Genomic DNA, 115,343 nt, shown 5'->3' on the forward strand with positions numbered 1-115,343 from the left:
TTTGCCTGGCGGCTTTAGCGCGGTGGTCCCACCTGACCCCATGCCGAACTCAGAAGTGAAACGCCGTAGCGCCGATGGTAGTGTGGGGTCTCCCCATGTGAGAGTAGGGAACTGCCAGGCATCAAATTAAGTAGTAAGCCGGTGCATAAATCCGGTGGTTACAGAAGTCTTCGGTGGAGCGGTAGTTCAGTCGGTTAGAATACCTGCCTGTCACGCAGGGGGTCGCGGGTTCGAGTCCCGTCCGTTCCGCCACTTATTGAAAGCCCTGAGCTAACGCTCAGGGCTTTTTTCTTATCTGTCGTATAATTATTGCTGAATTAGCAAAAATCCTCTGCGTTTTACGCTCTTTTTCTGAATAACGGCAATCGCGATAATCTTCCTCAGTTAACGAACACAATATGATTAACGAGGAATGACATGACTATCCCTGCATTTGGTCTGGGCACTTTCCGCCTGAAAGACGACGTTGTTATCGCATCTGTAAAAACTGCTCTTGAACTTGGCTATCGTTCCGTTGATACGGCACAGATTTATGAAAATGAAGCTGCCGTTGGCCAGGCAATTGAAGAGAGTGGCGTAGCCCGCAATGAACTTTTCATCACCACTAAAATCTGGATTGAGAACCTCAGCAAAGACAAGCTGATCCCAAGCCTGAAAGAGAGCCTGAAGAAACTGCGTACCGATTACGTCGATCTGACGCTGATCCACTGGCCATCACCGAACGATGCCGTTTCTGTGGAAGAGTTCATGCAGGCGCTGCTGGAAGCAAAAGAGCAGGGCTTAACCCGTGAAATTGGTATCTCTAACTTCACTATCCCGTTGATGGAAAAAGCCATTGCGGCCGTGGGTGCAGAAAACATTGCAACCAACCAGGTTGAGCTGTCTCCGTATCTGCAAAACCGTAAAGTGGTTGACTGGGCTAAACAGCACGGCATCCATATCACCTCTTACATGACTCTGGCCTATGGTAAAGCACTGAAAGATGAAGTGATTATCCGCATTGCGCAGAAACACAATGCCACGGCTGCACAGGTGATTCTGGCCTGGGCAATGGGTCAGGGCTATGCCGTTATCCCATCTTCAACTAAACGTGAAAATCTGGCGAGCAACTTGTTAGCACGGGATCTCCAGCTGGATGACGAAGACAAAAAAGCGATCGCTGCTCTGGATTGCAACGATCGCCTGGTAAGCCCGGAAGGTTTAGCACCTGACTGGGATTAATATTGACCCACTCTCTGTGCCCTAAACCCTCACACAGCTCCTTCGGGAGCTGTTTTCGCATGTTCGCTGAGGAAGTCGATAAATGCGCGGATACGCGTACTCACCGCTCTGTCACTGTAATACACCGCACTAAACGGCATCTCTACCGGCAGACGTTTATCAGCCATCAACTCTATCAGTTCCCCACGGGCAATCTCTTTATCGATCATGTAATCGGATAAACAGGCAATCCCGTTTCCTTCAAGACAAAGCTGTTTCAGTGTTTCTCCACTGTTGGACGATAAGCCGCAATCTATCTCATGAAGCTGTCCGTCACTACAGGCGACAGGCCAGGTATTCAGCGATACGGGTTCGGTAAAGCCCAGGCACAGATGCTGCTTCAGATCCTCGACCGTTTCAGGCTGGCCAAACTGCGCAAGATATTCTGGCGATGCAATAATTTTTCGGTAGCTCGTAAATAAAGGGCGAGCACGCAGGCTGGAATCGGTAAGTGTGCCAGCGCGGATTGCTACATCTACCTTTCTCTCTATCAGATTAATGAATGTCTCAGATGACACCAGCGACAAGGTCATTTCCGGGTAACGTTCACGAAAAGGTTTAATCAGTGGCATCAGGTAATGCAACACCACGGGGGTCGCCGCATCAATACGCAGCAGCCCGCGTGGCGTACTGCGCGATTCCATGATTTCTGTCTCTGCTGCGGCCATTTCCTGCAAGACGGACTGTACGCGGCGGAAGTAACGCTCGCCTTCTTCCGTCAGGCTTAACTGCCTTGTGGTCCGGTTGAGCAGGCTGACACCAAGCTTCATCTCCAGCTTTTTCACCGAGCGGCTAATGGCGGAGTTTGCCTGTCCGAGTTGCTCAGCTGCACGGCTAAAACTGCCACTTTCTACCACGGCGACAAATATTGCCAGCTCTTCTGATGTTGCCTTCATTATTGCACCACCTGCAAAATTCTATTGAGATTTTGACCATTTTTGTTATTTAATCACTGGCGCATACTTCTTGTCATCTTAATCCTGATGATACGGAGTATATTATGCCACTGGCGCTACTTGCCCTGACGATCAGTGCCTTCGCAATTGGCACGACCGAATTTGTTATCGTAGGTCTGGTTCCTACGATCGCAAACCAACTTGCTATCTCTCTGCCTTCTGCCGGGCTGCTGGTTTCTATCTACGCACTGGGTGTGGCAGTCGGTGCCCCGGTTCTTACGGCGCTGACCGGACGTTTTCCGCGTAAGCAGTTATTGATGGCGTTAATGGTCTTGTTCACCGCCGGGAATATTCTGGCCTGGCAGGCACCTGACTACACCACGCTGGTCATTGCCCGTTTGCTGACAGGCCTTGCTCACGGTGTGTTTTTCTCGATTGGTTCAACCATTGCAACCAGCCTGGTGCCCAAAGAGAAAGCGGCATCTGCCATTGCGATTATGTTTGGCGGATTAACCGTTGCGCTGGTCACCGGCGTGCCTCTGGGGACGTTCATCGGCCAACATTTTGGCTGGCGTGAAACGTTCCTGGCCGTCTCATTGTTGGGCGTGATTGCTCTGGTAGCTAGTCTGCTTCTGGTCCCTTCAAATATTCCTGGCCGCGCGAGTGCCAGCCTGAGCGATCAACTTAAAGTACTGACTCATCCTCGCCTGCTGATCATCTATGCGATTACCGCTTTGGGGTACGGTGGTGTCTTTACCGCATTTACTTTCCTTGCGCCGATGATGCAAGAGTTGGCGGGCTTCTCACCGAGCGCGGTAAGCTGGATCTTGTTGGGCTACGGCGTGTCGGTGGCAATTGGCAATATCTGGGGTGGCAAGCTTGCCGATAAACACGGTGCAGTTCCGGCCCTGAAATTTATCTTCGCAGCCCTGGTTGTACTGCTGCTGGTCTTCCAGTTCACCGCTTCTGTGCAGTATGCGGCGCTGGCCACGGTACTGGTGATGGGGATCTTTGCATTTGGCAACGTGCCGGGGCTTCAGGTCTATGTCGTCCAGAAGGCAGAGCTTTATACACCTAATGCCGTTGATGTTGCATCGGGTCTGAACATTGCTGCGTTCAATATCGGTATCGCACTCGGCTCCATCATCGGTGGGCAGACTGTTGAACACTTTGGCCTGACCCAGACACCGTGGATTGGCGCTGTGATTGTGCTTATCGCTTTCCTGCTGATTGGCCTGAGCGGCCGCCTTGATAAGCCTGCCAGGGTGGCTCTTGGATAAATATCAGTAAGTGCTCGCTTACAAAACAAAAAAAGGTTTCTCAGTAATTGCGTTGAAACTGTGACCTAAAATCCCTATAACATTAGAACCAGTCCGTTTTCCGGGCTGGTTCATGTTATAGAGGCCGTTTCCGAAAGTGCGAAAAAATACCTATGCCATGCGTTATGTTGCCGGATTACCTGCGGAGAGAATACTGCCTCCGGGTTCGTTCGCGAGCATCAGCCAGGCATTGCCCGCTGGTACGCCGTTAAGCAGCGATGAAAAAATTCGTGTGCTGGTGTGGAATATCTTTAAGCAACAACGTGCTGAATGGTTATCTGTCCTCAAAAATTTTGGTAAGGACGCGCATCTTGTTCTCCTGCAAGAAGCGCAAACGACGCCTGAGCTGGTCAGGTTTGCGACCACTAACTATCTTGCGGCTGATCAGGTACCTGCATTCGTGCTGCCGCAACACCCTTCTGGCGTCATGACGCTTTCCGCGGCGCATCCCGTTTATTGTTGCCCACTTCGTGAGCGAGAACCTATTCTGCGGCTGGCAAAATCCGCGCTGGTTACCGTTTACCCTTTACCGGATAGCCGTTTGCTGATGGTCGTCAATATTCATGCTGTCAATTTCAGCCTGGGTGTGGATGTCTACAGCAAGCAGTTACTTCCGATTGGCGATCAGATTGCCCATCATAGCGGGCCTATCATTATGGCCGGGGATTTTAATGCCTGGAGCCGCCCGCGGATGAACGCCCTGTATCGCTTTGCGCGTGAGATGTCACTGCGCGAAGTGCGTTTTAACGATGACCAGCGTAAGAAAGCCTTTGGTCGTCCTCTCGATTTTGTCTTTTATCGCGGTTTGAGTGTTCACGATGCCTCTGTGCTGGTGACACGTGCATCCGATCACAATCCTCTACTAGTTGAATTCAGTCCCGGCAAACCTGATAAATAATGGTGTGTCAGGTCTGCCGTGGGGCAGACCTATGTGCAGGTGCTGCCCTTTATTTTTTATCAACCAAAGGACAGTAAGATGACAACACACTCCCATCATGACAACGTAGAAAAACAGTTTGGCTCACAGGCAAGTGCTTATCTGAGCAGCGCCGTCCATGCGTCTGGTCGCGATCTGACGCGTCTGAGCGAGCGGCTGGCGGCATTCCCGCAGGCGCACGCGCTGGATTTAGGGTGTGGGGCAGGGCACGCAAGCTTTGCTGCCGCGCAGCAGGTCGCTCAGGTGACAGCATATGATTTATCCAGCCAGATGCTCGACGTTGTGGCTGAAGCCTCCAAAGCTAAAGGACTGACAAACCTCATTACCCGTCAGGGGTACGCGGAATCATTACCGTTTGCCGATGCGACTTTTGAGGTTGTCATCAGTCGTTACTCCGCGCACCACTGGCACGATGTCGGGCAAGCGTTGCGGGAAGTTAAACGTGTGCTGAAGCCGGGTGGAATTTTTATCATCATGGATGTCATGTCACCTGGCCATCCGGTACGGGATGTCTGGTTGCAAACGGTTGAAGCACTGCGCGACACATCGCATGTCCGCAATTATTCCAGTGGGGAGTGGTTGCAGATGACCGCAGAGGCCGGGTTGATTTCACGCTCATTGATAACCGACCGTTTGCCGCTCGAATTCAGCTCCTGGATTGCGCGGATGCGGACGCCGGAAGCATTAAGCCAGGCGATTCGTCTTTATCAGGAGAGTGCGTCTGCGGACGTGAAGGCGTACTTTGAGTTGCAGGAGGATGGATCGTTTACCAGCGATACCATCATGGCTGAAGTCCAAAAAGCGGGATAAATAAAAAAAGGCACCGGGGGAATCGGTGCCTTTTTTATGTTCAGACCGTCTGATCAGGAGTCTGGCGTTGCGCTATTTTTCACAAACAGCGTCAACTGATCGCCGGGTTGCAGATTGTCAGTATCGTTATTCCAGCGCATAACATCCTGGATGTTCACGCCGTGACGTTTTGCAATACTGGACAGCGAATCACCCTTACGCACGCGATAGGTAATGCTATCGCTGTTTCTGGCAAGACGCTGCGCGCTGCTACCTGCGCCAACCGTCAGATTCTGACCCACTTTCAGACCAGAGCTACGCAGATTGTTCCACTGCTGTAGGTCTTTTGCGCTCACGCCAAGACGTGATGCAATACCTGAAAGAGTATCACCTGAACGAACCTTATAGCTGCGGCTGCTTACTGATGAGGTATCTGCAACAAGCGTAGACTGAACTGCTGCAATCTCACCAGAAGCTAACGACTCACGTAACTGCTCCGCGTGTTTTTGCGGAACCATCACATACTGAGGGCCACTGGCACCCAGCGTTGAGCCTTTAACGCCTGCATTAAAGGTTTTTAGTTTACTTACCGACATACCCGTCATATCGGCAACCTGTTGAATATCAACCGGGCTGCTGAGGCGAACACGCGCCAGTGCACGACTTTCGTCTGGTGTTGGCAGTTGTACACCGTAACGCTTGCTGTTCTTGAGAATATCGCTCAATGCCAGCATTTTCGGTACGTAAATTTTGGTTTCCTGTGGCAGTGAGAGCGACCAGAAATCGGTGGATTTTCCACGCGCTTTATTCGCTTTCATTGCCTTCAGTACACGACCTTCACCACTGTTGTATGCTGCGACTGTTAACAACCAGTCACCGTCGAACATCTTGTTCAGACGCTGCATCATGTCGAGAGCGGCAGTCGTGGAAGCGACTACATCACGACGCGCATCGTAGCTGCGGGTCTGTTTTAAACCATAATTGCGCCCTGTGCTCGGTATGATCTGCCAAATGCCTGCGGCATTGGCGCCAGACGTCGCGTGTGGGTCAAAAGCGCTCTCCACTATGGGTAGGAGTACCAGCTCCATCGGCATGTTACGTTTCTTAACTTGCCCGGCTATCCAGTACATATACGGCTCTGCCCGTAAAGTTACATCGTGGAGATAGCTCTTATTTCTCAAATACTTCTGTTTCTGTTCGCGAATCCGGGTGTTTTCCGGAATTCCCATCTTTAGCTCGTCGCCAATAGAGGCCCACAAGTCTTGATCCTGCGCGAATGATGTCCCATCGTCCATCCATCGCGCCTGACTTGTAAACTTCCCTGCTTCCCCTTGACCAGCTGCAGAAAGGCTCTGTGCGTGCTGTTGTACGTTGCTGCCGTTTTGCGACTGGCAACCTACAAGCAGGACAGAGGCGAGTAATATCGCTTTTGCCTTCATGTGTGTGTCAATAGTTGCTTAAAAGACGAGCGATGATAACGGCGAAATTTTCAAAAGGCAACCCAGAATTATCGGAAGTTATCTTTCTTTGACCTTAACCATGCAAAACAATCTTCTGGTTGTTGCAAATTTGTTTCTTGGTTAATTTTATTAATTAAATCAATGTCATCAGTTCTTAAAAATACATTTATTTCACGCTCATTTTTCAGAATTACGGGGAGTGTTTTTTGGTTTTTTGCACGTAACTCCTTCACTTTCTGGTAATAATCCTGAATAGCGCGATCGTCGGGTAAGATGCTGGCAGCAAACTTCATATTCCCTAATGTATACTCATGTGCGCAACATATGAGGGTATCGTCCGGAAGTTCGGCAATCTTCTGTAAAGATTGATGCATTTGCGCTGGTGTACCTTCAAACAACCTTCCGCAGCCGCCAGAAAAGAGTGTGTCGCCGCAAAATAGATAAGGTTTACTGTAGAAACAAATATGTCCTGAAGTGTGACCCGGTGTGGCAAAAACGGAAAAATCCCACCCGAGAATGAGGACTTTTTCGCCGTCTTTGACTACGTGAGTGGTTCCCTTATCTTGTGTTTCTGCCGGTCCGTATACCACAAGATGCGGAAATTTTGCCCGCAACGCCGGAACACCGCCAACGTGATCGTTGTGATGATGCGTCAGGAGAATGGCTTCCGGCAGCCAGCCGTTTTCGGCAATGGCAGTTAAAACCGGCTCAGATTCACCGGGATCGACAATCACGCAACGGCGATCGTCATCAACTAAAACCCAGATGTAATTGTCCTGGAAGGCTGGAATACTGATAAGATTCATAAATTACCTCTTTTTACGTGGCGGGCGTTTTGATGAAACCGGCAAGGATACCTCAGACTGTCGCAGCACCGGAACGTTGGGCGGAATTGCCCTGGGGTGAATACTATCGCGAGGCGTTAGAGCAACAGCTTAAACCCTGGCTTGCGAAAATGTATGGTTTTCACCTGCTTAAGATTGGCAATCTCAGTGCAGAAATCAACACCGAAGGCTGTGCTATCTCACATCAGGTTAACGTTTCGCTTGGCGGATCGCCTGTGCAGGTTAAAGCCGATCCACTGCATTTACCTTTTGCGGAAAAATCCGTCGATGCTTGTCTGCTGGCGCATACCTTGCCCTGGTGCAGTGACCCGCATCGTTTGCTGCGTGAAGCCGACCGGGTACTGATCGATGACGGTTGGCTGATCCTCAGTGGTTTCAATCCACTCAGCCTGATGGGGTTACGTAAACTGGTGCCAGTGCTGCGCCGCACGCCGCCTTATAACAGCCGAATGTTTACGCTGATGCGCCAGCTGGACTGGCTTTCACTGCTGAACTTTGAAGTGCTCTGCTACGGTGGTTTTCAGGTTTTACCCTGGGCCAGACAGGGTGGGGTGTTACTGAGCACACATCTGCCGGCGCTGGGCTGTATGCAGTTTATCGTGGCGCGTAAGCGGACGATTCCCCTCACGCTTAACCCGATGAAACAAAGTAAATCGAAAACCCAGATCCGTCAGACCGTTGGCGCAACGCGGCAGTACCGCAAACCCTGATCAGGATTCAGGCTGATACCCGACATCTTCCTGGGTTGGGTTTGATGCTGCCGCGCGGGCCAGCTCGTCACAGCGTTCGTTTTCCGGGTGTCCGGCATGGCCTTTTACCCATTCCCATTTGATCTCATGCTGCCCTAACGCGGCGTCCAGGCGCTTCCAGAGATCGACATTTTTGACCGGTTTTTTATCTGCCGTTTTCCAGCCGCGTTTTTTCCAGTTGAAGATCCACTGGGTAATGCCCTGGCGCACGTACTGGCTGTCGGTGCTCAGCACCACGTCGCAGTGCTCTTTTAACGCTTCCAGCGCCACGATGGCCGCCATCAGCTCCATGCGGTTGTTGGTGGTCAGGCGATAGCCTTCACTAAAGGTTTTTTCGTGCTGGCGATAGCGCATAATGGCGCCGTAACCGCCAGGTCCTGGGTTACCGAGACAAGATCCATCGGTGAAAATTTCTACCTGTTTACGCATCTCTGGTAGACTTCCTGTATTTGAAACGTTCAGTTAAACGATAAGTCTGACATAAATGACCGACATGAGCACTGCAATTACTCGCCAGATTGTTCTCGATACCGAAACCACCGGTATGAACCAAATCGGCGCACACTACGAAGGGCACAAGATTATTGAGATCGGTGCTGTAGAGGTAGTGAACCGTCGCCTTACGGGGAACAACTTCCACGTTTATCTGAAGCCGGACCGGCTGGTGGACCCGGAAGCGTTCGGCGTTCACGGTATTGCCGATGAGTTCTTGCTGGATAAACCGACCTTTGCAGATGTTGCAGACGAATTTCTGGAATACATCAGAGGCGCAGAGCTGGTCATTCACAACGCATCGTTCGATATCGGCTTTATGGACTATGAGTTCAGCAAGCTCAATCGCGATATTCCGAAGACTAATACCTTCTGTAAGGTGACCGATAGCCTGGCACTGGCAAGGAAGATGTTTCCCGGCAAGCGAAACAGCCTTGATGCGCTCTGTTCACGTTACGAGATAGACAACACCAAGCGTACGCTGCACGGCGCATTGCTCGATGCCCAGATCCTGGCGGATGTTTATCTGACCATGACCGGTGGCCAGACGTCGATGGCATTCAGTATGGAAAATGAAGGCCAACAAACTCTGGGTGACGCGGGTATTCAGCGGGTTGTGCGTCAGGCCAGTCGGTTGCGGGTTGTTTTAGCCAGCGATGAAGAGCTGCTTAACCACGAATCCCGTCTCGATTTAGTGCAGAAGAAAGGCGGAAGTTGCATGTGGCGTGCATAAACAGTGCCTGAATGCCTGTAAAATCACCGTCTGGGCGATTTTTGCAGCAAACGATTCAAAACTTAAGAAAAAGCGTTGACGAGTTCAGAGGCAATCCGTAATATCCGCTTCGTTCCCCAAACGGGAACAGTGGAGCGGTAGTTCAGTCGGTTAGAATACCTGCCTGTCACGCAGGGGGTCGCGGGTTCGAGTCCCGTCCGTTCCGCCACTATTCAGAAGGCCTGAATCAGAAATGATTCAGGCCTTCGTCGTTTCTGACCCCGCAAAAATCTTATCCAACACTCTTTCTTAGTTAACAAAAATTCAATATAAATAGTGCAAATAATTAACAATTGCACGATAATAGTGCGTAACTTGCACTAATTTTGTGCAATCGTTGCTCTCGCCTCACTCTCGATTGTTTCTTTGTGTAACAATTTTGTAAAAATAAATCGCTTTAAATCATTCAGTTAACCCATGCATTCCAGAAAGTTCATGAACCAATGATTTATTGGTTCATTATTTGCTTAATCATTAGGACGATAAGTTATCGGTCATATCCATAACTTATTGTTAATAAAAATAAAGAAATGATGACAGCGAGCGAACCAATATGGAAAAACCGTCACGGTTTCTGGCAAATTCCAGCACCGCACTCGAGCAATTGCGCGGGCTTATCAACCAGCATGAGTCAACACCAGGCATTCCATTGCCCACTGAACGTGAGCTTTCGGAAACACTCGGCGTAGGGCGACGTGAAGTGCGTCGTGCGCTGGACGTGCTGGAAGAAGAGGGGCGGATCTGGCGTAAACAGGGCAAAGGCACTTTTATTGGCCCGGCAGCACCCGTTGAGCCTCTGGCGCTTCAGGGGCTGGTACAACAGACCAATCTGCTGGAAGTGATGGAAGCTCGTCTGCAACTTGAGCCCGGCCTGGCCCGTCTTGCGGCGCTGCGTGCCACCAGGGAAAACCTCGCGCTGATGCAGCGTATGCTGGAACGCATTAATAAGGTCAGCCCGGATGACCGCGATCTCAATGAACTGTGGGATAGCGCATTCCATCGCGCGATAGCGGAAGCCGCAGGTAACCGCCTGATGCTGGGATTATTCGATGCGATTGATGCGGTCAGGCGCGAACCCGGCTGGCAACACTTGCGCGAATTAGCCCGCACCCCTGAACGCGTTGATAACTACAACGACCATCACCACAAAATCATGTCAGCGATTATCCATCGCCAGCCTAATGAAGCTGCCGCCGCGATGCGCGAACACCTGCTCAGCCTGCAAACAGCCCTGATTCAGGCTATTCACCTTGAGGACGATTTCACGCTATGACAACGATCCCGTTTAAGGAAGCATCTCCTGTTCTGCGGCTGCAAAACCTCAACGTTAAATTTTCGGGGTCGCCCGTCAGCGTACTTGATGGTATTTCGCTGACCGTAAAAGCGGGTGAAACGCTGGCGCTGGTGGGGGAATCCGGATGTGGGAAAAGTATCACATCGTTAGCGCTGATGGGGTTGTTACCCGCCAGTGCGCAAATCGTCAGCGGCGAGATGCAGTTTCGCCGCCATGACCTGCGAAAACTCTCCCCGCGTGAATATGCCGATCTCCGTGGCAGCGAGCTGGCGATGATTTTTCAGGAGCCGATGACTTCGCTGAACCCCGCTTTTACCCTGGGTGACCAGCTGAGCGAAGCGGTTATGCGCCACCAGAAAATGACGCGTGCGCAAGCGATGGACGCGGCGCTGAACATTCTGGAAAAGGTTCAGATCCCGGCGGCAGAGATGCGCCTTAAGGCGTATCCGCATCAGCTTTCTGGCGGGATGCGCCAGCGCGTGATGATTGCGATGGCCCTGATTAACCACCCGCGTTTGCTGATTGCCGACGAACCGACCACCGCGCTGGATGTCACCATTCAGGCGCAAATCCTCGCATTGCTCAACACATTAAAAGAAGAAACGGGCACGGCAGTGCTGATGATCACTCACGATTTGGGCGTGGTGGCAGAAGTGGCGCAGCAGGTGGCAGTGATGTATGCCGGCCAGGTCGTGGAGCAGGGCAGCGTAGAGGCGATTTTTGCTGACCCGCAACACCCGTACACCATCGGTCTGATGGGATCTATTCCTTCTCTTGGGGCGCGTAAAGGCCAGCTTTCCACCATTCCGGGCGCCGTGCCGCTACCCGAATCCATGCCGGAAGGCTGCCGTTTTGCCACCCGTTGTCCTTTTGCACAGACCCGCTGTCACGATGAAAAACCACAACTTAACACGCTGGGTGCAGGGCATCAGGTGGCCTGTTTCCGCGTACCGCTGGAACAACATATTGCGCTGGGAGAGACAGCATGACGACGCCAATTCTTGAAGCCCGTGACCTCAGCAAGCTGTTCCCTGGCCCGAAAAAACTGTTTACTCCGGCGCGTTTTGTCACCGCTGTTGATCGCGTTTCCCTTTCCGTTATGCCGGGGGAAACGCTGGCTATCGTAGGCGAATCTGGATCCGGGAAATCCACGCTGGGCCGTTTGCTGCTGCGCCTGCTGGCGGCAAGCGAAGGGCGCGTGTTTTATCAGGGCGAGGAGATCACCCACGCGACTGGCGCGCGCCTTAATCAGCTCCGGCGCGAACTGCAAATTATCTTCCAGGATCCTTTTGCCTCGCTGAACCCGCGTATGACGGTAGAGCAGATCGTGGGTGAGCCGCTGTGGCTGCACCAGAACATGAAAAAAGCAGACCGCCAGTACCGCGTTGCCGAGTTGCTCAAAACCGTTGGGCTGCCGGCAGCCTGGGCCGGGCGTTACCCGCATGAATTTTCCGGCGGCCAGCGTCAGCGTATCGGCATTGCACGAGCGCTGGCATCAGGGCCAAAACTGCTGCTGGGAGATGAGCCTGTCTCCGCACTGGATGTCTCCGTACAGGCGCAGGTGGTGAATCTGCTGGAAAGCCTTAAGCATCAACTGGGGCTGACGATGGTGATTGTCGCTCACGGTCTGGCGGTGATCCGTCATATGAGCGACCGGGTGGCGGTGATGTATCTCGGGCAAATTGTGGAGCTTGCCACGGTCGATGAAATCTTCGACGCGCCGCTGCACCCCTATACCCAGGCGCTGATTGCCTCTGCCCCGCAAATGCAGCCGGGTGCCCAGCGCGATACGCCCCTGTTGCAGGGAGATTTGCCGAATCCGTCTAACCCGCCTTCCGGGTGTCGTTTTCATACCCGTTGTCCGTATGTCACCGATGAATGCCGCCAGGTTGAGCCGATTAATCAGGTGCTTGAAGGCGGGCGTCAGGTTGCCTGTCATCGCTGGCAGGACATTAATCGCGATCGCAGTGTTATTCAGGTAGCACCGCCATCCGCAGCATTTCTGCGCCGCCGCGCGCTGTTTGAACACGCGGCATCTCACTCCTCCCTTCCTTCAAGGAACTCATGATAATGACAATGCGTAATTCTCTTTTGACCGTACTGGGAAGTGTAATGTTGCTTGGCGCGGCGCTGCCCGCCCATTCAGAAAGTGTGCTGCGAATTGGTCTGGGGGCAGACCCGGACATGCTCGACCCGCATCTGGCGCGCACCTACTATGGCCGCTTTGTTTTCGCCTCATTGTGCGACAGGCTGGTGGACGTTGACGAGCATCTGAAAGTGGTGCCGGGCCTGGCGAAGGACTGGGCCTGGAGTGACGACGGCAAAACCCTGACCATGAATCTGCGTGAAGGGGTGACCTTCCATGATGGTGAAAAATTCGATGCCGCTGCGGCGAAATACAACCTCGAGCGCGCCCTGACCTTAAAAGGCTCTCTGCGTAAAAGCGAGATCTCTTCGGTTGAGTCGGTTGACGTTACTGGCCCAATGCAAATCGCCCTGCATCTGAAAACCCCTGACGCCGCGCTGTTAATGCAGCTCACCGACCGTGCTGGCGCGATGATGGCGCCAGAAGCGGCCAAAAAACCCGATTTTGCGGCTCACCCGGTCTGTTCCGGCCCGTATAAATTCGAGAGCCGCGTGTCGCAGGACCGCATTGTGCTGACGCGTTTTGATAACTACTGGAATAAAGATGCTTATCACTTCGACAAGATTATCTATCTGCCGATCCCGGACGCCTCTGTACGTCTGGCCAACCTGCGTGCGGGCGATCTTGATCTGACCGAAGGTATTGCGGCAAGCGATGTTAAAACCGTGGAAGCCGACAGCAAGCTGGCGCTGGCGAAGGTCACCGGTCTTGGCTATCAGGGTATTACCTTCAATATTAATAACGGCAAAGTCCCGGCCAATGACCCGTTCAAGGATGCCCGCGTGCGTGAGGCGTTCTCACAGGCTATCGACCGCGATGCCATCAATCAGGTGGTGTTCGAAGGGCTGTACACGCCAGCAAACCAGGCGTTTTCACCGGTCAGCCCGTATCACGTCAACCTGCCGGTGCCGCCGCGCGACGTCGACAAAGCGAAAGCGCTGCTGAAAGCGGCGGGCGTGGCAACCCCCCTGACCGTAAACCTGCTGGTGCCAAACAACCCAACCTCTCAGCAGGTAGGGCAGGTGCTTCAGGCGATGGTGGCGGAGGCTGGCTTTAACCTTAATCTGCAAATGACCGAGTTCGCCACGCTGCTCGATCGCCAGCAAAGCGGTGATTATCAGCTGAGCTTCTCCGGCTGGTCTGGTCGCCCCGATCCGGATGGCAGCATCTTTGGCTTCATTAACAGCAAAGGCACCTTAAACGACGGGCGTTACAGCAATGCGCAGGTGGATGAATGGTTGACTCAGGCGCGTCTGAACACCGATCAGGCCGCACGCCAGCCGCTGTATGACAAAGTGGTGAAGCAGCTGCAAACCGATATGCCTATCGCATACCTCTACTTTGAGCCACGTATTTTTGGCCTGAACAAAAGCGTGCAGGGCTTTAAACCTTACCCGGACGGCATCGTACGTCTTGCCGGTCTGACGCTGGCGAAATAAAAAAGGCCCTGAGGAGAAACCATGCTTGAACTGATTTGCAAACGTCTGCTGCTGGCCATCCCGACTCTGCTCCTGGTGAGCATGATGGTGTTCGGACTGCAAAAGCTGCTGCCCGGCGACCCGCTGATCGCGATGGCCGGGGAGGAGCGCGATCCGGCGGTGATTGCGCAGCTGCGCGCTGAATTAAACCTCGATGCGCCGATTCCTGTGCAGTACTTCCACTGGCTGACGCGCGCGCTACAGGGCGATCTTGGTGTCTCCTTACGTACTCACGAACCGGTCACGCAGCTGATTGCCAGCAAACTGCCGGTGACGCTGGAGCTGTCGCTGCTGGCGATGATCATTGCGCTGGTGTTCGGCATCGGGATGGGGATCCTGGCGGCGGTCAATAAAAACAGCTGGGTGGATCATGGCGCGAACTTTGTGGCGATCTCGGGGATCTCGATACCGCACTTCTGGCTTGGGATCCTGCTGATCCTGGTGTTTTCGGTCAATCTGCAATGGCTGCCTGCCTCAGGTTTTGTGCCGTTCAGTGAAGATCCGCTGCAGAACCTGCGCACGTTGCTGTTACCGGCATCGGTTCTGGGGACGGGGCTGGCGGCCACGCTGATGCGCCATACCCGCGCGTCGATGATCGCCGTGCTGAAAGCGGATTATATTCGTACTGCCCGGGCGAAAGGGCTGCTGCCAAAAGCGGTGATTTTAAAGCACGCATTTCGCAATGCGCTGGTGCCGGTTATTACCCTCACCACGCTGCTGTTTGGCGAGCTGTTGGGCGGCGCGGTGCTGACCGAGCAGGTTTTCACCATTCCGGGCTTTGGCAAGATGATCGTCGATTCTGTCTTTAACCGCGACTATGCCGTGGTGCAGGGCGTGGTGCTGATCGTGGCGATCGGTTTCCTGCTGCTGAACCTGCTGGCCGACGTGCTGTATGTCCTTATCAATCCGAAGATGCGAGGTTAAATGATGGCGGAACTGACGACTCAAACCGTTGCGCCTGCGTTACCGCGCGCGCAGAACCGGGTGCTGAAAAAATTCCTCGCCAACAAAAGTGCGGTGATTGGTGCGGTGATTGTGGGCTTCTTCGTTTTGCTGGCGCTGCTCGCGCCCTGGATTGCTCCATTTGACCCGGTCAAAGCTAACTTTCTGGCGGTGCGTAAAGCGCCTTCGGCCATGTACTGGTTTGGTACTGACGAACTGGGGCGCGATATTCTGTCGCGCATTGTCTGGGGGGCGAGAACCTCACTGATGGCGGGCTGCATGTCGGTGGTGATCGCCGTTGTCATCGGTGTGCCGCTGGGGCTGGTGGCGGGCTACTTCCAGAAATTGTGGGACGGCGTGATCTCGCGCTTTATCGAAGCGCTGCTGGCCTGTCCATTCCTGATCATGGCGATCGCGCTGGGTGCGTTTTTAGGGCCAAGTCTGACCAACGCCATGATCGCCATCGGTCTTTCCGCGATGCCGATCTTCGCCCGTCTGACGCGTGGCCAGGTGATCGCCATTCGCAATGAAGAGTACATCGACGGTGCGCGGGCGATTGGCCTGCCGGATCGCTGGATCATTGTGAAATACATCCTGCCTAACGTGATGTCTCCGATTCTGGTGCAGGCCACGCTGGCGATAGCCTCGGCGATTATCGCTGAGGCCAGCCTCTCATTTTTAGGGCTCGGCCAGCAGCCGCCGAACCCGTCCTGGGGCTCGATGCTCAACACCGCGAAGGGGTTCCTTGAGCAGGCACCGTGGATGTCTGTTTTCCCCGGTATTGCGATTTTCCTTGCGGTACAGGGCTTTAATTTACTCGGTGACGGGCTGCGCGATGCGCTCGATCCGCGCCACGACTAAGGAGTCATGATGACCAAAGCGCTTGATTTTACTTCCGGTTACGATTCTCGACGCCCGCCGATGATGGGCCACAACGCAGTGGCCACGTCGCAGCCGCTGGCGGCGCAGGCGGGGATGAGGATGTTGCAACTCGGTGGTAACGCCGTTGATGCCGCGATTGCCACTGCGATGGCACTGACGGTGGTCGAACCCACCGGGAATGGTATTGGCAGCGATGCCTTCGCCATCGTCTGGGACGGGGAGAAGCTTCACGGTCTTAATGCATCTGGTCGTTCACCTGCCAGCTGGCACGCAGACATGTTTGCCGGGAAAACAGCAGTGCCGGAAATTGGCTGGGAGGCCGTGACCGTACCGGGTGCGGTATCGGGTTGGGTTGCACTGGCGGAACGTTTTGGCACATTGCCGCTCACAACACTGGCGCAGCCCGCAATTGAGTATGCGCGTAACGGTTTCCCGGTGTCGCCGCTGATTGGCCATCTGTGGCAGCGTGGCTACAACAAGCTGAAAGACCAGCCGGGCTTTAGTGCCTGTTTCGCCCCTGAGGGACGTGCTCCGCGTATTGGCGAAATCTTCCGTAACCCGGCGCAGGCAGACTCGCTGGAGCTGATTGCCAAAACCAACGGCGAAGCGTTTTATCGCGGCGAGCTGGCGCAGAAAATTGCCGCCTTTGCCAAAGAACATGGCGCACATCTTACGGCCGAGGACCTGGCAAACCATCGCGTTGACTGGGTTGAACTGTTGTCGCGTGATTTTGCGGGGGGCTCGGTGCAGGAGCTGCCACCAAACGGGCAGGGGATCGCCACGCTGATTGCGCTTGGCATTCTGGAGCAGTGCGGTATCGAAAAACATCACCCGGATTCCGTGCAGGCGCTGCATCTGTCGATTGAAGCCATGAAACTGGCGCTGGCCGATCTCGACCGCTATGTGGCAGATGAAGCGCATATGGAGTTCGCCGCTAAAGAGTTGCTGAGCGATGCCTACCTGAAATCACGTGCTGCGCTGATTGACCAGGATAAAGCTTCTGACTTCACCTACGGTTCGCCAACGCAAAGCGGGACAGTTTATCTCACCGCAGCGGATTCCAGCGGCATGATGATCTCTTTTATTCAGTCGAACTTTATGGGCTTCGGCTCTGGCGTGGTGGTTCCCGATACCGGGATCAGCCTGCAAAACCGTGGCTGCGGTTTTGTGCTCGACCCAAATCACCCGAACGCGCTGGCAGGCAACAAACGTCCGTTCCACACTATCATCCCAGGCTTTGCGATGGACGGTAACGGCAAACCGCTGATGTCATTTGGCGTGATGGGCGGGCCAATGCAGGCGCAAGGGCACATGCAAATGGCGCTGCGTATTATGTTGCACGGGCAAAACCCGCAGGCGGCGATCGACGCGCCGCGCTGGCGCGTGGTGCAGGGCAGAGAGGTTATTGTTGAGTCGACGTTTGACCGCAATACCATTGCGGCGCTGCGCGAACGTGGGCATCAGATTGTTGTGGAAGACCCACTCCAGGATTACAACTTTGGTGGCGCGCAGGTGATTTACCGTCTGCCGGAAGGGCACTACGTTGCCGCGACGGAAAGCCGCAAAGACGGGCAGGCGCTGGTGAGTTAATGTTTTATCCCCCCTCTCCCTTTGGGAGAGGGGAACATTTATCCAATACTAAATGGATCCGCATCCTGCCAGGCAGGAAACTTCTCCCGATACTCTTTCAGCGCCGTCAGCGAAATTTCAGCATCAATACGCGTTGCCTGATGCGGCTCGGCGGTGGCAATAATCTCCCCCTGTGGATTAATGACCCGGCTGTCGCCCCGGTAGTGATGCCCGTTGCCGTCGGTGCCCACGCGGTTACAGCCAACAACATAAGCCTGATTTTCAATCGCGCGTGCCACCAGTAAAGACTGCCAGTGCAGGGAGCGCGGTGCAGGCCAGTTGGCAACATACAGCGCCAGGTCATAATCATTGCGGTTACGCGACCAGACCGGGAAACGCAGGTCATAGCAAACCAGCGGCAGAATGCGCCAGCCGCGCCACTCAAACACCACGCGCTCGTTACCCGCTTCGTAGTGATGATGTTCATCCGCCATGCGGAACAGGTGGCGTTTATCGTAAAAATGCATGTTACCTTCCGGCTCGACCAGCAGGAAGCGGTTCACCGGCCCGCGTTCGGTTTGCAGCGCGGCGCTGCCCGCAATCAGGGCGTTGGTTTGCTGCGCTTTGGCGTGCATCCAGGCCACCACGTCTTCTTGTGGCATTGACTGTTTTGCCGCTTCCATCGCGAAGCCGGTAGTGAACATCTCTGGCAGGACAATGACATCGCGCCCGGTAATACCTTCCAGTTGACGATCAAAGTGGCGCAGGTTGGCAGGGCCATCCATCCACACTAAAGGTTGCTGCAAAATAGAAATCTTCAGACCAGGCACAATTAAGACTCCTCAAACGACCGCTTTTTGACACTGTAGCACGACACTACGAGAAAATGTGGCAATAAAAAACCCCGCACGCGGCGGGGTTTGTCAGTGCGAAACGGGTTATGCCGCTTCAGGTTTACGGTGCTTCTCCGGCAGCTTTACCGGCTGTGTCGCCAGCTCTTCCGGTTCGAAGTCATCCACGTTGATACTGCGCAGACGGCTTTCTTCTGCTTTCACCAGGGTTGCTGCTTCATCTTTATCGATGATACCGCCCGCCAGCGCCTGTTTTGCCAGCTCATCCAGACGGGTAAACGGCAGGTTTTTGCCCAGCTGTTTACAGATTTTCTGGTGAATTGGGTCGGCGGCCATCACATCCAGCAGCGCCTCTTCCAGCAGACCCACCGGGTTATGCTCGGTCGGAGCCAGGTACTGACCACGGCCGATACGGGAGCGGGTTGCGCTCGGTACTTGCAGGATCTTCGCCACTTTATGATCCAGCTTGTCAGAGGGGGCCAGGTGATGACGTCCGGTCGGGAAGATCACCACGCGCAGGGCACCCGCCACAAAACGGTTCGGGAAGTTTGCCAGCAAATCGTCGATAGCCTGCTCAGCCTGATGCATAGCATCCTGTACACCCCAGTGCACCAGCGGCAGATCCGCTTCCTGACGACCTTCATCGTCATAACGTTTCAGCACCGCAGAAGCCAGGAACACCTGACTCAGCACATCACCTAAACGCGCAGAGATACGTTCACGGCGTTTCAGGCTACCGCCCAGTACCGCCATAGAAACGTCTGACAGCAGGGCCAGGTTGGCACTCAGACGGTTCAGCTGTTGGTAATAGCGCTTAGTCGCATCACCGGTTGGCGTCGAGCTGGTGCGACCGTTGGTCAGACCCAGCCAGAAGCTGCGCATTTTGTTGCTACCCACGTGACCGATATGTTTGAACAGCAGCTTATCGAAGGCATCCACGTCGTTATTCTGCGCGGCAGCCATCTCTTCCAGCACGTACGGATGGCAGCGAATCGCTCCCTGGCCGAAGATCATCATGCTGCGAGTCAGGATATTTGCCCCTTCAACGGTGATCGCGATTGGCGCACCCTGATAACCACGGGCGAGGAAGTTGCCTTCGCCGAGCATAATGCCCTTACCGCCCGCGATATCCATGGCATCGATGATTGACTGCTGGGCACGGTGGGTACAGTGGTATTTCACAATCGCTGACAGCACGGCCGGTTTTTCGCCCAGCATAATGCCGTAGGTAATTAACGATGCTGCGGCATCCATCACGTAGGCGTTACCCGCGATACGCGCCAGCGGCTCTTCGATACCTTCCATCTTGCCGATGGAGATTTTGAACTGGCGGCGAATATGCGCGTAAGCACCAATCCCCATCGCGACAGACTTCAGACCACCGGTTGAGTTCGACGGCAGGGTAATACCACGACCCACCGACAGACATTCCACCAGCATACGCCAGCCCTGACCGGCCATTTTCGGGCCACCGATGATGTAATCAATCGGTACAAAGATATCCTGACCGCGGGTCGGGCCGTTCTGGAACGGCACGTTCAGCGGGAAGTGACGACGACCAATTTCAACGCCCGGAGTAGACGTTGGGATCAGCGCACAGGTAATGCCCAGATCTTCTTCACCACCCAGCAGTTTTTCCGGGTCGGAGAGTTTAAACGCCAGGCCCAGCACGGTGGCGATAGGTGCCAGCGTGATGTAGCGCTTGTTCCAGGTCAGGCGCATACCGAGCACCTGCTCACCCTGCCATTCGCCCATGCAAACCACACCGGTATCCGGGATAGCGCCAGCATCGGAACCCGCTTCCGGGCTGGTCAGCGCGAAACATGGAATTTCAAGGCCACGTGCCAGACGCGGCAGGTAGTGATCTTTCTGCTCTTCTGTTCCGTAATGTTGCAGCAGTTCACCCGGGCCTAAAGAGTTCGGTACGCCGACGGTGATCGCCAGGATACCGGAGACACCCGCCAGCTTTTGCAGTACGCGAGCCTGAGCGTAGGCAGAGAATTCCAGGCCGCCGTACTCTTTCTTAATGATCATCGCGAAGAAGCGATGCTCTTTCAGATACGCCCACAGCTCTGGCGGCAGGTCGGCCATTTCGTGAGTGATCGCAAAATCGTTCGCCATGCGGCAGGCTTCTTCCACCGGGCCATCGATAAAGGCCTGTTCTTCAGCGGTCAGTCGTGGCTGCGGATAGTTGTGCAGCTTTTTCCAGTCCGGGTTGCCCTGGAACAGGTCGCCTTCCCACCAGGTGGTGCCCGCATCAATCGCTTCTTTTTCAGTACGCGACATCGGCGGCATCACTTTACGAAAGCCCTTGAACACCGGTGCGGAGATCATCGACTTACGCATCGGCGTAAAGTTAAACGGCAACAGGATGATTGCCAGAGGAACTAAAAGCCAGATATTCCAGAGACCTGCGACGCCAAACGCAGCCGTCCAGGCCAGTAAAATCAGGCTGCTCAGAAATAAACTGACACGGTGATAGAACAGCACACCGAGCAGAACAACAGTTGCGAGAATGCTCAAAATCATCATAAAGAAAAGCTCCCTTGCTTGTAGGAGGTCTGACCACTTGTGATGATATGGTTGTAGTGGATGTTATTTCTTTTAGCAATGCGTTCACAAAATAATTACAACCTGGTTCACATTGTTCATGTTTTAGCAGGCACGAAAAATCAAAACGCCGGACGATTCGCAAGGCTTTAGCTTCTCGCTTTTATCGCTATCCGGTACACTCCACTGTGTTATTTCATCAATACTGAAGGATTATCCTCATGTACCAGGATCTTATTCGTAACGAACTGAACGAAGCGGCGGAAACGCTGGCCAACTTTCTGAAAGATGATGCCAATATTCACGCTATTCAGCGCGCGGCGGTCCTGCTGGCCGACAGCTTCAAAGACGGTGGCAAAGTGCTCTCCTGCGGTAATGGTGGCTCTCACTGCGACGCAATGCACTTCGCCGAAGAGCTGACCGGACGTTATCGTGAAAACCGCCCAGGGTATCCGGCGATTGCGATTTCTGACGTTAGCCACATCTCCTGCGTGAGTAACGATTTTGGTTACGACTATGTCTTCTCGCGTTACGTCGAAGCGGTTGGCCGTGAAGGTGATGTTCTGCTGGGCATTTCTACCTCTGGCAACTCCGGTAACGTGATCAAAGCGATTGCTGCTGCGCGTGAAAAAGGCATGAAAGTCATCACCCTGACGGGTAAAGATGGCGGTAAGATGGCGGGTACTGCGGATATCGAAATCCGTGTTCCGCACTTCGGTTATGCTGACCGTATTCAGGAAATTCACATCAAAGTGATTCATATCCTGATTCAGTTGATTGAAAAAGAGATGGTTAAGTAAGAAGGCTATTTTATTTGCCATTTTGAATCCGGGCAGTGCTCGAAATCCTCACGTACTACGTGTACGCTCCGGTTTCTGTGCGCTGTCCGAATCCAAACTGGCTGCAACAATTACGCCTTCCCGCGTTAAGGCGTTTGTGGAGGTGATGTATGTGCGAATTGCTCGGGATGAGCGCCAATGTGCCAACCGATATCTGCTTTAGTTTCACCGGGCTGGTTCAGCGCGGTGGGGGAACCGGGCCGCATAAAGACGGCTGGGGCATTACCTTCTACGAAGGCAAAGGCTGTCGCACGTTCAAAGATCCACAGCCCAGCTTTAATTCACCTATCGCCAAACTGGTGCAGGACTATCCGATAAAGTCTTGCTCTGTTATCGCGCATATCCGCCAGGCGAATCGCGGTGAAGTGGCGCTGGAAAATACCCATCCCTTTACCCGTGAACTGTGGGGCCGCAACTGGACTTACGCGCACAACGGGCAGCTTTCTGGTTATAAATCGCTGGAAACCGGTAACTTCCGCCCGGTCGGGGAAACCGACAGCGAAAAAGCTTTTTGCTGGCTGCTACATAAGCTGACGGAGCGCTATCCCCGCACGCCTGGCAACATGGCATCGGTGTTTAAATACATCGCAACGCTGGCGTCTGAACTCCGCGAAAAAGGCGTGTTCAACATGCTGCTATCTGACGGTCGCTATGTGATGGCATTCTGCTCGACGAATCTGTACTGGATCACTCGGCGTGCACCGTTCGGCGTTGCGACGCTACTCGATCAGGATGTGGAGATAGACTTTCAGAAGGAGACCACACCGAACGATGTGGTCACCGTAATTGCAACGCAGCCGCTGACGGGCAACGAAACCTGGCAAAAGATTATGCCAGGCGAGTGGGTACTATTTTGCCTCGGGGACCGAGTAGTTTGACGCCAGTTGTGGCTGGACGACTTCGTGGCTCAGAGGTTTACTGACGACATAGCGGCCATCCACAACCGAAACGACAGGCGGCTTATGCGTTTGCTCGAAGTAGTCGTATCCAGGTTTCAGCTGTTTCCAGAAATCTGCATAGTAAGAGTACTTGTGGCGCGCCATGTTGGCATCGGTCATGCGGAATGGATAGATGCTGACCTGAACGTTTGACTGACCAAAGACTAACGCGCCCGTGACAAACTGGAAAATCTCATCAATGCCGGTGTCGGTCATCGCATAACAGCCGATAGACACGCACGCACCGTGGATCATCAGGTATTTACCTTCGTAACCGTGAGCACGGTCATAGGCATTCGGGAAGCCGATGTTAATGGCTTTATAGAAGCGGCTGTCAGGTTTTAACTGGCTACGCTGAACGTTGTAAAACCCTTCCGGGCTTTTAAAATCGCCCTGACGCTGTTTTGGCCCCAGACCACCGGAGTAGTTACAAATCTTGTAACTGTCGAGCAGCTGGTATGTCTCACCCATTTTCACAAACAGGTCGAGTGTGCGTTCTTCCTTGAAGATTTGAATATAAACCGGTGATCCCATTAACTGTTGTTTATATTCTTTGCTGATCGGCGTGGTGGAGCTGTTGCTGCTGAGCAGCCCGGCAAATGACACGCACGGAATCAGAAGCATCGCAATGAACAATGCGATTTTACGCATACTACTAGTTCCTTGATAAAACTAAGACCAAATTGCCAGGACGGCAAAAGAAACCCGAAATCAGATTATTCTGGACAGGAGCGCTCACATTAGCACCGCTGTAGTTTTTCGCAAGAGTGAACGAGCGAGTTTACAAAATAGTTTTACCTTATAACTCATCCTGGCCGCGCTGGCGTTAGGAACTTTGCGCAATAGCTCGCATTTTGGCACGTCCGGCGGCAGTTCCGCTGCCCCTGAAAGGGGGAAAAATGGTACACTTCGGGTCCTCTGGATTGTTGTTCATGGATACTTGCTAACCACATGTTTAGAATCAGAAAAGGACTTGATCTCCCGATCGCAGGCGTGCCAGAACAGCACGTTTCACAAGCCCCTCATATTCGTCATGTCGCCATTTTAGGGGCTGATTACATCGGAATGCGCCCCTCTATGCTGGTGCAGGAAGGGGAACGGGTCATCAAAGGACAGGCGCTCTTCGAAGATAAAAAAAATCCGGGCGTGATGTTCACTGCACCTGCCAGCGGCACCGTTGTGGCAATCAACCGTGGCGAACGCCGTGTATTGCAGTCGGTTGTTATCCGTATTGAAGGTAACGAACAGCGCGAGTTTGCACGGTTTGACGTCGCTGATCTCGCTACCCTGAAGCGTGAAGTTGTGCAGACACAACTGCTGGAATCCGGCCTGTGGACGGCATTTCGCACGCGGCCGTTCAGCAAATCCCCGGTGCCCGGTTCTGTTCCTGCCGCCATCTTCGTCACGGCTATCGATACCAACCCGCTTAGTGCAGACCCGCAGCCTCTTATCTTTGCGCAGCGTAAAGCGTTTGATGCCGGGCTTACCCTGCTGACGCGGCTGACGACCGGGAAAGTCCACGTCTGCCAGGGCAGTGGCGGCAAGCTTGGCGGTCATCCGCAAGGGCAGGTTACCTTTAACGAATTTGCCGGCCCGCATCCGGCAGGCCTTGCCGGAACGCACATTCATTTTCTTGAACCCGTTAGCCTGACGAAGCAGGTCTGGCACCTTAATTATCAGGATGTCATTGCTATCGGTAAGCTCTTTACTGAGGGCGAATTGTGTTCTGAACGGGTGATCGCCATCGGTGGGCCGCAGGCTGTGAATCCACGTCTGGTGCGCACGTTGCTGGGGGCGGATATCTCTGAACTGTTGTCGGGTGAAGCAAAAGAGGGTGAAAACCGTCTTATCTCTGGCTCGGTGCTCAGCGGCAGGCAGGCCACCGGCGCGCAGGCCTTTCTGGGGCGTTTTCACTTACAGGTCAGCCTTGTGCAGGAAGGGCGCGAGAAAGAGCTGTTTGGCTGGGTGCTACCTGGTGCGGATAAATTCTCCGTTACCCGCACTACGCTTGGGCACTTCCTGCGCCACAAGCTCTTTAACTTCTCAACCAGCACCCACGGCGGTGAGCGTGCAATGGTGCCGATTGGCAACTACGAGCGCGTGATGCCGCTCGATATCCTGCCAACCCTGTTGCTGCGCGATCTGCTGGCCGGAGACAGCGACAGCGCGCAGGCGCTTGGCTGCCTGGAGCTGGATGAAGAAGACCTGGCGCTCTGCACCTACGTTTGTCCAGGAAAATACGAATACGGACCCGTGTTGCGCGAGGTGTTAACCCGCATTGAGCAGGAAGGATAACTGATGGGCTTAAAACACCTCTTCGAAAAAATGGAGCCGCACTTCTTACAGGGCGGCAAGCTGGAAAAGTACTACCCGCTGTTTGAAGCCACCGCGACCGTTTTCTACACGCCAGGGCTAGTCACGAAAGGCGCTACGCACGTTCGTGACGCCATTGATCTTAAAAGGATGATGATCCTGGTCTGGCTCGCTGTTTTTCCGGCCATGTTCTGGGGCATGTACAACGTCGGCCTGCAAACCATCCCGGCACTGCACCACCTGTATGATGCGCCGCAGCTGGCACAGGTTATTCAATCAGACTGGCATTATCGTCTTGCTCATCTGCTGGGCGTGAGCTTTAGCGCGGATGCTGGCTGGATAAGCATGATGACGCTGGGGGCGGTTTTCTTCCTGCCGATTTACCTCACGGTCTTTATCGTCGGTGGGTTCTGGGAAGTCCTGTTCGCTATTATTCGCAAACATGAAATCAACGAAGGTTTCTTTGTCACCTCCATTCTGTTTGCCCTGATTGTGCCGCCAACCTTACCTCTGTGGCAGGCTGCGCTTGGCATCAGCTTCGGGGTGGTGATTGCAAAAGAGATCTTCGGCGGAACCGGGCGCAACTTCCTGAACCCGGCACTGGCGGGGCGCGCATTCCTGTTTTTTGCCTATCCGGCACAAATCTCTGGCGACCTGGTCTGGACGGCAGCAGATGGCTTTTCCGGTGCGACTCCGCTTTCTCAGTGGGCGGCTCGCGGCGGTGAAACGCTGGTTAATAACGCCACGGGGCAACCCGTTACCTGGTTTGATGCCTTTATTGGCAACCTTCCGGGGTCGATTGGTGAAGTCTCTACGCTGATGATTTTGCTCGGTGGGGCCATCATTCTGTTCGGACGAGTGGCCTCCTGGCGCATTGTCGCGGGTGTGATGCTGGGTATGGTGCTCACTGCCACGCTGTTCAATGTTATCGGCTCTGCCACCAACCCAATGTTCTCTATGCCATGGTACTGGCATCTGGTTCTGGGGGGTTTTGCTTTTGGCATGATATTTATGGCAACCGACCCTGTTTCGGCCTCATTCACCGACAAAGGGAAATGGTGCTACGGCGCGCTTATCGGCGTGATGTGTGTATTGATTCGCGTGGTCAACCCGGCGTATCCGGAAGGGATGATGTTGGCCATTTTGTTTGCCAACTTGTTTGCGCCGCTATTCGATTATCTGGTGGTACGCGCCAACATTAAGCGGAGGAAGGCGCGTGGCTGATATCAAAAATAACGACAGCACCGGCAAAACGCTGCTGGTGGTGCTGGTGCTCTGCCTGGTGTGCTCCATTGTGGTGGCGGGCTCTGCCGTGGGGTTAAAACCGCTTCAGCAGGAGCAGCGCGCGCTGGATAAACAGCGCAACATCCTGGCGGTCGCCGGGCTTATGCAGGACGGGATGAGCGCTGATGAGGTGGCAAAAATCTTTGCTGAACGCATTTCCTCCCGGCTGGTGGATCTCAAAACAGGTGAGCTGCTGGACAGCGACCCTGCCAAATTTAACCAGGCACAGGCACTGAAAGACCCGCAGATGAGCATTGTGCTGGAGGCATCGCAAGATCCGGCCGGTATTAAGCGACGCAGCAATCTTGCGGAGATCTATCTGGTACGCGACGAGCAAAAACGCGTGCAGGAGCTGGTGCTGCCGATCTACGGCAATGGCCTGTGGTCGATGATGTATGCCTTTGTTGCGTTAGAGACGGACGGCCGCACGGTGAAAGGCATTACCTATTATGACCAGGGCGAAACGCCGGGGCTCGGTGGTGAAATTGAGAACCCTAACTGGCGGGCGCAGTTTATCGGTAAAAAGGTGCTCGATGATAACGGATTGCCCGCGCTGAAAGTGATGAAAGGTGCGGCGCGTCCAGGTGATGAGTTCGCAGTGGACGGGCTTTCCGGGGCAACACTCACGTCCAACGGCGTGCAGCACAGTTTTGACTTCTGGATGGGCGAGCTGGGGTTTGGCCCCTTCCTGAAAAATGTACGTGAAGGAGCGCTGAACAATGGCTGATGCGGGTGAATTGAAAGAAGTGAAAAAGGTACTCATTGGCCCACTTTTAGCCAACAACCCGATTACGTTGCAGGTGCTTGGCGTCTGTTCAGCACTGGCGGTGACCACGAAACTGGAAACTGCACTGGTGATGACCGTCGCGGTGACGCTGGTCACGGCATTTTCCAGCATGTTTATCTCCATGATCCGCCACCACATTCCGAACAGCGTGAGGATCATCGTGCAGATGGCAATCATCGCGTCGCTGGTGATCGTCGTCGATCAGCTGTTGCGCGCTTTTGCCTATGAAACCTCAAAACAGCTCTCGGTGTTTGTTGGCCTGATCATCACCAACTGTATTGTGATGGGGCGCGCGGAAGCCTACGCCATGAAAATGCCGCCGCTGGCGAGCTTTATGGATGGTATCGGCAACGGCCTGGGTTATGGGGTCATCCTCCTGACGGTGGGCTTCCTGCGTGAGTTAATCGGCAGCGGCAAGCTGTTTGGTATCACGGTGCTGGACACGGTGCAAAATGGCGGCTGGTATCTGCCAAACGGGTTGTTCCTGCTGGCCCCAAGCGCATTTTTCATTATCGGTTTGCTGATCTGGCTGATTCGTACGTTGAAGCCAGAACAGCAGGAAAAGGAGTAACCGACAATGGCTCATTACCTGAGTTTGTTTGTGCGCGCGGTGTTTGTTGAAAACATGGCGCTCGCGTTTTTCCTCGGCATGTGTACGTTCCTCGCGGTGTCCAAGAAGGTGTCGACGGCCTTTGGTCTGGGTGTGGCGGTCACTGTGGTGCTCGGATTATCTGTACCGATTAATAATCTGGTGTACAACTTTGTCCTGCGTGATGGCGCGCTGGTTGAGGGGGTCGATCTGAGCTTCCTTAACTTCATCACCTTTATTGGTGTGATTGCGGCACTGGTACAAATACTCGAGATGATCCTCGATAAATACTTCCCGTCGCTTTATAACGCGCTGGGGATCTTCCTGCCGTTGATCGCGGTGAACTGCGCCATCTTCGGTGGCGTGTCGTTTATGGTCCAGCGTGATTACAACTTCAGTGAATCCATCGTTTACGGCTTTGGTTCCGGTATTGGCTGGATGCTGGCGATTGTCACCATGGCGGGGATCCGCGAAAAAATGAAATATGCCAACGTGCCCGCAGGATTGCGTGGCTTAGGGATCACCTTTATCACCACCGGGCTGATGGCGCTGGGCTTTATGTCCTTCTCCGGCGTGCAGCTCTGAGGGCTTCGATATGGAAATTATTCTTGGCGTGGTGATGTTCACGCTTATTGTGCTGGTACTGTCTGGGCTGATTCTGGCTGCACGCTCTAAGCTGGTGAACGCCGGAGACGTCATTATTGATATTAATGATGAGCCGCAGAACCAGATCCGCACTCCAGCGGGTGACAAACTGCTTAACACGCTTTCGGGTAACGGGATATTTGTCTCCTCGGCCTGTGGCGGCGGTGGCTCCTGTGGGCAATGCCGTGTAACTGTGAAAGAGGGCGGCGGAGACATTCTGCCAACTGAACTGGCGCATATCACGAAGCGTGAAGCGAAAGAGGGCTGCCGCCTGGCCTGTCAGGTTGCGGTGCGCCAGAACATGAAAATTGAGCTGCCGGAAGAGATTTTCGGCGTCAAAAAATGGGAGTGCGAGGTTATCTCTAACGATAACAAAGCCACTTTCATCAAAGAGCTGAAACTGCGCGTGCCGGATGGGGAAGATGTACCCTTCCGCGCAGGTGGATATATCCAGATTGAGTGCCCGGCGCACACCGTTGCTTACGCCGATTTCGACGTGCCGAACGAATATCGCGCCGACTGGGATAAATTCAATCTCTTCCGCTTTGTGTCTGAGGTCAACGAGCCGACGTTGCGCGCTTACTCTATGGCGAACTACCCAGAAGAGAAGGGCATCATTATGCTCAACGTGCGTATTGCTACGCCGCCACCGGCTGTGCCGAATGCCCCGCCGGGCGTAATGTCGTCTTATATCTGGTCATTGAAAGCGGGCGATAAAGTGACTATTTCCGGTCCGTTTGGCGAATTCTTTGCTAAAGAAACGGATGCTGAAATGGTGTTTATCGGCGGTGGAGCAGGGATGGCGCCGATGCGTTCGCACATTTTCGACCAGCTTAAACGGCTCGGCACCCAGCGAAAAATGAGCTTCTGGTACGGCGCCCGTTCGCTGCGCGAGATGTTCTATGACGACGAGTTTGAACAGCTGGCGCGTGAAAACCCGAACTTTACCTTCCACGTGGCGCTGTCCGATCCGCAGCCGGAAGATAACTGGACAGGTTACACCGGCTTCATCCACAACGTTCTCTATGAGCACTACCTGAAGCAGCACGCTGCGCCAGAAGATTGTGAGTTCTACATGTGTGGCCCGCCAATGATGAACGCGGCAGTGATTAAGATGCTCAAAGATCTGGGTGTGGAAGATGAGAATATCTTACTGGATGACTTTGGAGGCTGATGATGCTGACGTTTCTGGCAACCTTTTTGGTGTTTGTGCTGGTGGTGCTTGGCATGTCGCTGGGCTGGATCATTAAGCGCAAAAGCATTCAGGGCAGCTGCGGCGGCATCTCTTCAATTGGGATGGAAAAAGTCTGCGATTGCCCGGAGCCGTGCGACGCGCGGAAAAAACGGATGGCCCGCGAACAGCAACGCATTATTTAAGTTTTTGTCGGCCGGGTAAGGCGGGGCCGCCGCCCGGCGTTCTTACATCCACTTCTCAATCCTCATAAATTTACTGTATACTTATCCAGTGATGAGTGAGGGCTTACTATGCGCAAAATAATCCATGTGGATATGGACTGTTTTTTTGCCGCAGTGGAGATGCGTGACAACCCGGCGCTGCGGGATATTCCTATCGCTATTGGCGGTAGCCGCGTCCAGCGCGGAGTGATCAGCACCGCCAATTATCCTGCGCGCAAATTCGGCGTACGCAGCGCCATGCCCACGGCGATGGCGCTGAAGCTCTGCCCGCATCTCACCCTTCTGCCTGGGCGGTTTGAGGCCTACAAAGAAGCATCTGTTCATATCCGGGAAATCTTCTCCCGCTACACGTCGCTGATTGAACCGCTATCGCTGGATGAGGCCTATCTGGATGTCACTGACAGCGTCCACTGTCACGGCTCCGCCACGCTGATGGCACAGGAGATCCGCCAGACTATTGCCCGTGAGCTGAACTTAACGGCATCGGCAGGCGTTGCGCCGGTGAAGTTCCTCGCAAAAATCGCCTCAGATTTGAATAAACCAAACGGCCAGTACGTCATCACCCCGGATGACGTTCCGGCCTTTTTAAAAACATTGCCGCTTGGGAAAATACCCGGTGTCGGGAAAGTCTCTGCCGCGAAGCTGGAAAGCATGGGGCTGCGGACCTGCGAAGATGTGCAGTGCAGCGATCTCGCCATGCTGCTTAAGCGTTTCGGGAAGTTTGGCCGCGTCCTGTGGGAGCGCAGTCAGGGCATTGACGAGCGCAGCGTGAATAACGAGCGACTGCGTAAATCCGTTGGCGTGGAGCGGACGCTCATTGAAGATATTCATGACTGGGCTGAATGCGAGGCCATTATTACCAGGCAACTTTACCCGGAGCTGGAGCGACGCCTGGCAAAGGTGAAACCAGACCTGTTGATTGCCCGCCAGGGGATCAAACTCAAGTTCAATGATTTTCAGCAAACTACCCAGGAGCACGTCTGGCCGCGCCTGAATAAAGACGATCTTATTGCGACGGCAAAAAAAGCCTGGGAAGAACGACGAAGTGGAAGAGGGGTTCGGCTGGTGGGATTACACGTCACGCTGCTGGATCCACAGCTTGAGCGACAGCTGGTATTGGGATTGTAAAAAAGCCCGGTAGCGCTATGCTTGCCGGGCTTGTCTCACTTTGTGATGAGGGTTTTACTTCGCAGGAATTGCTTTCAGCAGTTCAGTCAGCAGGGTCCAGTAGTGGCCCACGCTTTCGATATGAACCTGCTCATCCGGGGAGTGTGGCCCGGTGATGGTTGGCCCGATAGACACCATATCCATGTCCGGATACGGTTTTTTGAACAGACCACATTCCAGACCTGCGTGGATCACCTGAATGTTCGGGGTGCTGTTGAACAGACGCTGGTAAGTTTCACGCACCAGAGCCATTACCGGTGAGCTTGCATCCGGCTGCCAGCCTGGATAGCTACCTTTAGCGGATGTTGTCGCGCCAGCCAGTTTGCCCAGAGATTCCAGCATACTGACAACGTACTCTTTACCGCTGTCGATAAGTGAACGGATCAGGCAGATGATTTCTGCGCTGTCGTCGCTCATGGTCACAACGCCCACGTTCAGAGAGGTTTCTACAACGCCTTTTGCGACGTCAGAGTTGCGAATCACACCGTTTGGCGTGGCATTCAGCAACTGAATAAAGCTGTCGCGAGACTGTGCAGTCAGAGCGGCTTTATCTGTCGATACCGATTCCAGAACCACGGTCAGGTTTTTCTCTTTAACGGACAGCTCGTTTTTCAGGATATCCAGATAAACGCTGGAGAGCTTTTTCAGCTCGTCGGCTTTTGCCGCTGGCACTGCAACGGTAGTAAATGCTTCACGCGGGATTGCGTTACGCAGCGTACCGCCGTTGAAATCAACCAGACGCAGGTCCAGCTCAGCCGCGTGGCCAGCCAGGAAGCGCGCCAGCAGTTTGTTGGCGTTACCCAGACCTAAGTGAATATCGCCACCAGAGTGACCCCCTTTCAGGCCTTTCAGCGTCAGCTTGAAGGTCTGGAAACCAGCAGGAATCGCTTCACGGGACAGCGGCAGCGTGGAGATGAAATCGATCCCGCCTGCACAACCCATGTAGATCTCGCCTTCTTCTTCGGAGTCGGTGTTGATCAGGATATCCGCTTGCAGCCAGTTAGCTTGCAGGCCGAACGCACCGTCCATACCGGCTTCTTCGGTCATGGTCAGCAGCACTTCCAGTGGACCGTGCTCAACGCTGTCGTCTGCCAGCACAGCCAGGGCAGATGCCATGCCAATACCGTTATCCGCACCCAGCGTGGTGCCGCGTGCTTTTACCCAGTCGCCGTCGATATAAGGCTGGATAGGATCTTTAGTGAAGTCGTGAACGGTATCGTTGTTTTTCTGTGGAACCATGTCCAGGTGCGCTTGCAGCACAACCGGTTTACGGTTTTCCATGCCTGCGGTTGCAGCTTTGCGGATCAGAATGTTGCCAACCTGGTCGCGTTCGGTGTGCAGACCTTTTTCTTTCGCCCAGCCAATAATGTGTTCGGCAAGCTGTTCTTCATGGTAGGACGGGTGTGGAATGGAACAGATTTTGGCAAAAATATCCCACAGCGGCTGTGGAGATAATTGAGACAGTTCAGACACGATAAGTCTCCTTGTCGATGCTCTGCAAACATTGATGCAGGTCACAGGGTTAGCAGGTTAATAGTTACCACAAGTCAGGCTTGCGAGATGCAACTGAGAATACCACTTTCTCTGGTTGCTGGTAGCATAAAGCATGTAAAAACTCGGGCTCAGGGCGCTAAACACTGGTTTTTAGTGCGTCAGATCTCTATAATCTCGCGCAACCTATTTCCCCCTTGAACACTTTTTAAGCCGTATACAAACAGGCTGGGACACTTCACATGAGCGAAAAATACGTCGTCACCTGGGACATGTTGCAGATTCACGCACGCAAACTGGCTGCGCGTCTGATGCCTTCCGAGCAGTGGAAAGGCATTATTGCCGTTAGCCGTGGTGGTCTGGTGCCGGGCGCACTGCTGGCACGTGAGCTGGGTATTCGTCATGTCGATACCGTATGTATCTCCAGCTATGATCACGACAACCAGCGTGAACTGACCGTGCTGAAACGCGCCGAAGGCGACGGTGAAGGCTTCATCGTTATTGACGATCTGGTCGATACTGGCGGTACTGCGGTTGCGATCCGCGAAATGTACCCTAAAGCACACTTCGTCACGATCTTCGCGAAACCTGCTGGCCGTCCGCTGGTGGATGATTACGTGATTGATATCCCTCAGGATACCTGGATTGAGCAGCCGTGGGATATGGGCGTGGTCTTCGTTCCACCTATCTCTGGTCGTTAATTCCTGCGCGAAATTATTTTAACGCCCGGAAATGCCGGGCGTTGTTTTTTTTAGCTTGTGGCGAGTTACAATAGTCTCTATACGATGTATTCATGGAGGCAATGCAATGACGCAGGCAAACCTTAGCGAAACGCTATTCAAACCCCGCTTTAAACACCCTGAAACGTCGACGCTGGTGCGCCGGTTTAACCAGGGCGCTATGCCTTCAGTACAGTCTGCATTAGACGGCAAAAATGTGCCTCACTGGTATCGAATGATTAACCGCCTGATGTGGATCTGGCGCGGAATCGATCCCCGCGAAATCCTCGACGTGCAGGCGCGTATCGTGATGAGCGACGCCGAACGGACTGACAGCGAACTCTACGACACCGTGGTCGGTTATCGTGGTGGAAACTGGATATACGAATGGGCTAAACAGGCGATGCTCTGGCAACAGAAGGCCAGCCAGGAAGAGGATGCCACTCTGAGCGGCCAGCACTGGCTCCATGCAGCCAACCTCTACAGCATTGCTGCTTACCCCCATCTGAAAGGCGACGAACTGGCCGAACAAGCGCAGGCGCTTGCAAACCGTGCTTATGAAGAAGCCGCCCAGCGTTTGCCGGTCCGGATGCGTGAACTGGAGTTCACTATCCCGGGAGGCGCCCCCGTGACCGGGTTCCTGCATATGCCTGATGGCGAAGGTCCATTCCCTGTTGTGTTAATGTGCGGTGGTCTGGATTCACTTCAGACTGACTATTACAGCCTTTTTGAGCGCTACTTTGCACCAAAAGGGATCGCGATGTTAACACTTGATATGCCGTCTATTGGCTTCTCCTCTAAATGGAAACTGACCCAGGATTCGAGCCTGTTGCACCAGCACGCGTTAAAAGCGCTGGAGAATATCCCGTGGGTTGACCACACCAGAGTGGCCGCTTTCGGTTTCCGCTTTGGCGCGAACGTTGCGGTGCGTCTGGCTTATCTTGAATCTTCTCGTCTTAAAGCTGTTGCCTGTCTTGGCCCGGTGGTTCATGCGCTTTTAAGTGAACCTGCTCGTCAGGGGAGCGTACCGGAAATGTATCTGGACGTACTGGCCAGCCGACTTGGTATGCATGATGCATCTGATGAAGCGCTGCGCGTTGAACTGAATCGTTACTCATTAAAAATGCAGGGCTTGCTGGGAAGGCGTTGTCCGACGCCGATGCTGTCCGGTTTCTGGAAAAACGATCCGTTCAGCCCGGAAGAAGAGTCGCGCTTAATCACATCGTCATCTGCGGATGGCAAACTGCTTGAGGTACCGTTCAGCCCGGTGTATCAGAATTTTGACAAAGCGCTAAAAGAGATTACGCGCTGGATCACGCAGAGATTGTGTTAAGAGATTGCTAAATTTTGATGGTTTGGTAAAACAGTGGCTTCACAAAAGGAGATCGCAATGACGTTACCGAGTGGACACCCGAAAAGTAGACTGATTAAGAAGTTCATGGCTCTTGGCCCGTATATTCGAGAAGAGCAGTGTGAAGAGAATCGCTTTTTTTTCGACTGCCTGGCTGTATGCGTCAATGTGAAGCCTGCACCCGAAAAACGTGAATTCTGGGGCTGGTGGATGGAAATGGAAGCCGAGGAAAAACGTTTTACTTACAGCTATCAGTTTGGTCTGTTTAACAAAGACGGTAACTGGCAAGCTGCGCCAATCAAAGATCAGGAAGTGATCGATCGCCTGGAGTACACGCTGAAAGAGTACCTCGGCAAGGCAAGCGCATTGCTGGCGACGCTGGATCTGAAGCTTGAACCCGCAGATGACTTTTCCAGCGAAGCGGTGAAGCTAACGGCTTGATGATGAAACAGTGCCGGGTAGCGGCTTCGCCTTACCCGGCCTACAAAATGCACTATATCGTAGGCCCGGTAAGCGCAGCGCCACCGGGCAAATAAAAAAAACCGGCTAAAAGCCGGTTTTTTTTATTTCTACATTATTAGAACTGGTAAGTCATACCCAGCGCAACGATGTCGTCGCTGCTCAGACCCAGTTTGTTATTGTCATCCAGTTGGTTGATTTTATAATCAACAAACGCTGACATATTTTTGTTGAAATAATAGGTCGCGCCCACATCGATATATTTCACGAGATCTTCGTCGCCGATACCTTCGATATCTTTGCCTTTAGACTGAACATAGCCCAGGGACGGACGCAGACCAAAATCAAACTGGTATTGTGCAACCACTTCGAAGTTCTGCGCTTTATTCGCAAAACCACCGGAAATTGGGGTCATGTTGCGGGTTTCGGAGTACATGGTCGCCAGGTAAATATTGTTGGCGTCATATTTCAGACCGGTTGCCCAGGCTTCCGCTTTGTCACCCTGACCGCGGGTCAGCAGGTTCTGATCATTGGTACGGTCAGAGTTGGTGTACGCGCCGCTGATGGCGAAGTCGCTGCCACCGAAGTCATACGTTACAGAAGTACCGAAACCGTCGCCGTTCTGCTTTTTGGCGTCACGGTTTTCGTTTTTACCCTGGTATTGCAGGGTCACATCCAGGCCATCAACCGCGCCGAAGAAGTCGGTGTTACGGTAGGTTGCCAGGCCGCTGGAACGCTTGGTCATGAAGTTATCGGTCTGACCAGAAGAGTCGCCGCCGAATTCAGGGAACATATCTGTCCAGGCTTCAACGTCGTACAGGGCGCCCAGGTTACGACCGTAGTCGAAGGAGCCGAAGTTTTTCAGTTTCAGACCAGCAAACGCCAGACGGGTTTTCTGTGAAGAATCGCTCTCTGCTTTGTTACCAGAAAACTCAGCTTCCCAACGACCGTAACCGGTCAGCTGATCGTTAATCTGAGTTTCACCTTTGAAGCCGAAACGTACGTAAGTCTGGTCACCATCTTTAGAGGCATCATCACTGATATAGTGCATGGCTTTTACTTTGCCGTACACGTCCAGTTTATTGCCATCTTTATTATAAACTTCGGCTGCGTGTACAGATGCGGAAGCAACAACGCCCATTACCACTAATGCCAGAATACTCTTTTTCATTTTCAATCCTGAGTTTTATAAACGCGCTAAAATTCGCTGAGCAATGAACACCTGTTCTTGCCCCGTGAAAAACAGGAAGGGTTTTAACGTTCTGGAATTAAAGTTTTATGACAATTTGAGAATTAATTTAAAAAACTGTGATTTATTATTTCAGTAATAAAATTGTCAAAATCTGCCGCTACGCTTACTGATCCCGCGCAACAAAGTGTTCCACATTGTGCGAAGGCAGTTGGCAACGGGGCTGAGTCCTGCTAAAACGTTCGTTTGACATCATTTTCCCTTATTGTTGAACGGCAGAGAATCATGAGTGACAGCCAGACGCTGGTGGTAAAACTCGGTACCAGTGTTTTAACAGGCGGATCGCGCCGCCTAAATCGCGCCCACATTGTTGAGCTTGTACGTCAGTGCGCTCAGTTACATGCCGCAGGGCATCGAATTGTGATTGTGACTTCCGGGGCAATTGCTGCCGGGCGTGAACACCTGGGCTACCCCGAACTCCCCGCGACGATAGCATCCAAGCAGTTGCTGGCCGCCGTGGGACAAAGCCGACTCATTCAACTCTGGGAACAACTGTTTTCTATTTACGGCATTCACGTCGGCCAGATGTTGCTGACGCGTGCGGATATGGAAGACAGAGAACGCTTCCTGAACGCCCGCGATACGCTGCGTGCGTTGCTCGACAACAATATCGTTCCTGTCATTAACGAAAACGACGCCGTCGCGACCGCTGAAATCAAAGTGGGCGATAACGATAACCTTTCAGCGCTGGCCGCCATTCTGGCCGGGGCGGATAAATTGCTGCTGCTGACCGATCAGCAAGGGCTGTTTACCGCCGACCCGCGTAACAATCCAGACGCTAAGCTGATAACCGATGTTCACGGTATTGATGATGCGCTGCGTGCCATCGCCGGGGATAGCGTGTCTGGCCTTGGTACCGGTGGTATGGGGACCAAACTGCAAGCGGCGGACGTCGCATGTCGTGCAGGCATCGACACCGTTATCGCGGCCGGTAGCCGTCCTGGCGTGATTGGCGATGTGATGGAAGGCCTCTCCGTAGGGACGCGCTTCCACGCGCAGGAATCGCCACTGGAAAACCGTAAGCGCTGGATTTTTGGTGCGCCTCCGGCAGGTGAAATCACCGTAGACGAAGGGGCGACCTCCGCAATTCTGGAAAGAGGGAGTTCATTACTTCCAAAAGGAATTAAAAGCGTGACAGGTAACTTCTCCCGTGGTGAAGTGATTCGTATCCGCAACCTTGCAGGACGCGACATCGCGCACGGTGTCAGTCGCTATAACAGCGATGCGCTGCGCCGTATTGCCGGGCACCATTCCCAGCAGATCGATGCGATCCTGGGCTATGAATATGGCCCGGTTGCCGTGCATCGTGATGACATGATTATTCGTTAAGGAGCCTGAACATGCTGGAACAAATGGGCGCAGCTGCCAAAGCCGCCTCGTACAAACTGGCGCTCCTTTCCAGCCGCGAGAAAAACCGCGTGCTGGAAAAAATCGCTGATTATCTGGAGTCACAGTCTGCTGACATTCTGCGAGCCAACGAACAGGATTTAGCTGAAGCCCGTGAAAATGGGCTGAGCGAAGCGATGCTCGACCGCCTGGCGCTGACGCCGGCACGCCTGAAAGGTATCGCTGACGATGTGCGTCAGGTGTGCAACCTGGCTGACCCGGTAGGGCAGGTGATTGATGGCGGGCTGCTCGACAGCGGTTTACGTCTTGAGCGCCGTCGCGTGCCGCTCGGCGTTATCGGTGTTATCTATGAAGCGCGTCCGAACGTGACCGTGGATGTGGCTTCTCTGTGCCTGAAAACCGGCAACGCGGCCATCCTGCGCGGTGGAAAAGAGACCTGGCGCACCAATGCCGCAACGGTAAAAGTCATCCAGCAGGCACTGGAAGAGTGCGGTTTACCCGCAGGCGCTGTTCAGGCCATTGAAAGTCCGGATCGCGCGCTGGTGAATGAAATGCTGCGTATGGACAAATACATCGACATGCTGATCCCTCGCGGTGGTGCAGGCCTTCACAAACTGTGTCGTGAGCAGTCGACGATCCCGGTTATCACCGGCGGTATCGGTGTGTGTCATATCGTTGTAGACGACAGCGCCGAAATTGAACCGGCGCTGAAAATCATCGTGAATGCGAAAACGCAGCGTCCAAGCACCTGTAACACGGTCGAAACGCTGCTGGTTCATCAGGGGATCGCGGATGCCTTCCTGCCTGCTCTGAGCAAGCAGATGGCGGACAGTGGTGTCACGCTGCACGCCGAAGCTAACGCTCTGGCGTTGCTGAAAGAGGGCCCTGCGACAGTGGTTCCGGTAAAAGCAGAGCAGTATGACGATGAGTTCCTGTCGCTGGATCTGAACGTGAAGGTGGTAGCCGATCTTGATGACGCCATTGCGCACATCCGTGAACACGGTACGCAGCACTCTGACGCGATCCTGACCCGCACGCTGCGCAATGCCGACCGCTTTGTGAACGAAGTGGATTCATCTGCGGTATACGTGAATGCTTCAACCCGCTTCACCGATGGCGGCCAGTTCGGTCTGGGCGCTGAAGTTGCCGTAAGTACCCAGAAGCTGCACGCGCGCGGCCCGATGGGGCTTGAAGCACTGACCACCTACAAGTGGATCGGTTTCGGTGATGATACGATTCGTGCGTAAATAAGCGTGGGTGGTGCAAAAATAGCCGTTTGATTCGCAAGGCCATTGACGCACCACCCTGTTAGATCTACTCTTTTGCCCCGTGGTTACGCTCGTAACCGGCCTTTCAGGGCCGATATAGCTCAGTTGGTAGAGCAGCGCATTCGTAATGCGAAGGTCGTAGGTTCGACTCCTATTATCGGCACCATCTCAAATCAAGTGATTACCTAACATCCAAGTAGATCACATTCTCCTCTTGCGCCGTATTTGTGACATTCCGACCAATAATCGCGTCAACTTTGCTCGTGTGCTCGGTAAGAAATTCGACCTGAAAAATGATGGAACTGACCGGAAGGGGCTACTTATCGCATTTTCCAGCTATATCGCCAATGAAAGACTTCGTCGATGTTATCTGCTGAAAAGCAGGAATATTCATAACCTTTGTATACATTACTTTTTTATCTGTTGTGACAGACCATGTCTCAACAGTGATGCCACCACCTGCCTGATAGCTACCTACGATGGTGTTGCTTGAGAGTGGGACATACCTCATATCTGAGAGAGGTTCGCCTGAGAGAGTTGTTACTGATGCCTTATCGTCATTAATGATCATCTTGAAAGAAGCACCCGTTATCTGGTCATCAATAAATTCATATTCGTCCTGGCTAAATGAAGCTTTACCTTTAAGGCCTGAAATGATCCAACAGTCTGCATAGGACATTAAAGGCAAAGACATAAGTATGAATGCAATTATAGAGCGTCTCATATGAACTTCTCCCTGGCTTCAGCTACAACACCAATAATCTTGCCATTACCATTAATGGGAATCATCGGCCACAAAGGAATAAGATCCTTATAAATACCTCTGACCACCATCAATTACCAATTTTGTGAAAGACGCCTCGTTCGCATCAATCAGATTTGTAACCACTAAGGTTCCATTAATTGTTCCTCTTCCTGTGCCTACCTCAGGAATGTCTGACCCGACAGGAGATGCCATAGAATCACCTTCAATCTGGAATCAGAAACCATCTCCATGACAATGGTTATCACTGCGGTACCATTCTGCAATAGCTTTTAGATAGTACGGCTCACAAGCTTCCGAGCATACGCCAGTGCTAACCAGGCTTATCGGCGGATACTTTCCTTTAGGATTGTTTGGGGCAACATAAGTTATGTTCGAATCCGGGGAACTTTTCAATAACCAATCGACATTAACGCCCAGATCTGGAGCAAGTTCTGGTAAAAAATTCAGGGCGCTTGGACTTTCCGTCTCAAGCTATTCTATTGATTGCTGAGAAGTCCCAACCTTCCACGCAAAATCTACTCTCGCCACTATATTCAACACACTGTCACCCCATAACGCCCCCTTTTAGTGCATCTCTTGCCAGCGCCAATCCCTTAGAGCAACCCCACGCTGGCGCTGTCACGTCCCGACATCTATTTTTACTATTGGACAAAAAATGAACTGATGACTATGTTTTAAAATGGCTGTCAATGTTGGCGTACAAGAATCACCTATAGCGAAACGGATAAAGGTGCAGGCGCGAATGCAAGCTAAAGCAAAACGATTGATTAAATCCCTTTTTTTCCATGAAACCTGGGATATTTTGATTGCTAAAAATAACCGTTCACATGCATTTCCTGCTAACACTCTGGACATTCTGAGTCATGCCAGGACTAAACAGCTTAAAAAGAAATATACGTTTCAGGCCGATCCTTTCATTATTGAAAAAGACGATAAAGTCTACGTTTTTTATGAAGCGATGAACTTTCGGGATTCGCAGGGAACATTACGCTGCCGGATACTTAATGCCGAACTTGATGAGCTTGAGGATGTAAAACTCGAAGGGTTCGATAACATAAAGTGCCATTTATCATTTCCTTTTTTATATCAAAGTAATGATAAGCTTTTCATGATCCCTGAATCATCAGAAAGAAAAGAGGTTATTTTATTCGAGTCCACGGATTTCCCTGTTCACTGGCGCCAGGTCAAGGTTTTAATCTCTGATATCGCCTTAACGGATAACATTCTTTTTGAATTGAATGGGGTTTTGTATCTGGCATCCACAACGATGGATGATGAGCTGGTTATCCATACAGCCCATGATATTACGGGGCCGTGGCAAAAAATAACCCCAGAGCTACATATTTCGAATCCGTATCATCGCGGGGCAGGCGCACCTTGTAGGGTAAATGGTAAAACGTACTTCTTTACTCAGGAGTGCACCCCGGAAAGCTACGGTAAGTCAGTTTATATAAAAGAGTTAGTCACGCTTAACGCTCACAACTTTGTTGAGAATCTTATTGAACAGATAAATTCTGGCATCAATCAGAGCGACGGCGTGCATACGTTGAACTTCACAGATAACTTCATTGTATATGATAGTAAAATCAATAAATTCAGTCTTTTTTCAGCGCTGAAAAAAGTTAACTATAAATTGAAGGTTAAATCCAGAAAAAACGCGCTTGCAGGGTAGCGTTAATATAATCCGTTAATAACAGTAGCATTGGTAAATCAATAGTTGTTTACACCAAATATATTTGGAGACTGTATGGCAATTCTTGTTACTGGTGGAGCTGGCTACATTGGTTCACATACCGTTTTGACTCTCCTGGAGAGAGGGGATGACGTTGTTGTCATCGATAACCTCTCGAATTCCTCACAAAAATCGCTGGACCGGGTCGCAGAGCTTACCGGGAAAAAGCCTGTGGTTTACATTGATAACATACTGAACAGAGACGCGCTGAAAACCATATTCTCCAGCCATAACATCACCGATGTTATTCATTTTGCTGGATTAAAATCGGTCTCCGAGTCAATCAAAGAACCGCTTGCCTATTATGAAAATAATGTCACGGGTACCCAGGTTTTACTCAATGAGATGTTAGCGGCTGGGGTGAAGCACTTTATTTTCAGTTCTTCCGCTACGGTGTACGGTAACCCGGAAAAAATTCCGTTAAGTGAACAATCCCGGACAGGTGACTGCACTAACCCGTACGGCACGTCAAAATTGATGGTTGAAAAGATTCTGGCGGATTTCTCACGCGCACAGCCCCAGTTCCGCATTACCTGTTTGCGTTATTTTAACCCTGTTGGCGCACATCCCTCAGGCAGAATTGGCGAAGATCCTGGTGGTATCCCTAACAATCTGGTTCCTTATATTTCCCAGGTGGCAATTGGGAAGCTGGGGAGCGTGTCGGTATACGGCAATGACTATCCAACCCCAGACGGTACAGGTGTGCGTGATTACATTCATGTGATGGATCTGGCAACCGGCCATTTAGCGGCGCTGGATTCTGTAGATAAAGGTGCGGCATATAAGATCATTAATCTCGGTACCGGTATCGGTTATTCCGTTATTAATCTTATTGAAGCCTTTGAAAAAGCGTCACAAAAGAAGATTAGCTATAAGATTGTCGGAAGAAGGCCGGGAGATATTGCTGAGTGTTGGTCTGACCCGTCTCTGGCACGTAAAGAGCTGGGTTGGGTGGCGACACACAGTCTTGATGAGATGATGCGTGACACGTGGAACTGGCAAAAAAATAATCCTGATGGCTATAAAGTGTAATGCTTAGCAGCAAGGAGTCTGGTTTCCAGGTTCCTTGCTGCTACTGTCTGCCGCAACGCCCGCCACAGGTCTGCTCATAACAATGGTCTTTCAGAGTTGTTCGCGAGCACCAGGCCGCCAGGTCTAAAATCTGGCTGCGGACTGCTCAGAAGTTCTGTATATAACGTCATTAATGAATCCATATGTTTGTTCAGGGAGTACACTTCACTCAAACGTCTGCGCCCCTGCAAGCCCATATTCCGCGCTTTCTCCTGACAATCGGCCAGCGTATCCATCGCATTTGCCAGATCTTGTGCATTGCCGGGTTCAAATAAGATCCCTTCAATCCCGTCACGAATTTGTTCAGGGATCCCGCCAATCCGTGACCCAATCACCGGTTTACCCAAAGACATCGCTTCTAACACCGCCATAGAGCAGTTCTCATTGCATTCCGAAGGCAGGATCACCGCCCGGGCTCGCTGAATAAGCGAATTGAGCGCATCACCTTGTTGGACATACCCTAAAAACTCAGCCTCCGGGTACTGAGCAACCAGCTTGTCATACAACGGGCCATTGCCCACTATTTTCAGCGGGGTCTTATTCTTCATTTTCTGATGCGCCGCCAGCAATGTTGCCACGCCTTTTTCATGGCTCAGGCGACCAAAGTACAGCATATAGCCGTCATCGCTCACGTCCTCAACGGGATGGCTATCATCAACGCCATTCACGATCACATCGATACGCGAATCAGGCAGAGTACGCAGTAACACGCCACGTAAAAAGGCGCTGGGTGAAACAATCACATCCAGAGCCTGGTAATTTTGGGCAATATATTGCCAGGTCGCCTCTAACGAGAGCAGCAAGCTCTTTGAGGCCGCACCGCCCTGGCATTTATACCTAAAAGCATTGAATACCGACCCGGTGATACAGGCATCACAGACCTTACCCTCGCGCAGCATGGAGTAGGCGGGGCACACAATCTTATAGTCGTGCGCAGTCAGCACCGTCTTGCAGCCAAAATTGCGCGCCACTTTGATAAGCGACGGTGTCATCTGGTGGTAAATGTTATGGAAGTGGACGATATCCGGTCGCTCTTTTTCCAGTAGCGCCTGCATCTTTTTACAGGCCCGGCTGTTGTGAATAAAATTTACCGCCGTTTTGAGCCCCCCAATCAGATTACTCTCCTGATGGTAATCGACATTGCTGATGAAATAATCCGAATAATCAGAAGGGATGTTTTTTTCATGCTGCATGGAGAAATCAATCACCTGGACACCCGCATGTTTCAGCATGGTGCGCTCCTGAAAATAAACGGTTTCCGCACCGCCTTTGATAAAAAAGAACTTATTCACTAATAAAATTTTCATTGCGCTTGCCTTGATTGTTCGTAAACAATTTTATTGTTTTGTGGACTTAGCGGATCGTGTACAGGATATATCATCCATTTAACACGTCGCCCCAGAAAGTACAGCTAAGTTCATACGCTTTGTAAGCCGTACGACAACGACCGATTCTGAATTATTTCAACCACATAAAGACAAGTAATGGCAAAAAAGCGATTTCGAAAATCTCAAATGTAAAATTATATTCTTAATGACCACCCCATAATTGTTTCAGGGGAAATTCATTCGATTTCTATATATTCATTGAACAGGTACACAACAACGATGTCATTATCCGTATTCGACTGTTCAAACGGCTACGCGTCCTGCATATAATAAGCAACATACCAATAACGACAGGCTTACACAACAGTATACACAAAGAGGTGGCGTTCAGATTCGGGGTGTAGCGCAACATGATTAGCATGAGAGCGCCGAATCAGTGTGGCTGGTGATGTTTCATGCGGGGCAGGTGGCTGAATAATCACACTTTTCATAAATGATGCATGATATATTTTTAGCCCTGATGTGAACGTAATTTTTTGTAATTATTCGGCATGGAAAAACATATCTAACTTGTTAGGGGGATAGTTGGTAATGAAAATGTATTAGCATCTAACCTGTTTATAATACGATTTATCCCTTCAATTAAGCCTGTCAGTATAAAAGCCTCTCGTTATAATCAATTTTTACGCCTGGAAATAGTACTTTCAGGTGATGGAAAATTTATGACGAGGATTTACGCCTGTCCACTTTTAATTTCTAGATAAAACATCCCCATTCTTACAAATGGGGATGTTTAATTTAAACACCTTTATCCCGACATCACGCCGTCATAAACGCATCCAGATCATCCGCATTTTTAATGATTTTATCGTCATCAACGCCATGTGCCTGTGCAAGCGTGATGCTTGCTTCCAGCAGCTGACGGTTATTTTCGACATTAAAGGCCGCCGCTGTCAGTTCGCCCAGAGCGGCAAATTCAGACAAGATACGGTTAAGCACTTGTTGTTCGATAGCATCTAACCGGCGGGAAAATTCATCCATGCGTGCCTGCAACGCCTGACGCGCTTTACCGTCCAGACTTTTGGCAACGGTGACCATAAACTTCCCGGAAATCGAACCAATGAGCGCCCCCAGCACCGGCACGGGAATCAACGCCTGTCCCGCGACGGTCATGGCACCGACGATGGCCGATTCTGCGCAGACGATAAGCCCAAGGTCGGTGAACTCATCCAGACCAATCTCCCCGCGCTGATAAGAGTGCGCAAGGCTTGCCACACCTTTAGTCGCGGTGACCAGCGCGCTGGCGAAAGGGGCGCCCATCGACGCGTAGTTGGTCAGGGTATAAATCGCCCCGGCGGATACGCCACCGACAGCCGCGCCTTTCAGCGAGTCCAGCCCAACGTCCTGCCAGTCCTGGGCATTGAAGTCGCCACGGAAGATATTTTTGCCGTCGCGGTATTTACGGTATATCCCGGTGCCGAGGGCAAAGGCGCCACCCACCGCGGCCCCCATCGCCGTTGCGCGCATCCCTTCGGCCAGCGAAGGCTGATGGTCGTCGATGATTTCAGCGCGTTTCGCGTCGTTTTGTTTGGCCAGCTCCTGATCGTGCTTGTCGAGCGTCTCGTCGATTTTACCCAGCTGCACATCCTTGTAGTCAGAGACCCCCGGGCGCACTACGTCGGCAAAAGGACGTTGCGTTTGCCTTTCAATTTCATCGACTTTTGCTTTAATCGCCTCAATTGTGCTCGATTTAAGTCCTTCAACGGGTTTGCCGTCGAGAACGTCCTGAATCTCCTGCCAGGTATCTTTCGGAATATGGTAGAACGACCCATCCTTGCCGAAATTGGGGTAGGTTTCCATGTGCTTCAGGACATGCATCAGGTTATTGTTGGTGCCGTTAATGAATTTGGACTGAACATCCAGGCCATCAATCAGATAATCTTGCGAAGCGGTGCGACCCACTCCCTCAAACGTGGCGCGAAAGGTGGAGGCATCCTGTAGCCTCTCTTCAATGGCCTGCTCAGAATTGCGCACTGCCACCTCAACCTGCTCGGCGATTTCTCCATGTTTGGTGCTCATGCTGCCGAGAATATTGCCCGGCGAGGCGACAAAATCACGCACCTTCTGCATTTGTTCACGAGCCAGATCAAACGCAATATCCTGTCGAGAGAGCGTTAAAATCTCATCGTTAATACGCGCCTGGTTGAGGGCATTAACCGCACTCCCGATGAGCTGATCGCCCACCGGGGTATGACTTTTCATCCCGCTCATCACTGGATTTTCTTGTTGATCAGTTTTGACAAGGCATTGATATGGTTAATCAATGCACCCAGTTGCTCTCTCTGATTCGCATTGAACTGGCTGAAGTCACGCGGGGCGGTTTTTTCCAGTACATCCACGATACCTTCAGTGCCCTGATAATGTTCCGAGGTCAGCGTTTTCAGTTCTTCGGCGCTGCGTTCCACGATGCGCAGTTTTGAGGTTTGCGAACGCACTTCGCGCTCTTCGGTCTGAGCCTGGTCGATGATTTTGCCGTTTTTACGGCGAGCCAGTAAGGTGCCACCCGCGATACCCACTGCGCCGATCCCCCAGCCGACCGGCCCTGCGAGCGCCAGCAGCGCACTTCCCGCAGACATCCCGCCGCCGCCCGCCGCGAGCGCACCACCACCCAGCCAGGCCAGCGCGGCATTGGTTGCCGCAGCCCCGCTCAGGGTAGCGATGGCCGTGCCGGTAGAGGCGGTGCCGAAGGTGGTCGCAATCGCCAGGGCAGCAGTCGGGGCAAACGCCGCCACGCCCGCACCCACGGCAACACCCGCCGCGGCGGTACCTTTACCCACGTGGGAGGCGCGATACTCTTCTTCCAGTTTTTCGACCACATCGTCGAACTCAGCGATTTCCGCTTTCAGCTCGCTCCAGGATTTATCGAACTCTTTCGGCGTATTCGCCAGGCGGTTGATGAAGTGCTCGCCTCGCGCAATCAGATCTTTGCTGCACTTCTGGCGCAGTAAAAACAGGTCGGTGATGGCAGTCTGGGTATCTGTTGCCTGTGATTCATAACGCGTTCTGGCTCGGGAAAGGCTTTCTAATGCTTCTTTTTTTTCTGTTCCGCGTAACATGATTTATTCCTGCTCTGTGTGGTCTAAATGTGTCCCGTTGCTCTGCGATTCCATTTCCGCCATCTGCTGAGAAAGCTTCTGGATAAAATGGTGTTGCAGGCTAACCGGAGAAATAATGGTGAGATTCGGGAACCAGTACCGAAGTAACGGAAATAGCTGGTTTTCATGCGCCATCTCGGTCTGCACAATCAAATCGCCGTTCGGCTCTTGCCGTATAATTTTTTGCGCGGGCAGCACGCTGCGGCGCTGGAAGTAGTAACTGACTTCTGCCGCAATTTTGATGTGTACCGTCTGCTTATCCAGGGAAAACCACACGTCATCTTCTTCGGCGAAATATTTCGCGATGTGCGGCTCTGGGGTGAAATGTTCAGTTCGTAGATTCAGCCAGCGGATTTTGCTGAGCTGATATCCCTTCACGTTGCCATTTTCGACCGCACCGAGATACCACACGCCTTTGATATTAATCAGCTGATAAGGGGCAACGGTGCGCAGCGTATTCTTATAGTGGAATTCGCAGATGTTGTTCTGGCGAATGGCTTTATCAAACAGACTAAAGTTATTTTCCAGCGCTCGTTTAGCGTCAGGATCGCCGGGTAAAGAGCGGATGCTGAGTGATGATAAATCAGGCTTGAGAATGAGCTTATTGGCAGGAATTAACTCTTCCATGCCCAGCAGACCGATAAGGTTCTGCAACTCTTTAAGCGTCTGGGGTCTGGCATACGCGGGGGACAGTCTGTAAATACCGTTACCATCATGAATGATTCGGTCGCCCAGGCGGTTAAGATCACGATACAGCGTACGCTCGCTGATATTGAATTCATCCAGCAATTTCTGGCGTGAGACATAACCGTGCTGATACAGCGCTGAAATAATGACGGTTATCCGTTGAACCATGACCTCGTGTCCGCTCATGCGTGCTCCCCTGACAATTTTTCCTTAAGGTTATTCTCGCTTCCTGACAGGTCATGTCAGAAAGGACCAGGAGCAGGACTTTGCCGCCTGGAGATTCAGGTATCGGCAACAAGGGGGTATTTCTTAAAGAAAATTATCGAGAGCGGTCAATGTGTTGCTTCTAATCTCCCTGAGAAAAGAAAGCGCAATATTTCGGTGAGGATGCGAGAAAAAACGATGCTTTACACCGGCTTCCTGCCCAGCCAGCGCGCATACTCTCCCGGCCATGCAACCGTTTCTGTTCCCGGTCGCCCCATCCCAAAGCCATGACCGCCCGTCGGGTAGCGATGCAGTTCTGCCGGGACATGGTTTGCCACACAGGCGTCATACATGATCAGAGAGTTGTGCGGATCGGAAAGCGGGTCGTCTTTCGCCTGCACAATAAAACAGGGCGGCGTATCGGGTGAGACAAAGTTCTGTACCGACCACGCGGCTTCTTCTGTGGCGCTGGCGTGCGGCCCAACCAGAATTTTGTGGGTTGAAGTATGGGTGTACGGCTTTTCGAGCGTTATAACCGGGTAGATGAGCGCGGCGCGATCGGGTCTGGCCGTTTGCTCATCAATCTCGTCCCGGGCGGGATAAGTACGAAAGTCTGGTCGCGTAGCCGCCATGCCCATCAGATGCCCGCCCGCGGAGAACCCGAGCACGCTGACCTGTTTCTCCCGCTGTCGGATAATGCGCAGCGCCCGCTGGGCATCCTGCAAAGCGACCCGATCCCCATCGTGCCAGCCCTCTGAGGGTAGGCGATAGGTGAGGATATATGCCGTATAGCCTCGCGCGACCAGCCATTGCGCGGCGGGAAGGGCTTCTTTACCGGTCTGAATTTGTTTATAGCCGCCGCCTGCGGCAATCAGCACGCCATGCCCGTTGGGCGCGCGCGGTGTCAGTACGCTAAGATCCGGCTCCGAAATGTGTCGAATTGCGCCAGAAGGCGATGCAATCCGCAGCCCTGTTGGGCCGCCGCCGCCAGGCGGTGTGCCGTTCCAGAGAGGGATCTGGGTAAACGGTTGTGGCGATAACGCGGCAAACGCCCGGTGGGGAAGGGCTGCGGCGGCGGCTAGTCCCATCAGAAAATGGCGACGGTTCATGCAGGGCTCTCCTGAAAACACTCAGCCCGTCTCCAGCATTCCAAAACTGACAATCCGGGCGCGGCCAAGCTCTTTCGCGCGGTATAGCGCCACGTCCGCCGCGCGCAGCAGGCTGTCGCTTTGGGCATGTTGCGGATAACTGGCGATGCCGATAGAGACATCCACCGGGCCAATTTCAGAAAGCCCGTAACGCAGTGACAGCTCATGCACGGAATTGAAAATGTCCGTTGCGCAGGCTTGCGCCACATCTTCATTCGCCCCGGACAGGATCGCCAGAAACTCTTCCCCACCATAGCGGAAGGCCAGCCCACTGTCATGCACGGCACGCTGAACAATCGATGCCACGCTTTTTATCACCTGATCTCCCGCCTCGTGGCCAAAGCGGTCATTAATGCTCTTGAAGTGGTCGATATCAATCATCAGACAACTTACCGGCTCGTGGTTGCGCATTGCCTGTGCCATCTGCGTGCGCAGCGTGTCTTCCAGATGATGGCGGTTACGTAAGCCCGTCAGCGGGTCGAATAACGCTTTTTCAAGCAGGGCATCGCGCAGTCGCTGGTTTGCCAGCGCCAGCCCAAGCGCTTCGGCCATCAGCTCCAGATACGCCCGGGAAGGGGCGGTTTCCGGGGTAATGTTCTGGAAAGAGAGCAAACCAATAGCCTCGCCCTGGGCGATAAGCGGTACGCACAGCGTGTTATTCAGGCTGGACTCCGGCAGGTGATAGCAGGCGATATCCGGCTCACCATTCACCGGCGGATGGCTTTGACCACGGCGCACGGCCCAGCATTCATCCGGGTGGAACGGTGTATTTTTGCCCTCGGGCGACAGCCATTCGGCCGCGCAGCGCATTTGCCACGGATCGCGATCGAGGATGTATAACCGCCCGGCGATGCCCGGCGCAATATTCGGGGCGAACAGCTCCGCGACGTTTATCACATCGGCGAAATTCTCACAGCCTTGTAGCCGCTGCGTCATGCGTGCCAGCAGTTCACGGATGGCCCAGTCGGCATCACGCTCTTTTTCCAGCCGTTGTCGGGCCAGGCCGTTTTCCCGGAATATGCGGATGGCCTGCGCCATATCGCCAATCTCATCAATCTGGTTAAAGTTAGGCGTTTCGACGGCGTAATCTTGCGATGCCAGGCGATGCACCACATCGCTCAGACGCACAACCGGGCGCAGCACGCGGCGCTTTAAAATGAACCCGAGTACAAACAAAAACAGCAGGGCGGTGGTGCCCACCATGATTTCAGACAGCGTGCGCAGGGCTTTGGATGTTCTGGTGGCATCGGTGACGGCGGCGCGGGCACGCTTGTCCAGCAGCAAGCGGAAATGGTCAATCTGGCTCTGAACACGATCCAGCTCCTGCTCATACGGATCGCTGTACAACAGCGCAACGGCCTGCGGGGCTTCATCACGCGCCACGCTGGCTATCGCTGATTGCTGCTCGTCCTGTAGCTCATCAATTATCTTTAGCCCTTCATGTAATACCGCCAGCTCCTCGTCTGTTGCCCCGTTGTCTTTCAGCCTGGACAGTCGGGTATCGATGGACTGTAACGCTCCCTCTTTCTGGCGATATTCACTGAGCATTTGCGGCTCTTTTTTGACGACATACAGCCGGGCTAAGTCGGATAACGCCCAGGCATCTGTTTCAACATCTTCGGTGAGTTGATCAAAAACCTGTCGTTGCAGGACGGCCTGACGCTCGACAGTGTCTGCGTTTGAAGCCATCAGCATGACGATGCCAGAGGCGATAGTCAGGCATACCGTTGCACCGTATGCCCAGTTAGTGATCGTGGCAATTCTCACCGGTTAGATCCTTTTACGACTTTAGTGGGATAGCATCTTTGAAATTATAGAAAACGGCTGATTTCTCGCGAAAAAAAAGACGGCGCGAAGCCGTCTGGTGTGATTGTTATCGTCAGTACACTATAAATCTGGAGGGGTTTTCCCCTCTTCGATAAAGTCAGCGTCCAGCTCCTCGGCGTTGCCCTCATGGTCGCGACCGGAGAAGAGATTCCAGCAGGCGAGGAACAGGGCGGCAATCAGCGGGCCAATGACAAAACCGTTGATGCCGTAAAGCTCCATGCCACCAAGTGTCGAGATAAGGATCAGATAGTCCGGCATTTTGGTGTCTTTACCGACCAGCAGCGGGCGCAGAATGTTATCCACCAGCCCGACGATAATCACGAAGAAACCGACAATAAACAGCCCCTGCCACAGCTGGTGGGTGGCAAACAGGAAGATGGCGGCAGGTACCCAGACAATGGCCGAACCCACGGCAGGCACAAGGGAAAGGAATGCCATCAGCGCGCCCCACAGCACGCTGCCATCGATACCCACAATTGCAAACGCAATGCCGCCAAGCAGCCCCTGAACCACCGCCACAACCGCTGTGCCTTTCACCGTAGCGCGCGACACGCCCACGAATTTGGCGAACAGATGTTGTTTGGCAAAATCCGTCAGTGGGAGAGAATCCAGGATTTGCCGTACCAGATACGGCCCGTCTTTGAGCAGGAAAAACAGCAGGTACAACATAATGCCGAAGCTGATAGCAAAGCCGAACGTGCCTTTGCCGATCAGGAATGCGCTCCCCGCCAGATACTGCCCGCCCTGCAAGGCCACATCAGAGAGTTTTTTCTGAATTTGCGCTGCGTTATCCAGATTATGATCGGCGAGGAAACCGCTGGCCCACCCCGGCAGGTGCGCAAAGAGGCTGGCAACCACTTCCGGGAACTGCGTGTTGTTTTGCTGAAGCTTGGTGTACACCACGTTCAGCTCGATAGCGAGTGACGAGAGGATCACCATCAATGGAATAAAGACGATCAGGCAAATCAGGCCAATGGTCAAAAGCGACGCCAGCCCGTTACGATCGCCCAGCGCGGCGCGCAGCTTGTTTTTTACCGGGTTAAAGATGATGGTCAGGATCGCGGCCCAGAGGATCGCAGAAAAGTAGGGCGACAGCACATCAAAGAAAGCCCAGGTGACAAGGGCGAGAATGAAAAGAAAGAAGCCTTTGGTCAGTCCGTTAAATCGCATCAGTTGATCCTGTAACTAAGAAACAGTCTCGACTATAGAACCGTTTCCGGGATTTACCAATGCCGTCTGTCTGGATTGTCCATCAATATGGATAGTCATGGCAGCCCGGCGTGCTTCTCAGTCTTAATTTTCAGCGGCATGATTTGCGTACTGAAGAGCTAAGACGTGGAGAACATGATGAAAGCAATTGTCACCCGGGCATTTGGCCTGCCCCCTGAGATGGGAATCGAAGAACGCGAAAAACCGGCGGCAAAACCCGGCTATAGCGTCGTTAAAATGCGTGCCGCCACCATCAACCAACTTTCAAATTTCATTCGCCAGGAGGGCATCGGCGGCACAAAAGCGCCCCTGATATTGGGCAACGAGGGGGCTGGGACAATTGAAGAGAGCACCCTTTTCGCACCCGGCACTAAAGTGGGGATCTACGGCGGCAATACGCTGGGGATTGTGCAGGATGGGTTGTTCAGCGAGTGGGTGTTAGTGGAAGACAGGCGGCTGTTTGCCGTGCCGGATGTTCTGGATTTTGATGAGGCAGCCACCCTGAGCGTCAACTACCTGACCGCGTTCCGGGCGATGACAAAATCGGTGCAGGTTGAAAAAGGTCAGTATGTGCTGATTTCCGGGGCAACGGGATCGGTGGGTCATGCGCTGGTACAGGTTGCGCTGGCGCTTGGGGCTATTCCCGTTGCCCTGGTTTCTACCCAGGCAAAAGCTGAATCCGCCCGTAAGGCGGGCGCAGAGAAGGTTATCGTCATAGAGGAAACCCAGGAGCTGGCGACAGAAGTTCGCCAGATGACGAACGGAAAAGGGGCCGATTATGCCTTTGATCCGGTGGGTGGTGCGTTAACCGGGCAGCTTCTTCAGAGTGTGCGTGCCGGCGGCAGCGTGGTATCGCTTGGTTTTACCGCCGGTAAGTCTCTGGCCGTCGATGCTTTCGACATTATTGCCGGAGAAAAAACGCTGGTGGGCTATGCCCTGCACGCAGAAAAAGATGATGACATTTATTCTGCCTTGCAGGACATGATGCTACTGGTGGAAGAGGGTAAGCTAAAACCCGTTATCGATACCCGCGTGGCGATGGCTGATTTTGAACACGGTTATCGGCGTTTAACCTCCCGGCAGGCCATCGGGTCGATTGTGGTTCAACTCTGAATATAAGCGGCGATGACTCGCCGCTTTTTTTACGCCTTCCGAAGCAGCGGTAACGTTGCCAGCAGGTTTTTCAGGTTGATGGCATCCCAGGGTAAATGTTCCGCAATCCCTAAACCGACCACGTCAGCAGCACCGTCTGCCTGTGCAATTACCGCCGCCGCTTCGGCAAGCGTGAGTTTGCCTTTGGCTACGCAATCCCATTTCCCCGGCGCGTCGTCCGGGCGTGCAAACATCACTGCGCGGAACTGATGAAAATCAAGAACATCAAGATCAAAGTGGATCGCCAGGTGTGTGATCTTCTCTTCGGCGATCCAGTTGGCAATGTCCTGACTGCCTGCGCGGATGGCCTCGGGCGAGACGGTCCGGATCCCCTTTGTACGAATAAAATCGGCTTCACAGGCATTCGGTGAATGAAGACCGGCAATCATTACCCGGCTGGCCGGAACAGGACGCGGGACGCGGCGAGTAAGATCGCTGTCGCCGTTACCCATCAACGCGCCGAGAACATGCGCATGGGCATTTGCGTATTGCGCGGGAGTCATCACATCCGGGTGGGTATCTATCCACAAAATACCCAACCCATCACCATAGCGCTCGCTGAGCCAGGCGAAAGGCTCAAGGTCGATCAGGCAATCGCCCCCGAGAACGGTAATGCGTTCTGGCTGGTGTTTTCGAATGATGGCAGAGGCATTGTCCAAATCTTGCATCAGTTTGCTGCGCCCAAGAATGCCTTCTTCAATACCCGGCTGTTCATCCAGCGGTGTCACGGGAACATGTTCAACAGGTGAGGCGGTTTCGGGTGTCAGCCATGCCAGCATCTGTGCGCCAAAATGGTATTCACGAAGGTTGCCGCCCAGCCAGAGCGGGAAGATCAATCGTAGGTCGTTGCTCATGGTATCTCCTTATTTTTTCCGTGCGCGAGAAGCGTGGAATAACGGATCAGAATAAAGCAACGTCATGTCGTAACAAGACGCAAAACCTGACATCATTGTTCACTGTTATGGATAATGGGATGATGAAAATGAATCAGCTTCTGGCAATGCGCGCGTTTGTTAGGGTGGTAGACACGGATTCGTTCAGCCGGGCAGCCGATCAGCTCGGGATGCCCCGTTCGACGGTGAGCAAACTGGTCACCGATCTTGAGCGCCACCTGGGGACTACGTTACTGCACCGGACAACCCGCTCGCTTGCCGTCACCCCGGAAGGAAAGGAATATTATCAATATGCCGTGCGGCTGATTGCCGATCTGGATCTGGCCGACACTATCGTTCGCCGTAATAAGGCCAACCCCGGGGGAATGCTCCGCATTGATGTTCCTGCCGTGTTTGCGGAGTCCTTACTGATCCCCGCGCTTCCTGATTTTCATCGTCAGTTTCCAGATGTTGCCATCTCGCTGGGCGTGAACGACCGGACCATCAATCTGGTGAGCGAAGCTGTCGACTGCGTTATTCGTATCGGTGAGCTGCTCGATATGTCGATGGTTGGGCGCAAGCTGTTTGATATGGAATATGTTACCTGTGCGACGCCGGCTTATCTTGCCGCCAACGGCATCCCGCATACACCCCAGGATTTAAGCGTGGGGCATGAGCTGGTGGGCTACTTTTCAGCCGGAAGCGGCCGCGCTGAAGGGCTAACGTTTGTCAAAGGTGAACAGCGCTATTTTTACGATCGGTGCGCGTTTTCTGCCAATGGCGGCAGTGGGATCATTGCCATGATGCGCGCCGGGCTTGGGATCGGGCAGCCGCTGAAATGCTATGTCGAAGATGATTTAAAAGACGGGCGTCTGGTGGCGATCCTTTCGGAGTGGCAACGCCCGGCGCTGCCGGTGCATGTGCTCTATCCACCAAACCGTCATCAGAATGCGCGGTTGCAGGTGTTTATTGACTGGCTGATTGCACGGTTTCGTAAACCGGCTTAGTGGGCTTGAGCGGCCCGGCCAGCCATAACGGCACGTGATAAACAAATTATGAATACCATTCATAACCACATCCCATTTACCCCTGATTATTCATCACTCCATTGCGATTATTATTATCACCCAACGCAATAATACCCGGAATGCTATGACCTCCCCCAAAACCACTGGTTTACCCTTTGTGCTGATCCTGAGCGCCTTAATGGCGTTCACCTCACTTTCTACTGACATCTACCTGCCAGCTATGCCGGTGATGACGGCCGATCTTCACGGCAATGCCGAACTGACCATCACCGGTTTCTTAATTGGTTTTGCTATCGCTCAGTTAATCTGGGGCCCCATCAGCGATCACCTTGGTCGCCGCATTCCGCTGTTTATCGGCATGGCGCTGTTTGTGATTGGCTCGGCGGGTTGCGCACTGGCGACCGATATTACCCATATCGTTTTCTGGCGGGTGTTTCAGGCGTTAGGCGCCTGCACCGGGCCGATGCTGGCGCGAGCGATGATCCGCGACCTGTTCAGCCGTACCCGCGCGGCACAAATGCTGTCGACGCTGGTGATTGTGATGGCCATTGCCCCGATTGCCGGGCCGCTGATTGGCGGGCAGATGATCAAATTCACCTCCTGGCACAGCATCTTCTGGCTGTTGGTGGTGATTGGCATCCTGATGTTTGCTTCGCTGTGGTGGCTTCCAGAAACGCTGGCGGAAGAGAAACGCGTTAAGGCATCGGTTAAAGGCGCGTTCAAAAACTATGCCGCGCTGCTGCGTAACCGTAAATTTATGCAGTTCACCCTCAGCCTGACCAGCTACTACGTGGCGGCCTACGCGTTTATTACCGGTTCGCCGTTCGTCTATATCCGCTACTTCGGCGTCGCCCCGCAATATTACGGCTGGCTGTTCGCCATTAATATCGTGGGCGTGATGAGCATGAGTTTTGTGAACCGCAGGCTGGTGAATCGCTATTCGCTTGAGATACTGCTGAAATATGCCTCAAGCGTCGCGGCGCTTGCCGCCGTGGCGATGGCTGCCAGCGTCTGGTTCCATGTGGGCGGCATTGCGCTGATTGTGGTGCTGATTTTTATCTTCTTCTCGATGAACGGCATTATTGCTGCCAGCTCCACCGCCGCCGCGCTGGATGCGGTGCCAGGCAACGCAGGGTCGGCGTCGGCGCTGATTGGCTCCCTGCAATACGGCAGCGGCATTGTTTCGTCTTTGCTGCTGGCGACACTGAGCGATGGCACGCCGTGGACAATGGCGTGGATCATCGCGTTGTTTGCTACTCTCGCCATGCTGCTGGCGCAGAAAAAATAGTCAGATACCCTCAAACAGCGAGCTGACCAGCGCAATATGCGCCTTCACGCCCACAGCCAGCGCGGCCTCATCAATGCGGAAGTGCGGGTTGTGGACGTTCCACACCGCACCTTTCTCCTGATTGCCGCAGCCGATAAACAGGAACGTGCCGGGGATTTTCTCCTGATAAGAGGAGAAATCCTCGCTGCCAAACAGGGCGCGGTCGGCAAGTTGCAGGGTATCGTCGCCAAAGTGTTCGGCAATTGCCGCTCTGGCGATGGCATTGGTGTCGGCATGATTATTGCCAACGGCATAACCTTGCTGCCAGCGGATCTCCGCGCGTGCGCCGTGGGCACTCACTACGCCTTCAACAATGCGCTGCATCAGCTGCGGCACCTGTTCGCGCACCTGCTGGTTATGGGTACGCACGGTGCCCGCCAGACGGGCGCTGTCCGGGATAACGTTATAGCTGTCACCTGCCTGGAAGGTGGCAATGGTCAGTACCGGGGCGTTGATCGGGTCGAGATTACGCGCCACCACGTTTTGCAGGGCGGTGACCACTTCGGCACCGATCACCACCGGGTCGATACAAAACTGCGGCATCGAGCCGTGGCCGCCCTGACCATAAATGGTGATATCGAAGTTGTCGCTGGAGGCGACATACACCCCTTCTTTCAGCGTGATTTTGCCGGTCGGGCTAGTCGGGAAAACGTGCAGGCCAAAGATCTTCTCCACATCATCGACCACACCTTTTTCGACCAGCTCACGCGCGCCGCCCGGCGGCACTTCTTCGGCTGGCTGGAAGATAAACTTAATGCTGCCGTGCAGCTGGCTGCGCAGATGGCACAGGACCTTCGCCGCGCCCATCAGCATCGCGGTGTGCGCATCGTGGCCGCAGGCGTGCATCACGCCGGGTCGGGTTGAGCTGAAGGTTTCGCCGCTCTCTTCCTGTAACGGCAGGGCGTCGATATCCGCACGCAGCGCCCACATGGGGCCGGGTTTGTCACCGTGCAGTACGGCAATGACGCTGTTCTCTACCGGGCGGCTAAGCTCCAGCTCCGGCAGGGTTGCCAGTTCACGGGCGATATAATCGGCCGTCGGTTTCTCCTGGAAAGAGAGGTCCGGGTTGGCATGAATATGTCTGCGCCAGCGGATCACATCTTCATTGACGTCGCGGATAAGGTTTTCAATCGTACTTTTCATCACAGTCTCCTTCAGTCAGTCACGGGTTGCGAAGTCGCGGTTTTTTTGATTAACGGCGTGATTGCCACGCCGGCGCACACCATCGCCAGTGACAGGAAAATAAATGCGCTTTCATAGCTGTGGCTTTGCCCGACCAGATAGCCAATCACCACCGGGGAAACGAAACCGCCCAGCGTGCCGCCAGTATTGATAAGGCCAATCGCCGAGCCCATGGTGCTTTCCGGCAGGCGCTTCATCGGCAGGGTAAAGGCGGTCACAAAGGTCGCCATCAGGAAGATCTCCCCCACAAACAGCAGGGCGCTGGCGGAGAGCGCGGTCGAGGTATGGAAAATCCCAAGAATAGCGGCGGCGCTGATCAGCGCGCAGACCAAAATCACCTGCGGCTCGCGGTTGTGGAAATACTTGCCCACCAGCCAGCCGGTACAGAGCGAAGAGAGCCAAATCCCCGCGCCGCCTGCGGCCACAATGTAGCCCGACACCTCCAGCGGCATCCCCATGCTTTGCACGAAGAATTTTGGCAGCCAGGCCATCAGGCCATAGCTTGGAATGTTGACGCAAAACACCGAGACAAACAGCAGCAGTACCGTGGGGTTACTCCACAGCGCGCCGCTGCGCTCCTGTGATTGCGGCCGTGGTGCGGGCTTGTGATACGGCACGCGCAGGGTGATCAGCAATGCGATGGCGCAGGCAGCGATCCCTAACGAGACAAAGGAGAGATGCCAGCCCAGGTGTTCCAGCGCCGAGACGGCCACAATCGGCCCGACGGTCATCGCCAGCCCTGCGGAAGAGAGCAGCACCGACTGGGCAAAGGTGCGTTTTTCCAGGGTAAAGTTGCTGACTACCGCTTTGGCGCACGAGCAGGGGTAACCGGAATGCCCCACGCCCGATAGAAAGCGAAACACCAGCAGCAGGCCAAAACTCATCCCCAGCGCGCCAAAGCACAGGGCGAAGATCCCCAGTGCGCACAGGGACATGATCAGCATGGGTTTGTAGCCGAGCCTGTCGTTCAGCCAGCCTGCGGGCACCTGAAACAGCGAATAGGCAAGAAAGAAGATCCCGGTAATGTAGCCAAGCTGCGCGGTGCTTAGCCCGAACTCTTTTTCGATGGGCAGCAGGGCAAAGCCCATCACGGTTTTATCGATATACACCACGACATAGCCGATAAAGAGTAAAAAAATCATCTGTGACTGGCTTTTCATTATGTTTTCCGCCTGGCGTCAGAGTGCGATGAGAGAGGTTGTGTGCCCTCTGAATCTAGGGGTTTACCGAAAAGGCGGGAAGATATAATTTTTCTATAGGTGATGCTTTTTTGTTATAGGGTAAGTGATGAAATATTTGCCAAAAATTGGCCATCTTCAGGCCTTTCGTCAGGTCGCACGTAGCGGCAGTATTCGTTCGGCATCGCGTGAGCTGGGCGTTTCGCAGCCCGGTTTGAGCCGTACCTTGCGTGAGCTTGAGCAAACTTTAGGCACACAACTTTTGTTACGCAGTAAAGAGGGCATTGTCCTGACGGAAGCGGGGATCGCCTTTTCGCAACGGGCGGAATGGGTGCTTGAAGAGCTAAAACGCGCCGCTGAAGAGGTGGAGCAGATTAACCACTATACCCACGGGCGGCTAACGGTGGGGTTTTCTTCGCTGATTGCCCTGACCGTGTTTCCCGGTGTGGCCGATGCCTTTAAACAGACGCTGCCGCAGGTGTTGCTGACGGTTAAAGAGGGGCAGCTCTCTTCGCTGCTGCCGGGCGTGCGTAACGGCGAAATCGATATCGCCATTGGCTCTGTTGATCCCATGGCACCGCCGGAAGGGGTGATGATCGAGCCGCTGTTCACCTCGCCGTTTTGTATTATTGCCCGCAAAGGACACCCGTTGGCGAACGCCGATAATCTGCTGGCACTTCGCCAGGCCAAATGGCTGTTGCCAGAGTCCTCTATGGGGTATTACCAGCAACTGCAAAATGAGCTGAGCCATTTTTACCGCCAGGTAGAGGTCACCCCGCTGCGCACGGACTCCGTGATCACCGGGCTGAATATGGTGCTCAACGCCGATTACCTGACCGTGGTCGCCAGGGCGATGTGCCAGCCGTTGCAGCTTGACGACAGGCTGGTGGCGCTGCCGATAACCCAGCTGCCCTCGGCTCAGTATTGTGCGGTGTGGTCGCAAAAATCGGCGATGACCACCAATGCCCGCCAGTTTTTGATTCGCCTGCGCGAAGCCTGCCGACGGTTTAGCTGGTAGCCAGCAGATCCCACTTTCGACTGACCGAGGATTTCAGTCTCTCGCGCCATGCTCTAGGTATCTGCTTACGGAGGTGCTTATGGCCTGGCGACCCATTCTCTATGTGATCCTGACAACTCATCCCCGTCTTAGCGCGCGGCGTGCCCGGCTGCGCCTGGTACACGGCTAGCTTTTTGTTAACATTCGCGGTATAACACACCTTCTTTGGATGTTTAGATGTCCATACGTATAGAAGGTAATATGCAAACACAACAAGAAAATGGGCAGCTTAAGCGCACCATGAAAACACGCCACCTGATTATGCTTTCGCTGGGTGGCGTGATTGGCACAGGGTTATTTTTTAATACCGGATACATTATTTCGACAACCGGGGCCGCAGGAACGCTGCTGGCGTACCTGATTGGTGCGCTGGTGGTCTGGCTGGTGATGCAGTGTCTGGGCGAGCTTTCCGTCGCGATGCCAGAAACCGGCGCGTTTCACGTTTACGCTGCCCGCTATCTTGGCCCGGCCACCGGTTACACTGTGGCTTGGCTTTACTGGCTCACCTGGACGGTGGCGCTCGGTTCGAGCTTTACCGCTGCCGGATTCTGTATGCAGTACTGGTTCCCGCAGGTGCCCGTCTGGGCGTGGTGCGTGGTGTTCTGCGCGGTGATTTTTGGTCTGAACGTGATCTCCACGCGCTTCTTCGCCGAAGGGGAATTCTGGTTCTCGCTGATTAAAGTGATCACCATCATCGCCTTTATTATTCTTGGCGGCGCGGCAATCTTTGGTTTTATCCCGATGCAGGACGGTTCACCTGCGCCGGGCTTAACGAATATTACGGCTGAAGGCTGGTTCCCGCACGGCGGCCTGCCAATCCTGATGACCATGGTGGCGGTGAACTTTGCCTTCTCCGGCACAGAGCTTATCGGCATTGCCGCCGGTGAGACGGAAAACCCGCACAAGGTGATCCCGGTGGCTATCCGCACCACCATCGCGCGCCTGATTATCTTCTTTATCGGCACCGTGTTTGTGCTGGCGGCGCTTATTCCGATGCAGCAGGCGGGTGTGGAAAAAAGTCCGTTCGTGCTGGTGTTTGAAAAGGTCGGCATTCCTTATGCCGCAGACATTTTTAACTTTGTGATTTTGACGGCGATTCTCTCGGCGGCCAACTCCGGGCTGTATGCCTCGGGCCGGATGCTGTGGTCGCTCTCGAACGAGAAAACGCTGCCGCGCTGCTTTGCCCGCGTCAATAAAAACGGCGTACCGCTGACGGCGCTCTCCGTTTCTATGCTGGGCGGCGTGCTGGCACTGTTCTCAAGCGTGGTGGCGCCAGACACGGTGTTTGTGGCGCTGTCGGCGATTTCCGGCTTTGCGGTGGTGGCGGTGTGGATAAGCATCTGCGCATCGCACTTTGTTTTCCGCCGTCGCCATGTGCAGTCCGGCCAACCGTTGTCTGCGTTGCAGTATCGCGCGCCGTGGTATCCGCTGGTGCCGGTGCTCGGGTTTGTGTTGTGCGTGGTGGCCTGCGTTGGCCTGGCGTTTGACCCCAGCCAGAGAATCGCTCTTTACTGCGGCATACCCTTTGTCGCGCTGTGTTATGGTGCGTACTACCTGACCCGAAACCTGACAACGCAGGAGCCTGAACATGTCGCAGAATAATCCGCTGAGCGCCATCCTTGAAACACAACCCTTTGTCATTCTCGACGGGGCGATGGCAACGGAGCTGGAAGCGCGCGGTTGTAACCTTGCCGATAGCCTGTGGTCGGCCAAAGTGCTGGTAGAAAACCCGGAACTTATTCGTGAAGTGCACCTCGACTATTTCCGCGCCGGAGCGCAGGTGGCGATTACCGCCAGTTACCAGGCAACACCCGCAGGTTTTGCGGCGCGCGGCCTGGATGACGCGCAATCCCGCGCGCTGATTGGCAAAAGCGTGGAGCTGGCACGTAAAGCACGCGAAGCGTACCTGGCTGAAAACCCGCACGCCGGCACGCTGCTGGTGGCCGGCTCCGTAGGGCCATACGGCGCGTATCTGGCCGATGGCTCAGAATACCGTGGTGACTATGTGCGTAGCGCAGAAGAGTTCACTGCGTTCCACCGTCCACGCGTGGAAGCGCTGCTGGATGCCGGGGCCGATTTGCTGGCCTGTGAAACGCTGCCCTCTTTTGCGGAGAGCAAAGCTCTTGCCGCGTTGCTGAGTGAGTATCCGCGCGCCCGCGCGTGGTTCTCTTTTACCCTACGTGACAGCGAGCATTTAAGCGATGGCACACCGCTGCGCGAGGTGATTACAGAGCTGGCGCACTACCCGCAGATTGTGGCGCTGGGTATTAACTGCATCGCGCTGGAGAACACCACGGCGGCGCTATACTATCTGCAAAGCCTGACGTCGCTGCCGCTGGTGGTTTATCCCAATTCCGGTGAGCACTATGATGCAGTGACGAAAACCTGGCACCACCACGGTGAAGCCTGTGAAACGCTGGCGGGTTATTTACCGCAGTGGCTGGCGGCAGGCGCAAAATTAATAGGTGGATGCTGTCGCACCACGCCAAAAGATATTGCTGAGCTGAACGCCCGGCGATAATTCCCCGACCCGGCTAGCCGCACAAGCTGGCCGGGTAAAATATCTCTTCCTGTCTTAATATCCCCTTTCCGTAAAACATCAGAAGCGACGAAACAGAGTAGAATATAAGTTCGTGTGCGAACATAATTGTGTCTAAATGCGGCCGATATTTGAAATAATGTCATTATCGTTCACACCCTGGTAACAACTACTCTCACAGCGGTACTGGATTTATGACTGCAAAATCGCGGTTTGAAATTAAGTCTTAGGTTGATAATCTAATCAACCTCTTTTCTAAAGTATAAAAACCTAATCATATTGAAATGGATTTTTATTATTCTAATTAATCTTCTTATTTAAGGATGAATTTTCTTTTTGTCCTGGTGGGGTATTTCACCTTTTGTTTTTTCATCTTCAAGTTACTATTTATTGCATCAGCGAAGCGCAGGGAGATATGCGTAAGTTCAACTGAATTTGCTGATGATGATGTTTAAGAGATTATTCGATTGCTGACTTTTTATTTAATTCCCTATTTTTGGGCGGGGCACATATTGCCAAAAATCAGCCATCGGAAATCTCATTTGTGTGTCATTCACTTAATTTACAGGACGATTTTTATGAAAATGAACAAACTCTTTACTGCACTGGTTCTGGCTTCTGGTATGGCTGCTTTTGGTGCTCAGGCAGATCAGGGCAGCGGTGTTGTGACCTTCACTGGTTCCGTTATTGATGCGCCATGCTCAATTGCGGCAGGCGATGAAGATCAGACCATCAGCCTGGGCCAGGTATCCAGCTCTGCTGTGGCGAACGGCGGTACCTCTACTCCGGTTCCATTCTACATCCACCTGGAAAACTGCTCCGTTGAAACGGCAACTACCGTCACCACCACCTTCTCTGGCTCTGACTCCAGTGTTGACGGTGCGGTACTGGGCGTGACCGGTAATGCCACTGACGTTGGCGTCGTCATGACCGACGGCGACAGCAACACCATCACCCTGGGCGAAGCCACTGTTGGCCAGAATGTGGTTAACGGCGACAACACTCTCACTTATTCCGCGTACATCATCGGTGGCGAAGCGCCAACCGAAGGTGATTTCACCGCAGTCACTAACTGGACCCTGGCGTACGAATAAGCACTGACCTTATTCCGTTAATCCATTCAGACGGCCGAAACGGGCCGTCTGATATTCGATACCGACCGAATAAGTGAAAAGGGGTTGATATGCGTTTTCTATTTTCCAGAGCCACAAACATCATGAAAGCATTCCCTTTTCTCCTGTCTGGTTATTGCCTGCCACTTATTGCTGCAAGCCAGGGCGAGGGCGCCGTCCTTATTCAGGGGGCAGTGTTTTATACCCCTTGTGCAATTGACCTTGATAGCCGCGACCAGACGATTGATATGGGCGATACGCCCGTGTCCGAAATAGCGACCAAAGGCTATGGGCCGACCCGCGAATTTTCCGTTCGCTTAATTAACTGCCTGATGCTGCCGAAGCCAGGCCATAACCAATACGACTCCGAGTATTACCAGATTACGTTCGAACCTATAACCGGTTCGGAGCGATTTGCTATTCGCGGTGAGGCACAAGGCATTGAGCTGGCAATTCGCGATACCGAGGGTTATCGCGCACAGCCCGGAGTGGCTTTCCCCGCCAAAGAGGTGACTGCCGGAAGCATGAACCTGAATTTTTCACTTCAGCTTGTCAGCAACGGTCAACCACTTAAAGCCGGTGATTACCAGTCTCTGATCCGCTTCAGAATGGATTACTACTGAGATGAAAAAAACAATACGGATATTTCGCCGCTCAACGCTTAGCGTGTTGATTCTGGGGCTGATGATGCCGGTGACGAAAAGCCGGGCCGATGATGAGATCCAGTTTAATACCGACGTGCTGGATACTCAGGATAAAAATAATATCGACCTCAGCCATTTCTCGCGTCGTGGTTACGTCATGCCAGGCGACTACACCTTCACCATTATGGTGAATAAAGACATTTTGCGTGAAGAGCAAATCATGGTGTACGCCGAAGGGGAAAACGGTAAAGAGAGCCTGATTTGTCTGACGCCGGACCAACTTTCCCGCTTCAATCTGAAAACCAGCGTGATGGATGATTTGCGCTGGCTGCGCGATGGCCAGTGCCTTGACAAATCCAGTCTTGAAGGACTGGACATGCGCGTCGACCTGGCAAAGGACACGCTCTATCTGGCGATCCCGCAGGCGTGGCTAGAGTACACCGCGCCAAACTGGGATCCGCCTTCGCGCTGGGATGACGGTATTCCTGGGGTGATTGCCGACTACAACCTCAATATGCAGGCGCAGCAAAATCAGACCGGTTCTGACACCCAGAGTATCAGCGGAACCGGTGTGTTTGGCGCCAACCTGGGGCCGTGGCGTGCCCGTGCCGACTGGCAGACTAACTGGAACAAGCGTGATGGTAATACCGACAAGGATTTCTCCTTTAGCCGTTACTATCTCTATCGCGCCATTCCTTCGCTGAAGGCGAAGCTGACGGTGGGGGAGGATTACCTCAGCTCCGACATCTTCGATACCTTCCGCTTTAGCGGTGTGAGTTTGAATTCGGATCTCAGTATGTTACCGCCGAGTCTGCGCGGCTATGCACCCGAAGTGACAGGGATCTCCCGCTCCGGCGGCAAGGTCACCATCAGCCAGCAGGGACGCGTGCTGTATGAAACACAGGTCGCCGCTGGGCCATTTCGTATTCAGGAGCTGAATGATGCCGTCTCCGGCACCCTGGATGTGCGCGTTGAAGAGCTGGACGGCAGCGTGCAGGTCTTCCAGGTGACAACGGCGTCCGTTCCCTATCTGACCCGCCCCGGCGCCGTGCGCTACAAGCTGGCGGCAGGTAAACCCTCTGAATGGGGTCACAGCATGACCGGGCCAGTGTTCACCTCCGGTGAAGCCTCCTGGGGCGTGGCGAATGGCTGGACACTGTACGGCGGCTCGGTACTTGGCGGTGACTATAACGCCCTGTCGGCTGGTATCGGGCGCGATCTTTTCATTCTGGGTGCGCTGGCCTTCGATGTCACCCAGTCACGGGCTTCACTGCCGTCTGAAGGGACGTTGTCCGGTACCTCTTACCGCGTGAGTTACTCCAAAACCTTCGACGAGTACGACAGTCAGGTCACCTTTGCAGGATATCGTTTCTCCGAGCGCGACTTTATGAGCATGTCGGAGTACCTCGATACCCGCTATGGCAGCGGTACATCCCACAGCCCGAAAGAGAAATACACGGTGTCGTTTAATAAACGCTTTCGTGATTTAGGGCTGAGTACCTATCTCAACTACAGCCACCAGACCTACTGGAACAGTGCAGACAACGACCGCTTAAGCCTGTCGCTTTCGCGCTATATCGATATCGGCCCGTTTAAGAACATGAGCGTCTCGCTCACGGCCTATCGCAGCGAGTACTACTCCCTGAAAGACGATGGGGCTTACATCTCACTGTCATTACCGATTGGCAACGGCACCTCGCTCAGCTATGGCGCCACCATTAACCGCACCGATAACACCCATCGCGTGAGCTATTACGGCCGGGTAGATGAACACAACAGCTTCCAGGTCAGTAGCGGGCTTTCCCGCAGCGGCCCAACGGCATACGGCTATTACACCTGGCAGGGCGACAGCTCTCAGGTTCAGGCCAATGCCAGCTACCAGTCCGGCAGCTACAGTGCACTGGGCATGAATCTGACCGGTGGCCTGACCATGACCACCGAAGGGGGCGCGGCGCATCGCTCTAACGCCCGTGGCGGCAGCCGCGTGCTGGTGGATACCGCAGGTGTGAGCGGTGTGCCAATCAAGGGATTTGGGGCATCGGTGAAGACCAACCACTTTGGCAAGGCCGTGATTGCTGATGTGAACAGCTACTACCGCAACCCAATCCGTATTGATGTGGACAAGCTGAATGACAACGCCGACGTCACACGATCGGTTTCCCAGGCCACGCTCACCGAAGGCGCGATTGGCTATCGCCAGTTCGACGTGATTGCCGGAGGGAAGGCGATGGCCTTTATTCGCAAAGCCGACGGCACGTTCCCGCCGTTTGGGGCCTCCGTTGTAAACGATAAAAACCAGGAAACCGGTGTTGTGAACGACGAGGGAAGTGTCTGGCTAAGTGGGATTCAGCCGGATGGAAAAATGACCGTGAAATGGGATGGAAAAGCCCGTTGCGTGGTGCATCTGCCCGCCGTACTGCCGGATGTGCTGGAGAACCTGCTTTTAACCTGTGCGCCGGAATAACCGGCCTGAATACGAGAAGAGTTAATCAAGATGACAATTGTGCGAATTTCCGCCCTGACGGGCATGGCTCTGATGTTTTCCGGTGTGGCAACGGCTGCGGTATCGCTGGACAGAACCCGGGTGATTTTTGACGGGGACGCGAAGTCCGTCAGCCTGCGACTGACCAACGAAAACAAAACGCTGCCGTATCTGGCGCAGGGATGGGTGGAAGATCCGCAGGGCAAGAAGATAACCGATCCGCTGGTGCTGTTACCGCCGGTTCAGCGCATTGAGCCTGGCGAGCAGAGCCAGATTAAAGTCCAGTCCACGGCCGGGATCCAGCGTTTACCGCAGGACAGGGAGTCGCTGTTCTACTTTAACCTGCGCGAGATCCCGCCCAAAAGCAGCAAGCCCAATACCCTGCAACTGGCGCTCCAGACCCGGATCAAGCTGTTCTATCGCCCGGCAGCCATTGAAGTAAAACGTGTCGATTACGCTACGCCGTTCCAGGAACAGCTGACCCTGATGCGTGAAGGTGACAAGTATCGCGTGAACAACCCGACGCCGTATTACATCTCTTTGGTGAATGCTTCTTCGACACTCACCGGTAAAGCGGCGGCAGGCTTCAAACCGATCATGGTGGAGCCAAAGGGCCAACTGGTGCTGGCTGCGTCGGCTTCTGCTCTGGGAGGCGCGCCGGTACTGACTTACGTTAACGACTTTGGTGGGCGGGCAAAGCTGGTGTTTAGCTGTGGCGGCAGTGAGTGCAAAGCCGTACCGCAGGAAAAGAAAAAATAACCAGGAGAGTGAAATGAATATCGCGTGCTGGAGAAAAAGTGGATGGCTCGCGCTGTTGCTGATGGCAGGGCAGCTTAACGCGGCAGATGAACGGGTGGATGGCAATGATGGCCTGTTGCATGTGCACGGTGCGTTGACGGAAAGCGCCTGCCGTCTGGCAATGGACTCCGCATGGCAGGAGGTGGACATGGGTTCCACGGCAACGGGAACACTGAAAAAGCCAGGCGATCAGGGAACGCCGGTACGGGTTGAGATCCGCCTTGAAGACTGCCTCCCGTCACCCACCTCAGTACGGGATGCCTGGAGTGGAGATTTGCTCTGGAGCCGGGATCAACCCTCGGTCACGGTCAGTTTTGTTGCACCAGGCGAGCTGTTAAACCCGGGGCTTGTTCGCGTGACGGGTGCCAGTGGGCTGGCGCTGCGCCTGACCGACAGGCTGCATCGTTCTGTGCGTCTGAACGGGGAAGGGCATCCGCTGCTGCTGGAGCCAGGGAATAACGTGCTCTTTTATTACATTGCGCCGGAACGCACACCTGCGCCGCTGGCGGCGGGGGCGTGGCAGGCGCTTATTCACTTCAGGCTGAATTATGACTAGTTCACGTTTTTTCCTGTTTATCGCCCTGATATTGCTGACGCCTGTTTCCTGGTCTGCCCTGACGGTGAATGTCACCGGCGTGGTGGTGGAAGGTGTGTGTGAAATTAACAACGGTGAAACCATTTATGTGGATTTTGGCAGCAACCTACAGTCGCGCCTGATCAACGGCGAAAACTTTATGAAAACCATCGACTATTCGCTGGTCTGTGAAGATCTGACCTCCAATGACCTTGAGATGGAATTTGAAGGTACGGCGACCTCGTTTAGCGATGACTATCTGGCCACCGACCGCGAGGGGATGGGGATCAAGCTGTATATGAACGGGGAGTCTATGCCAATGAATACCTGGATGCCCTTTACCTGGCCGGAAGTGCCGGTGCTCCAGGCTGCGCCGATTAAAGATGATGCAGCTGAAGTGGAAACCGGCGTGTTTAGCGCCTCTGCGACACTTAAGATCCAGTATCAATAAGGGAACAATGCAATGAAAAAATGGCTCTGCGCTTTATTGCTACTGGGCGGGGGGATGTTCAGCCAAACCTCTGCGGCGTCAATCTGGAGCTGGATTGACACGCTTGAAACATGCTCTGCCTCAGCAACCTATTGTTATGAATATAATTTCACCATTGCAGATTGGGATGAAGAGGACTCTACACCCAATCCCTGTTATGGGCTAACAGCCTGCACAATATTCATTGGACACAGACATAACGCGGCAGGCACATCTGGGCCAAGAACGAACAGATCATGGGCAACGGGAACTTATTCCTTTCTGACAACAGCAGAAACGATGGGTGAACTGGCAAAATCGTTTAAGTCCATTTTCTCTCTGCCTTACTCCTCTTCCACACGCCACAGTGGAAGCACTGTGGCTACTGAAGAGTGTGTCGGGATTTTCTATGCTGCGGGGAAAAATTTAGGGACAAATACCTCGGAAGTGAGTAACAGCAGTTTCACCGGCTACCCGCTTATGCCTGGCAGCATCTGCGGTGCTGCCCCTGCGCCCAGCGGCAGCTGTGATTTTAATCAGGATGTTTTGAATCTGAATCATGGCACGCTAACCCGTCAGGAGCTGGAAGGCCATGAAGTGAGTGAAACGGTAAGTATTAGCTGTACGACGTCGCAAACGCTGAAACTGTTTATCTACTCTGCGGATAACGTGCAGCTGCGTGATGATGGGAGCCTCTATTCGGAACTGTATATGAATGACAACGTACTCGGTACGGCCGGTTTCACTCTGGATGTTGCCGAGCAAGAAAATGTGACCGTGAAATCGATTCTGCGTACTAACGGCAGCGTAGCAGCCGGTGAGTTTTCAGGCTCAACCGTGATGCTGATTACAGTGGAGTGATGATGATGACAACGTCTGCTGTAAACAATATCGATCTCTATTGTTCCTTAATGATGGGCGAGATTGTTCCGTTCTATCAGCCATTAATCGACATCCGAACCCAGTCGCTTTATGGGCTTGAAGTGCTGATGCGTTGGTCGCTTGCCGGCGAAAACGCAACGCCTGCTACGCTAATCGGGGCATTTGAGGAGAGTGGGCTACTACCGGAAATGATGCAGCACTTGTTGCGCCAGGTTGCACGGGATATCAATGAGCTGAATGCACTGCTGCCGACCGGGCTACATATCTCTTTCAATGTCAGTCCATCGCAGGTGGCGGCACCGGGATTTGTCTTCGACACCCTCTCTTTTCTGGCGATGTTGCCACTGGAGAAATACCGGCTGGTGGTTGAAGTGACGGAAGAGCAGCCCCTGGCTAATACGCCGGAAGTCCGGGGGGCATTTCTTAAATTACAGCTGGCGGATGTCAGTATCTATTTTGATGACTTTGGTACAGGTTATGCCAACCTGAACTGTCTTGAGCAGTTCAACGTGGATGGAGTGAAGATCGACCGCTTATTTGTTGCGGGTCTTTCTTCTGATTCGCCGTCGGGTGCAATAGTTCCGGCGATAGCCAGCCTTGCAAAAGCCTATAAGCTGAATGTCATTGCGGAAGGAGTCGAAACAACCCAACAGTCGCAGATCCTCTCTGATATCGGAATTACTGTTCAACAGGGGCATCTGTTTTCCTGCGCATTGAGTAAAACCCAGTTGCGGGATTTTCTGGTGGTTGAATAAATTATTTCCTTTATAAACTTATGGGATTTTCTGATTGCTGGGAAATAATTGTCTAATGCAGGCGGAAATGTTCTGGAGGTATATTGAACGGCTAAATTGATGTTTTGTCACTTTATCCCGATACGCTAAAATAGTTACTGGCATTAATGCCATTAAAAAAGTGTGGGTTAATATTGGAGTCGGTGACAGTGCTATGTATTTTCTAATAAACAATAAAGTCTCTTTTAACGTTGCGGAAAGGACAGTATCGGATGAGAGAACGCAACATGTGCTCTCAAATCCATCATGCAGGCTACTACTGATTTTGCTTGAGAATAATAACAGGTTGATGACACGCGAAGACCTTTTGCAAAAGGTATGGGGTGATTTTGGATTGACCCCGTCAAGTAACAGTCTGAACAATAATGTCAGCATATTGCGTAAGATTTTAGCCGAATTTGACATTCATGATGCGCTAAAAACGATACCGAAACAGGGCTTTGAACTTGCCCTTGATGATCTGCAATTTAATGAGAAGTCCAGGGACTATATGGTAATGCAAGCGATTTCTCAACCAGATAAAGAAACGAATGTAAATAAGACAAGGTTGATTCGATGGGGCGGATTGTTGTTCACAATTATTGCTGCGGTAATCGCTTTATATCTCAATTTTTTTGATCAACATAATGATATGTCATTATATAAGCAGGTTGAACAATGCAAGATTTATTACCATAACAATGTGAACGTCAAACGGGTTGAAAGCTATTTCTCTCATGGGCAGGGTCAGAAGTTGCTGGAGAAGTGTTCACGTCCTTCTTATATTTATTACGATGACAGTAAGGTACATGAGAAAACCGATCTTCTGGAAATCTTTGTTGCACAATGCATGGTTAATAGTGAAGGGGATCCCGGTGAGTGTAAAAACTTCGTCACGACTAAAGTGGGGTAGCCTTGTCGTGCTCCTGGGTCTTCTGTTCATCAGTGCATTGCTCTACGTACCTAAAAACACCAGTGTGGTGGATTGCACATCGGATATGAATCTTGAGCTCGGAAAGGATGATGAAAAGATCGTAGCCAGAATCCATCTTGTTGTTCACTTTGTACCCAATGAACTTAGCTATATTACCGAATATGGCGTAGTCACTTACAACAACCAACGCTATATCGTTGACCGTTACGCCAGGCTGCGCTACTCCGACGATAATCGCCACTCCTTTATTGAATTTAAACGCGAGGGGATTGATAAAAACAGTGCCGAAACATTACCTGATGCTCTGTCAGAAAAACTCACCTCAGCGCAAAAAGTCTTTCTATTCAAAGTCAGGAAATTGCGTGATGGGATCTGGAGTATCAGTGATTTACGCCGCACGGTATTAATTTGCGCTAAGACAGATTAATTTTTTCAGTATTAAATACATTATTCCACCCCTTAATTAATAAGGGGTTGGGCTCCCTTTCCTTTTTTATTGAAGGCTGGTTTTTGTTAATGTCCCTTATTGTTCTGATTACCCATGATAACTATCTGTTTCAGGGGTTGCAGTATTATATTTCTTTAAAACATATCCGCGACCTGAAACAGACAGGTGAGCATCATCAGGAATGTATTATCCTGATTGACAGCAGAATGCCACTGAATATTCTGGAACGCCAATGGCGTGCAATCTCCCGCCGCTTTGAGCGAACGCGGGCGGTGGTCCTCTGTATGAATGAACCGGCCTCCCCACCAGTTGATGCGGACTCGAACGATCATACTATCGACATGAGCGCCGTTGTCGGGCGTTTGATCCCCACGATTTACCATAAGGCTGAAATTGTGATGCCGGATAAGTGGCGTCAGTCCGTACAAATAGAAATGAATGAACAGGAAATGGCATTGATTAATGCCTTTCTGAGCGGAATGCAAATAGAGGATATTGCTGACATGTTTTATTGCTCGCAAAAACAGGTTTATAAACTTAGAGATAAGGTCTGCCAGCGGATGAAAATGAAACACTTTTATACTGCCTGCATTTATATTTTTCGTCACGGGTTACTGAACCAAAACTACACGCTTCCGGAAACCTGGTTACGTGCTTAATGGCATTCATGGTTTTTAACTTTGCTTTGCACTTTTTTATCTAAAAACAATTTGGTATTAGCGATACCTTTTTATTCCTTTATCAAAAATCGGCTGCCGGAAATACTGCCTCCATAACGACAAGGGGAGCAGACAGTATGGCAATTTCATCGCGTATTACTTTACTCGGCGCACTGGCGCTGTGGGCATTTCAGGCGCAGGCGGTGGATGTCACCGTCGCGTATCAAACCTCTGCGGAGCCGGCAAAAGTCGCGCAGGCAGATAACACCTTCGCCAAAGAGAGCGGTGCGAAAGTGGACTGGCGCAAATTCGACAGCGGGGCGGCCATCGTGCGTGCGCTGGCCTCTGGCGATGTGCAGATTGGTAACCTCGGCTCAAGCCCGCTGGCGGTCGCGGCCAGCCAGCAGGTGCCGATTGAAGTCTTCCTGCTGGCGTCTCAGCTAGGCAACTCTGAAGCGCTGGTGGTGAAGAAAAACATTACTAAACCAGAAGATCTGATTGGCAAGCGCATTGCCGTGCCGTTTATTTCCACCACTCACTACAGTCTGCTCGCCGCCCTGAAACACTGGGGGATTAAGCCGGGCCAGGTGCAAATCATTAACCTGCAACCTCCGGCGATTATTGCGGCCTGGCAGCGTGGCGATATTGACGGTGCATACGTCTGGGCACCGGCGGTGAACGAGCTGGAAAAAGAGGGCACGGTACTGACCGACTCTGAAAAAGTGGGGCAGTGGGGCGCACCGACACTCGATGTGTGGGTCGTGCGTAAAGATTTCGCGGAAAAACATCCTGATGTGGTGAAAGCCTTCGCGAAAAGCGCCATCGATGCGCAGCAGCCGTACATCAGCAACCCCGATGAGTGGCTCAAGCAGCCCGCTAACCTGGAAAAACTTTCGCGTCTGAGCGGCGTACCAGAAGCCGATGTGCCGGGGCTGGTGAAAGGGAATACCTACCTCACGCCGGCGCAGCAGGTTCAGCAGCTGACGGGGCCGGTGAACAAAGCGATTGTGGATACCGCAACATTCCTCAAAGAGCAGGGCAAAGTGCCTGCGGTCTCGGCGGATTACAGCCAGTACGTGACCGATCGCTTCGTGAAATAAGGAGGCAGTCATGCTGAATATTACAAACCTGCACGCCAGCTATGGCGGAAAACCGGCCCTGGAAGATATCAACCTGACGCTGGACAGCGGTGAGCTGCTGGTAGTGCTGGGGCCATCCGGCTGCGGTAAAACCACGCTGCTGAACCTGATTGCCGGGTTTGTCCCTTATCAGCATGGCGCTATTCAACTGGAAGGGAAACGGGTGGACGGCCCCGGCGCTGAGCGCGGCGTGGTCTTTCAGAATGAAGGGCTTCTGCCGTGGCGTAATGTGCAGGAAAACGTCGCATTTGGCCTGCAACTGGCGGGCGTCGGGCGCGAACAGCGGCTGGATGTCGCACGGCAGATGCTGAAAAAAGTGGGGCTGGAAGGGGCGGAAAAACGCTTTATCTGGCAGCTTTCGGGCGGCCAGCGTCAGCGGGTCGGGATTGCCCGGGCGCTGGCGGCCAATCCGCAACTGTTATTGCTGGATGAGCCGTTTGGCGCGCTGGATGCCTTTACCCGCGAGCAGATGCAAACCCTGCTGCTGCGCCTGTGGCATGAAACCGGTAAGCAGGTGCTGCTTATCACCCATGACATCGAAGAAGCGGTGTTTATGGCGACCGAACTGGTGCTGTTATCGCCAGGGCCGGGGCGCGTGCTGGAACGCCTGCCGCTCGATTTCGCCCGTCGTTATGTGGCGGGAGAGCCGGTGCGCAGCATTAAATCCGACCCGCTGTTTATCGAACAACGTGAATATGTGCTGAGCCGCGTATTTGAACAACGGGAGGCGTTCTCATGAGCATTGTCTTCAGTGAAAAAACACGTCGTCCTCGCCTGAGTTTACGCTGGCCGTTCTCGCGTCAGCTCACGCTGAGCGTCAGTACGCTGCTGGTGTTACTGGCGGTGTGGTGGGTAGTTGCCGCCCAGCAGTGGATTAGCCCGCTGTTCCTGCCGCCGCCGGGACAAGTGCTGGCAAAACTTATCACCATTGCCGGGCCGCAGGGGTTTATGGATGCCACGCTGTGGCAGCATCTGGCAGCGAGCCTGGCTCGTATTCTGGTGGCGCTGCTGGCGGCGGTGATTATCGGGATCCCGGTGGGGATAGCGATGGGGCTGAGCCCCACGGTTCGCGGCATTCTCGACCCGTTGATTGAGCTTTATCGTCCTGTGCCGCCGCTGGCCTATCTGCCGCTGATGGTTATCTGGTTTGGTATTGGCGAAACTTCCAAGATCTTGCTGATTTATCTGGCGATTTTCGCGCCTGTGGCGATGTCCGCGCTGGCGGGGGTAAAGAGTGCCCAGCAGGTGCGCATTCGCGCCGCACAGTCTCTTGGCGCCAGCCGTACGCAGGTGCTGTTGTTTGTGATTTTACCCGGCGCACTGCCGGAGATTTTAACCGGGCTGCGGATCGGGCTTGGGGTGGGCTGGTCAACGCTGGTGGCGGCGGAGCTGATTGCCGCAACCCGCGGCCTGGGGTTTATGGTGCAGTCGGCCGGAGAGTTCCTGGCGACTGACGTGGTGCTGGCAGGGATTGCGGTGATCGCCGTAATTGCTTTTGGATTAGAACTGGGGCTGCGTGCGCTACAGCGCCGCCTGACACCCTGGCATGGAGAAATACAATGAGTGAACGTCTGATCATTACCCCGCTGGGGCCGTACATTGGCGCGCAGGTGTCGGGCCTGGATGTGACCCGTCCGCTGAGCGATAACCAGTTTGAGCAGCTGTACCACGCGGTGCTGCGTCATCAGGTGGTATTCCTGCGCGAGCAGGCGATCACGCCGCACCAGCAGCGTGCGCTGGCACTGCGTTTCGGCGATCTGCATATCCATCCTGTTTATCCTCACGCCGAAGGTGTGGAGGAAATTGTTGTTCTGGATACCCACAACGATAACCCACCGGATAATGACAACTGGCATACGGATGTGACCTTTATTGAAACCCCGCCAGCCGGGGCGATCCTGGCGGCGAAGCTTTTGCCGGAGACGGGTGGCGATACGTTATGGACAAGCGGAATAGCGGCGTTTGAGGCGCTGTCTGCACCGTTCCGGACGCTGCTGAGCGGGCTGCGGGCAGAGCATGACTTTAAGAAATCGTTCCAGGAGTACAAATACCGTAAAAGCGAAGAGGAGCATCAGCGCTGGCTGGAGGCTGTCGCAAAGCATCCGCCGCTGCTGCATCCGGTGGTGCGTACGCATCCGGTGACGGGCAAACAGGCGTTGTTCGTGAATGAAGGCTTTACCACGCGGATTGTGGATGTGTCAGAGAAAGAGAGCGAAGCGCTGTTAGGTTTCCTGTTCGCCCATATCACCAAACCGGAGTTCCAGGTGCGCTGGCGCTGGCAGGAGAATGACCTCGCCATCTGGGATAATCGCGTCACACAGCATTATGCCAATGCGGATTACCTGCCGCAGCGGCGGATCATGCAGCGTGCGACAATTTTGGGAGATAAGCCGTTTTATCGTGCGGTTTGAGCCCCTCACCCTAACCCTCTCCCCAAAGGGGCGAGGGGACTGACCGGTGCGTTTTTCACCCTCTCCCTTTCAGGGAGAGGGCAGGGGTGAGGGTATTAAATGTGCCTCAATATACCGCTGATAGCGATTCGCTTTGAGATACGTTAAGTCCACCAGCACCAGTCCGTCGATGCAGTTGTTGAATGCCGGATCGCTGCCAAAATCGATAAACTGCACCCCGCCTGGCTCGCACAGCTCAGAGTACTGTTTGTAGAGTGGCGGAATACCGCAACCCAGATTTCCGAGCAGGGATTTCAGCTTCGTCAGGTCATCCACGTAATCGACCCCACCAAACTGGGCCAGCACGTCCGGCAGTGATGCCGGATAAGGCTGACGCGAAGCCGCTAGCGGATGGCTTGCCGGGAACCACAGGCGGTAAAACGCCACCAGCAGATCCCGCGCCGCAGGCGGTAAGCCGCCGGAAATGGAAACCGGGCCAAACAGATAGCGATAGTGCGGATAACGCGCCAGATAGGCACCAATCCCTGACCACAGATAATCCAGCCCACGGCGTCCCCAGTAGCGCGGCTGAATAAAGCTGCGTCCCAGTTCGATACCGTGCTCCAGCACATCCTGCATTTTGTCGTCGTAGTGGAACAGGCTATAGCTGTACAGCCCATCCACGCCGCGTCTGTCGACCTGTATTGCCGTTGGCATAAAGCGATATGCGCCGACAATTTCCAGATCCTCGTCATCCCACAGGATCAGGTGCAAGTAATCGTCGTCGTAGCTGTCGGTATCACGGCGTTTGCCGCTGCCTTCCCCCACGGCACGAAACGCAATTTCGCGAAGACGCCCCAATTCACGCAGAAGCGGGGCATCTTCCTGCGCATTGCGTTGCCACAGATAGATCGTCTTACCGTCGCTGGTTTTCCCCAGACACTCGGCCTGCGCCAGCTCGCGTTTCAGAGTGGCCCGGTCTTCCGGGCGCGCAATGGCGCACTGGGTTTTGAATACGCCAGGCAGTCCCTTGCCAAGACGCATCACGTGCTGACGGCACTGCTCGGCCATCTCACGCGGTGAAAGCGTGGTGCTAAACCAGTTATCCCATCCAATCTGCTGGCCAATTTTAATCGGCAACTGGCTGTGGCGGCGCCGGAACATCTGCTGCATTAACAGCAGCATGGAGAGTGTCGGCGATACCAGCGTGCTGGCATAAAATAGCAGGCTGTTATGCGCCTGAATATGTACCGGCAACAGCGGCGCGCGCAGTTTGCTGGCCAACTTGATAAAGCCAGAGTGCCATTTTTTATCGCGGATACCTTTGCGCGTCGGGCGCGAGACTTCTCCCGCCGGGAAGAAAATCAGCACCCCGGCGTTTTGCAGATGTTGTTCCATCTGCAACAGCGATGTTTTCGCCGTCTTGCCACCCATGTTGTCCACCGGAATAAACAGTGAGCTGAGCGGCTCCAGGTGCGTCAACATCCGGTTGGTTACCACTTTCACATCGCGGCGTACGCGCGAAACGGCATACATTAGCGCCAGCCCGTCAAGGGTGCCGGTAGGGTGGTTAGCGATAATGACCAGGGGGCCATGTTCGGGGATTTGTTCGAGATCGCGGGCGGAAACGGTGCAGAGAATATCGAGATGCTCCAGGACTTGCTCCACCATATCCAGCCCTTTCAGGTGGCGGTGGTTTGCTGCAAACTGCTGGAATTCTTCTTCGTAGAACAGTCTTTTTAACAGACTTTTTTGCCAGGGTGCGGGCCTCGCCTGAGGCCAAAGGTCATCGAGAACGCTGTCGAGACTAAACATGGTAACTCCTCCTGCCGTCTTGCCCAGACAGTAGAAGGGGGAGATGTCGTTTGTATTGCAGTTTGGTGAAGTTATTGCACCAGACGCCTCTCTCCCCGGGGGAGAGAGGCTATGCGGATTAACGCAGAATTTTCTTCTCGGCCAGATCCAGCGCGAAATAGCTGAAGATCAGATCCGCGCCCGCGCGTTTGATCGCACCCAGGCTTTCGAGGATCACTTTCTCTTCATCAATCGCACCCGCCTGCGCGGCGAATTTGATCATCGCGTACTCACCGCTCACCTGGTAGGCACCCAGCGGCAATTCGGTACGTTCGCGGATGTCGCGCAGGATATCCAGATACGCACCAGCCGGTTTCACCATCAGGCAATCTGCGCCCTGGGCTTCATCGAGCAGAGATTCGCGGATCGCCTCGCGGCGGTTCAGCGGGTTCATCTGGTAGGTTTTACGATCGCCTTTCAGCGCTGTGCCAGCGGCTTCACGGAACGGGCCGTAGAAAGAGGACGCGAATTTAGTGGAGTAGGACATGATTGCCGTATCGGTGAAACCGGCGGCATCCAGCGCCTGACGGATAGCCTGGACCTGGCCATCCATCGCCGCAGAAGGGGCGATGAAATCAGCACCGGCAGCAGCGGCAACCACGGCCTGTTTACCCAGGTTCAGCAGGGTGGCGTCGTTATCCACACCGTGATCGCACAGTACACCGCAATGGCCGTGGGAGGTGTATTCACAGAAACAGGTGTCGGACATGACGATCATTTCCGGCACGGTCTCTTTGCAGATGCGTGACATGCGCGCGACCAGGCCGTCTTCTTTCCACGCATCACTGCCGGTGGCATCGGTATGGTGGGAAATGCCGAAGGTCATGACCGAGCGGATACCGGCATTCGCAATGCGTTCGATCTCGCGTGCCAGATGCTTTTCCGGAATGCGCATGACGCCCGGCATAGCATCGATGGCTTTGTAATCATCGATCTCTTCTTCAACAAAAATCGGCAACACCAGATCGTTTAAGGTCAGTGTTGTCTCTTCAAACATAGCGCGCAGTGCCGGTGACTTGCGCAGGCGACGGGGACGAGCAATTAAATCGGTCATGATATGCCTGACGTTGAGGAACAATGGGGCACAGTGTACCCGAAAGCAGGGTTAGGTGTTTTACTAAAGTGGGCATTTTGATTAAACCAAAGCGGCATGCGTCAGTTAGCTGTGGAGTAATATATGCTGTTCACGGGTCTAAGAAGACGCGCGTTTGAATTATTGGCTTTTTTTCTGCATTGCTTTGGATATATAAATAACAGCAATCTATTTATCTTAATTATATTATCGTCGCTTGCGTGATTTTATTTTAAGTTAATGTTATTTATAGCATTAATTATTGATTCACTTTTTATATTGTCTGGCTCTGGGTGTTTGTCTGGATACGGACTTAATTGAATCATTCATTGAACCTTTTCTAAATGGAGCTGCATAATTCTCTGCGCAATTAATATTGCCAAATGATTTGATGGACAAACTTGCTTACGTCCCTGAGGAGGGATGACCCAATGCAAACATGGAAAAAGAAACTGGTTGTATCTCAACTTGCATTAGCCTGTACTCTGGCTATCGCTTCTCAGGCCAATGCGAAGGATATTTCCGGCACGACATATAATACTTTTGGATATGATAATACAGCGTCTGCTCCCTGGTATTATGGATATGCAGACTGGGATTATACAGATGCGACCCACGATGGTGATATTTATCCGGTGATTAACAAATCAACGGTAAATGGTGTTATTTCAACCTACTATCTGGATGACGGTGTCAATGGCCGGGCGAATGCTTTGAGCATTTCGAACAGCACTATCAATGGCATGATCACCTCTGAATGTATGACCACGACCTGTTCCGAGGGCGTGGATACGGATGGTACGACTCATGCCCAGTATGACCGTTTTAGTCTTACCGTCGATAACACCACCATCAACGACACCTACGAGCATTACGCGTACGACGTTGTGAATGGCGAGACCTCTGAACCCCATTATCTGGATACCTACGGCCTGGGTAATGCGATTACGCTGGACGTGGAGTCTGATATTGTTATCCAGAATAACTCCCACGTGGCGGGTATTACGCTGACTCAGGGTTATCAGGAGCTGGATAATACCCCATATGACGGCGTTGAAGGCGTTGCCAACAGTACCAACGTGTTCACGGATACGCTGGTTGTCAAAGATTCTGTACTGACCTCGGGTGCCTACAGCGACCTGGGTACCAGCGGTTTCTACGGTCAAACCGCGAAGCCGAGCGACTACGGTGAAACTAACGCCACCGCGGCGGATGATGCAGCGCTGATCGTGGCTGCCAGCGCGTCTGATAACGCGATGCAGACGACCGCGACGTTTGATCACTCCACCGTGACCGGTGATATCCTTTTCTCCAGCACCTTCGATAACAATTTCTACATGAATGGCGATCCGGCAACGGATACCACCGATGACGGCGTGTATAACCCAACCACCAATGGCTGGGACGATACCGATAAACTAGATGTCACCCTGACCAACGGCAGCAAATGGGTAGGTGCGGCGCAGTCCAGTGTTGAAGCCATCGGCACTGCGCAGATGTACGGTGAGGGCTACAGCGATGTAGACTGGCGCACGCTCTCTCCTAACAGCATCTGGCCTGATTCCACCTACGACAGCAACGGGCACGTTGCAGGCGAAGAGGTTTATCAGAGCGGTCTGTTTAACGTGACGCTGGACAACGGCTCCGAGTGGGACACCCGCAAGCTCTCTAACATCGACACGCTGGCAGTGAACAACCAGTCGCAGGTGAATGTTGAAAACTCAGGCCTGCTGGCAGATTCAATCACTCTGACCAATGCGTCCTCGCTGAATATCGGAGACAGCGGTGGGGTTGCGACCGACAGCCTTTATCTGGACAGCGCTAGCCGTGCAACACTGACGGAAGAAACCGCAGGGCTGTACGCCAATACCATCACCGTGGATAACGGTGCTGAGCTGGCGCTTGGCCTGGGCCAGGTTGACACCCACAACATGGTCCTGACTGACGGCGGTGTACTGAATGTTGCCAGCCGCGACTACGTGCTGAACAGCGATCTGAACAACGCCCGCTATATCACCAACGATCGTCATGCGACGGGTTATGACTATGGTGTGGTTGCGCTTAATGCCGACGGTCATCTGGCCGTGAACGGTGAAGTTGCTGGCAACTACAAGGTACGTATTGATAACGCCACCGGCGCCGGCGCCGTTGCTGATTATAAAAACAACGAAATTATCCGCATCTATGACAATAACGCGGATACCAAAGCCTCCTTTACTGCCGCAAACAAAGCGGATTTAGGTGCGTATACCTATAAAGCGCTGCAACAAGGCGATACCGTCGTTCTGCACCAGCAGGAGCTGACCGACTACGCGAATATGGCGCTGAGCATCCCTTCTGCAAATGCCAACATCTGGAATCTCCAGCAGGATACGCTGAGCACACGTATCACCAACAGCCGCCATGGTCTGACGGATAACGGTGGTGCCTGGGTGAGCTTCTTCGGTGGAAATCTTGATGGTGACAACGGGATCATCAGCTACGACCAGGACGCCAGCGGCATTATGGTCGGTGTGGATACGCACATCGACGGCAATGACGCAAAATGGCTGGTCGGTGGTGCTGCTGGTTTCGCAAAAGGCGATCTGAGCGATCGCAGCGGTCAGGTTGATCAGGACAGCCAGACGGCAATGGTTTACTCCTCCGCGAAGTTTGCCAGCGATGTGTTTATTGATGCTTCCCTGAGCTACTCACGCTTCAATAACGATCTCTCCGCCACCATGAGCAACGGTCAGTATGTGGATGGTAACACCACCACTGATGCCTGGGGTTTTGGCATGAAACTGGGCTACGACTGGAAAGTTAACGAGTCTGGCTACGTGACGCCATATGCAGCGGTGTCCGGGCTGTTCCAGTCTGGCGACAACTACCAGCTGAGCAACGACATGAAGGTGGGCGATCAATCCTACGACAGCCTGCGTTATGAAGTGGGTGTTGATACCGGTTATACCTTCAGCTACGGCTCCGATCAGGCGCTGACGCCTTACTTCAAACTGGCATACGTGTATGACGACGCTGACAACAGCGCCGATGTGAACGGTGACAGTATTGATAACGGTGTGAAAGGCTCTGCGGTACGTGTAGGTCTGGGTACACAGTTCAGCTTCACTAAAAACTTCAGTGCTTATTCAGATGCAACCTATCTGGGCGGCGGCGACGTCGAGCAGAACTGGGGCGCCAATGTGGGCGTGAAGTACACCTGGTAATACGATTTGTCCGGGGAGGTTCGCCTCCCCGGACTTTAAATAGCAAAAATGACAGCGATAAAGCGCCATCAGGCAAGGACGACTTGAGGTTGGCATGGACCATTACGCAAAACCACTTCCCGAATTTACCCGGCTTGAAAAATGCCTGGCCCCTTACAGCAAGCCTTTTCATCTTTCCGGGGAACAAACTCTTTTTAGCGACTGCTACGACGATGACCACTACACCCTGTTTCTGCAAAGCGGCACGTTGACCATTAACCGCCAGCAGGACGATCTGCTGGTCGAGATTATTACCGCGCCGTTTATCCTGGGCCTGAATGCCGGCATGGCAGGCTGCGGGTCGCAATATACGCTGATTGCACAAACCCCGTGCTCTGGCTTCTATCTTCCGGCTGACGCCACCCGCAGCTATATTCAGCAAGCGCATCTGTGGCGTGATGCCTTCTGCTGGCTTTCGTGGAACCACAAAATGATGGAGTCCCGTGACGGGCAACTGGTGGGGAATAACTCCTACAGCCAGATCCGCTCGACGCTGCTGGTCATGGCGGAGTGGGACGAAACGCTGCGCTCGCGGGTCGGCGTGATGAACTACATTCAGCGGCGCACGCGCATCTCGCGTTCGGTCGTCGCGGAGGTGCTGGCGGCGTTACGGCAGGGGAATTACATCAATATGAGCCGGGGCAAACTGGTCAGTATCAACCGTTTGCCCGCGGAATATTAGTCACTTTACGAAGCCGGAACGACCTTCTCTTTATTGGCGCTCAGCTCGGCAACTAAGTTATTGATACCGTCACTCATATTGACGAAACGGGTATTCGGCGAGCGGGTCACAACCACAAACGCACCCACGTTTGCCTGCGGGATCATCGCCATATAGGTGATAAAGCCGCCGCCGCCGCCGGTTTTCTGAATGATCCCCGGGCGACCATTTTTCGGTGCCATGTAGACCCAGCCCATACCCAGCGCATCGGCTTTGCCCGGCACGTCCATGCCAATCACACGGTGCAGCTGATTACGCTGATAAATCAGCGTTTGCATCCGGTCGGCCTGGTTGCTGCGTGCGTAGAAATCGGAAGAGAGGAATTGTTGCATCCAGCGCATCATGTCGCCCGGCGTAGAGTAAACGCCGCCACTCCCGATAGCTGCCAGGGTGTTATTACACGGACTTGCCCCTTTTTCCGCCACCATCAGGCGCCCGCACTGGTCGGGTGAAGGGGTAAACGTGGTGTCTTTCATGCCCAGCGGGCGCGTAATTTGTTCTTCAAACAGCTGCGGATACGGCTTGCCGGATGCCGTGGATAACGCATCGGCGAGAAGATCAAACGCCAGGTTGGAATAGGAGGCCTGTGAACCCGGCTCGGATTTCAGCGTCGCCGTGTTCAGGTAGCTCCAGCGTTGTTCCCGTGTTGGCCAGACGAACACCGCGCGGTGTGCCGCGCCGCCGGGTTGTTCACGCGGCAGGGCGCTGGTGTGAGTGGCCAGATTCACCAATGTGATCGGGGCACCCTGATAAGTGGGAACATGTGCGCCTGGCGGAGCATATTTACTGAGTGGATCGTTGAGTTTAACCACGCCCTGATCGAGCATTTTCACCAGCATTTCGCTGGTCATTAACTTGGTTAATGAGGCGATGCGGATAACCGAGTCCAGCTGCGGGTGGATATTATTTCCTGGACGCGTTTCACCAAAACTACGAAACACACGCTGGTTACCGTCGATAACCACCAGCGCCATGCCGGTTGCACCACTGCCGTAATAGATAAGGTTAGCGTAGCGGTCAGCAATATCTGAGGCAAAAGCAGGGGCTGTCAGCGGCTGGGCTGCCTGGGCGGTAGACAGACTCACCGCACACAGCGCGGCGAAAGATAACAGACAACGTTTCAACGAAATGCATCCATGAAGTGAATGAAGAAATTAATGCGTATTTATACTACTAAACGGCGCGGTGCAATGGGTCGAATTGCATAACGATAGCGAGAAAAACGTAACCGCGGGTAAATAAGAACAATTTCGTGGAACTCAGTCTCCCATTTTGTGACATCGGGCTTATGATAGTCGTTTATCTCACTCAATCTTTCGGAGAGGGCTATGTCTGAGAAGCGTGTAGTTATGGTTGTCGATATGCAACAAGGCGTGTTTGAAACGCCGCGTCATCAGCGCGAACAGTGTGTTTCCCGCATCAATCAACTCACGAAGGCTGCCGACACGGTCATTTTTATTCAACATACCGAAGCCGGCGGGCTGGAAGAGGAGAGTGAAGGGTTTGCGCTGCTGCCGGAAGTAGAACAACCCGCGGGGGCATTCTATGTCACCAAGACTGCCTGTGATTCATTCTATAACACCGGGTTGGCAGCGCTGCTGCGCGAGCAGGATATTAATGCATTTGTCATTTGCGGCTGTGCCACCGATTACTGTGTCGATGCCACCATCAAAAACGGCGTGAGCCGCGGCTATCACATTACCGTCGCGGAAGATGCCCACACCACCGCAAACCGCCCGGCGGCGCAGGCGCAAATCCTGATTAACCACCATAACGATGTCTGGCGTAACTTTATTGCCCCCCTGAACCCACCGAAGGTGAAACTCACCGAAACAATTCTCGAAAACTGGAAAGCGAACTAATAATAATCCATCGGGTCTGACCTTTTTGCCCGGGCCAGCACGCTGGCCCGTAGCAGCGTTTTCGTTTGGTAATGTGTTGAACACAGCAACAGCCATAACAACAAGAAGGAAGCATTATGTTTAAGTCTTTTTTCCCAAAGCCGGGGCCTTTTTTCCTGTCGGCATTTATTTGGGCACTGATCGCTGTCATTTTCTGGCAGGCGGGTGGCGGTGCGTGGTTAACGCGCATCGTGGGCGCAACGGGCGAGGTACCCATTAGCGCGGCACGCTTCTGGTCGCTGAGCTATCTGCTGTTTTACGCCTACTACGCCGTGTGCGTTGGTCTGTTTGCGCTGTTCTGGTTTGTCTACTCTCCGCATCGCTGGCAAAACTGGTCGATTCTGGGAACCTCGCTCATCATCTTCGTCACCTGGTTCCTGGTGGAAGTGGGCGTGGCGGTTAACGCCTGGTACGCGCCATTCTACGATCTGATCCAGACCGCGCTGAGTGCGCCGCATAAGGTGACGATTAATCAGTTCTACCATGAGGTCGGGATCTTCCTCGGCATTGCGCTGATTGCGGTAGTGATTGGGGTGATGAACAACTTCTTTGTCAGCCACTACGTTTTCCGCTGGCGTACCGCGATGAACGAACACTATATGGCGCACTGGCAACATCTGCGTCATATCGAAGGTGCTGCACAGCGTGTGCAGGAAGACACCATGCGTTTTGCCTCCACGCTTGAAGACATGGGCGTGAGTTTTATCAACGCCATTATGACACTGATTGCCTTCCTGCCGGTGCTGGTCACCCTTTCGGCGCATGTTCCCGACCTGCCGATTGTCGGGCATCTGCCGTACGGCCTGGTGATCGCTGCGATTGTCTGGTCGCTGATGGGAACGGGCTTGCTGGCAGTCGTCGGGATCAAGCTGCCAGGGCTTGAGTTTAAAAACCAGCGCGTGGAAGCGGCCTACCGTAAAGAGCTGGTTTATGGTGAAGACGACGTGAACCGCGCCTCGCCGCCGACCGTACGCGAGCTGTTTGGCGCGGTGCGCCGTAACTATTTCCGCCTCTATTTCCATTACATGTATTTCAACATTGCCCGTATTCTCTATTTGCAGGTCGATAACGTTTTCGGTTTGTTCCTGCTGTTCCCGTCTATTGTTGCGGGTACGATTACGCTCGGTCTAATGACTCAAATCACCAACGTCTTTGGTCAGGTTCGTGGTTCGTTCCAGTATCTGATCAGTTCCTGGACCACGCTGGTTGAGCTGATGTCTATCTACAAGCGTTTACGCAGCTTCGAGCGTGAGCTTGACGATCGTGATCTTCAGGAAGTGACCAATACATTTAGCTAATACAGGGAGTTGCTATGCCATTTGCCGTACCACGCGCGTTACCGTTGTCCTTACTGTCCGCCTTCGTTCTGGCGGGCTGCGCCGAAAAAGGGGCCGCCCCGCTTAAAGAGGGTGAAAAACCACTGGATGTGGCAAGCGTTGTGCGACAAAAAATGCCCGCCAGCGTGAAGGATCGCAATGCGTGGGCGGATGCATTAGCCAAAACCTTTGAAAGCCAGAAGATTGCCCCCACCGAGGAGAATATCTGCTCGGTGCTGGCTGTTGCTCAGCAGGAGTCGATGTACCAGTCCGACCCGGCGGTGCCGGGGCTGAACAAGATTGCCTGGAAAGAGATCGACCGCCGTGCTGAGTCAATGCATATCCCGGTATTCCTGGTGCATACCGCACTCAAAATCACCTCGCCAAATGGCAAAACCTACAGCGAACGGCTGGACACGGTGAAAACCGAGAAACAGCTGAGCGCCATTTTTGATGATTTCATCAGCATGGTGCCGATGGGGCAGAAGCTGTTTGGCTCGCTTAACCCGGTCCATACCGGCGGGCCAATGCAGGTCAGCATCGCGTTTGCAGAAAAACACACCGACGGCTATCCGTGGAAAATCGACGGCACGGTGCGCCAGGAAGTGTTCTCCCTGCGGGGTGGACTCTGGTTTGGCACTTATCATCTGCTGAACTATCCGGCCAACTACAGCGAGCCGCTGTACCGCTTTGCTGACTTTAACGCAGGCTGGTACGCCAGCCGTAATGCCGCGTTCCAGAGCGCCGTGAGCCGCGCCAGCGGAGTGAAACTGGCGCTGGATGGCGATCTCATTGCTTATGGCAGCAGCGAAGCGGGCACCACTGAGCTGGCTGTGCGTAAATTGTCTGCAAAATTGGGGATGAGCAACAGCGAGATCCGCCGTCAGCTTGAGAAAGGGGATAGTCTGGCGTTTGAGAAAACGGAACTGTATCAGCAGGTCTTTAAGCTTGCAGAGCAGAAGAGTGGCAAGGCGCTACCGAAAGCCATTCTGCCAGGTATCCAGCTTGAGAGCCCGAAGATCACACGTAATCTCACAACCGCCTGGTTTGCAAAACGCGTGGATGAGCGTCGGGCTCACTGTATGGCGCTTTAACGATGGTGGCGGCGCCAGCGCAGCACAAGGGCGACCACGCCCAGGATCATGCAGCCGGTGAGAAAAGGAATTAACCCAAAGACCGTGCTGACCCCAAAACCTATTTCCACCTGAGGGCGGCCCGTATCCTGAACCTGCATCAGGTGTTCATAGACGCCTGGTGCATGGACCAGCATGTTAAGAAGCTGTGAGCCTGCCCAGAAGCAGAAAAGTACAAACAGGGCATAGGCGATATTGCCAGCCGTCGAGGTTTTTGGTTGTTTGCCGCCAAAAATCGGTTTCGACAATGTAAAATCAGCCATAAAGACCTCCCGTAATATCACTCTGCTCAGAAACGCGTCGTACAGGTGGAGTTTGACAGGTCATAGCATTTGTCAATATCAGAATCGTGGTAATTTGCCCTAAGGAATTCTCCTGGAATGCCGATTTCTGCATCACATCACAGTTTTGTGACTTAAGTGAAATTGCGACGTGTTTAAGAATTCCCGCATCCCGCCACAGACCTGCCCGCGAAACTGTGAGAGGATGTCTTTTTTTCTACCGGAGTCCCCATGAAGCTCACTTCCAAACTACGCCGTGACTGGCATTATTATGCCTTTGCTATCGGTCTTATTTTTATTCTCAATGGCGTTGTGGGGCTGCTGGGATTTGACGCTAAGGGCTGGCAAACCTATGCCGTTGGCATGGTGACGTGGGTGATCAGTTTCTGGCTGGCGGGATTAATAATCCGCCGTCGACCTGAAGAGGCGACAGCGGATACAACGGACACGGTAAAGAAGGCCGATTAACCGTTTACTGAGCTTTTGAGGGCGCTGTCGGCAGCGTGACGCTCCAGCGCCAACTCGATCAGGCGGGTGATTAACTCTGGGTAGCTGATGCCGCTCGCCTGCCACAGTTTTGGATACATGCTGATGTTGGTAAAGCCAGGCAGCGTGTTAATCTCGTTAATCACTACCTCATTTTCTGGTGTCAGGAACACGTCGACACGCGCCATACCCGCACAGCCCAGAGCCTGATACGCTTCAACGGCGATCGCGCGGATCTTGTCGTTGATGGCCGGATCGATATCCGCTGGCACCACGACCTGCGCGCCTTTGTCATCGATGTATTTAGTGTCGTAAGAGTAGAAATCGCTGTTTAACACCACTTCGCCACAGGTACTCGCCTGCGGGAAATCATTGCCCAGTACCGCACATTCAATTTCACGGCCTTTGATGCCCTGCTCAACCACCACTTTATGATCGAACCCGAAAGCCAGGCGAACGGCTTCAGTGAACTGCGTTTCGCTGTTCACTTTGCTGACTCCAACAGAGGAGCCCTGATTGGCAGGTTTAACGAACAGCGGCAGGCCAAGCTGAGCACTGATGCTGGCGAAGCTGTGTTTGTCGCGGTTGGCGCGGGTGAGGGTAATAAATGGCGCAATGTTCAGCCCGGCATCGCGCAGCAGGCGTTTCGTGACGTCTTTGTCCATGCAGGCGGCGGAGCCCAGCACGTCAGAGCCGACAAACGGCAGGTTTGCCATGCGCAGCATCCCCTGCAAGGAACCATCTTCACCCAGGGTGCCGTGAACAATCGGGAAAATGACGTCGATTTGCGTCAGTGCCTGCGCATTGCCTGCGTCGATAAACTGCCCCTGCACGTTGCCCGGAACAGCGGCAACGCTGATTTCTGATGGATTAAGCGCGATATGTGCCGGATCGTCAGCATTTAACAGATATTGGTTGGCATCGTTTATATGCCACTGACCCTGTTTATCAATGCCCAGCAGTACAACCTCGAAGCGGTTTTTATCAATCGCATCGACAATATTTTTTGCCGATTGCAATGACACCTCGTGTTCTGCTGATTTTCCCCCAAAGACAATACCCACCCGCTGCTTAGCCATTTCACTCTCTTCCAGTCTGACGAAAAGCCTATAACATACCACGATGCCCTGCGGGTTTCCCGGCCTTCTGCCATAATGTTTGGGTGTGGTTTTTAAAGCATAAATCACCGCCTGCTAACGGATAATTTGTGACATATTTCACAAATATGATGACTGGGAAGATAAAACACCAAAGTCATCCTTGTCCGCATCTCTGGCGCTACGTGAATGCACGTAACTTGCTAATCTGTAGGCGAATTCGCCTAAAAATGAAGATTGCGTCTGTTATGGAATCCTGGAAAGTTAACCTTATATCGGTCTGGTTTGGCTGTTTTTTTACCGGACTTGCCATTAGCCAGATTTTACCGTTTTTACCCCTGTACGTTTCACAACTGGGTGTTTCCTCCCATGAAGCGCTTTCGATGTGGTCGGGTCTGGTGTTCAGCGTCACGTTTCTGGTTTCTGCCATTGTCTCGCCCATGTGGGGCAGCCTGGCAGACCGCAAAGGGCGCAAGCTGATGCTGCTGCGCGCATCGCTTGGGATGGCGGTGGCAATACTGCTCCAGGCTTTTGCCACAAACGTCTGGCAGCTGTTTGTGCTGCGAGCCTTAATGGGGCTGACATCCGGGTATATTCCCAATGCCATGGCGCTGGTGGCATCTCAGGTGCCACGTGAGCGTAGCGGTTGGGCGCTGAGCACCCTTTCAACTGCCCAGATAAGCGGTGTGATTGGCGGCCCGCTGATGGGCGGCTTCCTGGCCGATAACGTGGGATTGCGGGCGGTGTTCTTTATTACGGCAGCCCTGCTGGTAATAAGCTTCCTGGTCACTCTGTTTTTGATCAAAGAGGGTGGGCGACCGATTGTCAGCAAGTCGGAACGCCTGAGCGGGAAAGCCGTGTTTGCCACGTTACCCTATCCAGGCCTGATGATTAGCCTCTTCGTCACCACGATGGTCATTCAGCTTTGTAATGGCTCGGTCGGCCCGATCCTTGCGCTGTTTATCAAATCGATGGAGCCAGACAGCAACAACATTGCGTTTCTCAGCGGGATGATTGCCGCGGTGCCGGGCGTCTCGGCGCTGATTTCCGCACCGCGTCTGGGGAAACTGGGTGATCGGATTGGCACGGCGCGCATATTAATGGGCACGCTGATTTTTGCCGTTGTGCTGTTTTTTGCCATGTCATTTGTCACGTCGCCGCTCCAGCTCGGGGTGTTACGCTTCCTGCTGGGCTTTGCCGATGGCGCCATGTTGCCTGCGGTACAAACGCTGCTGGTGAAATATTCCAGCGATCAAGTTACGGGACGTATCTTTGGATATAACCAGTCATTTATGTATTTGGGGAATGTCGCCGGCCCGCTGATGGGGGCGTCTGTTTCGGCGATGGCGGGGTTCCGTTGGGTATTTGCCGCCACGGCCGTGGTTATCCTGGTGAATATCATCCAGCTGGCTTTTGCGCTTCGTCGTCGCCAGCAAATAGCGCAGGCAAAATCGTCGCGCTAATACGCCGCGATATACATTATATATTCTTATGGCAGTCGCATTTTTATATAACGAAATGCGACCTGCCTTTTTGTGATATTCCCGCTTCGTCTTGATGGGTTTTAATAATAGAAAAACGTTTCGCTGATAAGTTATGTCATTTATTTTGGCTATAAAATCAATTTTGCATAAGATAATACTCAACACCGCTTTGCATTATTGGTCCGGAATGATAAGTTCAGAAAAAATGACATAAGGAAATAGCACAATGAAAAATCTCATTGCTGAGTTGCTGGTCAAGCTTGCACAAAAGGAAGAAGAGTCCAAAGAACTGGTCGCTCAGGTTGAAGCGCTGGAAATTGTAGTCACTGCGCTGCTAAGACAGATGGCGCAAAACGATCAGCAGGCCCTGATTAACAGCGTTGAAGTGGCGCTGGAGAATGCCCGGCCTGACCCACTGGTCCCGGTACAGGATGCGCAATTGCTTCAGCAATACGTAAAGAAGCTATTAAGGCATCCACGCAGTTAAACCGTCATCAAACCTGACGGCGTGTCATAGAAATGTCATGCAGGATGCCTATAGTCGCTCTGTTTTATTTTTTATGTATTTGTACATGGAGAAAATAAATTGAAACAGAGCGCACTTTTCATTGCATTAATACCCCTGTTATTTACCCCTGTTATTCATGCTGAAACCACGAGTACCAGCGTACTGGATAATCGCGCCGCTCAGGGCGATATCACCCAGCCTGGTGGCGCTCGTCGTCTGTCAGAAGACCAGACCGCGGCCATTCGTGCTTCACTGAATGAGAAGCCGGCCAAAAATATAATTCTGCTGATTGGCGACGGTATGGGTGATTCTGAAATTACCGCTGCGCGAAATTATGCTGAAGGTGCGGGTGGCTTCTTCAAGGGTATTGATGCCTTACCCTTGACCGGGCAATACACCCATTACGCACTGAATAAAAAAACTGGTAAACCGGATTACGTTACGGACTCTGCTGCCTCGGCAACAGCATGGTCAACCGGTGTGAAAACCTATAACGGTGCGCTGGGTGTGGATATCCACGAAAAAGATCATCAAACCATTCTGGAAATGGCAAAAGCGGCGGGGCTGGCAACCGGTAACGTCTCAACTGCTGAACTCCAGGATGCTACCCCGGCAGCGCTGGTGTCACATGTTACCTCGCGTAAATGCTACGGCCCGTCTGTGACCAGCGAAAAATGCCCGACTAACGCGCTGGAAAAAGGCGGAAAAGGTTCGATTACCGAACAGCTGCTGAACGCCCGTGCGGATGTGACGCTGGGTGGCGGGGCAAAAACCTTCGCTGAAACGGCAACTGCGGGCGACTGGCAGGGCAAAACGCTGCGTGAACAGGCGCAAGCCCGTGGTTACCAGTTGGTAAGCGATGCGGCCTCTCTGGCGGCTATCACTCAGGCAAATCAGGATAAACCGCTGCTGGGTCTGTTCTCGGATGGCAACATGCCGGTACGCTGGGAAGGCCCGAAGGCCTCTTACCACGGCAACATCGACAAACCTGCGGTGACCTGTATGCCGAATCCTAAACGCGACGACAGCATCCCGACGCTTGCGGCCATGACGGATAAAGCCATTTCCCTGCTGAGCAAAAGTGAAAAAGGCTTCTTCTTGCAGGTAGAAGGTGCATCAATCGATAAGCAAGATCATGCGGCGAATCCGTGTGGTCAGATTGGCGAAACGGTTGATCTGGACGAAGCGGTACAGAAGGCGCTGGAATTTGCGAAAAAAGACGGCAATACCCTGGTGGTAGTGACGGCTGACCATGCGCACGCCAGCCAGATTATTCCGCCAGAAACCAAAGCACCTGGTCTGACTCAGGCGCTGAACACCAAAGATGGCGCGGTGATGGTGATGAGCTACGGCAACTCTGAAGAAGAGTCGATGGAACATACCGGCACGCAGCTGCGTATTGCCGCGTACGGGCCACATGCGGCAAACGTGGTAGGGCTGACGGATCAAACCGATCTGTTCTACACCATGAAAGCAGCACTCGGTCTGAAATAACAGACACACCCGGCAGAAAACACCTCTGCCGGGTGGTTTTTTTCCCACCACGAACCAGACTTACTGTGAATGTTCACAAAAGGATGGTGCAATGAAAATAACATTTCTGGTTACCCTGCTCTCTGGTGTGTTCCTGATGGCTTCGGCGAACGCGGCAGAAAAAACCTTAACTCCTCAACAGCAGCGCATGACGACCTGTAACCAACAGGCGACGGCGCAGACTCTCAAAGGTGATGCGCGTAAGACGTATATGAGTGATTGCCTCAAAAATGGTGCATCAAAGCCACAGGAAAAAAGTCTGACGCCACAACAGCAGAGAATGCGCGAGTGCAACGTCCAGGCAACCGAGCAATCGCTTAAGGGCGACGATCGTAATAAATTCATGAGCGGCTGTCTGAAGAAAAAAGCCTAGTTCTTACGGGTGAGTTGCCGTTACGGCTCACCCGAAAATTCATACTTCCCCCGGAATACCCCTCTCTATAATTTGGGAAAATGTTTCAGAATATTCCCAAAAATGATGAATGACGAAAATTTTTACAATAACGAAAACATTCGGGAAGAGTGGCATCAAAACCTTTCTCAGGATGACCCTCACAGCTCCGGCATCCAGTTTGCCCGGCGGGTAAGACTGGCGCGCATGGTGGGGCTGGGGGCGATGTTTTTCCCCATCTCGGGCGTTCTGGTAACCCATTCTCTTTCTGGCGGCTGGTGGCTACTGCTGGTTGGCTGGGCCTTTGTCTGGCCGCATCTTGCCTGGCAAATAGCCTGCCGTTCCCCCGACCCGTTTAACCGTGAAATGTATAACCTGAAGGTCGATGCCATCATCGCAGGGGTATGGATTGGCCTGATGGGCGTGAACGCATTGCCCACGGCGGCGTTGGTCATGATGATCGGAATGAACATGATGGGCTCTGGCGGCTGCCGCTTGTTCCTTGCGGGGGTGGCAATGACCGTATTGACGGCGCTGGCCACACTGGAAGTCACCGGTCTTGTGATCACCTTTGCCCCTCAGCCACTGGAATGGTGGCTGACGCTCCCCATTTTGGTGCTTTATCCCATGCTTTTTGCCTGGGTCAGCCATCGCACGGCAATCCGGCTCGCCGAACATAAGAGGCGACTGGAGCTGATGAGTACCCGTGATGGCATGACCGGCGTGTTTAACCGTCGCCACTGGGAAACGCTGCTGCGTAACGAATTTGAACATTGCCGTCGAAGCCAGCGCACCGCGACAATCTTGCTCATCGATATCGATCACTTTAAGAGCGTTAATGACACCTGGGGGCATGATGTGGGGGATGAGGCAATTATCGCTATCACACGTCAGCTGCAATTGACGCTGCGCGCGGGTGATTATATCGGCCGTTTTGGCGGCGATGAGTTCGCGGTGATTATGTCGGGTACAACGTCTGAGAGCGCCATTGCGGCCATGTCCCGGGTGCATGAGCGTCTGACCAAATTATCATTACGCGGCGCGCCTGCCGCACGGTTGCGAATCAGCGTCGGGGTCGCGCCCTGGGGGCCGCAGTTTGGGCACTATCGTGAATGGCTGAAAGCGGCGGACGTCGCCTTGTATAAAGCGAAAAATGCCGGACGCGGGCGCACTGAAGTGGCGGCCTGACGCCCGGCAAGCTGGATCAGGACTTACTGAGTTTCTCTGATTTTTCCATGCATTTTGCCATCGCTTCGATGACGGCAGCACGGAACCCGCGCTCTTCGAGCACACGCACAGCTTCAATCGTTGTGCCGCCAGGTGAGCACACCATATCTTTCAGCTCACCCGGATGTTTCCCTGTTTCGAGTACCATTTTGGCTGAGCCCATTACGGCCTGAGCGGCAAATTTGTAAGCCTGAGCGCGCGGCATCCCGCCCAGCACGGCTGCATCTGCCATCGCTTCGATAAACATAAAGACGTACGCAGGCGCAGAACCACTTACACCCACAACCGGGTGGATCATCGCCTCGGAAATCACTTCTGCTTCACCGAAGCAGCGGAAAATATTCAGCACATCAGCGGTATCTTCCGTGGTGACCAGGGCGTTCGGGGTGACCGATGTCATACCGGCGTTAACCAGCGATGGGGTATTTGGCATGGCGCGTACAATTTTACGGTCGTGACCCAGGGCACGGGCCAGCTGGTCCAGAGTGACGCCCGCGGCAATCGACACCACCAGGGTATCTTTATTCAGGCTGGAGGTGATCTCGCTCAGGACTTTGATCATGATGTTTGGCTTAACGGCGCCAAAGACGATATCAGCCACCTGGGCGACTTCCTGCGCGCTTTCAGCGGCATTGATGCCGTACTCATCACGCAGAGCGGCGACTTTATCCGGTGATGGGGTATAGACCCAGATCTGCCCTGGCAACACCTGACCGCTGGCGATCAGACCGCCAAGGATCGCTTTGCCCATGTTGCCGCAGCCGATAAAACCGATTTTCTTCTCCATCATGCCTCTCCGTTCTTATGCGTTGTTGTTTATGATCGATAGCGTTGCGTTATAGCTTAACAACGAAAAGCAGGGGACAATAGTCGGCAATGTCATTATGAGGAGACAATATGGCGATTTGGGTTGATGCGGACGCCTGTCCGAACGTGATCAAAGAGATCTTATTCCGTGCCGCCGATCGCGTGCAGATGTCGTTAACGCTGGTGGCAAACCAAAATATTCGCGTGCCGCCGTCCCGGTTCATTCGCGCCATGCGCGTGCCTGCCGGGTTTGATGTGGCAGATAATGAGATTGTGCGTCTGTGCAGCCCGGGCGACCTGGTGATCACCGCGGATATCCCGCTGGCCGCTGAAGTGCTGGAGAAAGGCGCGGCGGCGCTCAATCCGCGTGGTGAACGCTACTCGCCGGCAACCATTCGGGAAAAGCTGACGATGCGCGATTTTATGGATACCCTGCGAGCCAGTGGCGTGCAGACCGGCGGGCCGGACAGTTTGTCCCAGCGCGACCGTCAGCAGTTTGCCGCGGAGCTGGATAAATGGCTGCTGGAAGTGAAGCGCCGCACCGCGTAATGATAACCATTGTCAATTTGTGGTACAGTGTGGCATCCACAGGGTTGTCATCACGTACCGCTTTGCAGTAAAGTTAACGCAACATCTTCTGCAATCATTTCTTTACAGTCTTCAGCCATCCGGCATCAAGGGGAACACCGTTTTATGACCCAACCCATCTTTTTAGTTGGCCCCCGTGGCTGTGGGAAATCCACCGTTGGTCTTGAACTGTCGCGCGTGTGCCACAGTCAGTTTGTCGATACCGATCACTGGCTACAGACTCATGCCGGACAAAGCATTGCGGAGATTGTCGAGCAGGAAGGCTGGGCCAGTTTTCGCGCACGCGAAACTGCAACGCTTGAAGCGGTGACGGCGCCTTCAACGGTGATTGCAACGGGAGGCGGCATTATTCTGGCGGAATATAATCGTCAGTTTATGCGCGAAAAAGGGATTGTGATTTATCTTTGCGCGCCCGTTTCTACTCTGGTTGGGCGCCTGGAGGCGTTTCCGGAAGAGGGGCAGCGTCCTACCCTGACCGGCAAACCGATAAGCGAAGAGGTGAGCGAAGTGCTGGCAGAACGCGACGCGTTATACCGCGAGACGGCGCATCATGTTGTCGATGCCTCTTTATCCCCTGAACAGGTTGTCAATTCAATCGTGACAGCGCTGCGTCTGGCGTGCGCCAGTTAGCGGGCGACTATACTTATAGTTCACTCCCCTGACTTACGGATGAACTATGCCAAACCGACCTCCTTATCCTCGTCTCGCACGCGTTGTTACCGTTGAAAAAGGTCATCCGGGGCATACCGTGACCTGGTTTCAACTGCGTGCCGATTACCCCAATGCAGATTCGTTAATCAGTGAACACGAGACGGAGCAAGAAGCGCTGGATGCCAAGCAGCGCTACGAAGATCCCGAAAAATCCTGAATAAAATCTCAAACTGCACATTACCGTGCCCGAATCACACTTTTCACTCATCGGAAATGTTAAGCAGAGGTTAAAGTTAAGTTATTACAGACGGATTCAGAATGGCCAGTAGATCTTTACATTTCAGCGTAAGGATCTGCTGCTACGCTTGGTGCTGTTTTGTTGAAAAAACGAACTGTGCAGCGAAGTGAGTCTGTACCTGTGTGGCAGCTGTGGTAGTAATGGAAGGCGAACAAAATGAAGGCGACGTTGGCGATCCTCACCATTGGTGTGGTGCCTGTAAGCGAAGTATTACCGCTCTTAACTGAGCATGTCTCTGAACAACAAATCACCCATCTTAGTCTGTTGGGTAAGATGAGTCGGGAAGAGGTCATGGAAGACTACGCTGTTGAAGAGGGAGAGGATCTCCTGCCGACGTTATTAAGTGACGGTAAACTGGCGAATGTGTCACGTCAGAAAATCGAGCGCTCGCTTCAGGGTGTCATCGAAGTGCTCGATAATCAGGGTTATGACGTTATTTTACTGATGAGTACGGCTCCGATTAAGGGGCTTGTCGCGCGTAATGCCATATTGCTGGAACCCATGCGGATTATTCCGCCGCTGGTGGCCTCGATTGTTGACGGCCATCAGGTGGGGGTGATTGTTCCCATTGAGGAGCTGCTGGAAAACCAGGAGGCGAAATGGAGCGCGCTTGAGCGAACGCCGTTGTATGCTCTGGCAAACCCCATCACGGATAGCGAGGCAAAACTTATCGCATCCGGGCAGGCGTTGCTTGATAAAGGGGCGGATGTCCTGATCCTGGACTGTCTCGGTTTTCATCAGCATCACCGGGATCTTCTGCAAAAAGCCCTTGATGTACCGGTGCTGTTATCTAACGTACTGATGGCGCGTCTGGCATCAGAGCTGCTGGCGTAATGATTTTGCGTGACAGGCTATGAGCATGGCCCCTATAGTGGATTTTTATCGATAAATATAAGGGCCAGTTCATGCTTCAAAGTAACGAATACTTTTCCGGTAAAGTGAAATCCATTGGTTTTACCAGCAGCAGCACTGGCCGCGCCAGTGTTGGCGTAATGGCTGAAGGGGAATATACCTTTGGCACGGCTGAAGCCGAAGAGATGACAGTGGTCAGCGGCGCGCTGAATGTATTACTGCCAGGTGAAACCGAGTGGAAAGTGTTTGCCGCAGGACAAGTATTCAACGTCCCTGGCCACAGCGAATTCCATTTGCAGGTTGCTGAGCCTACCTCTTATCTGTGCCGCTACCTGAAATGATTTTTTTCCCTCTCCCCTTTGGGGAGAGGGTTAGGGTGAGGGGAGATTACCTCTGCGCTTCTCCGCCGAGGCCTTCCACCAGACTCTGAATTAACGCTGCCAGCTCACCTGTCATCAGGATAAAGTCGGCGTCAAAACGCTGAGCGTAATCTTCCCGGTCGATATCTTCGTTCTGATCGCGCAGTTCATCGCAGAATTTCAGACGCTTCACGGAGCCGTCATCGCACATGACAAACTGAATGCGCTGCTGCCAGTCGAGCGCCAGCTTGGTCACCAGCTTGCCTGCTTCGATGTGGACCGCGATTTCATCGCATACCAGATCCTGTTTTTTCGCACGGATCACGCCGCCATCTTCGAGGATCGCTTTTAATTCTGCTTCATCAAGCAGCTGGAATCCCTGTGGCGCCGCGCCGCTACGCACCCATTCGGTCAGCGTCAGCTCGATCGGGTTTTCCATCGCCAGAGGAACCACCGGCAGGGAACCCAGACTCTTACGCAGCAGGGCCAGCGTATCTTCTGCTTTTTTGGCGCTGGCGCAGTCAACCATGATCAGCCCGTTTACGGTATCGATCCACATCATCGTCTGGCTAAAACGGCTAAACGCGCGCGGCAGCAGAGAGTGCAGCACTTCGTCCTTGAGTGAATCTTTTTCGGTTTTTTTCAGCTTGCGGCCCTGTTCGGCTTCCAGCTTGAAGATCTTCGCTTCGAGCGCCTGCTTCACCACCGGTGAGGGCAGGATCTTCTCTTCTTTACGCGCGCAGACAATGATTTGACCCGTGCTGCTGGCGTGGGTCAGCGCATCACTTTGTGAACCCATCGGAGGAACCCAACCGGTTTTTGCCATATCCTGGCTACCGCAAGGGGTGAAGGTGTAAGCGGCTAACTGTTTTTCCATCTCTTCAGCACGCAGCGAAACGTCGCGGCTAAGACGGTAAACCATCAAATTTTTGAACCACAGCATGATAATTTCCACGGCCTTGTCGTTAAATCAGCGGGCATGATAACGAATTGTCGCAGTGCTTGCATTGCTAATCGGGTTACCGGCTTCTACTCTGTTGATAATCAAAATAATGAGGAGTGTCTTGTGCGTATTGGGATTGATTTGGGCGGCACCAAAACCGAAGTCATCGCGCTGAGCGAGCAGGGGGAGCAATTGTTTCGCCACCGTCTGCCTACGCCACGTGATGACTATCACCAGACCATCGAGACGATCGCGCATCTGGTCGACATGGCAGAGCAGGCGACAGGGCAAATCGGTACCGTGGGAATGGGCATTCCCGGCTCGATTTCGCCGTACACCGGCGTGGTGAAAAACGCTAACTCCACCTGGCTCAACGGCCAGCCTTTTGATAAAGATTTGAGCGCGCGCCTTAACCGCGAAGTGCGTCTGGCGAATGATGCCAACTGCCTGGCGGTTTCGGAGGCCATCGATGGGGCGGCCGCAGGTGCGCAAACGGTGTTTGCGGTGATTATCGGAACAGGGTGTGGCGCAGGCGTGGCTTTTAATGGCCGTTCCCACATTGGCGGTAACGGTACGGCAGGCGAATGGGGGCATAATTCTCTGCCCTGGATGGACGAAGACGAGCTGAAATATCGCGCTGAAGTGCCTTGCTACTGCGGCAAACAAGGGTGCATTGAGACGTTTATCTCCGGCACCGGTTTTGCGAAGGACTACCATCGCCTCAGTGGGCAGCCGCTGAAGGGCAACGAGATCATGCGCCTGGTTGAGGAGCACGATCCTGTGGCGGAACTGGCCCTGAGTCGCTACGAAATGCGGCTGGCGAAGTCACTGGCGCATGTTGTGAATATTCTCGATCCCGATGTGATTGTCCTGGGGGGAGGAATGAGCAATGTTGATCGTCTGTATGCCACAGTTCCTGTCCTGGTGAAACAGTGGGTGTTCGGCGGCGAGTGTGAAACCCCGATCCGCAAAGCGGTGCACGGGGATTCCAGCGGTGTGCGCGGCGCCGCATGGTTGTGGCCGCAGTAAAAGCAAAACAGCAACGTACGTTGCTGTTTTTAGTGTTTGCACCCTCTCCCCCTGGGCTGAGGGATCACCAGTAATGTTTGTCTTTATTCAGCGATGACATTACGCCATTGAAATAAAAGACTACTAGCGGCTCCATGGTCCGGCTGAAAATCGCCGAAGCGTTTCCTGTAGGCCGGGGCGAGGCTCATGGATGCGCCGAGAGGGCGCGACTTGCATGGACGCTGCATCGCGCCCGACCCGAAAGCCGGAAGGAATAAGCTGAGGGTACCGCGAAGCGGCGATTTTCTTGCCGGGAGCCCGGGTCGCCAGGGTAGCGGCGGTGAGCTACCCTGGCACGTTCACGGGTATTGTAGTGACAGAGTAGCAAGGAACATAAAGTGAACGGAATGACCACCACAGCCGTATGTTCCTCCTCACCCCAACCCTCCCCCCAAAATGGAGAGGGAGCCGTCCGTGCTCGTATTTTTTGTGGGGATCCCTCAACCCACCAGGAGAGGGCCGGCGTGAGGGCACCAGACCGCACTGAATTACCCCACCATCACTCCACCGCAAATTCCTTATCCAGCTTGCTATACCCCAGTCCGTTAATCTTTTTCACCTTAATCTGCACCGGAATTCGCTCTTTCATCGCCTCAACGTGGCTAATCACACCGATGGTTTTTCCGGTCGCGTTCAGCGCATCGAGGGCATCCAGCGCCGTATCCAGCGTTTCACTATCCAGCGTGCCAAACCCTTCATCCAGGAACAGAGAGTCAATACGCGTTTTATGACTGACCAGGTCAGAAAGCGCCAGCGCCAGCGCAAGGCTGACCAGGAAACTCTCGCCACCTGAAAGGGTGCGGGTGTCACGCACCGCGTCAGCCTGCCAGGTATCAACCACTTCCAGTTCCAGCGCGTCGCTCACCTTACGCTGGAGCAAATAGCGGCCATGCAGGCGGTTAAGTTGCTGGTTGGCAAGCCAGACCAGATTATCCAGCGTCAGCCCCTGGGCAAATTTACGGAACTTGTCGCCGGTGCTGGAGCCAACCAGCGCGTTGAGATAACCCCAGTCTTCTGCAAGACGCGCGGCCTCATCGATTTGCTGCATCAACGCCTGCTGATGCAAACGGTTATCGCTGTCCTGCTTAAGCTGCTGGCGGATCTCACCCTGGTGGGTAGTATTGTCGCGTAGCCTCTGCGCCAGCTGTTGCAGTTGCGCCTGTAAGGTAGGGACATCGCAGTCAGCCCCCTCCGGGCGCAGTTGCAGGTGACCTTGCAACTGCTGATTCGCTTGCCCAAAGAGTGCTGTTGCCTGCTGATTCTGGTTTTCCAGCGTCTGTTTCAGTTGTTCAAGGCGAAGAAGCGTGTCGTTATCCAGAAGCGCGGCCAGGAATGCCTCCTGATCGGCAAAGGTACTTGCTGCCAGTGCGGCTGCAAACTGAGCCTGCGACTGCTGCATACGCTCACTTTCCAGCCCTTCCTGCTGCTGGAGCGTCGCAAGCTGGCTTTGCAGCGAGACACACTCATTGTGAATCTCGCGCCAATTATCCGGGATAATGGCTTCGGCCTCTGCGGTATCTGTCTCTGGCAGCGTATCGAGCAGTGGCGTCAGGGCGTTAATACGCTCCTGTATGGCGCTGTGTCGGGTTTGATTTTCCTGCCATACCGACAATTCGCTTTCGCGCTCTGCCAGCCAGGCAGCTTCAGCACCCTCTTCAGGTGCGGTCAGCGACAGCGCGCTCAGCATATTTTCCAGCGTCTGGCGGGTTGCAGACCACTGTTGCTGGTACTGCCGCTGCTGCTCTTCCTGCTCGTTGAGCTGGTTTTGCAGCGTCAGGCGCTGGCTCAGCTGATAAAGTTGGTGCTCGTAGTGTTCCTGCTCGTTCATCCATGGGGCGATATCATCCTGAATATTCAGATAAATATTCAGCGAGCTGCACACTTCTTGCCATTCGTTAGTAAGTGATTGCTCTTCCTGAGATAAGGTTAGCGCCTCAGCTGATTCGCGCTGGATCTGCTGGGTCAGGGCATTAACCTGCCCCAGAACCAGCAAGCCTTCCTCTTTCAGCGCCGCGACCTCTTTTGCCAGCTCGTCGCGGCGACGCTGGCTGGCACTGAGCTCCAGCGCCTGATATTCCGTCACCGCCGGGTGCGTTGTTGAACCGCACAGCGGGCAAGGGTGCCCGGCCTGCAACTGGGCGCGTTCGGCTTCCAGACTTTTGATTTTCTCTTCTTGTCTGCAAAGCTGTTCGACATCCAGATAGTGCTGGTTTTTCTCCTTGTATTGCTGCCTGCGCAGCGCGAGGGTGTCGTTGAGTTTCGCCTGGTCAGCCAGGGCTTTTTGCACGCTTTCGCCATACTGCGCCAGGCGTTTTTGCAGTGGCTGATAGCGTGCGTGGAGCGTCGTCAGGCGCTGGCGCGCGGTGCGCGACCGGCCTTGCTGCTCCATCGCCACCGCAACCTCTTCCGCCGTCAGCATCAGGCTGCTTACCGGCAAAACGGCCAGTTTTTGACGCAGTTCCGCAAGACGGGCGGTGAGTGCAACAACTTGATTTTTATCGCGGTTCAGTTGGGTGAAATGGGCGCGCCATCCGGCAATTTCCTGGCCCCACTGGCGGAAACGTTCATGTCCGGCAAGCCACTGTGCCAGCATCGTCAGGTCGGCTTGCAGTTGTTCGCGAGTACGTAGTGCGCCGTTGCGGATCCGCGCCCGCTGTGCGTTTCTTGCCTGTAAGCGAGTATTTACTTCAACAATCTGCTGCTGTGTTTGCGCGAGGCGAGCGGTCTGCTCGCGCTGGCTCTCCCAGAGCGGACGCAGCGCGGCGGCAGGCTGCGCCAGCTGAAGTTTTGCCAGATCTGGCCCTGCATCAGCCAGTGCCTGCTGCGCCTGCTGCTGCAAAGCCGTGGCGCGTTGTTGCTCGCGCAGCAGTTCGTCGTGACGCGTAAGCCACTGAAAGGTTTGCTGTTGACTCTGCTGTTGTGCCAGCAGGGTTTTCTCTTCGTCAGTAAGTACCTGCAAACTTTGCTGCAACTGCTGTTGCTGCTCTTCACTCAACAGCACCACGCCAGCGGCCTGGGCCTCGCACATCTCCAGGGCGCTGCGGGCCGTTTTGTGTTGTTCATATACTCGTGCTGAAATCTGGCCGTAGATCTCGGTGCCGGTGAGTTCTTCCAGTAGCTCGGCGCGATCGCCGGGTTTCGCATTAAGAAAGGCAGCAAATTGCCCCTGAGAGAGCAGCATCGAGCGGGTAAAACGATCGTAATCCAGGCCGGTCAGGGCAGCGGTTTGTTCAAGCTTGTCCGTTACTTTATCGGCAAGGATTTTACCGTCTTCGCAGCGCGCCAGCTCCACGCGCGGGGCCTGTAAGTTGCCGTCCGGCTGGTTACGCGCCCGGTTCTGGCTCCAGAAAGCGCGGTAAGCCGTGCCTTTGACTTCAAACTCCACTTCCGCCAGGCATTCGGCGGTATCGCGTGTCATCAGGTCATTTTGTGCCTGAGAAACTTTTTGCAGCCGTGGCGTTTCGTGGTACAGCGCAAGGCAAATGGCATCCAGCAGCGTGGTTTTACCTGCTCCGGTAGCGCCGGTAATGGCAAATAAACCGTTGCTGGCGAAAGGCTCAGCGGTAAAGTCGATTTTCCACTCACCCTTGAGTGAGTTGAGGTTTTTCAGACGCAGGCTCAGGATTTTCATGCGTTCTCTTCCTCGTCATTCAGTGCGTGCAGCGTATGGGTGAACAGCTCGTTCAGCCGGGCGCGTTTTGCCTCGTCCATCTCTTCCTGGGCCAGTCGGCGTTCAAAAACCTCTTCGACCTTCAGCTCGCTGAGCGTTTCGCGCTGAGCGCTCAACAGGATTTTCTCGCGCTGTTCACGGCTGCGGCGCACCAGCAGCACCTCGACGGGCAAATCGTCCGTTAAGGCCTGAATTTTACGCTGCATATCATGCAGATATTCATCGGTGGTGATTTCGATATCCAGCCAGACCGGCGGTTCTTGTGCGACGCCGCGCCACTGCTCAAGCTGGGTGGTAATGGCCGTCAGGTCGCCTTTGAGCACCGCGAGCGGCTGGGTGACCGGGACGTCCAGCGTATCGACGGCGCTGAGTTTGCCAGCGGTAAACGTCACCAGATGCACGGATTTGGCTTTGCCCGTCTCGTCAAAACTCAGGGAAATCGGGGAGCCGCAATAGCGAATATGTTCGCTGCCGCCAATCATTTGCGCACGGTGAATATGCCCCAGTGCGATGTAATCCGCTGGCGGGAAGTTTTGCGCCGGGAAAGCATCAAGCGTGCCGATATAAATGTCACGTACCGCGTCACTTTTGCTCGCCCCGACGGTGGTCAGATGCCCGGTGGCAATCACGGGAATTGCCTGTTCACCGCGAAGGGCGCAGGCTTCTTCATACTGCTGGTGGTAGTAGTCGGTGATGCTCTGCAACAGGTGCTGCTGCTTCTCACCGCCGGAAAGCCCGGCCTGACTCTGAACGATATCTCGCGGACGTAAAAACGGCACCGGGCAAAGCACCGCTCCTGGCGTTCCGTCGCGCTTTTTCAGGATCTGCGGAGCGTGCCCGGCGCTGGCAACAACCGTCGTATTGAGGAACGCGAGGATGTCGCGGGATTCATTCAGCGTTGCCACGGAGTCGTGGTTACCTGCAACAATCACCAGATGACAACCGGTTTGCTGTAAGTTAACGACAAAACGGTTATACAGCTCACGCGCATAGCTTGGCGGCTGCCCGGTATCAAAAATATCACCGGCAACGATGATGGCATCAACCTGATGCGCCTGAGCCGTTTCCAGCAGCCAGTTCAGGAAGGCTTCATGTTCTGCGGCGCGGCTTTTGCTGTAAAAATTTTGACCCAGATGCCAGTCCGAGGTGTGAAGTATGCGCATAACGGTTCCGTGGCAAAAAAAAGAAGATAGGATTATAAACTTTCAGAGAACGGAAAATAACCGCTGTAATAAAACAACAGTTTGCCATTTATAGTGGTAATGTTTTTCATAAATCTGTCATAAATCTGACGCATAATGACGCCGCATTACAAACTTGTAACTTAAATAAGATAAGACAGGGCAAAGTATGGCGAGACGTATTCTGGTCGTAGAAGATGAAGCTCCGATCCGTGAAATGGTGTGCTTCGTGCTCGAACAAAATGGCTTTCAGCCGGTAGAAGCTGAAGATTATGACAGCGCGGTGAATCAACTTAACGAACCCTGGCCTGATTTGATTTTGCTGGACTGGATGCTGCCTGGCGGCTCGGGATTGCAGTTCATCAAACACATTAAACGTGAAGCAATGACCCGCGATATTCCGGTTGTTATGCTCACGGCGCGCGGTGAAGAAGAAGATCGCGTGCGCGGTCTGGAAACGGGCGCTGACGATTACATCACTAAACCGTTCTCACCTAAAGAGCTGGTTGCCCGTATTAAAGCGGTGATGCGCCGTATTTCGCCGATGGCGGTGGAAGAGGTGATTGAGATGCAGGGCTTAAGTCTTGATCCAACGTCACACCGCGTAATGACCGGCGAAAACCCACTCGATATGGGTCCAACCGAATTCAAGCTGTTGCATTTCTTTATGACCCACCCAGAGCGCGTCTACAGCCGCGAGCAGTTGCTGAATAACGTCTGGGGGACTAACGTCTATGTCGAAGACCGGACGGTTGATGTCCATATTCGCCGCTTGCGTAAAGCGCTGGAACTGAGCGGCCACGATCGTATGGTGCAGACGGTCCGCGGCACGGGTTATCGTTTTTCGACCCGTTTCTGAACAATGACAGGAGTGTGACGCGTGCTGGAACGTCTGTCATGGAAAAGGCTCGTTTTTGAACTCATTCTTTGTTGTATCCCGGCCCTCATTCTGGGGGCGCTTGTTGGACATTTGCCGTGGTTTTTACTGGCTGCGGTTACCGGGCTGCTGATCTGGCATTTCTGGAACTTACTGCGTCTTTCCTGGTGGCTGTGGGTTGACCGCAGTATGACGCCTCCGCCGGGAAGCGGAAGCTGGGAGCCGTTGCTCTACGGCCTGCATCAGATGCAGATGCGTAATAAAAAGCGCCGTCGTGAGCTGGGTAGCCTGATCAAACGTTTTCGCAGTGGCGCGGAGTCGCTGCCGGATGCGGTCATTCTGACCACCGAAGAAGGGACAATCTTCTGGTGTAATGGCCTGGCGCAACAGCTGCTTGGGCTGCGCTGGCCGGACGATAATGGCCAGAACATCCTTAACCTTCTGCGATACCCTGAATTCACGCTGTATCTGAAAAAACGTGACTTTACCCGCCCGCATAATCTGAAACTGAACAATGGTCGTCACCTTGAGATCCGCGTGATGCCTTACAGCGATCAGCAATGGTTGATGGTGGCGCGTGACGTCACGCAGATGCACCAGCTGGAAGGGGCGCGACGTAATTTCTTTGCCAACGTCAGCCATGAATTGCGCACGCCGTTAACGGTGCTCCAGGGCTATCTGGAGATGATGCAGGAGCAAACGCTGGAAGGCGCGCCACGTGAGAAAGCGCTGCATACCATGCGTGAGCAAACGCACCGGATGGAAGGGCTGGTGAAACAGCTTTTGACCTTATCGAAAATAGAGGCCGCCCCGACGCTTGCGTTGAATGACACCATCGATGTGCCGATGATGCTGCGCGTCGTTGAGCGTGAAGCGCAGACCTTAAGCCATAAAAAACATCAACTGACCTTTGAGGTTGATAATGGCCTGAAAGTGCTGGGCAGCGAAGATGAACTGCGTAGCGCCATTTCTAACCTGGTCTATAACGCAGTGAATCATACGCCGGAAGGGACGCATATTGTGGTGCGCTGGCAACATACCCCGACAGGTGCCGAATTTAGCGTTGAGGACAACGGGCCGGGCATTTCGCCGGAGCATATCCCTCGTCTGACCGAGCGTTTCTACCGTGTGGATAAAGCGCGCTCGCGACAGACTGGTGGAAGCGGTCTGGGGTTAGCGATTGTGAAACATGCGCTCAATCATCATGAAAGCCGTCTCGATATTCAGAGCACGCTGGGAAAGGGAACCCGTTTCAGTTTCGTTATCCCGGAACGATTAATTGCCAAAAAAATCGCCTGATAACAGGCGTGTCATTTTTCCTTTCCACGGGCCAGCGATTGCTGGCCCGTTTGCTTTGCGGTCAAGTGAAACCCGAATGAATTTTATACGTCTGATGCTTTTTTGTTCGCATGATTAGCCATGGGTTTTTCTTATAAATAGCGTATTGTGCTGGTCTGTTTTTTCATGCTGGCATATTGTTCTGGTTTTGCGATCCCACCTTGCCTTTAAACGTTATAAGCGTTTAAATTGCCCCCCAGATACTGTCGGACTGACTGTATTTGCGTGGTAAATCGAAAAACTATTCTTCTCCACGCCAGGACGGGAGAATATCCCGCTGAAATTGAGCAAATTTTCCGCTGTATTGTCCCGTCAGGGATGGCGAAAATCTCAACGTTTTCAACACCACATCCACAGGCAGTAAGGTTTTATGACCCATCACTTAAAATCGCGTGACATCATCGCGCTGGGCTTTATGACATTTGCGCTGTTCGTTGGCGCAGGCAACATCATTTTCCCTCCAATGGTCGGCTTACAGGCGGGTGAACACGTCTGGACTGCTGCGTTTGGTTTCCTGATTACTGCCGTGGGCCTACCGGTACTGACCATCGTTGCGCTGGCGAAAGTCGGCGGCGGCGTTGATAGCCTCAGCACACCGATTGGCAAAGTGGCAGGCGTTCTGCTGGCGACGGTATGTTACCTGGCTGTTGGCCCACTGTTTGCAACCCCGCGTACGGCAACAGTTTCCTTTGAAGTGGGGATTGCCCCGCTGACCGGCGACGGTGCGATGCCGCTGTTTATCTACAGTCTGGTGTACTTCGCGATTGTTATTCTGGTTTCTCTCTATCCGGGCAAACTGCTGGATACCGTGGGGAACTTCCTGGCACCAATGAAAATTGTGGCGCTGATCGTGCTGGCCGTTGCGGCTATCATCTGGCCGGCTGGCCCTATCAGCGATGCCATGGACGCCTATAAAAATGCGGCGTTCTCCAACGGCTTTGTGAACGGTTATCTGACCATGGATACGCTGGGCGCGATGGTGTTTGGTATCGTTATCGTGAACGCGGCGCGTTCCCGTGGCGTGACCGAAGCGCGTCTGCTGACCCGCTATACCGTCTGGGCTGGCCTGATGGCCGGTGTGGGCCTGACGCTGCTGTATCTGGCGCTGTTCCGCCTGGGTTCCGATAGCGCCATGCTGGTTGATCAGAACGCGAACGGTGCGGCTATCCTTCATGCCTACGTTCAGCACACCTTCGGTGGTGCGGGCAGCATGTTGCTGGCGGTGCTGATTTTCCTGGCGTGTCTGGTGACGGCTGTTGGCCTGACCTGTGCGTGCGCTGAGTTCTTTGCTCAGTATCTGCCGCTCTCTTACCGCACGCTGGTGTTTATTCTGGGCATCTTCTCGATGGCGGTATCGAATCTGGGTCTGAGCCACCTGATTCAGGTTTCCATTCCGGTGCTGACGGCCATTTATCCGCCATGTATCGTGCTGGTGGTGTTGAGCTTTACCCGCCCATGGTGGAATAATTCATCCCGAATTATTGCGCCAGCCATGTTTATCAGCCTGCTTTTTGGTATCCTTGACGGAATCAAAGCATCAGCATTCAGTGAAATGCTGCCAGCCTGGACACAGCGTCTGCCGTTGTCCGAACAAGGTCTGGCATGGCTGATGCCTACCGTTGTAGCGCTGGTTCTGGCCATTATCTGGGACCGTGCAGCAGGGCGTCAGGTTACCTCTAACGCGCATTAATCAACGGCAACAAACTGTTTAACCACGGGGCTTAAGGCCCCGTGGTTTTTTGTTTTTTTCGTGTTGAATGGCAAGATTTAAATGGAAAGCACTAACAAACTCAAACGTGGACTGAGCACCCGCCACATCCGCTTTATGGCGCTGGGTTCAGCTATAGGTACCGGTCTTTTTTATGGCTCGGCAGATGCCATCAAAATGGCCGGTCCAAGCGTTCTGTTGGCCTACATCATTGGTGGTGTGGCGGCGTATATCATCATGCGTGCGCTGGGCGAAATGTCCGTGCATAACCCTTCAGCAAGCTCTTTCTCTCGCTACGCGCAAGATAACTTAGGCCCGCTGGCAGGCTACATCACCGGCTGGACCTACTGTTTTGAGATCCTGATTGTGGCGATTGCTGATGTCACCGCCTTCGGCATCTACATGGGGGTCTGGTTCCCGGCCGTACCGCACTGGATTTGGGTGCTAAGCGTGGTGTTGATCATCTGCGCCATCAACCTGATGAGCGTGAAGGTGTTTGGTGAGCTGGAGTTCTGGTTCTCCTTCTTTAAAGTCGCCACCATTATCATCATGATTGCGGCCGGTTTCGGCATCATCATCTGGGGTATCGGTAACGGCGGTCAGCCAACCGGTATTCATAACCTGTGGAGCAACGGCGGCTTCTTTAGCAACGGCTGGCTCGGCATGGTGATGTCTTTGCAAATGGTGATGTTTGCGTACGGCGGGATTGAGATTATCGGCATCACCGCCGGTGAGGCGAAAGACCCGGAAAAATCCATTCCGCGTGCGATCAACTCCGTGCCGATGCGTATTCTGGTGTTCTATGTGGGTACTCTGTTTGTCATCATGTCTATCTACCCGTGGAACCAGGTGGGCACCGATGGTAGCCCGTTTGTCCTGACCTTCCAGCATCTGGGGATCACGTTTGCGGCCAGTATTCTGAACTTCGTGGTGCTGACGGCTTCGCTGTCTGCCATTAATAGCGATGTGTTTGGCGTGGGGCGTATGTTGCACGGGATGGCAGAGCAGGGCAGCGCGCCAAAGGTCTTTGCGAAAACCTCTCGTCGCGGTATTCCGTGGGTGACGGTGATGGTGATGACCATTGCGCTGCTGTTCGCGGTGTACCTCAACTACATCATGCCTGAGAACGTCTTCCTGGTGATTGCATCGCTGGCGACCTTCGCGACCGTGTGGGTGTGGATTATGATCCTGCTGTCGCAGATTGCCTTCCGCCGCCGTCTGCCACCGGAAGAGGTGAAAGCGCTGAAATTCAAAGTGCCGGGTGGTGTGGTGACGACCATTGTTGGGCTGGTTTTCCTGGTCTTTATTATCGGGCTGATTGGCTATCACCCGGATACCCGTATTTCCCTGTACGTGGGCTTTGCGTGGATTGTTCTGTTGCTGGCAGGCTGGATGTTTAAATGCCGCCGCGACCGCCAGCTGGCGCAAGCGCAGTAATCCTTTTTCACCCTCTCCCGGTGGGAGAGGGATCCCCACAAAAAATACGAGCACGGACGACTCCCTCTCCACTTTGGGGAGAGGGCTGGGGTGAGGGGGAACATACGGCTGTAGTGGTTATTCCGTTCACTTTATGTTCCTTGCTACTCTGTCACCACAATACCCGTGAACGTGCCAGGGTAGCTCACCGCCGCTACCCTGGCGACCCGGGCTCCCGGCAAGAAAATCGCCGCTTCGCGGTGACCCTCAGCGTTTGCTCCAGGCTAATCGGGGACGGGCGGATGAAACGTCCCTGTAAAGCCGCCCTCGCCGCGCATCCATGCGCGTCGCCCCGGCCTTCCGTAAACGCTTCGGCGATTTTCAGCCGGACCATGGAACCGCGAGTAGTCTTTTATTTCAATGGCGTAATGTTATCGCTGAATAAAGACAAACATTACTGGGGATCCATCAGCCCGGTGGGAGAGGGTGAAGGCATCAGGCTGCACTGATGGCTCCTCCCCCGTCCTCCTCCCCCAATAAACTGCATCATGATGAGCTAACCTTAACGACCCTGTGGCAAGGTGACGTCAATTTCATCAAAGGGGATTCGTGATGTTGAACGCCTGGCACCTTCCGGTTGCCCCATTTGTTAAGCAAAACAAAGACAACCTTGTGATTACGCTCTGGCTGGCAGGGGAAAAACAGCCCGACCGCGTGATGCTACGCGCTGAAGTGGATAATGAAGAAACCGCGTTGACCATGCACAAGCAACGCAGCCAGCCGCAGCCTGGCGTGACGGCATGGCGCGCGAATATCGACCTCAGCAGCGGGCAGCCGCGACGTCGCTACAGCTTCAAGCTGCTGTGGAATAACCGTCAGCTGTGGTTTACCCCGCAAGGCTTTAGCCGTTTTCCACCCGCGCGGCTGGAGCAATTTGCCGTCGATTACCCGGACCATGGTCCGCAGTGGGTCAACGATCAGGTCTTTTATCAAATCTTCCCTGACCGCTTTGCTCGCAGCCAGAAGCGCACACCGCAGCAGGATAAGGTCTATTACCACCACGCCGCAGGTCACGACATTATCTTTAAAGCGTGGGATGAGCCGCTGACGGCGCAGGCAGGGGGATCGACGTTTTACGGTGGCGATCTGGACGGGATCAGCGAAAAACTGCCGTACCTGAAAAAACTGGGCGTCACAGCGCTGTACCTGAACCCGGTCTTTAAAGCCCCAAGCGTGCATAAATACGATACCGAAGATTATCGCCACGTTGATGAGCAGTTTGGCGGTGATGCTGCGCTGCTGCGTCTGCGGGAAAACACGCAAAAAGAAGGAATGCGCCTGGTTCTGGACGGCGTGTTCAACCACAGCGGGGATTCCCACGCCTGGTTTGATCGTCACAATCAGTCTATGGGCGGCGCGTGTCATAACCCGGATTCACCCCAGCGCGACTGGTACAGCTTTAATGACGAAGGACGAGCTCTGGACTGGTTAGGCTATGCCAGCCTGCCTAAGCTCGATTTTCAGTCACCAACGCTTATAAACGAGATCTACGGCGATGATGACAGCATTGTGCGCCACTGGCTAAAGGCACCGTGGAACATGGATGGCTGGCGTCTGGACGTGGTGCATATGCTCGGCGAAGCGGGTGGGGCGCGTAACAATATTCAGCACGTCGCCGGGATTACCCGCTCGGCAAAAGTCGCTCAGCCTGAAGCGTTTGTCTTTGGCGAGCATTTTGGTGATGCGCGTCAGTGGCTTCAGGCCGATGCCGAAGACGCGGCGATGAACTATCGCGGCTTCACTTTCCCGCTGTGGGGATTCCTGGCCAATACCGATATCTCTTACGATCCGCAGCATATCGACGCCGAAACCTGCATGGCGTGGATGGATAACTACCGCGCCAGCCTGTCTCACCAGCAGCAGCTAAGGATGTTCAACCAGCTGGATAGCCACGACACCGCGCGTTTCAAGTCGCTGCTGGGCAAAGACGTGGCGCGCCTGCCGCTGGCGGTCACCTGGCTCTTCATCTGGCCTGGGATCCCGTGTATTTACTACGGCGATGAAGTGGGGCTGGACGGCAATAACGATCCGTTCTGCCGCAAGACCTTCCCGTGGGATCCGGCAAAACAGGATGTGTCGCTGTTCAGCCTGTATCAGCGTATGGCGAAGCTGCGTAAACAGAACCAGGCTTTGCGCTACGGCGGTTGCCAGGTGGTTTACGCCCACGATAACGTTGTGGTGTTTGCCCGTGTTTATAACCAGCAGCGTGTGCTGGTGGCCATTAACCGGGGTGAGGCCTGTGAAGTGGTGCTGGATGATTCGCCGCTGCTCAGGGTGAAGGCATGGCAGCTGAAAGAGGGCAAAGGCGACCTGCACGAGGGCATTTTGTCTCTGCCTGCGATTTCGGCCTGCGTCTGGTTCGGTAATTAACCCCTCCTCTGCAACCGGTGTATTACGCCGGTTGCAGAATATTCCCCTAAGTCGTTCGGTTAAATTAAACAGAGCGGACAAATTTCTTTAATATCGTCTAAATCAATTCTCGCTATACTCAATTTGCTTTATCAGACAGGGCCCTTTCTCATTTAGCACACAAAAACGTTGGCTTTTAACACATTGATTAAAAGGTACTTTTATGTCTATTCGTGAACTGATTGACCCGTCCAATTCCGCTCTGATTTTTATCGATCACCAGCCGCAGATGTCCTTTGGCGTGGCAAACATTGACCGTCAGTTATTGAAAAATAATACGGTCGCACTGGCGAAAGCAGGCAAAATTTTTGATGTACCGGTTATCTATACGTCTGTAGAAACAAAAAGCTTCAGCGGCTATATCTGGCCTGAATTGCTGGCCGTCCATCCTGATGTAAAACCTATTGAGCGTACCTCGATGAACTCCTGGGAAGATGACGCGTTTGTTGCGGCAGTTAAAGCTACGGGCCGCAAAAAACTCATCATTTCTGCCCTGTGGACAGAAGTATGCCTGACCTTCCCGGCGCTGATGGCGCTGGATGAAGGCTTCGAAGTGTATGTGGTGACAGATACCTCCGGCGGGACCTCTGTTGATGCGCACGAACGCGCTATCGACCGTATGGTGCAGGCTGGTGCAGTGCCTGTGACCTGGCAGCAGGTGTTGCTTGAGTACCAGCGTGACTGGTCACGTAAAGGCACTTATGACGCGGTGATGGATCTGGTGCGTGAGCACAGCGGGGCGTACGGCATGGGCGTTGATTATGCCTATACCCTCGTTCACGGTGCGCCAGAGCGCAAAGCGTAATCCTTTCAGGGCGGGGTTCTCCCGCCCATCAATGACCAGGAAATTTTTATGGCGCAAACATCACATGTGACGCTGGTGATCACTCATACGTTACTCCCGGGGCAAGCTGAGCGATACGAACAGTGGCTTGGCAAAATCATGCCCATCGCGGCTGAATTCCCCGGACATCTGGGGGCGAACGTTATCCGCCCGTCCGAAGGACAGAGCCTGTGGACGGTGATTATCCGTTTCGACACCATTGAGCACCTTTATGCCTGGACGCAGTCTGATACCCGTAATGTGCTGGTGAAAGAGATTGAACCGTTGCTGGCGGAAGGCGATAAAACGGAAGTACGCACCGAGGCGGCGTTCTGGTTCACTCCGCCAGAGACAAACGTGCGTAAACCAAAGCAGTGGAAACAGTTTCTTATCACCCTGCTGGTTATCTTCCCCAGTACCAATGTGGTGCCGCTGGTGACGGGCGCGCTGCTTCCTGGCCTGAAAGGCTCTTTACTGCTGCATTTGATTAACGATGCCTGTGTGGTCGCGCTGGTTGTCTGGCTGTGGATGCCCATCGTGACCCGTCTGTTTGCCGGATGGCTGAAAAAAGCCTGATCCGGTTCAAAGGAGTACGTTATGTCTCAAACTGCCTCACTGATCTTAACCAAAGGTAAGATCCATACCCTCGATCGCGAAAACCCGCTGACGGAAGCGGTGGCGATTGCTAACGGGAAGATCCTCGCGACCGGAAATCACGATCGCATCATGAGTTACGCAACGCAGGGTACGCAAATTGTTGATTTGCAGGGGAGTACGGTGATCCCCGGTCTGAATGATTCCCACCTGCACCTGATCCGCGGCGGGCTGAACTACAACCTCGAATTGCGCTGGGAAGGTGTACCTTCGCTGGCAGACGCGCTACGAATGCTGAAAGATCAGGCCGACCGTACGCCATCACCCCAGTGGGTACGTGTGGTGGGCGGCTGGAGTGAATTCCAGTTTGCCGAGCGCCGGATGCCCACCATTGAAGAGCTTAACGAGGCCGCTCCGGATACCCCGGTGTTTGTGCTGCATCTCTACGATCGCGCGCTGCTCAACCGCGCCGCGCTCAAAGCCGTTGGTTATACCAAAGAGACGCCAAACCCGCCGGGCGGCGAAATCGTGCGTGACAACAACGGCAACCCGACCGGGCTGCTGATCGCCAAACCGAACGCGATGATCCTCTACGCAACGCTGGCAAAAGGGCCAAAGTTGCCGCTTGAAATGCAGGTGAACTCTACGCGCCAGTTTATGCGCGAGCTGAACCGGCTGGGGTTGACCAGCGCTATCGATGCCGGCGGTGGTTTCCAGAACTACCCGGAAGATTACGAGATAATCGAGCAACTGCACGCCAAAGAGCAAATGACGGTGCGTATTGCTTATAACCTCTTTACCCAGCGTCCAAAACAAGAACTGGAAGACTTTGAACGCTGGACCGATATGCTCAAGCCAGGGCAGGGGACGGATTTCTACCGTGCCAACGGCGCAGGCGAGATGCTGGTCTTCTCGGCGGCGGATTTTGAAGACTTCCTCCAGCCACGCCCGGATCTGCCGCAAGGTATGGAAGACGAACTGGAGCGCGTGGTGCGTCATCTGGTGGAAAACCGCTGGCCGTTCCGTCTGCACGCGACTTATGACGAATCCATCAGCCGGATGCTGGATGTGTTTGAGAAGGTGAACCGCGATATCCCGTTCAACGGGCTGCACTGGTTCTTTGACCACGCAGAGACCATCACCGAGCGTAATATCGAACGCGTGAAAGCACTGGGTGGCGGGATTGCGGTACAGCACCGTATGGCCTTCCAGGGGGAATACTTTGTTGATCGTTACGGTAAAGAGGCGGTGAAACATACGCCGCCGGTGGCGAAGATGCTGGAGCTGGACGTACCGGTAGGATTAGGGACGGACGCGACCCGCGTGGCGAGCTACAACCCGTGGACGGCGCTGTACTGGCTGGTGTCCGGGCGTACCGTGGGCGGGCTGGCGATGTATGACGACAACAACCGTCTGCCGCGCGATGTCGCGCTGGAGCTGTGGACCGCGGGTAGCGCGTGGTTCTCCAGCGAGCAGGGCAAGAAAGGCCGTCTGGTTGAAGGTCAGCTCGCCGATCTGGTGGTGCTCTCGAAAGACTACTTCAGCGTGTCGGAAGAAGAGATTAAAGGCATTGAGTCGGTGCTGACGGTAGTG

105 protein-coding genes, 3 tRNA genes and 1 rRNA gene (1 of these 109 running past the window's edge) are annotated in these 115,343 nt (G+C 53.6%); 80 read left to right on the forward strand and 29 right to left on the reverse strand.

The features are described from left to right. Positions 1 to 4 precede the first annotated feature (4 nt). The 3 genes from rrf (at position 5) to dkgB (ending at position 1,221) form a co-directional block, all read left to right on the forward strand. A 5S ribosomal RNA gene (rrf, locus tag F3J30_RS10090) occupies positions 5 to 120 on the forward strand. Between the two features lie 55 nt (positions 121 to 175). After that, positions 176 to 252: transfer RNA gene (locus F3J30_RS10095), tRNA-Asp, on the forward strand. 165 nt (positions 253 to 417) lie between these two features. Beyond that, on the forward strand, positions 418 to 1,221 hold the full coding sequence (dkgB, locus tag F3J30_RS10100; protein WP_166717162.1) for a 2,5-didehydrogluconate reductase DkgB: 804 nt from the start codon (positions 418 to 420) through the stop codon (positions 1,219 to 1,221). A gap of 29 nt (positions 1,222 to 1,250) precedes the next feature. On the opposite strand, the gene yafC is transcribed toward dkgB, so the two are convergent. After that, complete coding sequence (gene yafC / locus F3J30_RS10105) at positions 1,251 to 2,156, reverse strand: DNA-binding transcriptional regulator YafC (protein ID WP_166717163.1); 906 nt, start codon at positions 2,154 to 2,156, stop codon at positions 1,251 to 1,253. 104 nt (positions 2,157 to 2,260) lie between these two features. Here yafC and F3J30_RS10110 point away from each other — a divergent pair, with 104 nt between their 5' ends. The 3 genes from F3J30_RS10110 to F3J30_RS10120 all read left to right on the forward strand — a co-directional run bounded on the left by F3J30_RS10110 (position 2,261) and on the right by F3J30_RS10120 (position 5,222). After that, positions 2,261 to 3,436 carry an MFS transporter gene (locus F3J30_RS10110; protein ID WP_166717164.1) on the forward strand — a complete coding sequence of 392 codons (1,176 nt, stop codon included), beginning with the start codon at positions 2,261 to 2,263 and terminating at the stop codon, positions 3,434 to 3,436. Between the two features lie 136 nt (positions 3,437 to 3,572). After that, positions 3,573 to 4,373, forward strand: coding sequence for an endonuclease/exonuclease/phosphatase family protein (locus F3J30_RS10115; protein WP_014068998.1), 801 nt, complete (start codon positions 3,573 to 3,575; stop codon positions 4,371 to 4,373). A gap of 78 nt (positions 4,374 to 4,451) precedes the next feature. Beyond that, entirely contained in the window at positions 4,452 to 5,222 is a 771-nt protein-coding gene (locus F3J30_RS10120) for a class I SAM-dependent methyltransferase (protein ID WP_166717165.1), read from the forward strand. Between the two features lie 53 nt (positions 5,223 to 5,275). On the opposite strand, the gene mltD is transcribed toward F3J30_RS10120, so the two are convergent. After that, complete coding sequence (gene mltD / locus F3J30_RS10125; RefSeq protein WP_166717166.1) at positions 5,276 to 6,640, reverse strand: murein transglycosylase D; 1,365 nt, start codon at positions 6,638 to 6,640, stop codon at positions 5,276 to 5,278. A gap of 68 nt (positions 6,641 to 6,708) precedes the next feature. Beyond that, a complete protein-coding gene (gene gloB / locus F3J30_RS10130; protein ID WP_166717167.1) occupies positions 6,709 to 7,467 on the reverse strand; it encodes a hydroxyacylglutathione hydrolase in 759 nt (252 codons plus the stop codon). 32 nt (positions 7,468 to 7,499) lie between these two features. On the opposite strand from gloB, the gene F3J30_RS10135 reads away from it, so the two are divergent. Beyond that, positions 7,500 to 8,216, forward strand: coding sequence for a class I SAM-dependent methyltransferase (locus F3J30_RS10135; RefSeq protein WP_166717168.1), 717 nt, complete (start codon positions 7,500 to 7,502; stop codon positions 8,214 to 8,216). On the opposite strand, the gene rnhA is transcribed toward F3J30_RS10135, so the two are convergent. Then, a complete protein-coding gene (gene rnhA, locus F3J30_RS10140; RefSeq protein WP_014069003.1) occupies positions 8,217 to 8,684 on the reverse strand; it encodes a ribonuclease HI in 468 nt (155 codons plus the stop codon). A gap of 64 nt (positions 8,685 to 8,748) precedes the next feature. On the opposite strand from rnhA, the gene dnaQ reads away from it, so the two are divergent. The 9 genes from dnaQ (at position 8,749) to F3J30_RS10185 (ending at position 17,851) form a co-directional block, all read left to right on the forward strand. Next, positions 8,749 to 9,480, forward strand: coding sequence for a DNA polymerase III subunit epsilon (gene dnaQ, locus F3J30_RS10145; protein ID WP_166717169.1), 732 nt, complete (start codon positions 8,749 to 8,751; stop codon positions 9,478 to 9,480). 131 nt (positions 9,481 to 9,611) lie between these two features. After that, positions 9,612 to 9,688: transfer RNA gene (locus tag F3J30_RS10150), tRNA-Asp, on the forward strand. A gap of 384 nt (positions 9,689 to 10,072) precedes the next feature. Further along, entirely contained in the window at positions 10,073 to 10,792 is a 720-nt protein-coding gene (locus tag F3J30_RS10155) for an FCD domain-containing protein (protein WP_166717170.1), read from the forward strand. Beyond that, positions 10,789 to 11,802: an ABC transporter ATP-binding protein gene (locus F3J30_RS10160; RefSeq protein ID WP_166717171.1), complete on the forward strand. Its 1,014-nt coding sequence runs from the start codon at positions 10,789 to 10,791 to the stop codon at positions 11,800 to 11,802. Before F3J30_RS10155 ends, F3J30_RS10160 begins: the two co-directional genes overlap by 4 nt. Beyond that, positions 11,799 to 12,881, forward strand: coding sequence for an oligopeptide/dipeptide ABC transporter ATP-binding protein (locus tag F3J30_RS10165; protein ID WP_014069007.1), 1,083 nt, complete (start codon positions 11,799 to 11,801; stop codon positions 12,879 to 12,881). Before F3J30_RS10160 ends, F3J30_RS10165 begins: the two co-directional genes overlap by 4 nt. A 2-nt stretch (positions 12,882 to 12,883) precedes the next feature. After that, on the forward strand, positions 12,884 to 14,398 hold the full coding sequence (locus tag F3J30_RS10170; protein WP_211053217.1) for an ABC transporter substrate-binding protein: 1,515 nt from the start codon (positions 12,884 to 12,886) through the stop codon (positions 14,396 to 14,398). A gap of 21 nt (positions 14,399 to 14,419) precedes the next feature. Beyond that, the gene (locus tag F3J30_RS10175) at positions 14,420 to 15,361 is read left to right on the forward strand and encodes an ABC transporter permease (protein WP_166717172.1); all 942 of its coding nucleotides are present in this window, start codon (positions 14,420 to 14,422) and stop codon (positions 15,359 to 15,361) included. Positions 15,362 to 15,364: 3 nt separating this feature from the next. Further along, a complete protein-coding gene (locus tag F3J30_RS10180; protein ID WP_166717467.1) occupies positions 15,365 to 16,240 on the forward strand; it encodes an ABC transporter permease in 876 nt (291 codons plus the stop codon). Positions 16,241 to 16,249: 9 nt separating this feature from the next. After that, the gene (locus F3J30_RS10185; protein WP_166717468.1) at positions 16,250 to 17,851 is read left to right on the forward strand and encodes a gamma-glutamyltransferase family protein; all 1,602 of its coding nucleotides are present in this window, start codon (positions 16,250 to 16,252) and stop codon (positions 17,849 to 17,851) included. A gap of 38 nt (positions 17,852 to 17,889) precedes the next feature. On the opposite strand, the gene F3J30_RS10190 is transcribed toward F3J30_RS10185, so the two are convergent. Together F3J30_RS10190 and fadE are read right to left on the reverse strand one after the other, a co-directional pair. After that, positions 17,890 to 18,660, reverse strand: coding sequence for an amidohydrolase (locus tag F3J30_RS10190; RefSeq protein ID WP_166717173.1), 771 nt, complete (start codon positions 18,658 to 18,660; stop codon positions 17,890 to 17,892). A gap of 108 nt (positions 18,661 to 18,768) precedes the next feature. Next, complete coding sequence (gene fadE / locus F3J30_RS10195) at positions 18,769 to 21,213, reverse strand: acyl-CoA dehydrogenase FadE (RefSeq protein WP_014069012.1); 2,445 nt, start codon at positions 21,211 to 21,213, stop codon at positions 18,769 to 18,771. A gap of 239 nt (positions 21,214 to 21,452) precedes the next feature. Here fadE and lpcA point away from each other — a divergent pair, with 239 nt between their 5' ends. Further along, positions 21,453 to 22,031: a D-sedoheptulose 7-phosphate isomerase gene (gene lpcA, locus F3J30_RS10200; RefSeq protein WP_014069013.1), complete on the forward strand. Its 579-nt coding sequence runs from the start codon at positions 21,453 to 21,455 to the stop codon at positions 22,029 to 22,031. A gap of 149 nt (positions 22,032 to 22,180) precedes the next feature. Further along, positions 22,181 to 22,948, forward strand: coding sequence for a class II glutamine amidotransferase (locus F3J30_RS10205; protein ID WP_166717174.1), 768 nt, complete (start codon positions 22,181 to 22,183; stop codon positions 22,946 to 22,948). On the opposite strand, the gene dpaA is transcribed toward F3J30_RS10205, so the two are convergent. Beyond that, positions 22,919 to 23,659, reverse strand: a complete 741-nt coding sequence (dpaA, locus tag F3J30_RS10210) for a peptidoglycan meso-diaminopimelic acid protein amidase (protein WP_014069015.1) — start codon at positions 23,657 to 23,659, stop codon at positions 22,919 to 22,921. The two genes, F3J30_RS10205 and dpaA, sit on opposite strands and share 30 nt — an antisense overlap. 300 nt (positions 23,660 to 23,959) lie before the next feature. Between dpaA and F3J30_RS10215 the strand changes: the two genes are divergently transcribed. The 8 genes from F3J30_RS10215 (at position 23,960) to dinB (ending at position 31,170) form a co-directional block, all read left to right on the forward strand. Next, positions 23,960 to 25,303: a Na(+)-translocating NADH-quinone reductase subunit A gene (locus tag F3J30_RS10215; RefSeq protein ID WP_166717175.1), complete on the forward strand. Its 1,344-nt coding sequence runs from the start codon at positions 23,960 to 23,962 to the stop codon at positions 25,301 to 25,303. Between the two features lie 3 nt (positions 25,304 to 25,306). Further along, positions 25,307 to 26,545 (forward strand): NADH:ubiquinone reductase (Na(+)-transporting) subunit B, encoded by a 1,239-nt coding sequence (locus F3J30_RS10220; protein WP_166717176.1) that lies wholly within the window; start codon positions 25,307 to 25,309, stop codon positions 26,543 to 26,545. Further along, positions 26,538 to 27,332, forward strand: a complete 795-nt coding sequence (locus F3J30_RS10225; protein WP_014069018.1) for a Na(+)-translocating NADH-quinone reductase subunit C — start codon at positions 26,538 to 26,540, stop codon at positions 27,330 to 27,332. The genes F3J30_RS10220 and F3J30_RS10225 overlap by 8 nt, the downstream gene beginning before the upstream one ends. Beyond that, the gene (locus F3J30_RS10230; protein WP_014069019.1) at positions 27,325 to 27,963 is read left to right on the forward strand and encodes an NADH:ubiquinone reductase (Na(+)-transporting) subunit D; all 639 of its coding nucleotides are present in this window, start codon (positions 27,325 to 27,327) and stop codon (positions 27,961 to 27,963) included. The genes F3J30_RS10225 and F3J30_RS10230 overlap by 8 nt, the downstream gene beginning before the upstream one ends. Before the next feature lie 6 nt (positions 27,964 to 27,969). Continuing rightward, positions 27,970 to 28,566: an NADH:ubiquinone reductase (Na(+)-transporting) subunit E gene (gene nqrE, locus F3J30_RS10235; RefSeq protein WP_014069020.1), complete on the forward strand. Its 597-nt coding sequence runs from the start codon at positions 27,970 to 27,972 to the stop codon at positions 28,564 to 28,566. A 10-nt stretch (positions 28,567 to 28,576) separates the two neighbouring features. Next, complete coding sequence (gene nqrF, locus F3J30_RS10240) at positions 28,577 to 29,800, forward strand: NADH:ubiquinone reductase (Na(+)-transporting) subunit F (RefSeq protein WP_166717177.1); 1,224 nt, start codon at positions 28,577 to 28,579, stop codon at positions 29,798 to 29,800. Positions 29,801 to 29,802: 2 nt separating this feature from the next. After that, positions 29,803 to 30,003 carry a (Na+)-NQR maturation NqrM gene (gene nqrM, locus F3J30_RS10245; RefSeq protein WP_166717469.1) on the forward strand — a complete coding sequence of 67 codons (201 nt, stop codon included), beginning with the start codon at positions 29,803 to 29,805 and terminating at the stop codon, positions 30,001 to 30,003. Positions 30,004 to 30,111: 108 nt separating this feature from the next. Then, positions 30,112 to 31,170: a DNA polymerase IV gene (gene dinB, locus F3J30_RS10250; RefSeq protein WP_166717178.1), complete on the forward strand. Its 1,059-nt coding sequence runs from the start codon at positions 30,112 to 30,114 to the stop codon at positions 31,168 to 31,170. A 54-nt stretch (positions 31,171 to 31,224) separates the two neighbouring features. On the opposite strand, the gene pepD is transcribed toward dinB, so the two are convergent. Beyond that, positions 31,225 to 32,682, reverse strand: coding sequence for a cytosol nonspecific dipeptidase (gene pepD, locus F3J30_RS10255; protein WP_014069024.1), 1,458 nt, complete (start codon positions 32,680 to 32,682; stop codon positions 31,225 to 31,227). A 260-nt stretch (positions 32,683 to 32,942) separates the two neighbouring features. Here pepD and gpt point away from each other — a divergent pair, with 260 nt between their 5' ends. The 3 genes from gpt to crl all read left to right on the forward strand — a co-directional run bounded on the left by gpt (position 32,943) and on the right by crl (position 35,211). Next, the gene (gene gpt / locus F3J30_RS10260) at positions 32,943 to 33,401 is read left to right on the forward strand and encodes a xanthine phosphoribosyltransferase (RefSeq protein ID WP_010427903.1); all 459 of its coding nucleotides are present in this window, start codon (positions 32,943 to 32,945) and stop codon (positions 33,399 to 33,401) included. Positions 33,402 to 33,507: 106 nt separating this feature from the next. Continuing rightward, positions 33,508 to 34,752, forward strand: a complete 1,245-nt coding sequence (frsA, locus tag F3J30_RS10265) for an esterase FrsA (RefSeq protein WP_166717179.1) — start codon at positions 33,508 to 33,510, stop codon at positions 34,750 to 34,752. Positions 34,753 to 34,809: 57 nt separating this feature from the next. Then, positions 34,810 to 35,211, forward strand: coding sequence for a sigma factor-binding protein Crl (crl, locus tag F3J30_RS10270; RefSeq protein WP_166717180.1), 402 nt, complete (start codon positions 34,810 to 34,812; stop codon positions 35,209 to 35,211). Positions 35,212 to 35,347: 136 nt separating this feature from the next. On the opposite strand, the gene phoE is transcribed toward crl, so the two are convergent. Then, entirely contained in the window at positions 35,348 to 36,400 is a 1,053-nt protein-coding gene (gene phoE / locus F3J30_RS10275) for a phosphoporin PhoE (RefSeq protein ID WP_166717181.1), read from the reverse strand. A gap of 303 nt (positions 36,401 to 36,703) precedes the next feature. Between phoE and proB the strand changes: the two genes are divergently transcribed. The 3 genes from proB (at position 36,704) to F3J30_RS10290 (ending at position 39,259) form a co-directional block, all read left to right on the forward strand. Further along, entirely contained in the window at positions 36,704 to 37,807 is a 1,104-nt protein-coding gene (gene proB, locus F3J30_RS10280) for a glutamate 5-kinase (protein WP_014069029.1), read from the forward strand. 11 nt (positions 37,808 to 37,818) lie between these two features. Continuing rightward, the gene (proA, locus tag F3J30_RS10285; RefSeq protein ID WP_014069030.1) at positions 37,819 to 39,072 is read left to right on the forward strand and encodes a glutamate-5-semialdehyde dehydrogenase; all 1,254 of its coding nucleotides are present in this window, start codon (positions 37,819 to 37,821) and stop codon (positions 39,070 to 39,072) included. A 111-nt stretch (positions 39,073 to 39,183) separates the two neighbouring features. Then, positions 39,184 to 39,259: transfer RNA gene (locus tag F3J30_RS10290), tRNA-Thr, on the forward strand. 150 nt (positions 39,260 to 39,409) lie between these two features. On the opposite strand, the gene F3J30_RS22635 is transcribed toward F3J30_RS10290, so the two are convergent. After that, positions 39,410 to 39,817 (reverse strand): hypothetical protein, encoded by a 408-nt coding sequence (locus F3J30_RS22635; protein ID WP_247650547.1) that lies wholly within the window; start codon positions 39,815 to 39,817, stop codon positions 39,410 to 39,412. A 784-nt stretch (positions 39,818 to 40,601) separates the two neighbouring features. Between F3J30_RS22635 and F3J30_RS10300 the strand changes: the two genes are divergently transcribed. Both F3J30_RS10300 and galE read left to right on the forward strand, forming a co-directional pair. Next, the gene (locus tag F3J30_RS10300) at positions 40,602 to 41,531 is read left to right on the forward strand and encodes a hypothetical protein (RefSeq protein WP_166717471.1); all 930 of its coding nucleotides are present in this window, start codon (positions 40,602 to 40,604) and stop codon (positions 41,529 to 41,531) included. Between the two features lie 75 nt (positions 41,532 to 41,606). Further along, entirely contained in the window at positions 41,607 to 42,623 is a 1,017-nt protein-coding gene (gene galE / locus F3J30_RS10305) for a UDP-glucose 4-epimerase GalE (protein ID WP_166717182.1), read from the forward strand. 74 nt (positions 42,624 to 42,697) lie between these two features. On the opposite strand, the gene F3J30_RS10310 is transcribed toward galE, so the two are convergent. The 7 genes from F3J30_RS10310 to F3J30_RS10340 form a co-directional block, all read right to left on the reverse strand. Next, positions 42,698 to 43,969 carry a glycosyltransferase family 4 protein gene (locus tag F3J30_RS10310; RefSeq protein ID WP_166717183.1) on the reverse strand — a complete coding sequence of 424 codons (1,272 nt, stop codon included), beginning with the start codon at positions 43,967 to 43,969 and terminating at the stop codon, positions 42,698 to 42,700. An 840-nt stretch (positions 43,970 to 44,809) separates the two neighbouring features. Continuing rightward, the gene (locus F3J30_RS10315; protein WP_247650549.1) at positions 44,810 to 46,252 is read right to left on the reverse strand and encodes a hypothetical protein; all 1,443 of its coding nucleotides are present in this window, start codon (positions 46,250 to 46,252) and stop codon (positions 44,810 to 44,812) included. Positions 46,253 to 46,260: 8 nt separating this feature from the next. Continuing rightward, a complete protein-coding gene (locus tag F3J30_RS10320) occupies positions 46,261 to 47,106 on the reverse strand; it encodes a hypothetical protein (RefSeq protein ID WP_166717185.1) in 846 nt (281 codons plus the stop codon). Between the two features lie 3 nt (positions 47,107 to 47,109). Beyond that, on the reverse strand, positions 47,110 to 48,018 hold the full coding sequence (locus F3J30_RS10325) for a WYL domain-containing protein (protein WP_166717186.1): 909 nt from the start codon (positions 48,016 to 48,018) through the stop codon (positions 47,110 to 47,112). A 221-nt stretch (positions 48,019 to 48,239) separates the two neighbouring features. Further along, positions 48,240 to 49,145 carry an alpha/beta hydrolase gene (locus F3J30_RS10330; RefSeq protein ID WP_014069037.1) on the reverse strand — a complete coding sequence of 302 codons (906 nt, stop codon included), beginning with the start codon at positions 49,143 to 49,145 and terminating at the stop codon, positions 48,240 to 48,242. Between the two features lie 21 nt (positions 49,146 to 49,166). Then, complete coding sequence (locus tag F3J30_RS10335) at positions 49,167 to 50,951, reverse strand: diguanylate cyclase (protein ID WP_166717187.1); 1,785 nt, start codon at positions 50,949 to 50,951, stop codon at positions 49,167 to 49,169. 120 nt (positions 50,952 to 51,071) lie between these two features. Then, the gene (locus tag F3J30_RS10340) at positions 51,072 to 52,181 is read right to left on the reverse strand and encodes an AI-2E family transporter (protein ID WP_014069039.1); all 1,110 of its coding nucleotides are present in this window, start codon (positions 52,179 to 52,181) and stop codon (positions 51,072 to 51,074) included. A gap of 174 nt (positions 52,182 to 52,355) precedes the next feature. Here F3J30_RS10340 and F3J30_RS10345 point away from each other — a divergent pair, with 174 nt between their 5' ends. Then, positions 52,356 to 53,333: a zinc-binding alcohol dehydrogenase family protein gene (locus F3J30_RS10345; protein ID WP_166717188.1), complete on the forward strand. Its 978-nt coding sequence runs from the start codon at positions 52,356 to 52,358 to the stop codon at positions 53,331 to 53,333. A gap of 29 nt (positions 53,334 to 53,362) precedes the next feature. Here F3J30_RS10345 and F3J30_RS10350 read toward each other — a convergent pair whose 3' ends face one another. Beyond that, positions 53,363 to 54,226, reverse strand: a complete 864-nt coding sequence (locus F3J30_RS10350) for an arginase family protein (protein ID WP_166717189.1) — start codon at positions 54,224 to 54,226, stop codon at positions 53,363 to 53,365. A gap of 119 nt (positions 54,227 to 54,345) precedes the next feature. Between F3J30_RS10350 and F3J30_RS10355 the strand changes: the two genes are divergently transcribed. Both F3J30_RS10355 and F3J30_RS10360 read left to right on the forward strand, forming a co-directional pair. Continuing rightward, on the forward strand, positions 54,346 to 55,251 hold the full coding sequence (locus tag F3J30_RS10355; RefSeq protein WP_247650551.1) for a LysR family transcriptional regulator: 906 nt from the start codon (positions 54,346 to 54,348) through the stop codon (positions 55,249 to 55,251). Positions 55,252 to 55,396: 145 nt separating this feature from the next. Continuing rightward, positions 55,397 to 56,560 (forward strand): multidrug effflux MFS transporter, encoded by a 1,164-nt coding sequence (locus F3J30_RS10360; RefSeq protein ID WP_211053218.1) that lies wholly within the window; start codon positions 55,397 to 55,399, stop codon positions 56,558 to 56,560. Here the strand turns inward: F3J30_RS10360 and F3J30_RS10365 are convergent, their stop codons facing one another. After that, complete coding sequence (locus F3J30_RS10365) at positions 56,561 to 57,742, reverse strand: amidohydrolase (RefSeq protein WP_166717190.1); 1,182 nt, start codon at positions 57,740 to 57,742, stop codon at positions 56,561 to 56,563. A gap of 11 nt (positions 57,743 to 57,753) precedes the next feature. Further along, the gene (locus F3J30_RS10370; protein ID WP_166717191.1) at positions 57,754 to 58,941 is read right to left on the reverse strand and encodes an MFS transporter; all 1,188 of its coding nucleotides are present in this window, start codon (positions 58,939 to 58,941) and stop codon (positions 57,754 to 57,756) included. Positions 58,942 to 59,068: 127 nt separating this feature from the next. Between F3J30_RS10370 and F3J30_RS10375 the strand changes: the two genes are divergently transcribed. The 18 genes from F3J30_RS10375 (at position 59,069) to tauD (ending at position 75,880) form a co-directional block, all read left to right on the forward strand. Continuing rightward, positions 59,069 to 59,977: a LysR substrate-binding domain-containing protein gene (locus F3J30_RS10375; RefSeq protein ID WP_166717192.1), complete on the forward strand. Its 909-nt coding sequence runs from the start codon at positions 59,069 to 59,071 to the stop codon at positions 59,975 to 59,977. 240 nt (positions 59,978 to 60,217) lie between these two features. After that, positions 60,218 to 61,618 (forward strand): S-methylmethionine permease, encoded by a 1,401-nt coding sequence (gene mmuP / locus F3J30_RS10380; RefSeq protein ID WP_014069046.1) that lies wholly within the window; start codon positions 60,218 to 60,220, stop codon positions 61,616 to 61,618. Then, positions 61,605 to 62,537 carry a homocysteine S-methyltransferase gene (gene mmuM / locus F3J30_RS10385; RefSeq protein WP_166717193.1) on the forward strand — a complete coding sequence of 311 codons (933 nt, stop codon included), beginning with the start codon at positions 61,605 to 61,607 and terminating at the stop codon, positions 62,535 to 62,537. The genes mmuP and mmuM overlap by 14 nt, the downstream gene beginning before the upstream one ends. 596 nt (positions 62,538 to 63,133) lie before the next feature. After that, the gene (locus F3J30_RS10390; protein WP_014069048.1) at positions 63,134 to 63,649 is read left to right on the forward strand and encodes a fimbrial protein; all 516 of its coding nucleotides are present in this window, start codon (positions 63,134 to 63,136) and stop codon (positions 63,647 to 63,649) included. An 89-nt stretch (positions 63,650 to 63,738) separates the two neighbouring features. After that, positions 63,739 to 64,290 carry a fimbrial protein gene (locus F3J30_RS10395; protein ID WP_166717194.1) on the forward strand — a complete coding sequence of 184 codons (552 nt, stop codon included), beginning with the start codon at positions 63,739 to 63,741 and terminating at the stop codon, positions 64,288 to 64,290. A gap of 1 nt (position 64,291) precedes the next feature. Further along, entirely contained in the window at positions 64,292 to 66,775 is a 2,484-nt protein-coding gene (locus tag F3J30_RS10400; protein WP_166717195.1) for an outer membrane usher protein, read from the forward strand. Between the two features lie 30 nt (positions 66,776 to 66,805). Continuing rightward, positions 66,806 to 67,552 carry a fimbria/pilus periplasmic chaperone gene (locus F3J30_RS10405; RefSeq protein WP_166717196.1) on the forward strand — a complete coding sequence of 249 codons (747 nt, stop codon included), beginning with the start codon at positions 66,806 to 66,808 and terminating at the stop codon, positions 67,550 to 67,552. Positions 67,553 to 67,565: 13 nt separating this feature from the next. Next, on the forward strand, positions 67,566 to 68,147 hold the full coding sequence (locus tag F3J30_RS10410) for a fimbrial protein (protein ID WP_166717197.1): 582 nt from the start codon (positions 67,566 to 67,568) through the stop codon (positions 68,145 to 68,147). Next, complete coding sequence (locus F3J30_RS10415) at positions 68,140 to 68,616, forward strand: fimbrial protein (protein WP_166717198.1); 477 nt, start codon at positions 68,140 to 68,142, stop codon at positions 68,614 to 68,616. The genes F3J30_RS10410 and F3J30_RS10415 overlap by 8 nt, the downstream gene beginning before the upstream one ends. 318 nt (positions 68,617 to 68,934) lie before the next feature. Further along, on the forward strand, positions 68,935 to 69,495 hold the full coding sequence (locus F3J30_RS22640; protein WP_247650552.1) for a hypothetical protein: 561 nt from the start codon (positions 68,935 to 68,937) through the stop codon (positions 69,493 to 69,495). A gap of 2 nt (positions 69,496 to 69,497) precedes the next feature. After that, positions 69,498 to 70,271, forward strand: coding sequence for a cyclic diguanylate phosphodiesterase (locus F3J30_RS10425; protein ID WP_166717200.1), 774 nt, complete (start codon positions 69,498 to 69,500; stop codon positions 70,269 to 70,271). Positions 70,272 to 70,464: 193 nt separating this feature from the next. After that, complete coding sequence (locus F3J30_RS10430) at positions 70,465 to 71,202, forward strand: winged helix-turn-helix domain-containing protein (RefSeq protein ID WP_166717201.1); 738 nt, start codon at positions 70,465 to 70,467, stop codon at positions 71,200 to 71,202. Continuing rightward, positions 71,165 to 71,650 (forward strand): hypothetical protein, encoded by a 486-nt coding sequence (locus F3J30_RS10435; RefSeq protein ID WP_166717202.1) that lies wholly within the window; start codon positions 71,165 to 71,167, stop codon positions 71,648 to 71,650. The genes F3J30_RS10430 and F3J30_RS10435 overlap by 38 nt, the downstream gene beginning before the upstream one ends. Positions 71,651 to 71,739: 89 nt before the next feature. After that, on the forward strand, positions 71,740 to 72,330 hold the full coding sequence (locus tag F3J30_RS10440) for a hypothetical protein (RefSeq protein ID WP_166717203.1): 591 nt from the start codon (positions 71,740 to 71,742) through the stop codon (positions 72,328 to 72,330). A 137-nt stretch (positions 72,331 to 72,467) separates the two neighbouring features. Further along, entirely contained in the window at positions 72,468 to 73,430 is a 963-nt protein-coding gene (gene tauA, locus F3J30_RS10445) for a taurine ABC transporter substrate-binding protein (RefSeq protein WP_166717204.1), read from the forward strand. A 10-nt stretch (positions 73,431 to 73,440) separates the two neighbouring features. Next, positions 73,441 to 74,208, forward strand: a complete 768-nt coding sequence (tauB, locus tag F3J30_RS10450; protein WP_014069060.1) for a taurine ABC transporter ATP-binding subunit — start codon at positions 73,441 to 73,443, stop codon at positions 74,206 to 74,208. Then, positions 74,205 to 75,032 (forward strand): taurine ABC transporter permease TauC, encoded by an 828-nt coding sequence (gene tauC, locus F3J30_RS10455; protein WP_166717205.1) that lies wholly within the window; start codon positions 74,205 to 74,207, stop codon positions 75,030 to 75,032. Before tauB ends, tauC begins: the two co-directional genes overlap by 4 nt. Continuing rightward, complete coding sequence (gene tauD / locus F3J30_RS10460) at positions 75,029 to 75,880, forward strand: taurine dioxygenase (protein WP_166717206.1); 852 nt, start codon at positions 75,029 to 75,031, stop codon at positions 75,878 to 75,880. Before tauC ends, tauD begins: the two co-directional genes overlap by 4 nt. 69 nt (positions 75,881 to 75,949) lie before the next feature. On the opposite strand, the gene F3J30_RS10465 is transcribed toward tauD, so the two are convergent. Together F3J30_RS10465 and hemB are read right to left on the reverse strand one after the other, a co-directional pair. Further along, positions 75,950 to 77,674, reverse strand: a complete 1,725-nt coding sequence (locus tag F3J30_RS10465) for a GNAT family N-acyltransferase (protein ID WP_166717207.1) — start codon at positions 77,672 to 77,674, stop codon at positions 75,950 to 75,952. A 118-nt stretch (positions 77,675 to 77,792) separates the two neighbouring features. Further along, complete coding sequence (gene hemB, locus F3J30_RS10470; RefSeq protein ID WP_014069064.1) at positions 77,793 to 78,767, reverse strand: porphobilinogen synthase; 975 nt, start codon at positions 78,765 to 78,767, stop codon at positions 77,793 to 77,795. A 449-nt stretch (positions 78,768 to 79,216) separates the two neighbouring features. Here hemB and F3J30_RS10475 point away from each other — a divergent pair, with 449 nt between their 5' ends. Then, positions 79,217 to 81,991, forward strand: coding sequence for an autotransporter outer membrane beta-barrel domain-containing protein (locus F3J30_RS10475; RefSeq protein WP_166717208.1), 2,775 nt, complete (start codon positions 79,217 to 79,219; stop codon positions 81,989 to 81,991). Between the two features lie 94 nt (positions 81,992 to 82,085). Beyond that, on the forward strand, positions 82,086 to 82,712 hold the full coding sequence (locus F3J30_RS10480; RefSeq protein ID WP_166717209.1) for a helix-turn-helix domain-containing protein: 627 nt from the start codon (positions 82,086 to 82,088) through the stop codon (positions 82,710 to 82,712). A gap of 5 nt (positions 82,713 to 82,717) precedes the next feature. On the opposite strand, the gene ampH is transcribed toward F3J30_RS10480, so the two are convergent. Continuing rightward, positions 82,718 to 83,875, reverse strand: a complete 1,158-nt coding sequence (gene ampH, locus F3J30_RS10485) for a D-alanyl-D-alanine-carboxypeptidase/endopeptidase AmpH (RefSeq protein WP_166717210.1) — start codon at positions 83,873 to 83,875, stop codon at positions 82,718 to 82,720. Positions 83,876 to 84,079: 204 nt separating this feature from the next. Here ampH and F3J30_RS10490 point away from each other — a divergent pair, with 204 nt between their 5' ends. The 3 genes from F3J30_RS10490 to F3J30_RS10500 all read left to right on the forward strand — a co-directional run bounded on the left by F3J30_RS10490 (position 84,080) and on the right by F3J30_RS10500 (position 87,062). Continuing rightward, positions 84,080 to 84,613: an isochorismatase family protein gene (locus F3J30_RS10490; protein WP_166717211.1), complete on the forward strand. Its 534-nt coding sequence runs from the start codon at positions 84,080 to 84,082 to the stop codon at positions 84,611 to 84,613. Positions 84,614 to 84,729: 116 nt separating this feature from the next. After that, positions 84,730 to 85,950: a peptide antibiotic transporter SbmA gene (gene sbmA / locus F3J30_RS10495; RefSeq protein ID WP_166717212.1), complete on the forward strand. Its 1,221-nt coding sequence runs from the start codon at positions 84,730 to 84,732 to the stop codon at positions 85,948 to 85,950. Positions 85,951 to 85,964: 14 nt separating this feature from the next. After that, positions 85,965 to 87,062, forward strand: a complete 1,098-nt coding sequence (locus tag F3J30_RS10500; protein ID WP_166717213.1) for a DUF1615 domain-containing protein — start codon at positions 85,965 to 85,967, stop codon at positions 87,060 to 87,062. Here the strand turns inward: F3J30_RS10500 and F3J30_RS10505 are convergent. Beyond that, a complete protein-coding gene (locus tag F3J30_RS10505; RefSeq protein WP_014069071.1) occupies positions 87,059 to 87,364 on the reverse strand; it encodes a DUF2755 family protein in 306 nt (101 codons plus the stop codon). The two genes, F3J30_RS10500 and F3J30_RS10505, sit on opposite strands and share 4 nt — an antisense overlap. A 249-nt stretch (positions 87,365 to 87,613) precedes the next feature. Here F3J30_RS10505 and F3J30_RS10510 point away from each other — a divergent pair, with 249 nt between their 5' ends. Beyond that, positions 87,614 to 87,850, forward strand: coding sequence for a DUF2754 domain-containing protein (locus tag F3J30_RS10510; protein ID WP_014069072.1), 237 nt, complete (start codon positions 87,614 to 87,616; stop codon positions 87,848 to 87,850). Here the strand turns inward: F3J30_RS10510 and ddlA are convergent. Then, positions 87,847 to 88,947 carry a D-alanine--D-alanine ligase gene (ddlA, locus tag F3J30_RS10515; RefSeq protein WP_166717214.1) on the reverse strand — a complete coding sequence of 367 codons (1,101 nt, stop codon included), beginning with the start codon at positions 88,945 to 88,947 and terminating at the stop codon, positions 87,847 to 87,849. The two genes, F3J30_RS10510 and ddlA, sit on opposite strands and share 4 nt — an antisense overlap. Before the next feature lie 266 nt (positions 88,948 to 89,213). On the opposite strand from ddlA, the gene F3J30_RS10520 reads away from it, so the two are divergent. The 5 genes from F3J30_RS10520 to adrA all read left to right on the forward strand — a co-directional run bounded on the left by F3J30_RS10520 (position 89,214) and on the right by adrA (position 94,069). Next, positions 89,214 to 90,428: a multidrug efflux MFS transporter gene (locus tag F3J30_RS10520; protein WP_041162001.1), complete on the forward strand. Its 1,215-nt coding sequence runs from the start codon at positions 89,214 to 89,216 to the stop codon at positions 90,426 to 90,428. 247 nt (positions 90,429 to 90,675) lie between these two features. Next, entirely contained in the window at positions 90,676 to 90,936 is a 261-nt protein-coding gene (gene iraP / locus F3J30_RS10525; RefSeq protein ID WP_166717215.1) for an anti-adapter protein IraP, read from the forward strand. 99 nt (positions 90,937 to 91,035) lie between these two features. Then, the gene (phoA, locus tag F3J30_RS10530) at positions 91,036 to 92,451 is read left to right on the forward strand and encodes an alkaline phosphatase (RefSeq protein WP_166717216.1); all 1,416 of its coding nucleotides are present in this window, start codon (positions 91,036 to 91,038) and stop codon (positions 92,449 to 92,451) included. A 91-nt stretch (positions 92,452 to 92,542) separates the two neighbouring features. Next, positions 92,543 to 92,863: a phosphate starvation-inducible protein PsiF gene (gene psiF, locus F3J30_RS10535; RefSeq protein WP_014069077.1), complete on the forward strand. Its 321-nt coding sequence runs from the start codon at positions 92,543 to 92,545 to the stop codon at positions 92,861 to 92,863. 102 nt (positions 92,864 to 92,965) lie between these two features. Then, positions 92,966 to 94,069 (forward strand): diguanylate cyclase AdrA, encoded by a 1,104-nt coding sequence (gene adrA / locus F3J30_RS10540; protein WP_166717217.1) that lies wholly within the window; start codon positions 92,966 to 92,968, stop codon positions 94,067 to 94,069. A 16-nt stretch (positions 94,070 to 94,085) separates the two neighbouring features. Here adrA and proC read toward each other — a convergent pair whose 3' ends face one another. Continuing rightward, entirely contained in the window at positions 94,086 to 94,895 is an 810-nt protein-coding gene (gene proC / locus F3J30_RS10545) for a pyrroline-5-carboxylate reductase (RefSeq protein ID WP_014069079.1), read from the reverse strand. Between the two features lie 110 nt (positions 94,896 to 95,005). Between proC and F3J30_RS10550 the strand changes: the two genes are divergently transcribed. From F3J30_RS10550 to ppnP, 5 genes are all read left to right on the forward strand, one after another. Then, complete coding sequence (locus F3J30_RS10550; RefSeq protein WP_014069080.1) at positions 95,006 to 95,464, forward strand: YaiI/YqxD family protein; 459 nt, start codon at positions 95,006 to 95,008, stop codon at positions 95,462 to 95,464. Positions 95,465 to 95,608: 144 nt separating this feature from the next. Further along, positions 95,609 to 96,133, forward strand: a complete 525-nt coding sequence (aroL, locus tag F3J30_RS10555; protein ID WP_014069081.1) for a shikimate kinase AroL — start codon at positions 95,609 to 95,611, stop codon at positions 96,131 to 96,133. Positions 96,134 to 96,179: 46 nt separating this feature from the next. Next, complete coding sequence (locus F3J30_RS10560; RefSeq protein ID WP_014069082.1) at positions 96,180 to 96,371, forward strand: YaiA family protein; 192 nt, start codon at positions 96,180 to 96,182, stop codon at positions 96,369 to 96,371. Between the two features lie 237 nt (positions 96,372 to 96,608). After that, positions 96,609 to 97,286 carry an AroM family protein gene (locus F3J30_RS10565; protein ID WP_014069083.1) on the forward strand — a complete coding sequence of 226 codons (678 nt, stop codon included), beginning with the start codon at positions 96,609 to 96,611 and terminating at the stop codon, positions 97,284 to 97,286. Between the two features lie 71 nt (positions 97,287 to 97,357). After that, positions 97,358 to 97,645, forward strand: coding sequence for a pyrimidine/purine nucleoside phosphorylase (ppnP, locus tag F3J30_RS10570; protein ID WP_006176849.1), 288 nt, complete (start codon positions 97,358 to 97,360; stop codon positions 97,643 to 97,645). 46 nt (positions 97,646 to 97,691) lie between these two features. Here the strand turns inward: ppnP and rdgC are convergent, their stop codons facing one another. Continuing rightward, positions 97,692 to 98,606, reverse strand: coding sequence for a recombination-associated protein RdgC (rdgC, locus tag F3J30_RS10575; RefSeq protein ID WP_014069084.1), 915 nt, complete (start codon positions 98,604 to 98,606; stop codon positions 97,692 to 97,694). 123 nt (positions 98,607 to 98,729) lie between these two features. Here rdgC and mak point away from each other — a divergent pair, with 123 nt between their 5' ends. Next, positions 98,730 to 99,635 carry a fructokinase gene (gene mak / locus F3J30_RS10580; protein WP_166717218.1) on the forward strand — a complete coding sequence of 302 codons (906 nt, stop codon included), beginning with the start codon at positions 98,730 to 98,732 and terminating at the stop codon, positions 99,633 to 99,635. A 538-nt stretch (positions 99,636 to 100,173) separates the two neighbouring features. On the opposite strand, the gene sbcC is transcribed toward mak, so the two are convergent. Both sbcC and sbcD read right to left on the reverse strand, forming a co-directional pair. After that, complete coding sequence (sbcC, locus tag F3J30_RS10585) at positions 100,174 to 103,305, reverse strand: exonuclease subunit SbcC (protein ID WP_166717219.1); 3,132 nt, start codon at positions 103,303 to 103,305, stop codon at positions 100,174 to 100,176. Beyond that, positions 103,302 to 104,507 (reverse strand): exonuclease subunit SbcD, encoded by a 1,206-nt coding sequence (gene sbcD, locus F3J30_RS10590; RefSeq protein WP_166717220.1) that lies wholly within the window; start codon positions 104,505 to 104,507, stop codon positions 103,302 to 103,304. Before sbcD ends, sbcC begins: the two co-directional genes overlap by 4 nt. A 187-nt stretch (positions 104,508 to 104,694) precedes the next feature. Between sbcD and phoB the strand changes: the two genes are divergently transcribed. The 8 genes from phoB to F3J30_RS10630 form a co-directional block, all read left to right on the forward strand. Then, positions 104,695 to 105,384, forward strand: coding sequence for a phosphate response regulator transcription factor PhoB (gene phoB / locus F3J30_RS10595; protein ID WP_003859122.1), 690 nt, complete (start codon positions 104,695 to 104,697; stop codon positions 105,382 to 105,384). Between the two features lie 21 nt (positions 105,385 to 105,405). Further along, positions 105,406 to 106,701 (forward strand): phosphate regulon sensor histidine kinase PhoR, encoded by a 1,296-nt coding sequence (phoR, locus tag F3J30_RS10600; protein ID WP_014069088.1) that lies wholly within the window; start codon positions 105,406 to 105,408, stop codon positions 106,699 to 106,701. Positions 106,702 to 107,110: 409 nt separating this feature from the next. Next, entirely contained in the window at positions 107,111 to 108,430 is a 1,320-nt protein-coding gene (gene brnQ, locus F3J30_RS10605) for a branched-chain amino acid transporter carrier protein BrnQ (protein WP_166717221.1), read from the forward strand. A gap of 81 nt (positions 108,431 to 108,511) precedes the next feature. Continuing rightward, positions 108,512 to 109,885, forward strand: a complete 1,374-nt coding sequence (gene proY, locus F3J30_RS10610; RefSeq protein WP_166717222.1) for a proline-specific permease ProY — start codon at positions 108,512 to 108,514, stop codon at positions 109,883 to 109,885. A 591-nt stretch (positions 109,886 to 110,476) separates the two neighbouring features. Then, a complete protein-coding gene (malZ, locus tag F3J30_RS10615) occupies positions 110,477 to 112,294 on the forward strand; it encodes a maltodextrin glucosidase (protein ID WP_166717223.1) in 1,818 nt (605 codons plus the stop codon). Between the two features lie 202 nt (positions 112,295 to 112,496). Beyond that, the gene (locus tag F3J30_RS10620; RefSeq protein WP_014069092.1) at positions 112,497 to 113,138 is read left to right on the forward strand and encodes a hydrolase; all 642 of its coding nucleotides are present in this window, start codon (positions 112,497 to 112,499) and stop codon (positions 113,136 to 113,138) included. Between the two features lie 48 nt (positions 113,139 to 113,186). Beyond that, the gene (locus tag F3J30_RS10625; RefSeq protein WP_166717224.1) at positions 113,187 to 113,732 is read left to right on the forward strand and encodes an antibiotic biosynthesis monooxygenase; all 546 of its coding nucleotides are present in this window, start codon (positions 113,187 to 113,189) and stop codon (positions 113,730 to 113,732) included. Between the two features lie 21 nt (positions 113,733 to 113,753). After that, positions 113,754 to 115,343: the 5' portion of an amidohydrolase gene (locus F3J30_RS10630; protein WP_166717225.1), read on the forward strand. It continues 279 nt past the right edge of the window; only the first 1,590 of its 1,869 coding nucleotides appear in the window; the start codon lies at positions 113,754 to 113,756; the stop codon falls past the right edge of the window.

The organism is Enterobacter sp. Tr-810, assembly GCF_011752765.1.
In the GTDB taxonomy this organism is placed as follows: Bacteria; Pseudomonadota; Gammaproteobacteria; order Enterobacterales; family Enterobacteriaceae; genus Enterobacter; species Enterobacter soli.

What these genes read in the sequence shown, in the direction of transcription:
- dkgB (WP_166717162.1), top strand. Translation starts at nt 418, where the DNA reads ATGACTATCCCTGCATTTGGTCTGGGCACTTTCCGCCTGAAAGACGAC.
- yafC (WP_166717163.1), bottom strand. Translation starts at nt 2,156, where the DNA reads ATGAAGGCAACATCAGAAGAGCTGGCAATATTTGTCGCCGTGGTAGAA.
- F3J30_RS10110 (WP_166717164.1), top strand. Translation starts at nt 2,261, where the DNA reads ATGCCACTGGCGCTACTTGCCCTGACGATCAGTGCCTTCGCAATTGGC.
- F3J30_RS10120 (WP_166717165.1), top strand. Translation starts at nt 4,452, where the DNA reads ATGACAACACACTCCCATCATGACAACGTAGAAAAACAGTTTGGCTCA.
- mltD (WP_166717166.1), bottom strand. Translation starts at nt 6,640, where the DNA reads ATGAAGGCAAAAGCGATATTACTCGCCTCTGTCCTGCTTGTAGGTTGC.
- gloB (WP_166717167.1), bottom strand. Translation starts at nt 7,467, where the DNA reads ATGAATCTTATCAGTATTCCAGCCTTCCAGGACAATTACATCTGGGTT.
- F3J30_RS10135 (WP_166717168.1), top strand. Translation starts at nt 7,500, where the DNA reads ATGAAACCGGCAAGGATACCTCAGACTGTCGCAGCACCGGAACGTTGG.
- rnhA (WP_014069003.1), bottom strand. Translation starts at nt 8,684, where the DNA reads ATGCGTAAACAGGTAGAAATTTTCACCGATGGATCTTGTCTCGGTAAC.
- dnaQ (WP_166717169.1), top strand. Translation starts at nt 8,749, where the DNA reads ATGAGCACTGCAATTACTCGCCAGATTGTTCTCGATACCGAAACCACC.
- F3J30_RS10155 (WP_166717170.1), top strand. Translation starts at nt 10,073, where the DNA reads ATGGAAAAACCGTCACGGTTTCTGGCAAATTCCAGCACCGCACTCGAG.
- F3J30_RS10160 (WP_166717171.1), top strand. Translation starts at nt 10,789, where the DNA reads ATGACAACGATCCCGTTTAAGGAAGCATCTCCTGTTCTGCGGCTGCAA.
- F3J30_RS10165 (WP_014069007.1), top strand. Translation starts at nt 11,799, where the DNA reads ATGACGACGCCAATTCTTGAAGCCCGTGACCTCAGCAAGCTGTTCCCT.
- F3J30_RS10170 (WP_211053217.1), top strand. Translation starts at nt 12,884, where the DNA reads ATGACAATGCGTAATTCTCTTTTGACCGTACTGGGAAGTGTAATGTTG.
- F3J30_RS10175 (WP_166717172.1), top strand. Translation starts at nt 14,420, where the DNA reads ATGCTTGAACTGATTTGCAAACGTCTGCTGCTGGCCATCCCGACTCTG.
- F3J30_RS10180 (WP_166717467.1), top strand. Translation starts at nt 15,365, where the DNA reads ATGGCGGAACTGACGACTCAAACCGTTGCGCCTGCGTTACCGCGCGCG.
- F3J30_RS10185 (WP_166717468.1), top strand. Translation starts at nt 16,250, where the DNA reads ATGACCAAAGCGCTTGATTTTACTTCCGGTTACGATTCTCGACGCCCG.
- fadE (WP_014069012.1), bottom strand. Translation starts at nt 21,213, where the DNA reads ATGATGATTTTGAGCATTCTCGCAACTGTTGTTCTGCTCGGTGTGCTG.
- lpcA (WP_014069013.1), top strand. Translation starts at nt 21,453, where the DNA reads ATGTACCAGGATCTTATTCGTAACGAACTGAACGAAGCGGCGGAAACG.
- F3J30_RS10205 (WP_166717174.1), top strand. Translation starts at nt 22,181, where the DNA reads ATGTGCGAATTGCTCGGGATGAGCGCCAATGTGCCAACCGATATCTGC.
- dpaA (WP_014069015.1), bottom strand. Translation starts at nt 23,659, where the DNA reads ATGCGTAAAATCGCATTGTTCATTGCGATGCTTCTGATTCCGTGCGTG.
- F3J30_RS10215 (WP_166717175.1), top strand. Translation starts at nt 23,960, where the DNA reads ATGTTTAGAATCAGAAAAGGACTTGATCTCCCGATCGCAGGCGTGCCA.
- F3J30_RS10220 (WP_166717176.1), top strand. Translation starts at nt 25,307, where the DNA reads ATGGGCTTAAAACACCTCTTCGAAAAAATGGAGCCGCACTTCTTACAG.
- F3J30_RS10230 (WP_014069019.1), top strand. Translation starts at nt 27,325, where the DNA reads ATGGCTGATGCGGGTGAATTGAAAGAAGTGAAAAAGGTACTCATTGGC.
- nqrE (WP_014069020.1), top strand. Translation starts at nt 27,970, where the DNA reads ATGGCTCATTACCTGAGTTTGTTTGTGCGCGCGGTGTTTGTTGAAAAC.
- nqrF (WP_166717177.1), top strand. Translation starts at nt 28,577, where the DNA reads ATGGAAATTATTCTTGGCGTGGTGATGTTCACGCTTATTGTGCTGGTA.
- nqrM (WP_166717469.1), top strand. Translation starts at nt 29,803, where the DNA reads ATGCTGACGTTTCTGGCAACCTTTTTGGTGTTTGTGCTGGTGGTGCTT.
- dinB (WP_166717178.1), top strand. Translation starts at nt 30,112, where the DNA reads ATGCGCAAAATAATCCATGTGGATATGGACTGTTTTTTTGCCGCAGTG.
- gpt (WP_010427903.1), top strand. Translation starts at nt 32,943, where the DNA reads ATGAGCGAAAAATACGTCGTCACCTGGGACATGTTGCAGATTCACGCA.
- frsA (WP_166717179.1), top strand. Translation starts at nt 33,508, where the DNA reads ATGACGCAGGCAAACCTTAGCGAAACGCTATTCAAACCCCGCTTTAAA.
- crl (WP_166717180.1), top strand. Translation starts at nt 34,810, where the DNA reads ATGACGTTACCGAGTGGACACCCGAAAAGTAGACTGATTAAGAAGTTC.
- phoE (WP_166717181.1), bottom strand. Translation starts at nt 36,400, where the DNA reads ATGAAAAAGAGTATTCTGGCATTAGTGGTAATGGGCGTTGTTGCTTCC.
- proB (WP_014069029.1), top strand. Translation starts at nt 36,704, where the DNA reads ATGAGTGACAGCCAGACGCTGGTGGTAAAACTCGGTACCAGTGTTTTA.
- proA (WP_014069030.1), top strand. Translation starts at nt 37,819, where the DNA reads ATGCTGGAACAAATGGGCGCAGCTGCCAAAGCCGCCTCGTACAAACTG.
- F3J30_RS22635 (WP_247650547.1), bottom strand. Translation starts at nt 39,817, where the DNA reads ATGAGACGCTCTATAATTGCATTCATACTTATGTCTTTGCCTTTAATG.
- F3J30_RS10300 (WP_166717471.1), top strand. Translation starts at nt 40,602, where the DNA reads ATGCAAGCTAAAGCAAAACGATTGATTAAATCCCTTTTTTTCCATGAA.
- galE (WP_166717182.1), top strand. Translation starts at nt 41,607, where the DNA reads ATGGCAATTCTTGTTACTGGTGGAGCTGGCTACATTGGTTCACATACC.
- F3J30_RS10310 (WP_166717183.1), bottom strand. Translation starts at nt 43,969, where the DNA reads ATGAAAATTTTATTAGTGAATAAGTTCTTTTTTATCAAAGGCGGTGCG.
- F3J30_RS10315 (WP_247650549.1), bottom strand. Translation starts at nt 46,252, where the DNA reads ATGAAAAGTCATACCCCGGTGGGCGATCAGCTCATCGGGAGTGCGGTT.
- F3J30_RS10320 (WP_166717185.1), bottom strand. Translation starts at nt 47,106, where the DNA reads ATGTTACGCGGAACAGAAAAAAAAGAAGCATTAGAAAGCCTTTCCCGA.
- F3J30_RS10325 (WP_166717186.1), bottom strand. Translation starts at nt 48,018, where the DNA reads ATGAGCGGACACGAGGTCATGGTTCAACGGATAACCGTCATTATTTCA.
- F3J30_RS10330 (WP_014069037.1), bottom strand. Translation starts at nt 49,145, where the DNA reads ATGAACCGTCGCCATTTTCTGATGGGACTAGCCGCCGCCGCAGCCCTT.
- F3J30_RS10340 (WP_014069039.1), bottom strand. Translation starts at nt 52,181, where the DNA reads ATGCGATTTAACGGACTGACCAAAGGCTTCTTTCTTTTCATTCTCGCC.
- F3J30_RS10345 (WP_166717188.1), top strand. Translation starts at nt 52,356, where the DNA reads ATGATGAAAGCAATTGTCACCCGGGCATTTGGCCTGCCCCCTGAGATG.
- F3J30_RS10350 (WP_166717189.1), bottom strand. Translation starts at nt 54,226, where the DNA reads ATGAGCAACGACCTACGATTGATCTTCCCGCTCTGGCTGGGCGGCAAC.
- F3J30_RS10355 (WP_247650551.1), top strand. Translation starts at nt 54,346, where the DNA reads ATGATGAAAATGAATCAGCTTCTGGCAATGCGCGCGTTTGTTAGGGTG.
- F3J30_RS10360 (WP_211053218.1), top strand. Translation starts at nt 55,397, where the DNA reads ATGACCTCCCCCAAAACCACTGGTTTACCCTTTGTGCTGATCCTGAGC.
- F3J30_RS10365 (WP_166717190.1), bottom strand. Translation starts at nt 57,742, where the DNA reads ATGAAAAGTACGATTGAAAACCTTATCCGCGACGTCAATGAAGATGTG.
- F3J30_RS10370 (WP_166717191.1), bottom strand. Translation starts at nt 58,941, where the DNA reads ATGAAAAGCCAGTCACAGATGATTTTTTTACTCTTTATCGGCTATGTC.
- F3J30_RS10375 (WP_166717192.1), top strand. Translation starts at nt 59,069, where the DNA reads ATGAAATATTTGCCAAAAATTGGCCATCTTCAGGCCTTTCGTCAGGTC.
- mmuP (WP_014069046.1), top strand. Translation starts at nt 60,218, where the DNA reads ATGCAAACACAACAAGAAAATGGGCAGCTTAAGCGCACCATGAAAACA.
- mmuM (WP_166717193.1), top strand. Translation starts at nt 61,605, where the DNA reads ATGTCGCAGAATAATCCGCTGAGCGCCATCCTTGAAACACAACCCTTT.
- F3J30_RS10390 (WP_014069048.1), top strand. Translation starts at nt 63,134, where the DNA reads ATGAAAATGAACAAACTCTTTACTGCACTGGTTCTGGCTTCTGGTATG.
- F3J30_RS10395 (WP_166717194.1), top strand. Translation starts at nt 63,739, where the DNA reads ATGCGTTTTCTATTTTCCAGAGCCACAAACATCATGAAAGCATTCCCT.
- F3J30_RS10400 (WP_166717195.1), top strand. Translation starts at nt 64,292, where the DNA reads ATGAAAAAAACAATACGGATATTTCGCCGCTCAACGCTTAGCGTGTTG.
- F3J30_RS10405 (WP_166717196.1), top strand. Translation starts at nt 66,806, where the DNA reads ATGACAATTGTGCGAATTTCCGCCCTGACGGGCATGGCTCTGATGTTT.
- F3J30_RS10410 (WP_166717197.1), top strand. Translation starts at nt 67,566, where the DNA reads ATGAATATCGCGTGCTGGAGAAAAAGTGGATGGCTCGCGCTGTTGCTG.
- F3J30_RS10415 (WP_166717198.1), top strand. Translation starts at nt 68,140, where the DNA reads ATGACTAGTTCACGTTTTTTCCTGTTTATCGCCCTGATATTGCTGACG.
- F3J30_RS22640 (WP_247650552.1), top strand. Translation starts at nt 68,935, where the DNA reads ATGGGTGAACTGGCAAAATCGTTTAAGTCCATTTTCTCTCTGCCTTAC.
- F3J30_RS10425 (WP_166717200.1), top strand. Translation starts at nt 69,498, where the DNA reads ATGATGACAACGTCTGCTGTAAACAATATCGATCTCTATTGTTCCTTA.
- F3J30_RS10430 (WP_166717201.1), top strand. Translation starts at nt 70,465, where the DNA reads ATGTATTTTCTAATAAACAATAAAGTCTCTTTTAACGTTGCGGAAAGG.
- F3J30_RS10440 (WP_166717203.1), top strand. Translation starts at nt 71,740, where the DNA reads ATGTCCCTTATTGTTCTGATTACCCATGATAACTATCTGTTTCAGGGG.
- tauA (WP_166717204.1), top strand. Translation starts at nt 72,468, where the DNA reads ATGGCAATTTCATCGCGTATTACTTTACTCGGCGCACTGGCGCTGTGG.
- tauB (WP_014069060.1), top strand. Translation starts at nt 73,441, where the DNA reads ATGCTGAATATTACAAACCTGCACGCCAGCTATGGCGGAAAACCGGCC.
- tauC (WP_166717205.1), top strand. Translation starts at nt 74,205, where the DNA reads ATGAGCATTGTCTTCAGTGAAAAAACACGTCGTCCTCGCCTGAGTTTA.
- tauD (WP_166717206.1), top strand. Translation starts at nt 75,029, where the DNA reads ATGAGTGAACGTCTGATCATTACCCCGCTGGGGCCGTACATTGGCGCG.
- F3J30_RS10465 (WP_166717207.1), bottom strand. Translation starts at nt 77,674, where the DNA reads ATGTTTAGTCTCGACAGCGTTCTCGATGACCTTTGGCCTCAGGCGAGG.
- hemB (WP_014069064.1), bottom strand. Translation starts at nt 78,767, where the DNA reads ATGACCGATTTAATTGCTCGTCCCCGTCGCCTGCGCAAGTCACCGGCA.
- F3J30_RS10475 (WP_166717208.1), top strand. Translation starts at nt 79,217, where the DNA reads ATGCAAACATGGAAAAAGAAACTGGTTGTATCTCAACTTGCATTAGCC.
- F3J30_RS10480 (WP_166717209.1), top strand. Translation starts at nt 82,086, where the DNA reads ATGGACCATTACGCAAAACCACTTCCCGAATTTACCCGGCTTGAAAAA.
- F3J30_RS10490 (WP_166717211.1), top strand. Translation starts at nt 84,080, where the DNA reads ATGTCTGAGAAGCGTGTAGTTATGGTTGTCGATATGCAACAAGGCGTG.
- sbmA (WP_166717212.1), top strand. Translation starts at nt 84,730, where the DNA reads ATGTTTAAGTCTTTTTTCCCAAAGCCGGGGCCTTTTTTCCTGTCGGCA.
- F3J30_RS10500 (WP_166717213.1), top strand. Translation starts at nt 85,965, where the DNA reads ATGCCATTTGCCGTACCACGCGCGTTACCGTTGTCCTTACTGTCCGCC.
- F3J30_RS10505 (WP_014069071.1), bottom strand. Translation starts at nt 87,364, where the DNA reads ATGGCTGATTTTACATTGTCGAAACCGATTTTTGGCGGCAAACAACCA.
- F3J30_RS10510 (WP_014069072.1), top strand. Translation starts at nt 87,614, where the DNA reads ATGAAGCTCACTTCCAAACTACGCCGTGACTGGCATTATTATGCCTTT.
- ddlA (WP_166717214.1), bottom strand. Translation starts at nt 88,947, where the DNA reads ATGGCTAAGCAGCGGGTGGGTATTGTCTTTGGGGGAAAATCAGCAGAA.
- F3J30_RS10520 (WP_041162001.1), top strand. Translation starts at nt 89,214, where the DNA reads ATGGAATCCTGGAAAGTTAACCTTATATCGGTCTGGTTTGGCTGTTTT.
- iraP (WP_166717215.1), top strand. Translation starts at nt 90,676, where the DNA reads ATGAAAAATCTCATTGCTGAGTTGCTGGTCAAGCTTGCACAAAAGGAA.
- psiF (WP_014069077.1), top strand. Translation starts at nt 92,543, where the DNA reads ATGAAAATAACATTTCTGGTTACCCTGCTCTCTGGTGTGTTCCTGATG.
- adrA (WP_166717217.1), top strand. Translation starts at nt 92,966, where the DNA reads ATGATGAATGACGAAAATTTTTACAATAACGAAAACATTCGGGAAGAG.
- proC (WP_014069079.1), bottom strand. Translation starts at nt 94,895, where the DNA reads ATGGAGAAGAAAATCGGTTTTATCGGCTGCGGCAACATGGGCAAAGCG.
- F3J30_RS10550 (WP_014069080.1), top strand. Translation starts at nt 95,006, where the DNA reads ATGGCGATTTGGGTTGATGCGGACGCCTGTCCGAACGTGATCAAAGAG.
- aroL (WP_014069081.1), top strand. Translation starts at nt 95,609, where the DNA reads ATGACCCAACCCATCTTTTTAGTTGGCCCCCGTGGCTGTGGGAAATCC.
- F3J30_RS10560 (WP_014069082.1), top strand. Translation starts at nt 96,180, where the DNA reads ATGCCAAACCGACCTCCTTATCCTCGTCTCGCACGCGTTGTTACCGTT.
- F3J30_RS10565 (WP_014069083.1), top strand. Translation starts at nt 96,609, where the DNA reads ATGAAGGCGACGTTGGCGATCCTCACCATTGGTGTGGTGCCTGTAAGC.
- ppnP (WP_006176849.1), top strand. Translation starts at nt 97,358, where the DNA reads ATGCTTCAAAGTAACGAATACTTTTCCGGTAAAGTGAAATCCATTGGT.
- rdgC (WP_014069084.1), bottom strand. Translation starts at nt 98,606, where the DNA reads ATGCTGTGGTTCAAAAATTTGATGGTTTACCGTCTTAGCCGCGACGTT.
- sbcC (WP_166717219.1), bottom strand. Translation starts at nt 103,305, where the DNA reads ATGAAAATCCTGAGCCTGCGTCTGAAAAACCTCAACTCACTCAAGGGT.
- sbcD (WP_166717220.1), bottom strand. Translation starts at nt 104,507, where the DNA reads ATGCGCATACTTCACACCTCGGACTGGCATCTGGGTCAAAATTTTTAC.
- phoB (WP_003859122.1), top strand. Translation starts at nt 104,695, where the DNA reads ATGGCGAGACGTATTCTGGTCGTAGAAGATGAAGCTCCGATCCGTGAA.
- brnQ (WP_166717221.1), top strand. Translation starts at nt 107,111, where the DNA reads ATGACCCATCACTTAAAATCGCGTGACATCATCGCGCTGGGCTTTATG.
- proY (WP_166717222.1), top strand. Translation starts at nt 108,512, where the DNA reads ATGGAAAGCACTAACAAACTCAAACGTGGACTGAGCACCCGCCACATC.
- malZ (WP_166717223.1), top strand. Translation starts at nt 110,477, where the DNA reads ATGTTGAACGCCTGGCACCTTCCGGTTGCCCCATTTGTTAAGCAAAAC.
- F3J30_RS10620 (WP_014069092.1), top strand. Translation starts at nt 112,497, where the DNA reads ATGTCTATTCGTGAACTGATTGACCCGTCCAATTCCGCTCTGATTTTT.
- F3J30_RS10625 (WP_166717224.1), top strand. Translation starts at nt 113,187, where the DNA reads ATGGCGCAAACATCACATGTGACGCTGGTGATCACTCATACGTTACTC.